This is a genomic window from Pseudomonas sp. SWI44 (genome assembly GCF_002947915.1).
Taxonomy (GTDB): Bacteria; Pseudomonadota; Gammaproteobacteria; order Pseudomonadales; family Pseudomonadaceae; genus Aquipseudomonas; species Aquipseudomonas taiwanensis.
This window is the reverse complement of the sequence record NZ_CP026674.1, coordinates 841091-952596: the sequence shown is the minus strand read 5'-3', so window position 1 is coordinate 952596 and position 111506 is coordinate 841091. Positions and strand designations below refer to the sequence as shown.

Below are 111506 nucleotides of genomic sequence, written 5' to 3'. Positions count from 1 at the left end.
AGGGTAGGGGTGTTCATGAGCATCTCGTTGCGGGCAGAAATCAGTGGGCGTCAGTATCGGGAAGTCTTGAGAATGACACCAATGTATAGTTTTCAGCTTGTCCATCTAAAAAGCAGATTGATTCGATGAACCTCAAGCAGCTTGAGTACGCCCTGGCCGTCGCCGACACCGGCAGTTTCACCCGTGCCGCCGAGCGCTGCCACGTGGTGCAATCGGCGCTCAGTCATCAGGTTGCGCGCCTGGAGGCGCAGTTGGGCGTGAGCCTGTTCGAGCGCAGTTCGCGGCGGGTGCGCCTGACCCACGCAGGCGAAGCATTCGTTCTCAGTGCGCGTCCGGCCGTGCAAGCTGCCCGACGGATTGCCGATGACGTCGCGGCGGCCTGTGGCCAGGTGAGGGGGCGTCTGTCGATTGGCGAGATCAGTTCGCTCACGGCGTTGGACCTGGTTGATCTGCTGGCGGTGTTCCACAGGCGCCATCCGGATGTGGACGTACGCTGGTTGACCGCCAAGAGCGAGCTGCTGGTGGCCGATGTGTGCGAGCGGCGCCTGGACGTTGGGTTCATCGGTCTGTGGCAGGGCGAGGAGCCGCAAGGGGTGCGCCACCGTCTGTTGGCACGGGAGGAGTTGGTGGCGTTGTTGCCACCCACGCACATCCTGGCTGGCCGTGGTCAACTGGCGCTGGCTGACCTGGCGAACGAGGTCTTGGTGGACTTCCCCGAAGGCACGGGGGCGCGGCGCCAGACCGACGAGGCGTTCCTGGCGGTGGGCGTGCAGCGGCGGGTGCAGTTCGAGATCGGCCATATTCGTCTGGTCGAGAAGTTCGTGCAGCGCGGTATGGCCGTGGGGCTGGTGCCGGAGCGACTGGCCGAAGGCATGCCGGGTGTGGCGGTGGCGCGCCTGGGAGATGCGCCGGTGCGTCATTTGTACGCGGTGTGGTCGCAGAGCCCGACGCCGGCGGCGCGGGCGTTTCTCGAAGTCATGGAGCAGCACCTGCTGGCGGATCGGGCCTGATCGCTGGCTAGCCAGCTCCCACGGTGGGGCTATCTGTAGGAGCCGGCTTGCCGGTGATAAAGCCCCAGCCGAATCTCAGGCCGCAAACCCACCATCTGCCGTCAGGCTGGCCCCGGTGATGTAGCCAGCCTCCGGTCCTGCCAGGTAGGCGACGAAGCTGGCGATTTCATCCGCCTGCCCGTAACGCCCGATGGCCATCAATGGAATGAGGCTTTCCGCAAACTCCCCGCTGGCCGGGTTCATGTCGGTGTCCACCGGGCCAGGTTGCACGTTGTTCACCGTGATGCCCCTTGGCCCCAGGTCGCGAGCCATGCCGCGGGTCAGGCCGACCAGGGCGGATTTGCTCATGGCATAGGGGGCACCACCGGCGAAGGGCATGCGTTCGGCGTTGGTACTGCCGATGGTGATGATCCGCCCACCTTCGCTCATGTAGCGTGCTGCCGCCTGGCTGGCGACGAACACGCTGCGCACGTTGACTGCCAGCATGCGGTCGAATTCGGCGAGGTCGAACTCGGTGATTGGCGCCACCGCCAGCACGCCGGCGTTATTGACCAGGATATCGAGGCGGCCGAGCTGTTTTACCGTGTCATCCACAGCCATTTGCACGGCGGCTGCATCGGCACTGTCGGCGCGCAGCGCCAGTGCCTGGCCGCCTTGCGCGTTGATTTCCCGGGCCAGCTCTTCGGCGGGGCCGGCGGAGCTGACATAGGTGAAGGCGACCTTGGCGCCCTCACGGGCCAGACGCCGCACGATCGCTGCGCCGATACCGCGCGAGCCGCCCTGGACCAGGGCGACCTTGCCTTCGAGTGTGAGTTGCTTGGACATAGTGATCTCCAGTGGAAAGCCAGGCCGTATGCCGTGGATGGACGCAGTATCAGTCGTCGATTAGGTGCTGATAAGATGGCAATCACTATCAGCTGAGTAAACTTTTGGTTGCCAATCATGGCCATGGAATCGTTCAGCGCCATCGAGTGTTTTATCCGTAGCGCCGAGGTGGGTAGCTTCGCCGAGGCGGCCCGCCGGTTGAGCCTCACGCCTGCCGCAGTGGGCAAGCATGTCGCCCAGTTGGAGGCGCGCCTGGGTGTGCGTCTGTTCCAGCGTAGTACGCGCAAGCTGACCCTGACCGAAGCCGGCCAGCGCTTTCTGGGCGAGGTCAGCGACAGTTTTCGCACCATCCAGCACGCCATAGCCAACCTGGCCAGTGCCGAGGGCCAGCCTGCCGGGCTGCTGAGGGTGAGCATCGGCACGGTGTTCGGGCGCTTGTACGTGGTGCCGCTGTTGGGCGAATTTCTGCGGCAATACCCAGCGATCACACCGGACTGGCATTTCGATAACCGTCAGGTCGACCTGATCGGCCAGGGTTTCGATGCGGCCATTGGTGGCGGCTTCGATCTGCCCCTGGGCGTGGTGGCGCGCAAGCTCACCCCGGCCCATCGGGTTCTGGTGGCGGCACCTGAGTACCTGCTGCGCCATGCGCCGATAGACGGTCCGCCGTCATTGCAGCGTCACGATGGCATTTTCATCCGTTCGCCGCAGACCGGTCGGGTGCGTTCCTGGCCGTTGACCAGCCGTTGGCAAGACCAGCAGCCGTTGCTGATGCGACAGGCCATGACCATGAGCGACTCAGATGCCGCTTGCGCCGTGGCGCAGCAGGGGCTGGGGGTTGCCCTGGTCAGCCTGCCGTTCGCCGTGCCCTACCTTGAGGCCGGAAGGCTGCAGCGGGTGCTGCCGGATTGGTACGTGGACGACGGGCACATCTGCCTGTACTACGCCGGGCACAAATTGCTGCCGGGCAAAACGCGGGCGTTCATCGATTTCGTGGCGCAGCAGTTCGCCGCGCAGGGGTTGGCGACGCGGTTCGATGCCTTGCAGGCGACGTGAAGGAATCGCTGCTTGCCGGCGGTAAAGTACTGTCAGTCGACCTCGACGATAAACAGCGCCTGGTTGCCCAGGATGATTTCATCCTCGACCCGCTTGCCAACCAGTTTCTGGCCCAAAGGCGACCGAGGGGTAATGACGGTTACCCGTTCATCCCCCTCGCCGATCTTCAGCCCGGCGGCTTCCGGCCCGAGGAACAGCACCCGACGTGCGCCATCTTCATCCTCCAGCGTCACCAGGTTGCTCACCTGTACCCCGCGCGACGGGTCGTAGTCGCGCAGCACCAACTGCTGGTAGGTCAGCAATGCCTGACGAATCTCGGCCGTGCGCCGGGCCTGGCCGGTGGCCAGGTACGAGGCCTCGAGGCCCAGGGTGTCGTACTTGTTCTCGGCGATATTCTCTTCAGCCGTGGCGGTTTCGTAGGCGCTTTGGGCAGCGCGACGCAACACGTCCATGTCGTGTTCCAGGGTGGCGACGATCTGGGCAAGGAGGGCGGCTTTGTTCATGGTCAGTAGCAGAACTCCAGGACATTGGCCTGGCTCTTGTCGGTTGGCGCGGTGCGGTTCTGTTGCAGCCAGAACTGGCACTTGGGGCTGTTGAGATTGCGTGGGTTGCCTTGGGCAGCTTCGGCGGCCTGTTGCATTTCCTGCTTTTGCAGGATGTCTTTGTAGCGTTCGAACATCTCGCTTTGCGCATCGGCTGGTTGCACAGGTGGTGCAGCGGGGTGCGCGTAGGTGGGGGCGACGGCCTGGGCCACCGGCTGCACCTGGTCGGGCCAATACTGCAAGGCCAGCCATAGGCTCAGGGCGATGGCCACGGCGCCCAGCCACAGGCCGAAAGCCACGCACAGGATCAGTTGCAGTGGCTTCAGGGTGATTTTCAGTTCACGGTGGCGGGGCATGGTGGCCTCCTGGCAAGGCGGGACGAGCGGGTATTGTCGCATGGCACCGAGGGTTTTTTCAGCGTCGGTGCTTTTGTCGGCGACAATTTATGCGCAGAATCCGCTGCTTTTCCGTACGACGAGGGTAGGGCACATGAAGGCCACCTGGGACATTTTCTGCACCGTCGTCGACAACTATGGCGACATCGGCGTGACCTGGCGCCTGGCCCGGCAACTGGTGGCCGAGCACGGCCTGGCGGTGCGCCTGTGGGTGGATGACCTGCAGGCCTTCGTGCGCCTGTGCCCTGGCGCCGACCCTGCGGCCGACCAGCAGTGGCAGCAAGGCGTCGACGTGCGCCGCTGGCCGACCGACTGGCAGCCAGTGAACGCCCCTGAGGTCGTGATCGGTGCCTTTGGCTGCCGCTTGCCGCCGGCCTACATCGACGGGTTGAAGCCCACTTCGACGTTGTGGCTGAACCTGGAATACCTCAGCGCCGAGGACTGGGTGGAAGGTTGCCATGGCTTGCCTTCGCCGCAGCCCAGCGGCCTGCGCACGGTGTTTTTCTTTCCCGGTTTCAGCGACAAGACCGGCGGCTTGCTGCGCGAAGCCTCCTTGCTTGTGCAACGAGAGGCCTTCGAGGCCAGCCCCGGGCTGCGCGAGGCGTTCCTTAACCGGCTGGGAGTGCACCCCCAGGCCGATGCCCGCTTGGTTTCGCTGTTCGCCTACGAGAACTCGCAGCTGAGTGGTTGGCTCGATGCCATGGCCGAGGCAGAGCGGCCCACCCACTTGCTGGTGCCGGAGGGGCGTATCCTGGGTGACCTGCAAGGTTGGCTGGGGGAGGCATCGTTGGCCCCGGGCGACCTGCGCCGCAAAGGCGCGTTGACAGTGCAGGTGCTGCCTTTCGTCAGCCAGGACGACTACGACCGCGTGCTCTGGTGCTGTGACTTCAATGCCGTGCGGGGCGAAGACTCCTTCGTCCGCGCCCAGTGGGCAGGGCGGCCGCTGCTGTGGCACATCTATGTGCAGGACGAGAACGCTCACTGGGAAAAACTTGAAGCGTTCTTGGCGATTTATCGACATGGGTTGTCGGAAGAAGCCGGTGAAGCACTGGTCGAGCTCTGGCGTGCCTGGAACATGCATCGCGACATGGGCGCCCCGTGGCGCGGGGTGCTGGCCCACTGGGACGAGCTGCAGGCGCATGCCCGCCATTGGTGCACCAAACAGGCCGCTCAGCCGGACCTTGCCATGACGCTGGTACAGTTTTACCGAAATTGGCTATGATACGCGGCCTCGATTTTTATAAATCCATCCAGATTCGGATACTTTGTAATGAAAACTGGTAAAGAACTGAAACCCGGTACCGTACTGCGGATCGACAACGACCCGTGGCTGGTACAGAAAGCCGAATTCACCAAGTCCGGTCGCAACAGCGCGATCATGAAGACCAAGCTGAAGAACCTGCTGACCGGCTACAAGACTGAAACCGTCTACTTCGCCGACGACAAGCTGGACGACGTGATCCTCGATCGCAAGGAAGTGACTCTGTCGTTCATCAGCGGTGACGCCTACACCTTCATGGACACCACCGACTACACCATGTACGAACTGAACGCCGAAGACATCGACGCCGTTCTGCCGTACATCGAAGAAGGCATGCAGGACATCTGCGCCCTGACCATGTACGAAGAGAAAGTGGTATCGGTTGAACTGCCGACCACCATCAGCCGTCAGGTCGTCTACACCGAGAACGCTGCCCGCGGCGACACCTCGGGCAAGGTCATGAAGCCTGCCAAGCTGGCCAACGGTACCGAAGTACAGGTTGCCGACTTCATCGAAATCGACGAGTGGATCGATATCGATACCCGCGACGGCAGCTTCAAGGGCCGTTCCAAGAAGTAAGACTTCTTGCGATACGCAGAAAACCCGGCCTTGGCCGGGTTTTTTTTGCTTGCGAGAATCTCGCCCGCTGGCGGATCTTCGCTTTTGCAGGGACCGCGCAAGCCTCTGTTGTGTCAGAGGCTGCGCGCATCCATCACACCGTCACATGCAGCCGCACATCCACGTTACCGCGAGTGGCGTTGGAATACGGGCAAACCTTGTGCGCCTTCTCGACCAAACCTTCGGCATCGGCCTGCGCCAGACCTGGCAGGTTGATGTGCAGGTCGATGTCCAGGCCAAAGCCACCTGGGATCTGGCCGATGCCCACGTTCGCGGTGATCGAGGCATCGGCTGGCAGGGCTTTCTTTTCCTGACCTGCGACGAATTTCAGGGCGCCGATGAAGCAGGCCGAATAACCGGCAGCGAACAGTTGCTCGGGGTTGGTGCCGTCACCGCCCGCGCCGCCCAGCTCCTTCGGGGTGCTCAGCTTGACTTCCAGCTTGCCGTCGCTGGAGCGGGATTTACCGTCGCGCCCGCCAGTGGAGGTGGCTTCGGCGATGTACAGCGGAGTGACCTTTTGCATGTTGAGCCTCGCTTGAGTGATGTGCGCCGGGGCGCTGAGTGGGTACGGGATTTAAATTAGCGCGCAATTAGTTAGTGCGCAAGATAAATCTTTGACCATTCATCCGAACGGCCACCTCAGAGCATAGTCCTCAGAGGTTCTTCTGCAGGTTGTCGCGTAGTTCCAGCAGTTCGGCTTGCAGCTGCTGCAAGCGTTCCAGGCTATGGCCGCTGGCCTTGAGGATGCACTGGGGCACGCTGCGCGCTTGCTGGTGGAGGGCACGGCCCTTGTCGGTCAGTTGCACCAGGACGACGCGTTCGTCTTCGCGACTGCGGGTGCGCTTGAGCAAACCTTCGCTTTCCAGGCGTTTGAGCAGGGGGGTAAGCGAGCCGGGGTCGGTGAGCAGGCGTTGGCTGATTTCGCCCACGGTCAGGCCGTCCTGCTCCCAGAGCACGAGCATGGCCAGGTACTGCGGGTAGGTCAGCCCCAACGCCTGCAGCAGCGGCTTGTAGACCTTGGTCATCAGCAACGAGGTGGAGTGCAGGGCGAAGCAGACCTGGTTATCCAACAGCAGCTCGTCACAGGGGGCTTTGGGGTCGGCGTTCATGCAGATCCTTGAAATTGATCAATGTGAAAATCTAGCACGCTGATGATTGGCGCGCTCATTACCAGCGCAATTCGCTTCGCAAGGCCAAGTCCCAAGGTGGAACCGGGCTGAAGCGGCTCTTGAGAAATTCGAGCAGTAAACGGCTGCGAGAGTTCGTTTCATGTTCAAGGCGCAGTGCGTAGATGCCGCTGGACTCAGGCTCGGGCAGGCCGCCTTCGCAGAACAGCGGTATCAGTTCACCGCGCAGCAGGTAGTCGCTGATCAGCCAGGTGGGCAGGTGCGCGACACCCAAGCCTGCCAGTGCGCCGAACAGCAGCGTTTCGGCGTTGTTGGCGGCCATGCGCATGCGCTGCGGGCGATACAGGCGGGTTTGTCCCGCGACCGTGAAGCGCCAGGCGAACGGCGGCGCGAGCCCGTCCCAGTCCAGGCCGTCGTGGTCAGGTAGCTCGCTGGGGCAAGCCGGTACGCCACGGTTGGCCAGGTAGGCGGGGCTGGCGCAGGCGATACGCACCATGTAGGCCAGCGGTGTGGCGACCAGTCGGGTGTCGGCCAGGGGACCGGCGCGCAGCACCAAATCCACCTCACCCAAGTGGCTGCCATGCAGGTCGACGAAACTGTCGATCAGGCGCAGTTGTACATCCAGCCCAGGGTAGGCCACCAGAAAATCGGCGATGGCCGGCGCCAGGTGGCGACGGCCGAATGCCGCCGGGGCGTCGATGCGAATCAAGCCTTCCGGGGCATTGCTCAACGACACTGCCTCGGCACGGGCCAGGCGCAGCTCTTCGATGATGCGCCGGGCGCGCTCGGCGAAGGCATTGCCAGCGGGGGTGGCACGCACGGCATGGGTGCTGCGCACGAACAGTCGGCTACCGACGGCCGCTTCCAGGTTGTCGATGCGCCGCGCCACCGCCGAGGGCGTCAGCGGGTGACGGCGGGCGGCGGCCGAGAAGCTGCTGGTTTCCAGCACATCGAGAAACAGGCTCAGTTGTTCGGTCAGGGTGTCGGGGCTCATGGCGACTCTGCTTTGCGAAACACGCATAGCCATTGTGCGTTGCTGTGCGTTTCCCCGCCAGCCCTGACTGGGTAGCATGCTTGAATTCCAACTACAGGCGGATGAGGCCCTGATGATCGAGTGGTTGATGTATGTCGCGCTGGGCGCAGCCCTGGGTACCCTGGGTGGGCTGTTCGGCATTGGTGGAGGGTTGATCGCGATCCCGGCGTTGGGTGTGTTGTTCGGCCTCGATCAGCAATTGGCGCAGGGCACCGCGCTGGTGATGGTGGTCCCTAACGTGTTGCTGGCGCTGTGGCGTTATCACCAGCGCAATCGCATCGAGCTGCGCCATGCACTGCCGCTGTCACTGTGCAGCCTGCTGTTCGCCTGGTTAGGGTCGATCTGGGCAGTGGGGATCGACGCGCAGTCGATGCGCCTGGGCTTCGTCGGCTTCCTGGTGGCCCTGGCCATCTGGAACGTGGCGCGGATGTTCCTCAAGGTGGCGCCACCCTCCGCCGAGCTGCGCTACCCCTGGCCGTGGCTGGGTGTGCTGGGCAGCTTCTCGGGCGCCATGGGGGGATTGTTCGGGGTAGGCGGGGCCGTGGTCGCAACGCCGATCCTCACCAGTGTGTTCGGTACCACCCAGGTGGTAGCCCAAGGGCTGTCCCTGGCCTTGGCGGCGCCAAGCACGGCGGTGACCTTGCTGACCTACGGTGTGCACCACAGCGTGAGCTGGAGCGTGGGCATACCACTGGCGGTGGGGGGCTTGCTCAGCATCAGTTGGGGTGTGCGGCTGGCCCATGCACTGCCCGAGAAAGTGCTACGGGCGTTGTTCTGCGTGTTTCTGGTGGTGTGCGCGGCGATGCTTGGGTTCGAGCTATAGCCGACAGTGGTGGCCCGCGGTCATTTGAACCCTTCCACGATGTAGTCGGCCATGCAGTCGGTAATCGGTGACTGGCTCTGCGAATTGCGCAGCAGCATCACATTGGCCAGCGGCAACTGCGGCAAACCGCTCTGTTCGCCAAGAATGCGCACATTACCGCCAATCAGGCTCTGCAGCTGCGCTGTCACCGCCAACCCAGCGGTGACGATGGCGAAGATCGCCGCCAGGCTGGGGCTTGTGTAGGCAATGCGGTAGTCGATGCCCTGGGCCTCCAGGGCATTGCAGGTCCAGGCGCGGCAGAAGCAATCGGTGTTGAACAACGCCAATGGCACGGGCCGCTGCTCGTGTGGGCAGAAGCCTTCGGCAGCGGCCCAGACCAGCCGCTCCTGGCGCAGCAGCTGGCCGACTTCGTTACCCGGCTCGCGGGTGACGATGGTCAGGTCCAAGTCCTGGCGCAGCATCAGTTGCTTGGACGAGTCGCAGTGCACTTCCACCTGCACCAGCGGGTAAGCCTGGGCGAAACTCGACAGGATCGTCGGCAGAAAACGCATCGCATAATCGTCCGGCGTGCCGATACGCACCACGCCGACCATGTGTGGCATGCGCAGGGTGTTGAACACCTCGCCGTGCAGCTTGAGGATGCGCCGGGCATAACCCAGCAACACTTGCCCTTCGGCGGTCAGGCGCACCTGGCGGCCGTCGCGCTCGAAAAGCTGGCGTTGGAGGATGTCTTCTTCCAGGCGCTTCATCTGCATGCTGACTGCCGACTGCGTGCGGTTGACCACCTCGCCGGCGCGGGTGAAGCCGCCTTGTTCGGCAATGGCGACGAAGGTGCGCAGCACATCGGCATCGAGACTCTGATAGTGGGACATTGCATCAATCTCCGAGATGCATGGCATCAGAAACATTCGTTGGATTGATCTTAAGCCTGGGATGAGACTGGAGCCATCAACACGGAGGGCCTCACGATGAAAGGTCATGTCAGCAGCATCGAGCACACCACCTTTTCCCTGAACCACCTGTGGCATGTGGCGATCGAGCGTTTGGCGCGCTGGCTGCAGTTGTATCGCCAGCGTCAGGAGTTGGCTCGCCTCAGTGACGCGACGTTGCAGGACTTGGGGTTGAGCCGGGCCGATATCCAGCAAGAGGCGGATCGGCATTTCTGGGACGATCCGCTGCGTAAATGAGGGTAAGAGCCTGTGCTGGCCGGAAACAAACGTAGGAGCGAGCCTTGCTCGCGATGCACCGCGCGGGCGGCGCTCGCTCTCACGAACGCCCCCGCTTTCAGCCAACCGCTCCCGCTCAGCGCCGCACTTGCTTGAGCGTCTCGGCGATCAGGAACGCCAGCTCCAGTGACTGGTCGGCATTCATGCGTGGGTCGCAATGGGTGTGATAGCGGTCTGAGAGCGCGTCTTCGGTGATCGGCCGGGCGCCGCCGATGCATTCGGTGACGTTCTGTCCGGTCATCTCGATATGAATCCCGCCCGCATGGCTGCCTTCGGCCTGGTGCACCTGGAAGAACTGTTTCACCTCGTCCAGGATCTGCGCAAAGTCACGGGTCTTGTAGCCGCTGCTGGCCTTGATGGTGTTGCCGTGCATCGGGTCGGAGCTCCACAGCACCTTGCGCCCCTCGCGCTCGACGGTGCGGATCAACCCCGGCAGGTGGTCACCCACCTTGCCGGCGCCCATGCGCACGATCAGGTTCAGCCGGCCCGGGTCGTTGTCCGGGTTGAGGATGTCGATCAGGCGGATCAGTTCTTCAGGGTTCATGCTCGGCCCGACCTTCACCCCGATCGGATTGTGCACGCCGCGCAGGAACTCGACATGGGCACCATCCAACTGGCGGGTACGGTCGCCGATCCACAGCATGTGCGCCGAACAATCGTAGTGGTCACCGGTCAGGCTGTCCTGACGCACGAAGGCCTCTTCGTAGTTGAGCAGCAGCGCTTCATGGGCGGTGAAGAAACTGGTTTCGCGCAGTTGTGGGGCGCTGTCCAGGCCGCAGGCGCGCATGAAGGCCAGGGTCTCGTCGATGCGGTTGGCCAACTGGTGGTACTTGTCGGCCAGCGCCGAGTTGGCGATGAAGTCCAGGTTCCACTTGTGCACCTGATGCAGGTCGGCGAAACCGCCCTGGGCGAAGGCGCGCAGCAGGTTGAGGGTGGCGGTGGCCTGGTGGTACGCCTGCAGCAGGCGCTCCGGGTCCGGCACGCGGCTTTTCTCGTCGAACCCGATGCCGTTGACGATGTCGCCGCGGTAGGCGGGCAGGGTGACGTTGCCGATGGTTTCATCGCCTGCGGAGCGAGGCTTGGCGAACTGCCCGGCCATGCGCCCGACCTTGACCACCGGGCAGCCGGCGGCGAAGGTCATGACAATGGCCATCTGTAGCAGCACCTTGAAGGTGTCGCGGATCTTCGCGGCCGAAAACTCGGCGAAGCTTTCGGCGCAGTCGCCACCTTGCAACAGGAAGGCCCGGCCTTCGGTGACCTCGGCGAACTGTCGACGCAGCTCGCGCGCTTCGCCTGCGAACACCAGCGGCGGGTAGCTGGCCAGGGTCTGCTCGACCTTCAGCAGGTGCGCGGCGTCGGGGTAGGTCGGTTGCTGCTGGATCGGCAGGGCACGCCAGCTGTCAGGGCTCCACGGTTGGTTCATCACAGGCTCGGTCTTGTCGGTTGTAGGCTGTTCGTCATGGTAACAGTTGGCGGTGCGCTTGTTGCGTTGCTGGTGTTGACGGACAATGCGCGTTTTTGTGTGGGCAGGTGGCAGTGATGGCGACGGAGCGGGAAGAGCGGCTACTGGCCCGGGTCGAAGATGCCTTTGGCGTGATCAGCGTGTACGAGGTGGACGACTACCGTTTTCTCGAGTTCGGCGATGCGATCGAGCAAAGCTGCGTGTTCACCGCCGACCCCAGCTGGCTGGAGTACGACTACACCCGTGCCATGCTGGTGGGGGCGCTGTGCCACGCACAGCCAGAGAGTGCGCTGTTCCTGGGGTTGGGGGCCGGTACCCTGACCCAGGCCTGCATGAAATTCCTGCCGCTGGAGGACATCGAAGCCATCGAACTGCGCCCGGATGTGCCGCGCCTGGCCATGGAGTACCTCGGTCTGGACGATGATCCGCGGCTTTACGTGCGTATCGGCGATGCCCTCGAGTTGCTGCCGAGCGCGGAAAAAGCCGACCTGATCTTCGTTGACCTGTACACCGATCACGGGCCGGGTGTCGGGCACCTGGCCTGGCGGTTCCTGGAAAACTGTCAGCAGCAACTCAACCCCGGCGGTTGGCTGGTGATCAACCAGTGGGCCAACGACGATGGCCGGCCGCTGGGTGCGGCGTTGCTGCGCGGGCTTTACCACCGGCATTACTGGGAGCTGCCGGTGAAGGAGGGCAATGTCATCCTGCTGGTGCCTGCGGACCTCGAGCAGACGTTGGACCTGGACGGGGTGCGGGCACGCGCCGAAGCGCTGGCGCCGCGCCTGGGGTATAGCCTGGAGAGCCTGATCCAGGAAATTCGGCCAGCGACCTGAAACCGTGTTGCGCTCTTCGCGGGTAAACCCGCTCCTACGGGGACTGCGCCGTGCTCCAGGGCAGTGGGCTCTTCGGAAGCGGGGCAGGAAGGGGGCTGCTGGAGAAAAACGTTTCAGCCGGTATCGATTGATGGCCTGATACTGGCTACCCAAACTGAAAAATTTCCTCACTGTCCCCTTCAATTCGGGTATAGTACGCGCCGGTCTTTTAGCGGACCTCAAAATCAGGTGGTGCAAATCCTCCGAGTCCAGCTTCGGCTGCGCGTCCGCTAGGCGGACCTTCCCACGTATTCATTTTCAATCGTTTTCGCAAATCCCCGCCGCCAAAGCTGCCTGGGTGACCGTTTGGTCTTTCAAGGCATGTGCAGCTTTGGAGCATGGGTCTTTGCGGATGCACCTAGAGGCAGACCCATGACCCAGGAAACCGGCGGATTCGCCGCTCTCGAACTCAATCCGAACATTGTTGCTGCCGTACTGGCTACCGGCTACGAAGAGCCGTCCGCCATTCAGCAACAGTCGATCCCGATCATCCTCGCCGGTCACGACATGATCGGCCAGGCGCAGACTGGCACCGGCAAGACCGCTGCCTTCGCCCTGCCGATCCTCAACAAGATCGACGTGAGCAAGCGCGAACCGCAAGCCCTGATCCTTGCGCCAACCCGTGAGTTGGCGCTGCAAGTAGCTACCGCATTCGAAACCTACGCCAAGCAGATGCCGGGCGTTAACGTCGTGGCCGTGTACGGTGGTGCCCCGATGGGCCCACAACTGCGTGCCATCCGTAACGGCGCGCAAATCGTCGTCGCTACCCCTGGCCGCCTGTGCGACCACCTGCGCCGCGACGAGAAAGTCCTGTCCACCGTTCAGTACCTGGTACTGGACGAAGCGGACGAGATGCTCAAGCTGGGCTTCATGGACGACCTCGAAGTGATCTTCGACGCCATCCCTGAATCGCGCCAGACCGTGCTGTTCTCCGCCACCCTGCCGTCTTCGATCCGCAGCATCGCCGAGCGCCACCTGCGCGAGCCGAAGCACGTCAAGATCCAGAGCAAGACCCAGACCGTCACCGCGATCGATCAGGCCCACCTGATGGTCCACGCCGACCAGAAGATCCCGGCTGTGCTGCGTCTGCTGGAAGTGGAAGAGTTCGATGCGCTGATCGCCTTCGTACGCACCAAGCAAGCCACCCTGGACCTGGCCTCCGCCCTGGAAGCCAAGGGCTACAAGGCTGCCGCGCTGAACGGCGACATCGCCCAGAACCAGCGTGAGCGCGTCATCGACTCGCTCAAGGATGGCCGTCTGGACATCGTCGTCGCCACCGACGTCGCGGCCCGTGGTCTGGATGTTCCGCGCATCACCCACGTATTCAACGTGGACATGCCGTACGACCCAGAGTCCTACGTTCACCGTATCGGTCGTACCGGCCGTGCTGGCCGCGATGGCCGTGCGCTGCTGCTGGTTACCCCGCGTGAGCGTCGCATGCTCCAGGTGATCGAACGTGTAACCGGTCAGAAAGTGGCCGAGGCCCGTCTGCCGAACGCGCAGGCCGTACTGGATGCCCGCATCAAGAAGCTGACTTCGAGCCTGGCGCCGCTGGTGGCCGAAGCGGAAGCCACCCATGGCGAACTGTTCGACCGTCTGACCGCCGACCTCGGCTGCAGCCCACGCGCACTGGCCTCGGCCCTGCTGCGCAAGGCCACCAATGGCCAGGCTCTGGATCTGGCGGCTGTCGAGCGTGAGCAGCCGCTGGTGCCAAGCTTCACCCCGCGTGAGCGCAGTGGTGAGCGTGGCGACCGTGGTGAGCGCAGTGAGCGTGGTGACCGCGAGCGTCGCGCGCCGATGCCGCTGGCTGAAGGTCGCGTTCGTTGCCGTACCGCGTTGGGTGCCCGTGACGGTATCGCCGCCAAGAACCTGCTGGGTGCGATCCTCAATGAGGGCGGCTTGGCTCGCGACGCCATCGGCCGTATCCAGGTTCGTGACAGCTTCAGCCTGATCGAACTGCCGGAAGACGGCCTGGAGCGTCTGTTGTCCAAGCTCAAGGACACCCGTGTGGCGGGCAAGCAGCTGAAGCTGCGCCGCTACCGCGAGGACTGATCCTGGCGCCATGAAAAAATCCCCGGCCTAGGTCGGGGATTTTTTTGCCTGCACGCTCAGCTTTACCGGCAGGCGGCGGCCTGCCGGCAAGAGGTCCCTTCAGTCGAATCGATAAATGTCCATCCCCAGGGCCCCCAAGGTGAACCCCTGGTGCACCACGGCAAACCGCTTTCCGGCCCCCAGGGCAAAGAACAGCGGCAGCAAATGCTCATCGCTGGGATGGTTGCGCACCGCAAACGGCGCCTGGTGCCGGTAATCCAGCAATGCAGCTTGGTCATCCTCGGCCAGGCGCGCCACCACCCAGTCCCTGAAGGCCAACGCCCAAGGCTCGATCACATCCGGCCCGGCGTGCCAGTCCAACTCGCCCAGGTTGTGGGTGATGCTGCCCGAACCGATCAACAACACACCTTCCTCTCGCAGCCCCGCCAACGCTTGGCCGACCTTGATCTGCAGCGCCGGGCCCATGTGGCTGGGCAGTGAAACCTGAATTACCGGAATGCCCGCATCCGGGTACATGAGCGACAGCGGTACCCAAGCACCATGGTCGAACGGTCGCTGCGGGTCCAGGCGGGCGGGCAGGCCGGCCTTGGTCAACCGTTCGCTGACCTGGCCGGCCAGGCCAGGTTCGCCCGGCGCCGGGTACTGCACCGCATACAACGCGGCGGGGAAGCCATGGAAGTCATGCCAGGTCCCTGGTTGCGCACTGCCGGTCACCCGCAGTTCGCGGCTTTCCCAGTGCGCCGACACCACCACGATCGCCTTTGGCCGTGGCAAGGCGTTGGCCAGACCAGCCAGGGCCGGACCGCTGGCGCCGGGTTGCAGGGCGAGCATGGGGGAGCCGTGGGAAATGAACAGGCTGGGCAGCATGGTGGTGTCCTGGCGGTTAAGATGCTGACATCTTCGATCAGATACAGATCGAATTCCAATATAAGATTTTAGCGTTATCTATCGAATAACCAGGAGGAAAGATGGACGCGGCGTTCTGGCATCGCAAGTGGGCCGACAACCAGATCGGTTTTCACCAGGCCCAGGTCAACCCCTATCTGCAGCGGTATTGGCCAGCGTTGGGGTTGGCACCCGGTAGTCGGGTATTGGTGCCGCTGTGTGGCAAGAGCCTGGACCTGGCGTGGCTGGCAGGGCAGGGGCACCGGGTGTTGGGGGTGGAGTTGTCGCGGCGGGCGGTGGAAGACTTCTTCCGCGAGCAGGGGTTGTCGGCCGAGGTATCGCAGCAGGGCGTATTCGAGCTCTGGCAGGCCGGCGCGGTGCAAGTGTTGTGCGGGGATGTCTTCGCCTTGCAGGCCGAGGATGTCGTCGACTGTGTCGGGCTCTACGACCGGGCCGCGCTGATTGCCTTGCCCCCTGAGATGCGGGAGCGGTACATGGCGATGCTGTCGAATATCCTGCCTTCTGGTGGTCGAGGGCTGCTGGTGACACTGGACTATGACCAGGCCAAGCTGGAGGGGCCGCCGTTTTCGGTGGGGGATGAAGAGGTGCGGCGCGGCTTTTGCGCTTGGAAGGTGGAGGCGTTGGAGGCCGTCGAGGTGATCGAGGAAAGTCCGAAGTTTCGCCAGGCTGGAATCGCGAGCTTGCTGGAGCGCGCCTATCGGCTAGGGTTTTGATCGATAGCGCGCAGGTCCCGGACGCTTTGCGGGTAAGCCCGTCCCCACAGGTGTTGGTGGGGAGAGGTAGGCGTAAAAAAAGGGCGACCTGAGTCGCCCTTTTCATACCTCGACCCATCAACCGCGGCGACGCAGCGCCTCGATGCGGTCTTCCAGTGGCGGGTGGCTCATCAGCAAGCCAGCGAGGCCATGCTTCAGGCCGCCGTTGATGCCGAAGGCACGCATGGTGTCAGGCATGTGCACCGGCAGGCCTTGCTCCACGCGCAGGCGCTGCAGGGCGCCGATCATGGCGTTGGTACCGGCCAGTTGTGCGCCAGCTTCGTCAGCGCGGTATTCGCGGCGACGCGAGAACCACATCACGATCATGCTGGCCAGAATGCCCAGCACCAGCTCGGCGACGATGGTGGCCACGTAATAGGCGATACCCTGGCCTTCCTCGTTCTTGAAGATGACCTTGTCGACGAAGTTGCCGATGATCCGGGCGAAGAACATCACGAAGGTGTTTACCACGCCTTGCACCAGCGCCAGGGTCACCATGTCGCCATTGGCCACGTGGCCGATTTCGTGGGCCAGCACGGCACGCACTTCATCGGGCGAGAAGCGCTCCAGCAGGCCTTGGGATACGGCGACCAGCGCGTCGTTGCGGTTCCAGCCGGTGGCGAAGGCGTTTGCCTCGTAAGCTGGGAAGATACCCACCTCGGGCATCTTGATGCCGGCCTCGCGGGACAGCTCCTCGACAGTCTGCAACAGCCACTGTTCGTGACGGGTGCGCGGCTGGGTGATGATCTGGGTGCCGGTGGTCATCTTCGCCATCCACTTGGAGATGAACAGCGAAACGAGCGAACCGGCGAAGCCGAACACGGCGCAGAAGACCAGCAGGCTGCTGAGGTTGAGGTCAACCCCATTGGCGGCCATGAACCCGTTGAAACCGAACAGGCTCAGGGTAATGCTTGCAACCAGCACCACCGCAAGGTTGGTGGCTACAAACAACAGAATGCGCATCATGGTTGTTACGTTCTCCTGACGGATGAGTTCGTTGCGTATGCGGGGTATATAAGGGGCCTGTCGCGCCGATTCAATCGGGCGACTATTTCAAACTGTGTACGGCGGAGTATGGCAGAGGATATCGCGGGGGCTGTGAGCTAGAGCGTTGCAGGATGTAAGAAACATGCTGAGAGGGCTGTCGGACGTTGTTTCATGGCCCTAAGCAAGCGTAGGAGCGAGCCTTGCTCGCGATGCGCCGCGCGGGCGGCGCTCGATCCACGCGCCGCCACGAACCCCAAGCCGACCCTACTGCGAATACCCCTTCAGGAAATTACCGATGCGGCCAATCGCCTGCTCCAGGTCATCCACACGTGGCAAGGTCACCACGCGGAAGTGGTCCGGCCACGGCCAGTTGAACGCGGTGCCCTGAACGATCAATAGCTTTTCCGACAGCAGCAGGTCGAGCACGAACTTCTCGTCGTTGTGGATTGGGCACACTTTCGGGTCGATCTTCGGGAACGCGTACAGCGCGCCCATGGGCTTGACGCAGCTCACGCCTGGGATGGCATTGAGCAACTCGTAGGTGCGGTTGCGCTGCTCCAGCAGGCGCCCTGGTGGCAGCACCAGGTCGTTGATGCTTTGGTAGCCGCCCAGGGCGGTCTGGATGGCATGCTGGGCGGGCACGTTGGCGCACAGGCGCATGTTGGCCAGCATGTCGATACCTTCGATGTAGCTCTGGGCATGCTGCTTGGGCCCGGAGATGATCAGCCAGCCGGAGCGGAAGCCAGCGACCCGGTACGATTTGGACAGGCCGTTGAAGGTCAGGCACAGCAAGTCCGGGGCCAGCGAGGCGGTGCTGATGTGCACGGCCTCGTCGTAGAGGATCTTGTCGTAGATTTCGTCCGAGAACACCACCAGGTTGTGCTGGCGCGCCAGTTCCAGCATGCCCAGCAGCAGTTCCTTGGAGTACACCGCGCCGGTCGGGTTGTTCGGGTTGATGATCACCAGGGCCTTGGTGTTCGGCGTGATCTTGGCCTTGATGTCTTCCAGGTCCGGGAACCAGTCGGCCTGCTCGTCGCACAGGTAGTGGACCGGTTTGCCGCCGGCCAGGCTGACCGCAGCGGTCCACAACGGGTAGTCGGGCGCTGGGATCAGCACTTCGTCGCCGTTGTTGAGCAGGGCCTGCATCGACATCACGATCAGCTCGGACACACCGTTGCCGAGGTAAATGTCCTCGATACCGACGCCTTCGATCTGCTTCTGCTGGCAGTACTGCATCACCGCCTTGCGCGCGCTGAACAGTCCCTTGGAGTCGCTGTAGCCCTGGGCGGTGGGCAGATTGCGGATCACATCCTGGAGGATTTCGTCCGGTGCCTCGAAGCCAAACGGCGCCGGGTTGCCGATGTTCAGCTTGAGGATGCGATGGCCTTCCTCTTCCAGGCGCTTGGCGTGCTTGAGCACTGGGCCGCGAATGTCGTAGCAGACATTGGCGAGCTTGTTCGATTTGCTGAACTGCATGATGTGATCCCGATTGAGAAGTCGCAGGCGCCGCCGTCGAAAGGTTTGAAAGGGCGGGGCGCGGGTGCCAGACTTGGAGCCTTGCACACGAAGCCGACTAATATACGTGCCACCCGCGCCCTGGAAAAGACGGCGCAGCGTGAAATTCAGCCTGCCGAGGTCACCTTATGCAAAAGATCGACAAAACCCTTGAAGAATGGCGTGCCATGCTCGACCCGGCCCAGTACCAGGTGTGCCGTCTCAAGGGCACTGAGCGGCCGTTCAGCGGCAAGTACAACAGCGAACGGCGCGACGGCATCTACCATTGCATCTGCTGCGACCTGCCATTGTTCGACGCACAGGCCAAGTTCGATTCCGGCTGTGGCTGGCCCAGCTTCTACCAGCCGATCGAAGACAGCGCGATGATCGAAATCCGCGACACCTCCCACGGCATGATTCGCACCGAGGTCACGTGCGCCCGCTGCGATGCCCACCTGGGCCATGTGTTCCCCGACGGCCCGCCACCGACCGGGCTGCGCTACTGTATCAATTCGGTGTGCCTGGACCTCAAGCCGCGTGACTGAACGGAGCTGAACATGGCTGGATCGATACTCGACATTCCCTGCGTGACCCTGGGCGGTGAGCACAAGGTGCTGGGCGACTTCGCCGGCAAGGCACTGCTGGTGGTCAACACCGCCAGCCAATGCGGCTTCACCCCGCAGTACAAGGGCCTGGAGCAGCTATGGCGGCAGTACCGTGATCGTGGGCTGGTGGTGCTGGGCTTCCCGTGCAACCAGTTCGGCCAGCAGGAACCGGGCGATTCGCGGGAAATCGCGCAGTTCTGCGAGCGCAATTTCGGCGTGAGCTTCCCACTGTTTCGCAAGATCGACGTCAACGGCCCTGGCGCCCACCCGCTGTTCGTCGAGCTCAAGCAGCGCGCCCCAGGCCTGCTGGGCACCCAGAAGATCAAGTGGAATTTCACCAAGTTCCTGTTCGACCCGGCCAGCGGCAAGGTCAAGCGCTACGGGCCAACCACCAAGCCCCAGGCCCTGGAGGCAGACATCGAGCGTTTGCTCAGCCGTTGACCGGTACCCAATGGTCGATCAGCGCCAACAGCTCCTCGCGGCGGAACGGCTTGGCCAGATAGTCGTTCATGCCCGCCGCGCGGCAGCGCTCGCGCTCCTCGGGCATGGCATTGGCAGTCAGCGCGACGATGGGCAGCTCAGGCCAGCGACCGCTCTGACGAATCCGCCGGCTGGCTTCGTAGCCGTCCATCACCGGCATGTTGCAGTCCATCAGCACCATGTCGAACTGATTTTCCTCGAGCATCTCCAGTGCCTCGGCGCCTTGGGTGGCGAGCTGCACCTGGCAACCGAGCTTGGCCAGCATGCCCTTGGCCACCAGTTGGTTCACCGGATTGTCCTCCACTAACAGAATGCGCGCGCGGCCTTCCTCAAGTGTGGCGCTGGGGTTGGCCAGTGGATGTTCGGGGGCCTGTCCTTGCAGGGTGCGGCGCAGCATCTGGTACAGCGGATTGCGCGCCAGCGGACGGGCCAGTTGATGTAACGGGGCGAGCAGGCTGGACTGTTCGCTGGGCAGGAAATTGCCATAGGCGGTCACCAGCAGAATCGGCGCCTTGAAGGCTGGGCGCAGGTCCTGCAGGTGGTCCAGGTCATCGGTGATCAGCACGTCGACGGCTTTCATCCGCACGTTGCTGGCATCGTCATGACGGCTGTAGTGCAGGCCCCAGGCGGGCAACAGGCTCTGCAGCAGTTCGCCCAGGCCGCTGCCGGCGCGGGTCAGGGCCACCACCTGGCCGTGCAGCGGCGCTGGCGCGATGGCTTCGGTGTGTGCGGCCAGTGGCAGGTCGGCGCTGAAGCGGCTGCCGAAGCCCGCCTCGGACTGGATGTGCAGGTGCCCTTGCATGGCTTTGCACAGGTTGCGGGTCAGCGCCAGGCCCAGGCCGGTGCCGCCGTACTGTCGGGTAATGCCGGCGCCTGCCTGGATGAAGGGCTGGAAGATGCGCGCCTGGGCTTCCTCGGGAATGCCGATGCCGGTGTCGTGCACTTCCAGGCGCACACCGCCGACGATGACGCTCAGGCGCACGTCGACGCGGCCGAAACGGGTGAACTTCAGCGCGTTGGACAACAGGTTACTGACAATCTGCCGCACGCGTGTCGGGTCGCCGAGTACCATGCTGGGGAAGTCGTTGGCGATCAGGCAGGTCAGTTCGACGCTTTGCGCGGCATTCTGCGACAGCAGGTTGGCGGTGTCCTCGATCATCGCGGCCATGTCGAACGGAATGCGCTCTAGCTCCAGCTGGCCGGCATCGAACTTGGACAGGTCGAGGATATCGTTGAGCAGCTCGACCAGTACCTTGCCCGAGTCGTGGGCGATCGACAGCTGCTGGCGCTGCTCGCCGGCCAGCGGGCTGTCCAGGGCCAGGGCGATCATGCCGAGCATGCCGTTGAGCGGGGTGCGGATCTCGTGGCTCATGTTGGCCAGGAAGGCGGCGCGGGCCTGGGCCATGTCCAGGGCACGCTGGCGGGCTTCTTCCAGTTCCTGGTTGAACTGGCTCAGGCGACTGTTGCTGGCCTTCAGCTCAGTGGTGCGCGACGAGACGATGTCTTCCAGTTCATTGAGGTACTGGGTGAGGCGGTTCTCGGCACTGCGCCGCTGCTGGATTTCGGTGGCCATGCTGACGAACTGCTGGTTGGCGACCTTCACCAATACGCCGATCTCGTCTTTTTCGTGACCGTGCGGGCAGTCCACCCGGGTTTGCCTGCGTTGGCCCGCGTCGTTGCTGAGCGCGCCGATGACGGTCACCAGGGGTTTGGTCAGCATGAAGTAGAACAGGGCCAGGAGGATGCCGGTAAGCACCAGGCTGCGGGCGAAACCGTTGACCAGGGTGACGCCGGCGCGGTCGAGGAAGCGGCTGCCGAAGGCGTAGGTGTCCACGTCCAGGTAGAGGGTGCCCAGGTACTCGTTGGGCATGTGGGTCAGGAACAGGCGGTCCTGGAACTGGCGCTGTTCGCCGAACAGGAAGTCACTCAGTGGCCGGTAGCGGTCCTCCAGGCGCGAGCGTTGCACGTCGGCCAGTACGGTGTCGTTGTTGTCGATCAGCCGCGCGCGGATGACGGCTGGCGATTGCAGCAGGCCACGGGTCAGCTCCAGGGCCAGTTCGGCGTCGATGTTGTAGGCGATGCGCGAGGCCGGGTTGTGGCTGATCTGTAGCAACGCCTGCACTTCGCGGTTGATGGACGCGTCTTCACTGGCATAATCAATGCCGATCTGGATGAGACTGAGCAATGTTCCCAGGATGAAGCCGACCAGGACTGTCAACCGGGCTTGCTTGTATGACAGGCGATTGGTGAACTTGATATCCATGGGTCCCGAGCCGGTTTCATGTCCCTTGCGCTGCGCAAGCATAGCCGATCAGCCCCGGCTGCTGGCGGGTCTGTCAAACATTCAAACTTGATTGTTGTTGGTTGTACCGGTGTCTTCGCGGGTAGACCCGCTTATACAGGCCGTAGCCACCTTTCAGGGGGCTGGATTGTTCGCGACAGGGCCGGTACCGCCGTAAAACTCATGTTGTCTTGCTAGGAGTCGTCATGGACGCCCGCTTGTATGCTTTCCTGGAACGCGCCGAATCGGTACTGGCGCGTCTTGAACCCCTGTTGCCAGCACCACGCCCGGACATCGACTGGCATACCACCCTGGCCGCCCGCTGGCAGCGCGACGGCCGCACCGGTTACCTGATGCCGCTGGAGGTCAGCCTCGACATCCGCCTGAGCGACCTGATCGGCGTCGACCAGCAGCGCGACCAGCTGGGCCGCAACACCCATCAGTTCATCAACGGTCTGCCGGCCAACCATGCCTTGCTGTGGGGCTCGCGCGGTACTGGCAAGTCGTCGCTGGTGCGTGCGCTGCTGGCCGAACATGCCGGTGCCGGTCTGCGCCTTATCGAAATCGAGCGCGATCACCTGGCCGACCTGCCGCGTGTGGTCGAACAACTGCAGACGCTGCCGCAGCGCTTCATCCTGTTCTGCGACGACCTGTCGTTCGAAGCTGGGGAGGGCGACTACCGGGTGCTCAAGAGCGTGCTCGACGGCTCGCTGGAGCAAGCCCCGGACAACGTGCTGCTGTACGCCACCTCGAACCGCCGCCACCTGGTCCCGGAAAAAGAGAGCGACAACGAAAACTGGAAGCGCGTCGATGGCGAGCTGCACCCCAGTGAAGCGGTGGAGGACAAGATCGCGTTGTCCGACCGTTTTGGCCTGTGGCTGTCGTTCTACCCCTTCACCCAGGACCACTTCCTCAATGTGGTGGAACATTGGATCGGCCAGTTGGCCGCCAAGGCCGGGTTGCGCTGGCAGCGTGACGAAGCCCTGGATATTCTCGCCGTGCGCTGGGCAACCGGGCGCGGCAACCGTAATGGCCGTTGTGCCTATCAGTTCGCCCGCTATTGGGTTGGGCTGCAATTGTTGGAGCAGAAATAAATGATCGACCTCAACGCCAGTGGCACTGGCCTCGATGGCTATGACCTGCTGGCTGCGCAAGTGCAGTCACTGTTCGCCGACGAGCGCGACTTCATCGCCAATGCCGCGCAGTTTTCCGCGTTTCTCTACCACCAGGTGGATGACCTGAACTGGGCGGGGTTCTACCTCAATCGCAACGAACAACTGGTGCTCGGCCCGTTCCAGGGTCAGGTGGCCTGCGTGCGCATCCCGTTCGACAAGGGCGTGTGCGGGGCGGCGGCGGCAACGCGTCAGACCCAGCGCGTGGAGGACGTGCACGCATTCCCAGGGCATATCGCCTGTGACAGTGCGTCGAACAGTGAGTTGGTGATTCCGCTGGTCAAGGAGGGCAGGCTGATTGGCGTGCTGGACCTGGACAGCCCGAAGCTTGCGCGTTTCAGTGAGGCGGATCAGGTGGGGCTGGAGCGTTTGGCAGCGATTTTTCTCGACTTGACCGACTGCTGAGACCGCAGCGTCGGGGTATTCACCAGAATGACTGAAGCTGGCGAGCTGCCTTTTCGCGCCCCAAGGCTGCCCACCAGCTTCCGCGCTCAGTCGTAGATGACGCGCTTCTTCCAGGTCTCTTCTTCATCGGTCTTGAGCCCTTGGGTCAGCGCGTTCTCGTCATTCTCGGCCGGCTCCATCTTGTCCAGCACCTGGGCATTGGCCCGCGCCAGCAGTTTTTCCAGATAAGTCAGCTGCTCTTCGTAGAGCTTCGGCTCAGGCTGCTTGCGCAGGTACTGCACGCCCCGTTCGAACGCCAGGCGTGCCTGGCCGGGTTGTTCCTGTTGCAGGGCCTGCTGGCCGAGGTTGTTGAAGAACTCGATATGCAGCAGCACCAGGATATGGCGGATTTCCTTTACCCAATACTTGCCCTCGTTGGTTTGCAGGACGTTTTCCTGGGTGGCGCGGACGATCTGGGTGTGCAGTGCCTCAAGCAGAAACCGCACGTCCTTGGCCTTGACCTCGGTCTGGATCGGGCTTGGCGGGTTGTTCACCGGAATCTGCTCGCCCTTGGCGACCAGGCCTTCGAGCTCGGCGATGCGCGCTTTCAGGTCGCCGTTGTGCTTGTCCAGTGCCAACTGGCGCTGGTTGAGGTTGAGCTCGAGCCGGGCGAGCATCAGCTTCAGCGCTGGCGTCATGAACTGGCCTGGGAAGGTTTCGGTGATTTCGCCACAGCGGCGTACACGGTCGGCCAGCTCGACCTTCAACCGGGCGCGTTCGAGCTTGCTGTTTTCGACCACGTTGTTGAGGTAGCCGATCACGATCAGCAACGCGATGCCCGCCACGATGAGCAGAGTGATCAGAAGTGGTGTCACCTTTAACGCCTCATCAAGAAGTTTTGCTTTATTGAGTGTAGTGAGTTCGCCGAGGGGCGAACAGCGCAGCCTGGCGGATGACTCTGTGTCGGCTCGGGCTGTGTTATCTAAAGCCTGATGGCACTTTGCTTGGGCTGCGTCAGAAAATCAACGTCAATCCTCGGACGCCCCTTGCCGTGGCCTGCCCGAAGGGTGGAAGTCATTGATTTAAATAAATTTCTACAAAGGGGTTGACGACCTGCCAAGGCATCCATAGAATGCGCGCCACTTGCAGCGTAAAGCACACAGCGAAACGCAGCAGGGAGTGAAAGCAGCATGTGAATGCTTGCAGCGTGTCCCCTTCGTCTAGTGGCCTAGGACACCGCCCTTTCACGGCGGTAACAGGGGTTCGAGTCCCCTAGGGGACGCCAATGCGGGAATAGCTCAGTTGGTAGAGCACGACCTTGCCAAGGTCGGGGTCGCGAGTTCGAGTCTCGTTTCCCGCTCCAGTTTCTCCGGCAACGCCTTGTGGCGCGGCAGGAAAAGAAAATCCAGGCTGAATCGTGAGGTTCATGTGCTGGTGCACTGAAAAGTGTTGTGTCCCCTTCGTCTAGTGGCCTAGGACACCGCCCTTTCACGGCGGTAACAGGGGTTCGAGTCCCCTAGGGGACGCCAAATGCGGGAATAGCTCAGTTGGTAGAGCACGACCTTGCCAAGGTCGGGGTCGCGAGTTCGAGTCTCGTTTCCCGCTCCAGTTTAGATACTGTGGCGTCTATGCGGTGCAGTGGTGGTGAAGGTCGTAAAGGCGCTTCACGCCGATTGGCGGTAAAGTTTCACAATGCGGGAATAGCTCAGTTGGTAGAGCACGACCTTGCCAAGGTCGGGGTCGCGAGTTCGAGTCTCGTTTCCCGCTCCAAATACAGGTATGCAAGGCTGAATCCAACCTTGCAAACCTTCAAAAAAGACGCTTAGGCGTCTTTTTTCGTTTCTGACCATTTATTCTTATCGTGACAAAGGCCGCAGGGTATTCGCCCTGTGGCCTTTTTTTGCGTGTTATTTGTAGCTTACGGTAAAGGTCAAGCCTCCTTCGGCCAAGCCTGGCGTTACCACCGGTGCGCTCTGGTAATAGCGTGCCTGAAAGTCCAGCTGGGTGATGCCAATACTGACTGGCTTGACCAGCTCGTCGGATTGCAGTGGCATGGGCGTTCCATCGCTGCGCAGTAGTTGAATTTCAACCCCGGCGGCATCGGAAGCGGCACCCAGGCTGAAGCGCCCCTCGGCCGGAACGGTCGGTACCGAGCCGTTGGCGCCATCCAGTTCGATGTACACATTCGCGGCCGCTGGATTGGGGGCGCTGGCGTCTTCGCAATCACTGAGCGTGATATGGAACGGGACGGACGCGGTCGTGGTACCTACCCCTGTGAAGTCAGCAAGGGTGTGATCACCCAGTTTCACGGGGTCGGCGCTTACGGCATTGGATTTCAGGGAGCACTGTGCCTGGTTCACCGTCGCGCTCAAGCGGTATTCCATGACCTTGCCCAGATTATGCAAGAATCCATGAAACATCTCGCCGTTGACACGTTGGGGGCCGGGTGCAATTGGCCCGGTCTTGATGAACCAGGCATTGCCGCGCATGACCGACACCAGTACGTTGAAGGGCTGGTCTCGCAGGGTCCCCGAGTAGGGGATAACCGCAGAGGTGCCAGGATCAGGGATAAAGGAGTTGTTGGCTGCGCCGTCAAAAGGTGAACCAAGCTCCATGTACACGCCGATGCCGGGAATGTTGGTTTCCATGACATGCCCATTGATGTCCTTGCCACCCAGCGGGGGCAGGGTGCCCGTGAAGATTGGCGCGGTGTTGGGCAGCCTTGCCTGGGGCGGGCTGGCGGAGTCCCAAAGGCACGAGGCCCTCGCGCCTTCGTTGTTGCTTCTGGTAAGCGAGCTGGTACCGATCACGGTACCGATTGCGGCATCGCGGGGTACCCAGAATGTCCCCATGTCACGCTCGAAGGTCATGTAGTTGCTGGCTGTCTGGAACGAACAGCTGGCGTAAGCGTTGCCAGAGAACAGGCCTAGGGTCAGGCAGCAGGCGGTCAGCCGCAAGCTGCGGTCGATGTTGAAGGTCAATGCGGTCATCAAAGCATTTCCTGGGTATTGTCGCCGGGCAGAAGAGGCTGGCCGCTGGCCACGGGCCGTGCGCAGCGCAGGGTTTGCAGGCGGTAGCCACCTTCTTGTGCAAGTGCCTGCGGGTCTATGTTGAGTGTGCAGTCCGTATCGCTGGCCTCGCCCCACATCACGCCTATCGCCTGCGGGCCTGTGGTGCGGGTGGACACTAGTGCTTGGCCGGCCTGCCCGACCACGCCCAAGCTCTGGCCATCGGCATCGAGCACCTGGGCGCCAAATGGCACGGGTTGCCCATTGGCTTGCAGCAGGGTCAGCACCAGGCGGGCCACATGCTCGGCCTCGTAGCTGGCCTTGACCACGGCGCCGCGGCGCGGAACCACTTGCTGGCTGGCATTGGCAATCACCACTTCCGGCGAAAGGTCGTCGGTTTGCAGCACCAATGCATTGAGCCGATAGGGGCGCAGGTACGGCACTAGCGCGTAGCCATGGGAATTGGTGCTCGCCGAGGGTGTATTCTGCACGCCGACACCTGGCACGTCGGGCACATGCACCAGGGCCATGGTTTCTCCCAAGTGGCTGCCAAATGCCACGCCGTCTCCATGCAGCATGACGGCACCGCTGGCGTTCACCGACATGCTGCGGTAATCGTTGCCTTCGTTGTAGCCCATGCCGACACTGGCCTGGCTGCCCTGATAGTTGATGGACAGCCCGCCACTACTGCGACCTTGACTGTCGTTGGTCAGCGAGGTGCTGTAGGTCAGCTGGTTGTCCAGCAAGCCGCCGCTCAGGCTGGCGCGTTCGCTGGCGCGGCCATTGTCGTTGCGCAGGTCGAAGCTGGCCTGTTGCTGCCGGCCGAAGTCTAGCGGCACGCTCAAGCTCAAGCCGAACAGGCGGCTATCGTCGTTTTTCGAGTCCAGCGCCTGGGAGGCAAACAGGTTGATCGCGACCTTGCCCACGCGGGTGGTGTATTGCAGTTGGTACTGGCGGCGCTGGAGGCTGGTTTGCCAGTAGGTGTCCTGGGAAAAGGTCAGGTTTAGCGCGCTGCGTTCGCTCACGCGCTGGTACACCGATGCTTCCAGGCGGCTGCGGCGGTTGCCCAGGTAGCGGCTGGCATTGCTGCGTTGCTGCACGGCTTCGTCGAAGTCGCGGTAGCCCTGGGTCGAGTAGCGATAACCGGCAAAGCGCAGGTTGGTGCGGGTTTGGAAGCTTTTGCCATAGCGCAAGGCAAAACTGTGGCCCTGGGTCTCACCCAGGGTGTTGCCCAGGTCGCTGGAGGAACGGGTGACATCGAACGATAGCGCGCCCAGATGGCCGACGTCGCGGGCCATGCCCAGCACACTGGCGTTGTAGTACTCACTGGAAAGCAGGCCGCCGTAGAGGGTGGTATCCCAGGCCCCGCCACGGGCCAGGGTGGCTTGCCAGAACAGTGGGTCGTCAAGCTGCTCGGCGCCGTCGTAACGGCCCACGGTCGCGCTGTAGCGCCATACGCCTTCGCGCAGCAGGCTGCCCATGCTCGAATAGGGTTGGGTAAAGCGACGCACCTGGCCGTCAGCCTCGGTGATCACCACTTCCAGCTCGCCGTGGCCGGAGCCCACGCTGAGGTCATCGATGGCATAGGGCCCGGGGGCCACGTAGCTGGAGTAGATGGGGTAGCCGTTGTGCAGGATCTCGACCTTGGCGCGGCTCTGGGCCACCCCGCGGATCACCGGGGCGTAATGCTGCATCGCGTCGGGCAGCATGCCGATGTCCGAGGCCACCTGTGCGCCGGTAAAGCGTACGCTGCGGAACATGTCGCTGTTGGTGAAGGTTTCACCCAGGGTGAAGTTGGCCTGTAGGCCTGGCAGGTCGCGCTGTGCGTAGGTGTCGCTGCGGGTCCAGCGGCGCGCCCCGTTGGCCTCCTCGCGCAGCGCCTGCTTGCTGCGTAGCCGCCAGGCACCCAGGTTGAGGCCGCTGTTGAGGTACAGGTCCTGGCTGCTGCGGTTGCCGCCGCCGTGTTGGCTGCTGTGCTGGGCCGAGGCCTGGTAGCTGATGAAGGCGGCGTTGATGCCGTCGCTCCATCTGGCCTCGGGGACGCTGCCTGAACGGTCCTGGCGCAGGGCGATTTGCGGGATCGACAGGGACAAGTGCAACTGCGCAGGGTCGAACATGACGCTGGCGTGCGGCACCAGTTGCATCAGGTTCACGCAGCTGTCGTCGTCTGGCAGTGGCGTTTCCAGGGCCTGTTCGCGCAGGTCGAGGGTGCGTAAAACCTCGGCCGTCAGGCAGGGCTGCAGCCCTTTACCATTTCGGGCCTCGAAGAAGTTGATGTCTTGCTCGGGCTGAGGGCTGAGGTTGAGCGAGACCCGCACCCGGTAGCGTCCTGGCGGCAGGTGTGCCTGCGCGGCCAGGTTTTGCAGCGCCAGGGCACCGGCCTCGGAAGACTGGCCGGGGGGCTGGCGCATGAAACCGGGTAGGAAGGCAATGCCGGCTTGGTCTGCCAAGGCGGCGGGGGCGAGGGCCAACGCCAGGCAGCCGCCGAGCAGGGGCGGCAGCGGGGCGAAGCGCGGGCGCAACGGCAATAGCCTGCGCCATTCGAGCTGGAGCATGAGCGTGTCCTGGGCGGCGCCTACGGACGATGCTCAGGTGGGCTCGTGGTGGGCGCCTGAAGCTGGAAATGAGGGGTGAAGGCAGGTGGTGCTGCCGGGTCACGGTTTTCAGGCGGGGACAGGGTAGGTGGGAGGGGGAGGTTTGAAATGTAGGAAAAGCCAGTAGCTGGAAGGGGATGATTCGACGAAGTAAGTGTTGGGAGGCCTTCGGGATCTTGCCCGCCACCTTTCGGCAGCGGGCTTCGAGATTGACTGGCGGCGCGCGTCGTCCATGCAGGCGCCGTGGGGTTGTGCAGGGTCGGTGTGGTCACCAGTACCCGGGCAGCGTTGGCGGGGCCACCCGTGACGAGTCTATCCTGCCGCCCCTAAGACTACTGGGTTTAAATACCCCGCCTTTGTATTTGCCAACAATGAAAACTCCCCATTGGTTGCCATTCGGCGCCGCCGGTGCACCGTTTTGCATTGGTAGTGCCATACCTCCGTTTTGTGGAGCGGCTACGGAGCGGGTCGCTTGTGCAGACCCGGTAGCATTGCTGCTTGCGGCAGGGGCAGGCGTAGATGCCGAGCTTGGTCCCGGAGCTGACGAAGGGCGTTCGGTCAATGACCGTAAACTCGCGCGAGGTCGCTGAATAATACCTCTTGATGATCTACTCGAGTAGGAAATGTGAGTTGTATAATTGTTCGTAATGTTCTGAACTATTGTCTTCCCACCTGCATTCGCCGTCATTACAGGCGCCGCCGCCTGCGTTGAATTCGCCCCCGAGTTGAATGCCCTCAACGCCCCTCTCGTCGCCGCAGCCCCATACCCTGACGCGAACATACCGATGACGGAAAACACGATCGCAAAGTTCTGCAGCAGGCTCGACACTTCCGGGTTGCTGTAAGTCATCGCCGTCGCCACCCCTTGCATGACCAAGGCGATGCCGTTGGCTGCCACACCGATCACGCCGACGACATAACTGGTGGTCACGCCGATGATGGCCGGTGCCGTCCATGGCATTGCTATCGCCGATGCCACGAAAATGGCGGCGGCGGCAGCCACGCCAATCCAGGCATACCAAGGCACCTTGGGCTTTTCCTCTTCGATGCGTTCCAGTGGTGCCTCGCGGCCGCGGGTTACGGGCACGTTGCGGTGGCCGCTCGGGTCTTGCCAGTAAACGGGGTTGCCCAGGGCGTAGACGTACGGGTTGATGCCGGCCTCTTCGGGCGGCAGCGAATCAGGGCTGTGGAAGCGCATCAAGACCGGGTTGTAGGCCCGGTAGCCGCTGCCCAGCAGATACCAGCCAAAAGCACGCTCGCGCGCCTCGCCGTTGAAGGCCAGCAGGCTGCGCATTTGCTTTTCAGTATCCTCAGGCAGTTGCTCACCATAGGGGGCATAGTGGGCATGGCGCGTGCCGTCTGCATCGTGCTCGGTGTTCACGCTGCCTGCATGGTCGGTCAGCAGCAATATGGCGCTGCCTGCTTGCTGCTGGCCCTGGGCTTGGCCGCCGGCATACAAGTACTCTGTGAGCAGGCCGTCTTCCAGAATGCTGTCCAGGGTATGCCCCTGATAGCGCCGCTGCGACTTGCGCTCATCGGTGCCCGAGTAAAGCAACTGATCATGCCCGTCGTAGCCGTACTGTGCCGCTACCTTGTTGTTGGCATCCTGCACCCGGTGCAGGCGACCGAGGCTGTCGTAGTACAGGGCATTGCCGCATTCATCATTGAGCATGTTGCCCAACTCATCGTATTGGAACGACTGTTCTGCCGGGCACCCTTCAGGAGGCAGGGTATGGGTGACCTTCTGTAACCGGAACCTGTCTTGAGATGAGTAGGTAAAGTTCGCGTCGTCCCGGTCTCCGTTGTTGAACGTTGTGCGGCAACGCTCGATGTTGTCTACCGCGTCGAACCTGAACAGTTGGGTTGTTATCTGCTGGCCGCCGGCGGTTTCGACGGGGCAATCGTACCTGATCAGGCGGCCGAGGTCGTCATACTCGAACATCTCCTCACGCAGCTTTTGCTCGCCTTGCCAAAGTGTTCGCGAATGCAGCATGTCGTTGTCCAGCCACACTTGCACCAACGTGCGCACGTGGGTGCCGGCGCTCAACGTGCGGCGGGTCTCCCTGCCCAGGGTGTCGTAGTGCAGGGTGCACAGGGTGACGGGCTGTTTTTTCAGGTCGGGGTTGGTCGTGTCGCGCGTCTCTGTGCTTTCCAGCAGCCCGGTGTCTTTGGAGTAGCTCAGCGTCGACTGGAGTTTGCCCTGTGTCACCGTTTTCAGCCGGCCCAACTCATCATAGGCGTAGTCACAGGCCTGGCCATCGCTGTGCTTGCGTCGCGTGGGCAGCCCTTGCCAGGAGTGCTGGTAAGTGGCGCTGTACGACGTGCCGTCAGTGTCGGTCAAGTGCTCTTCGCTAAGGTCGCCCTGGTCGTTGTATACATATCGGCGTTTACCCAACGCGTTGTTGGCATGGATAATTTCCGAGCTCTCACCGTCATAGTCGAAGTCTGCTGCCTGCTGGCCTTCTTGTGTCGCACGCCCGTGACCTTTTCGTACTTCCACTCGCTGGTGGTTGTCTTGTCGTTGATCGTCAGCGATTGTTGATCGAGTCGCCCATGCAGGAACGGCGTGTCCATTTTGTCCAGGTAGCGGCGATGCTTGCTGTTCAGTAGTTTGCGTTCTTTACCGAGGCCTTCGAATGTGTCTTCCTGTTCCAGTGACAGCCTTATGTACGGCTTGCCTACGTGCATGAGTTCATTCGCAACAATGAAGTGAAGGTGAATGACCATCGGTTCGACAACGACTTGTCAGGGTCACGGGCAGAACTGGGAATGGGCGTCGCCATCAATCTGAATGATCGCATGCAGCTGCATGCCGACTTCGACTACTCCAACGGGGAGAAGATCGAACAGCCGTGGGGGGCGAATGTAGGGCTCCATTACAGCTGGTAAGTATCAAGACGAAGGAAGGCCTGGGCCTTCCTTTTTTGTGGCTGGCAAAAAGAGGGTGGTGTAATGCGCATGATTCTAAAGCGGGCGCTGGGTTGGCTGAGCGCACTATGGCCTGGCTTTTTCCAGACCAAGTTGCTTGCCCCGCCAGACGCGCCAGATGCGTTGGAGGATATTCCTGACGGCGAGCCAAACCTGCTGCCGCTTTCAATCCTGGGTCAGCCCTTGAAGATTACAGTGCCCATGTGGCCGATCTCCAACCCGACACCGGCCACCCCGGAAATGCTTCGGCTGTACTGGAACGATGCGCTGGTTGATGAAAAGCGATGGGAGGCTCCGATTGCCGAAGCGGACCTGTTCGTTGAGGCCCCGGTTTCCGTACTGCAGCATGGCCGGGCAGAAGTATCGTACGAGGTGCAGGGTTTCAATAGTGTCATTACACCTTCCCAAGTGTTGATAGTGACGATAGACAAAGTGCCGCCAGTGCTCGGCAGTGCTGAGGGACTTCTGCTTTTCGATGAGGCGGTCCTGCGCGAAGGGTTAACGGCGCGCTATCTGGAGCAGCACGAGGATGTTGTACTTGCTGAGTTGCCCCCTTACGATGCGCCCGCTGTGGGTGATGTCATCACCTTGTATTGGGATGATCAGCCGTTCGCCAATGATCGGCTAAGTGAGCGCATTGTCACCAGGCAAGACCTTGACAAGACGATTTACCTGTCGATACCAGGGGATGATGTCAGGGCCCGCGGCGATGGGCAGCGCTATGTTCATTACCAGATTCGCGACCGTGCGGGTAACCTCAGTGTGCGCTCCAGGCCGGCAGTGCTGGAGGTGGATGCCACGCCCATTCCCAGAAGCCTGCCGTGGATCGAGGTACCCCAGGCCGTTGGTGCCGAGGGCGACCTTTCCATGAGGTTGGATGATTATGCCGACCCGTTGGTGGTCATCGTACCGGCAGATGCGGTGATCTATCCGGACGAGCGGATCACCGTGCAGTGGGGGGCGCCGGGTGACCATGGTTACTACACCTCGTCCGAGCCGCAACCGGGAACGAATGACCGGTTTTTGATTCCAGAGCCTAATGTATTGGCGTACAGCAAGCGCACGCTGGAAGTCAGATATGTGGTGAACGATGGAAAACAAGATTTCGCAAGTGTGCCATGCAGCCTGAAAGTGATCGAATTTGCTACGGGGGGATTGCCCAGAGTCGCGCTCGAAGGGGCCAATTCCAGCGGCTTCAGCCTCGGCTCAGCGCCACAGCAGGTGCCTGTCAGCCTGGGGACATGGAGGGGGATTGCCGTAGGGCAGCGGGTCAACATCACGGTGACCGGGGTGCTTCAGAGTGGGGCGGATGCGCGCCCCTACAATGTCCTGACCGCCCATGCAGTCACGCAGGCGCAAGTAAGGCAGGGCATTGGCGCGAACAAGGAAGTGACCCTGCCCAGGGCCTATCTTGAAACGCTGCGCAGAGGCGAGGCGTTCACCTTCCATGTCCAGGTCAGTTTTGACGGCGGTACCACATGGGTCGACTTCCCACTCTACAGCCCCAAGCTGATCCCTTGAGTGCATTCACAGGCGCCCCACTGGGCGCGACAATTCGGGCGTGAGGCCGCCGTAGTCATTGATGGTTGTGAACTGGACCTTCAGGCCGTCCTGCACGGTTGCAGCTTTGAGTGGGTAGGTTTGTCTGCCCATGGGGATAGCCATCTTCCTGGCATCGATTTTTTCGCTGCCCTTGGCGCTGTGCAAGGTGAGCTGGTTGAAGGTGAAGTAGTACGGAGATGGGTTGTCGACCACCAGGTGAGGCTTGCCGTCCAGCGTTTGCACCGACCAGGCCAGGCTTTGCAGGTAGTCTTGTGGACGGCCCTTGAGTTGGGTGGGGCGGTAGAAGACCTTGATGCGGGTCCGCAGGGCGATGGTCAGGCTATTGCTCGGCTTATCGTCTGCCTGCGGAATTTCCTGCAGATTGAAGTAGAACACCGACTCACGGTCGTTGGGCAGATCATTGGGCAGGCGGTTGAGCTGAACCGTCTGTTCGCCGGTCGGATCGATGCGGAACAGGGCAGGTGAAGCGATCAGGGGTACTGCGGTGGTGCTGTCGTCGGCCTCGGTATTGATCCAGGCCTGGGCCGCGTAAGGGCGTTGGCTGGGGTTGGCGACCACGATGCTGGTGCTTTGACGGTCGCTGGGCTGGATCACTCGGGTAGAGCTGATGGTCAGGGCAGCGTGGGCGCTGGCTTGGACGAGCAAGGCAAAGCAGGTGCCGATTGCCATGGCAAGCCTGGAGGCAAAGGAGTTGGGGCGGGGCATGGGCATGTCTCTCTGCTGCATTTCGCAGGGGACTCCAGGTGCATTCGCGGACGCGCCTGGAGTGCAACGGATTACTTGATGTCCACGAGGAAGGTGACTTCCGACGCCGCGTCGCCTTCAGTTACGGTAGCTGCGGTGGACTGATACATGGCGTAGAACAGCATGTCGGTGGGTTTTGCAACATCGAGTAGGTAGGCGACCGATTCCTTGTCCGGGGCCAGGTTGGTCAGGCTCTTGTCCTGAATGGCCAGTGCCAGCCCGCTGGTGCCGCCTGGGCGCAGTGCGTAGAGGTCGGTGCCTTCGGGGCCGTAGATCGCCGAGAAGGTGACATAGCCCTGTTCGCCAGCGGCGATGGTGCAAGTACCAGGGGTAAGGCGCAGGGCGAACGGAATAGGGCGTGTTTGCTTGCCGACCTTGTCGAAGAAACTTGGGTGATAGCTACCGATCACGACGCGAGGCAGACCACCGCCAGTGCCCGGTTCGACCACTTCGATAGGGCAGGTACCGCCTGGGGTGATGGTGCCGTGGAAGTTGATATTGCCAGTGTTTGCAAATGCTGCAGTGCTCGCCAGGCTCATGGCGAGAGCGATAAGGGTCCGTTTCATTGTTTATATCCTGGTGTTGGGAGGCGTTCGAACATGCATCTGAATGTTCGGTCGGCAGGATATTCAGGCGAGGCGGGCCGAGGCTGTAGGGCAATTCAACAATGGATGCAGGAGCGATGGACAAAAACCGGGACGGCGCAGCGAACCACGCCGGTCGGTCGACGTGGCTAGATGCACAGACTCAGTGTTGGAGGTTCCCGCCAGCTTGGCTCAGCAACTGCTTATGCTGGTTCCAGTCAAAGGCTTCGCCGTTCTGTTCAGCCTCGTAACGGCGTTCTTCCAGCTGTTGGTAAAGCTCCAGCTCTGGGTCAGGCATGAAGTGCAGGCAGTCGCCGCCGAAGAACCACAACAGGTCGCGCGGAACCAAGTGAGCAATTTGCGGGTAGCGCTGGATCACCTGGCAGATCAGGTCCTGGCCCAGGTACTGGCTTTGCAACGGGTCTGTCGGCAGCAGGGTCAGCAGTTCGTCGAAGCGTTCGAGGAACAGGCCGTGGCTTTCCTCCGGTACCTGCTCGGCCTCACCCAGTGCCACCAAGATGGTGCGCAGGTGATGCAGCAGTTGCAGGTGGTATTCCAGGTGGGGGTTGGCCATCGTGTGATCCTTGAGGGTAATTCAAACAAGGCAGAAGTATACGCCGGTTGTGGGTCTATTGTGGAACGTCCGCCGGACCAGCCGCCTGTCTGCCCATGATGTGTGCCGACCTATCATTTCTGCCAGGTGCGTGCCTGTCGCCGCTGATTTAGATTCAAGCCTGAGTCAACGATGCGGTCCTTCAACAGGTGATGGCCGGTGTCGAGGGCATACATTTTTCTGCGCGAGATCAGCACCATGGCAAACGACAACACCCTAAAGCAGAGCGGTTCTATCATCTTCTGGAATGGCAGCAACGATAGCGTTGGACTCAACTTGCCGGCAGAAGGAAGCGGCGAAAGCGTCAGCAAGACAATTGTCGCCAACCACAGCAAAATCGAGATGAGTGACATCCCTTCTGCCACGACCATCAAGTTGGTCTACAGACCAGCCCCAGACGACTGGACTGTCCTATCCTCCATTACACTGCGTACCACTCACAGACCCGCGTCGCTTAACCGTACCGAATACAGCTATCTCTTGAACACCTATGCCGTTGGCGATTTCATCAGTGAGGCGCTAGGTGTGGAGGTGATTGCAAAAAAGGCCGGACCTTCCCGTCAGGCTGATGTCCTGGCGGACCATCAAATCGATTGTTACGTCAGACTTTCCAGCTCGCCGCCCAGCGCCTGAACGGATCTCACCCCGGCATATGAGTATCGGTGATTGCAAGGTGCGGGGGCGTGCCGGGGAGGCACGCGGATGACGCTGCCTCTTGGCCAAGCGCCGCCCTGGCACCTGAATGGGGTTATCGCCTAGCGCACCTTACCCGCTTGCGGTAGCAACTGCCCCTTGTCGAAAGCGTCCACATCAATCACTGCGCGGCAGGCTTGCTCTGCTTCGCGCAGCCGTTGTGCCGAGCCGGGTTGAAGCACGCCGCATTCGACTGCCGCGTCGATCACCGATTGACCGAGCGCCGTTTGCACCTTGCCCTCCTTGATTGCCTGATGCAGCACCTTGCGCAATGGCCCTACTTCATCAAGTAGATCACAGGCCCGCTGCAGTGCTGCCACAGGGTCGTCTTTGGCGTGTGGTCGGAAGCAGCCGGCCAACAACGCTTCCAGCGCCGGGTCGCCTTTGCTGCGCCCGATCAGTGCCGCCACTTCGGCATCCAATTCATCGCTCGGCCCTGTATGACGGCGGCCGAACGGGAACACCAGCACGCGCAGCGCGCAGCCGACAAACCGGTTAGGGAAGTTGTCGAGCAACTGATCCAGGGCTTCCTCGGCCTGGCCCAGGCTTTCTTCCATGGCCCAGCGCAGCAAGGGCTGCATGTGTCCTGGCGAACCCAGGTCGTGGTAGCGCTTGAGTGCGGCGCTGGACAGATACAGGTAGCTCAGCACATCGCCCAGGCGTGCACTCAGGCGTTCGCGGCGCTTGAGCGCACCGCCAAGCAGCATCATCGACAGGTCCGCCAGTAGAGCAAAGGCGGCAGCCTGGCGATTGAGGGCGCGGAAGTAGCCCTGGCTCAACGTATCGCCCGGTACTTTCTCCAGGCGCCCTAGCCCCAGCCCGAATATCAGCGTACTGGCGGCGTTGCCGGCGGCGAACAGGATGTGTTTCATCATCAGGTCGTCGAATTCCTTCAGTGCCTGGTCACTGTCTTCCCGGCCGGCCAGGGCCATCTCCTTGAGCACGAACGGGTGGCAGCGAATGGCGCCCTGACCGAAGATCATCAGGTTGCGCGAAAGGATGTTGGCGCCTTCGACGGTGATGAAGATCGGCGCCCCTTGCCAGTTGCGGCCCAGGTAATTGTTCGGCCCCATGATGATGCCCTTGCCACCGTGCACGTCCATGGCGTGCTGGATGCATTCGCGGCCACGCTCGGTCAGGTGGTACTTGAGGATCGCCGACAGCACCGAGGGTTTTTCCCCCAGGTCCACGGCCTTTGCTGTCAGCAGTCGGGCACTGTCCATCAGCCAGGCGTTGCCGCCAATGCGCGCCAGCGACGCCTGAATGCCCTCGAAGGCTGCCAATGGCACGTTGAACTGTTCGCGAATGTTGGCGTACTGGCCGGTGACCAGGCTGGTGTACTTGGCCGCACCGGTGCCAACGGCCGGCAGCGAGATCGAGCGGCCCACCGACAGGCAGTTCATCAGCATCATCCAGCCCTTGCCGAGCATGGCCTGGCCGCCGATCAGGAAGTCCAGCGGTACGAACACATCCTTGCCGCTATTGGGGCCGTTCATGAAGGCAGCGCCCAGAGGCAGGTGGCGTCTGCCGATTTCGACCCCAGCGGTGTCGGTGGGGATCAGGGCCAGGCTGATGCCCAGTGCTGTCTCTTCACCCAATAGATGGTCCGGGTCATAGGCCTTGAATGCCAGCCCAAGCAACGTCGCGACGGGGCCGAGGGTGATGTAGCGCTTCTCCCAGTTCAGGCGCAGGCCGAGCACTTCTTCGCCGTTCCACTGGCCTTTGCAGATGATGCCGGTGTCGGGCATCGCGCCGGCATCGGAGCCGGCCAGCGGGCCGGTGAGGGCGAAGCATGGGATCTCATCGCCGCGCGCCAGGCGCGGCAGGTAGTGGTTGCGTTGTTCGTCGGTGCCGTAATGCAGCAGCAGTTCGGCGGGGCCCAGCGAGTTGGGCACCATCACCGTCGAGGCCAGGTCGCCGCTGCGGGTGGCGAGCTTCATGGCTACCTGCGAGTGGGCGTAGGCCGAGAAGCCTTTGCCGCCGTATTCCTTGGGGATGATCAGGGCGAAGAAGCCCTGTTCCTTGATGTACTGCCAGGCTTGGGGCGGCAGGTCCATGTCCTGACCGATCTGCCAGTCGCTGACCATGGCGCAAAGCGTTTCGGTAGGGCCATCGATGAATGCCTGTTCTTCTTCGGTCAACCTGGGCGCTGGGTAGGCAAGCAGGGTGCCCCAGTCGGGGCGGCCGCTGAACAGTTCGCCGTCCCACCAGACGGTGCCGGCTTCGATGGCTTCGCGTTCGGTCTGCGACATCGGCGGCAGGGTCCGTTTGAACCATTTGAACACCGGGCCGGTGAATACCTTGCGCCGCCATTCCGGCAGTGCAACCAGGGCAGTCTTCAGGGCCAGCACGATCCACAGTAGCGCCAGCAGCCAGCCAGGTGCGCTGCTGAAAATGCTCATCAGCAGCACATAGGCCGCCATGGTGCCGAGAATCTGCAAGGGCGCCAAGCGCCGATGCGTGAGGTACGCTGCGCCGATCACCAGCACCACCAACCACAACAGCAACATAATCGGTCCTCCTTGGAACCAGGGGCTTGAGCCGTCCCAGATAGCTTAGACGCATCGCTGTGAACGACAGGTTCACAACAGTGACAGGGTGTGGCGGTGGGAGTTTCAGTTGTTTGTTTGCCTGTGCCGGCTCTTTCGCGGGTAAACCCGCTCCTAGAGGAATATCGATGGCCTGAAGGTTGGGGCGATCCTGTAGGAGCGGGTTTACCCGCAAAAGGGCCGGTACAGGCGGCGAAGGTCTGGAGTAGACTGTGCCCCTCCCGCATTCATAAGGACGTTGCCATGCTGAAGATCTGGGGCCGCAAGAATTCGAGCAATGTGCGCAAGGCGCTGTGGATCGCCCATGAGCTGGGCCTTGATTTCGAGTCCATCGATGCCGGCGGTGCCTTCGGCGTGGTCAACGAGCCGCACTACCGGGCTCGCAACCCCAATGGCCTGGTGCCCCTGCTCGAAGACGGCGACCTGACCCTGTGGGAATCCAACGCCATCGTCCGCTACCTGTGCGCAGAATACGGTGCAGAGCAGGGCTGGTACCTGGACGACCCGCGCCAGCGCGCCCTGGCGGACAAATGGATGGACTGGACCACCTCATCCTTCGCCGGCCCGTTCCGCCCATTGTTCTGGGGCCTGCTTCGCACCCCCGAAGACCAGCGCGACTGGGTGGCGATCAATGCGGCGCTCAAGCAATGTGCCGAACTGCTGTCGATCGCCGACCAGACCCTGGCCCACCAGCCATACCTGTCCGGTGACCAGATCGGCATGGGCGACATCCCACTGGGTTGCTTCATCTATGCCTGGTTCGAAATGCCTATCGAGCGCCCGGAAATGCGCCATCTGGAGGCTTGGTACGCGCGCCTGAAACAGCGGCCCGCCTACCAGGCAGCGGTGATGACTGCGCTGACTTGATGCCGCTTCGATAGTCACTATCAATAGACATGACTGTACTTGTGCGGCCAGGCCTTGCACCATGGCCGCACTCACTGCGCCAGTGACCTGCCCTGGCGTGTCCTGACCTTTTCACTCGGTACGTGACCCGCTATGAGTTCCGCCCTGTCCATCCGACAGCTGACCAAGACCTACGGCAACGGCTTCCAGGCCCTCAAGGGCATCGACCTTGACGTCGCCGAAGGTGACTTCTTCGCCTTGCTTGGCCCCAACGGTGCTGGCAAGTCCACCACCATCGGCATCCTCTCGACCCTGGTCAACAAGACCAGCGGCACGGTGAGCGTGTTCGGCCATGACCTGGACCGCGAGCCAGCGGCACTCAAGCGCTGCCTGGGCGTGGTCCCCCAGGAATTTAACTTCAACCAGTTCGAAAAGACCTTCGACATTGTCGTGACCCAGGCCGGTTACTACGGCATCCCGCCCAAGGTGGCCAAGGAGCGCGCCGAAAAGTACCTGACCCAACTGGGGTTGTGGGACAAGCGTGACGTGCAGTCGCGTTCGCTGTCCGGCGGCATGAAGCGCCGTCTGATGATCGCCCGCGCGTTGATCCATGAGCCGCGTCTGCTGATTCTCGACGAGCCGACCGCAGGTGTGGACATTGAGCTGCGCCGCTCGATGTGGAGCTTCCTCACCGAGCTCAACCAGAAGGGCATCACCATCATCCTGACCACTCACTACCTCGAAGAAGCCGAGCAGCTGTGCCGCAACATCGGCATCATCGACCACGGCACCATCGTCGAGAACACCAGCATGCGCCAGCTACTGGGCAAGCTGCACGTCGAGACCTTCGTGCTGGACCTCAAGCAAGACCTGGCCAGCGCACCGACATTGCAAGGATACCCCTGCCGCTTGCTGACCCCGCACACCCTGGAGGTGCAGGTGGACAAGGATATTGGCATCACCGCGCTGTTCGGCCAGCTGGCGCTGCAGAACATCGAGGTGCAGAGCCTGCGCAACAAGACCAACCGACTCGAGGAGCTGTTCGTGTCCCTGGTGGAAAAGAACCTGTCGAAGGTGGCCGTATGAGTGTGGAACTGCGCACCAACTGGGTCGCCCTGAACACCATCGTCTACCGCGAAGTACGGCGCTTCCTGCGCATCTGGCCGCAGACCCTGCTGCCGCCTGCGATCACCATGGTCCTGTACTTCGTCATCTTCGGTAACCTGATCGGCCGGCAGATCGGCGACATGGGCGGGTTCACCTACATGGAGTACATCGTCCCGGGCCTGATCATGATGTCGGTGATCACCAACTCCTACGGCAACGTGGTGTCGAGCTTCTTCGGCAGCAAGTTCCAGCGTTCCATCGAAGAGCTGATGGTGTCGCCGGTTTCGCCGCACACCATTCTGGTCGGCTACGTGCTGGGTGGCGTGCTGCGGGGCCTGGCAGTGGGTGTGATCGTGACCATCCTGTCGTTGTTCTTCACCCATTTGCAGGTCCATCACTTGGGGGTGACGGTGGTGGTGGTGGTGCTGACCGCGACCATCTTCTCGCTGCTGGGCTTCGTCAATGCGGTGTTTGCGCGCAACTTCGACGATATCTCGATCATCCCGACCTTCGTGCTGACGCCGCTGACCTACCTGGGTGGGGTGTTCTACTCCATCAACCTGCTGCCGCCGTTCTGGCAGACCGTGTCGCTGGCCAACCCGGTGCTGCACATGGTCAACTCGTTCCGCTACGGCATCCTAGGGGTGTCGGACATCAGCATTGGCACGGCGATCACCTTCATGCTGGTCGCCACCGCAGTGCTCTACGTGGTGTGCGTTCGCCTGCTGGTCAGCGGCCGCGGCATGCGCGCCTGAGGCCTTGCACCGGCATTGGCGGCGGCGCCACTGCCGGCCCACCCACCAGCGCCAGTAGGCCATGGTGGTGAAGTAGGCAAGGATGCCGAGGACGATTCCGCATACCACCGAACCCAGCAGGAAGGGCTGCCAGAGGGTCGACAGCTGGTCGGTGATCCATTCGAAGGTCAGGTCGTCGGGCAGCGTGCGTGCCGGTGTCTGCAGCAACCAGGCACCGGTCATGTAGGTGACGAAGAACACCGGCGGCATGGTCAGCGGGTTGGTCAGCCACACCAGGCTGACCGCGATGGGCAGGTTGCCGCGCACCGGAATGGCCAGGCTGGCTGCCAGCAGCATTTGCATGGGAATGGGAATGAGCGCCGCGAACAGGCCAACCCCCATGGCCCGCGCCACCGAGTGGCGGTTCAGGTGCCAGAGGTTCGGGTCATGCAGCAGCTTGCCGAAAAAGCGTAAGGACTTGTGTTCCCGAATGCTGGTCGGGTCCGGCATGTAGCGTTTGAAAAGTCGGCGCGGCATGTAGGCTCCCGGGGCGTTGATGAAGGCAGTATGCCCTGATTCCATCTCAGCCTCGTTCAGAGTTTGTGACAATTGTTGAGCAAGCTCAGGCGCCAATTCGTCTATGCCTCAGAAGGTATTTTCGCTTCTGGAGCTCTATCTCATGCGCAAAGGGATGCTTGCGCTCGCCATTGGGCTGTTGTGCCTGGGGTTTCTGCCGGCCTTGCCGTCGGTCGGCTGGCTTTTGCTGCTTCTGTGCTGTGGCTTGGGCTGCCTGTGTGTTCGGTGGTGGTCGGTCGCCTGTTTTCTGCTGGGCGTGTGCTGGGCCTGCTGGTCGGCCCAGCAGGCCCTGGATGATCGGTTGGCGCCGCAGCTCGATGGCCGTACGTTATGGCTGGAGGGCAGGGTGGTCGGGTTGCCGACTCGCACCGCGCAAGGCGTGCGTTTTGAGTTGTCGCAGCCACTCTCGCGCCGAGCCGAGTTACCGACCCGTCTGCAACTGAGCTGGTTCGACGGTCCGCCGCTGCGCGCGGGCGAACACTGGCGTCTGGCCGTCACCTTGCAGCGCCCGACAGGCTTGCTCAACCCCCATGGTCCGGACCGCGAGGCAAGCCTGTTGGCCCGACGGATCGGCGCAACCGGCACGGTCAAGGCCGGCGAGAAGCTGTCGTCCGTAGCGGGCAGTTGGCGCGACCAACTGCGTCAGCGGCTGCTCGCGGTCCAGGCACAGGGCCGTGAAGCCGCGCTGGTTGCCTTGGTGTTGGGCGATGGAGCGGCATTGGCCCGGGACGATTGGCAAACCCTGCAGGCCACGGGCACGGTGCACTTGCTGGTCATCTCCGGGCAACACATCGGTCTGGTGGCCGGCCTGCTGTACGGGTTGGTCGCCGGGCTGGCGCGCTGGGGGCTCTGGCCTCATCGCCAGCCTTGGCTGCCGTGGGCCTGTGGCCTGGCCATGGCGGCGGCGCTGGGGTATGGCGGGCTGGCGGGGTGGGGCGTGCCGGTGCAGCGAGCCTGCTTGATGTTGGCCGTGGTACTGGCCTGGCGCCTGCGCTTCCGCCACATCGGTTCCGGGATACCCTTGCTGTTGGCGCTCATCGCGGTGCTGTTGTTCGAGCCATTGGCTGCGTTGTTGCCCGGGTTCTGGTTGTCTTTCGCCGCGGTGGCCGTACTCATTTACTGCTTCAGCGCACGTCTGGGTGGCTGGCGACCCTGGCAAGCCTGGACCCGTGCGCAGTGGGTAATCGCCATTGGCCTGCTGCCAGTGTTGCTCGCCACAGGGCTGCCGGTCAGCCTGAGTGCGCCCCTGGCCAACCTCTTTGCAGTGCCCTTGATCAGCCTGACGGTGTTGCCGCTGGCGTTGCTCGGCACGCTGCTGCTGCCATTGGGCAGTGTGGGCGAGGGCTTGCTGTGGCTGGCGGGTGGCTTGTTGGAGCTGCTCTTCTGGCTTTTGGGCAAGGTGGCGGGTTGGCGTTCTGCCTGGATGCCCGCTGCATTGCCCCTGTGGGCATGGCTGTTGGTGGCGGGCGGGGCACTGCTGGTGTTGTTGCCCAGAGGCGTGCCACTGCGTGGCTTGGGTGGGGTGATGCTGCTGGCCTTGTGGGTACCGCCAGAGCAGGTGTCGCAGGGGCAGGTGGAGGTCTGGCAATTGGATGTCGGCCAAGGGTTGGCGGTACTGCTGCGAACCCGAACCCACAGCCTTCTGTACGATGCAGGGCCAGCACGCGGTGACAGTGACCTGGGTGAATGGGTGGTGCTGCCGACCCTGCGCAAGCTGGGGGTGAGCCGCCTGGACATGATGCTGATCAGCCATGCCCATGCCGACCACGCCGGTGGCGCGCAGGCTGTGGCGCGCGGGTTGCCCATCGGGCGCCTGCTGGCGGGAGAGGCACAGGCGCTGTCTGGAGCGCAGCCCTGCGTCAGCGATGAGCGCTGGGAATGGGATGGCGTGCGCTTTTCGCTGTGGCGATGGCCCGAGGCGCAAGGCAGCAATGACCGCTCTTGCGTGCTACTGGTCGAGGCGCAAGGCGAGCGGCTGCTTTTGGCGGGTGACATGGAGGCGGGTGCCGAGCGTGCCTGGCTGGCCGCCAGCGAGCAGCCCGACATCGACTGGTTGCAATCGCCCCATCACGGTAGCCGCACGTCGTCCACCGAGGCTTTCATCAAGGCCACCAAGCCGCGTGGCGTGTTGATTTCGCGAGGGCGCAACAATGGGTTTGGCCATCCGCACCCGCAGGTGATCGAACGCTACCGGCGCCATGGCGTGGTGATTCATGATACGGCGGTGGAGGGGGCATTGCGCTTGCGCCTGGGGCATCGCGGTGGGGTAGAGGGCCTGCGTGCGCAGCGGCGTTTCTGGCGTGCGGCAGCCCCCTCGCCATCCAGCCAGGTACCGCGCTGATGCCTGTGGGAGCCGGCTTCGCGGCGATAGGGCCAGTGCCGTCGGCACAATTCCCTGACCTCCGGCAGATGAGCCCCCTCCGGTCCTATGGTAGAGTGGCGGCCTTTTTCCGAAGGGGCGTTTACTGTGTGGGAATTGGTCAAGTCCGGCGGTTGGATGATGCTGCCGATCATTCTGAGCTCCATCGCCGCCATGGCTATCGTCGTCGAGCGCCTGTGGACCCTGCGCGCCAGCCGTGTCACTCCGCCGCACCTGTTGGGCCAGGTGTGGATCTGGATCAAGGACAAACAGCTTACCAGTGACAAGCTCAAGGCCTTGCGCGCCGACTCGCCGCTGGGTGAAATCCTCGCCGCAGGCCTGGCCAACTCCCGCCATGGCCGCGAAATCATGAAAGAGTGCATCGAGGAAGCCGCCTCGCGCGTCATCCACGAACTGGAGCGCTACATCAGCACCTTGGGCACCATCGCCGCCATGGCTCCGCTGCTCGGCCTGCTGGGCACCGTGTTGGGCATGATCGACATCTTCAGTGCCTTCATGGGCTCGCAGATGACCGCCAATGCTGCCGTGTTGGCCGGGGGGATCTCCAAGGCCCTGGTCACCACCGCTGCGGGCCTGATGGTCGGTATTCCGGCAGTGTTCTTCCATCGCTTCCTGCTGCGCCGCATCGATGAGCTGGTGGTCGGCATGGAGCAGGAAGCGATCAAGCTGGTGGAAGTGATCCAGGGCGACCGCGAAGTGGAAGTGGCTGGAGGCAAGGCGTGAAGTTCCGGCGCAATCGCCAGCGGGAGAACGTCGACATCAACCTCGCGTCGCTGATCGACGTGGTGTTCGTGCTGCTGCTGTTCTTCGTCGTCACCACCACCTTCACCCGCGAAACCCAGTTGCGGGTCGAACTGCCCGAGGCCGCCAGTGCAGAGCAGCCACCAGCCGACCAGGACAAACTGGTGGAAATCACCATCAGTGCCGATGGCGTGTACTCGGTGAACAACCACCTGCTGCCCAAGAGCGACCTGGCCACCCTGACCGAGGCCATCGAGCGCGAATCCGGTGGTGACACTACGTTGCCACTGGCCATTAGCGCCGATGGCAAAACCCCGCACCAGGCCGTGGTCACTGCGATGGATGCTGCCGGTAAGCTCGGTTTCAGCCACCTGCGCATGACCACTGTCGAGGCTGCCCAGGGGACGCCTTGATGGCCTTCGCCGACCGTCTGCTCGCGGCCTGGTATGCCGGGCACCCGGCCCTGGCCCTGCTGCGCCCGCTCGAAGCCTTGTACCGGCGTGTGGTGGTGGGCAAGCGCGCGCGATTTCTCAGCGGCGAAAGCCCCAGCTACCGTGCGCCGGTGCCGGTCATCGTGGTGGGCAACATCACCGTCGGCGGTACCGGTAAGACACCGATGATTCTGTGGTTGATCGACCACTGCCGCCAGCGCGGGCTCAAGGTCGGCGTGGTCAGCCGTGGCTATGGCGCCAAGCCGCCGCAGTTGCCGTGGCGCGTCAGCGCCGAGCACAGTGCCGAACAGGCCGGCGACGAGCCGTTGCTGATCGTCCAGCGCACAGGCGTGCCGTTGATGATCGACCCAGACCGCTCCCGCGCCGTGCAGGCGCTGCTGGCCAGCGAACCACTGGACCTGATCCTGTGCGACGACGGCATGCAGCACTACCGCCTTGCCCGCGACCTGGAACTGGTGCTGATCGACGCCGCCCGTGGCCTGGGCAATGGCCGCTGCTTGCCGGCTGGGCCCTTGCGCGAGCCAGCCGAGCGCCTGCAGGCGGCCGATGCGGTGCTGCTCAACGGCGCCAGCGCTGACCGCGAGGGTGGTTTCGCCTTCAGCCTGCAGCCCTCTGCGCTGGTCAACCTGCGCAGTGGCGAGCGTCGTGCGCTGGACCATTTCCCTGCCGGCCAGGCACTGCACGCCGTGGCGGGCATCGGCAACCCCCAACGTTTCTTCAACACCCTCCTAGGGCTAAACTGGCAGCCGGTGCCGCATCCTTTCGCTGACCACGCGCAGTTCAGCGCTGAAAGCCTGGCCTTCAGCCCGCCGTTGCCGCTGGTCATGACCGAGAAAGATGCGGTCAAATGCCGGGCCTTCGCAGCGGATGACTGGTGGTACCTCACCGTCGAGGCGCAGCCCTCGCCAGCGTTCGTCGGCTGGTTCGACGGCCAGCTGCAGCGCTTGCTGCCCCAGCCCTGAGCCCTTATTCAACACACGGCCACCTGGCCTCAAGGACGCTTTCCATGGACACCAAACTGCTCGACATCCTGGCCTGCCCGATCACCAAGGGCCCGCTCAAGCTCAGCGCCGACAAGACCGAGCTGATCAGCAAGGGTGCAGGCCTTGCCTACCCGATCCGCGATGGCATCCCGGTTATGCTGGAGAGCGAGGCTCGCACCCTGACCGACGACGAGCGTCTGGACAAATGAACCTGAACTTCACCGTGGTCATTCCGGCCCGCCTGCGCTCCACGCGCCTTCCGGGCAAACCGCTGTTGCCGATCGCCGGCAAGCCGATGATCCAGCACGTCTGGGAACAGGCCCGCAAGAGCGGTGCCAACCGCGTGGTGATCGCCACCGACGACAGCAGTATCGTCGAAGCCTGCCAGGCATTCGGCGCCGAAGTGCTGATGACCCGTGCCGACCACGAGTCCGGCACCGACCGTCTGGCCGAAGTGGCGGCCCACCTGGGACTGCCTGCCGATGCCATCGTGGTCAACGTGCAAGGCGACGAGCCGCTGATTCCCCCGGTGATCATCGACCAGGTGGCGGCTAACCTGGCGGCCCACCCGGAAGCGGGCATTGCCACCCTGGCAGAGCCGATCCACGAGCCGCAGGCGGTGTTCAATCCCAACGCGGTCAAGGTGGTCAGCGACAAGAACGGGCTGGCCCTCACGTTCAGCCGCGCGCCACTGCCGTGGGCTCGCGATGCTTTCGCCAAGGACCGCGATCGACTGCCCGAGAGCGTGCCTTACCGCCGCCATATTGGCATGTATGCCTACCGCGTGGGCTTCCTCCAGGACTTCGTCAGCTGGGGCCCATGCTGGCTCGAGCAGACCGAGGCACTGGAACAGCTGCGCGCCCTGTGGCATGGCGTGCGTATTCACGTCGAAGATGCGATCGAAGCGCCAGCGGTGGGTGTGGATACCCCTGAAGACCTGGAGCGCGTCCGGCGCTTGCTGGAGGCCTGATGCGCGTTCTGTTCGTCTGCCTGGGCAACATCTGCCGTTCGCCGACCGCCGAAGGGGTGCTACGCCATCAACTGCGGGCCGCTGGCCTGGCCGACCAGGTGCACGTGGCCTCGGCCGGCACGGCTGAATGGCATGTGGGCAAAGCCCCTGACAGCCGCACCAGCAAGGCGGCGCTGGCGCGTGGCTACGACCTGTCGCGGCAACGTGCGCAGCAGGTGAAGGCGGCGCATTTCGCCGAGTACGACCTGATTCTGGCCATGGATGAAAGCAACCTCAGCCACCTGCGCGCCCTACGTCCGCATACGGCAAAAGGCGAGCTGGACCTGTTCCTGCGCCGCTACGGTGCTGAGCTCGACGAAGTGCCAGACCCTTACTACGGTGGGGCAGAAGGTTTCGAGCGCGTGCTGGACCTGATCGAAGCGGCATGCCGCGAGCTGGTCGTGGAAATCAAGGGGCGGTTATGACGGCGCATTGGCAGGAGCAGGTATCGCTCAAGGCCTACAACACCTTCGGCATCGACGTGAAGGCACGATATTTTGTCCAGGCCCACAGCGATGCCGAAGTGCGCGCGGCGTTGGCCGAGGCGCAGCAGTGTAACGTGCCGGTGTTCGTTCTGGGGGGAGGCAGTAACCTGCTGCTGACCCGCGACATCGACGCACTGGTGCTGCACATGGCCAGTCGCGGCCAGCGGGTGTTGCTGGACGATGGCAGTCGCGTGGTGGTCGAGGCCGAGGCCGGTGAGCCCTGGCATCCTTTCGTGCAATCGACGTTGGCGAAGGGTTTCAGTGGTCTTGAGAACTTGAGCTTGATCCCCGGCACCGTTGGCGCGGCGCCAATGCAGAACGTGGGTGCCTATGGCGTCGAGATCAAGGACGTGTTCGCTGGGTTGACCGCGCTCGACCGGGAAACCGGCGAGGTGCGGGATTTTGCCCTGGAAGAATGCGCGTTCGGCTACCGTGACAGCGTATTCAAGCGCAACCCAGGCCGCTGGCTGATCTTGCGCGTGCGCTTTGCCCTGAGCCGAGCCTTGCAGGCGCATCTGGATTACGGCCCGGTGCGCCAGCGTCTGGCGGAGCAAGGCATCGAACAGCCGACTGCGCAAGCGATAAGCGACGCGATCTGCAGCATTCGTCGCGAGAAATTGCCTGATCCGGCCGAGCTTGGCAATGCCGGGAGCTTCTTCAAGAACCCGGTGGTACCCGCAGCGGTGGCTGAGCGAATTCGTGCACAGCATCCAGGCGTGGTGGCGTATGCCCAGGCCGATGGCCAGGTCAAGCTGGCGGCGGGTTGGTTGATCGAACAGGCGGGCTGGAAGGGCTACCGTGATGGGGATGCCGGCGTGCATCGGTTGCAGGCGCTGGTGCTGGTCAATCATGGCCAGGCAAGTGGGGCGCAGTTGCATGATCTGGCGCGACGGATTCAAGCGGATATTTACGAACGGTTTGGGGTTGAGTTGGAGATGGAGCCCAACCTCTACTGAGGGCTGGGGTTGCCTTGCGCTTGTCTTAGGTTTAGAGGTGGTGGGTAAATCGAGCGCCGCCCGCGCGGCGCATCGCGAGCAAGGCTCGCTCCTACGCTTGTTTACGGCCAAACATGTCTGTGACAGGCGCACGTGACCGCTTTCTTGCGTCGTGTGACAGAGCGCTCGCGCGCAAATCCCGCAGGACTCATTGGCCCGAAACAAGCGTAGGAGCGAGCCTTGCTCGCGATGCGCCGCGCGGGCGGCGCTCGATCTCAAAGCCGCTGAAAAACCTCCGACAAGCGCATCCATCCTCAAACCAAAACGCTCCCCAAGAAAAAAGCCCCGCCCAGTTTGCACTGGCGGGGCTTTTTCACTCAGGCGATGGCATCAACCGTGGTGTGGCTTCTGCTCGTCAGCGGTTTCCAGCGCTGGCTCTCCAGCCGACGCAGCCGCTTCTTGCGCAGCCTTGGCCGCTGCTTCGGCTTCGAGGCGGCGGCGGCGCACTTCACGTGGGTCGTTCGGTGCACGGCCGTTTGGCAGCATCACGGTAGCAGGTGCTTCAGCCGCTGCTGGCTCGGAAACCACAGGGGCGGGCTCGGCCGCTACTTCGGGCTGGGCTTCGACCGCCGGGGCCACGACCACGGGCTCGGCAACCGGGGCCGCTTCAACGACCACAGGTGCCTGCTCGACTTCGACGGCAGGTGCTTCAACGGCGGCTACTTCCGCCGGCGCTTCGACAACCACCGCAGAGGCTTCTTCTACCGCAGGTTGTGGCGCGACTTCCACTGCCGGCTCGACACTGGCTTCAACCGGAGCGACCGGCTCGCTGACTGGCTGTTCGACCGCAGGGGCAATCGCCACTTCTTCAGCCTGTTCAGCCTTGACGCTTGCTTCAACCTGCTCGGCAGCCTGAGGCGCTTCGACGGTTTCAGTGCTGGCGACTTCAGCGGTGGCACGCTCTGCCTGCTGATTGGCTTCGGCCTCGGCGGTGGCGCTGATGTTGCTGGTGGCGACCGCGGCGGTGACGGCCAGGCCGGCTGCCAGTTCGGCACCCAGCTCGGTGGCCTGGTGCTGTTGTGGCTGCTCTTCGCTGCCTTCTTCCTCGCTGCCTTCGATCAGCTCGCCGTTGGCATTGCGCTGGCGCTCACGGCGGTTGCTGCGACGACGCTGACCGCGCGAACGGCGGCGTGGGCGCTCGCCATCGGCACCTTCCAGCTCGTCCTGCAGTTGCTCTTCGTTCGGCAGTTGCTCTTCGGCCTGCTCCGCAGCCTGTTCGCTAGCGCGAGGCTGGCGCTCCTCACGCGGTGGGCGCGGCGCACGCTCCTCACGGGGGGCGCGTTCTTCGCGTGGAGCGCGTTCTTCACGCGGAGCCCGCTCTTCGCGTGGTGCTCGTTCTTCACGCGGAGCGCGCTCTTCACGTGGCGCGCGTTCCTCACGCGGTGCACGTTCTTCGCGAGGCGCACGCTCTTCACGCGGTGCGCGTTCTTCTCGGGGCTGACGTTCTTCACGCGCGGTCGGTGCGGCGTCCAGCGGTTCGCGCAGTTCGCGTACCCGCTCTTCACGGTTGGCACGGCGATCTTCGCGGGGTTGGCGTGGTTGACGCTCCTCGCGTGGGGCGCGCTCTTCGCGGGCGACACGCTCCTCGCGCGGTGCACGTTCCTCACGCGGCTGGCGCTCTTCGCGGGGGGCGCGCTCGGCACGCTCTTCACGCGGCTTGCGTTCGTCGTCGCGACGGCCGTTTCGGTTGCGGCTCTGCTGGCGACCGTTACGACGCTCTTCGTTGCGTTGAGGGCGTTCGGTAGCGGGCTTCTCGGCGGCGGCCGCTGGCGCTGCGGCAGGCTCTTCCTTGCCGGCGAACAGGCTGACCAGCGACTTCACCAGGCCTTTGAACAGGCTTGGTTCTGGTGCGCTCGGGGCCGGGGCCGGGGCGGGTGTTGCGGCAGGCTGTTCTTCAGCGCTCGGGACCGGTGCGTTGGCGCGGGCCGGGGCGGTCTTGACAGCGGCTTCCTGACGAACCAGGGTGCGGGTGGCGGTCGGCTGCGGCGCTTCTTCGGTCTCGGCGGCGGCGATTTCGTAGCTGGACTGGTTGTTCAGCACGTCCGGGTTGTCGTCGCGCAGGCGCTGGACTTCGAAGTGCGGTGTCTCCAGGTGATCGTTCGGCAGGATGATGATGCGCGCACGGGTACGCAGTTCGATCTTGGTGATCGAGTTGCGTTTCTCGTTGAGCAGGAAGGCCGCGACTGGGATCGGCACTTGGGCGCGAACCTCGGCGGTGCGGTCTTTCAGCGCTTCTTCTTCGATCAGGCGCAGAATCGCCAGCGACAGCGACTCGACGTCACGGATGATGCCGGTGCCGGAGCAGCGTGGGCAGACGATACCGCTGCTTTCGCCCAGCGACGGACGCAGGCGCTGACGGGACATTTCCAGCAGGCCGAAACGCGAAATGCGGCCAACCTGGACACGGGCGCGGTCGGCTTCGAGGCATTCGCGCACGCGTTCTTCGACGGCACGCTGGTTCTTGGCCGGGGTCATGTCGATGAAGTCGATGACGATCAGGCCGCCGATGTCGCGCAGGCGCAGTTGGCGGGCGATTTCCTCGGCCGCTTCCAGGTTGGTCTGCAGGGCGGTTTCCTCGATGTCGCTACCTTTAGTGGCGCGCGCCGAGTTGATGTCGATGGACACCAGGGCTTCGGTCGGGTCGATCACGATCGAGCCGCCGGACGGCAGGTCGACGACGCGCTGGAAGGCGGTCTCGATCTGGCTTTCGATCTGGAAACGGTTGAACAGCGGCACGCTGTCTTCGTACAGCTTGACCTTGCTGGCGTACTGCGGCATGACCTGGCGAATGAAGGTCAGGGCTTCTTCCTGGGCGTCGATGCTGTCGATCAGCACTTCGCCGATGTCCTGGCGCAGGTAGTCGCGGATGGCGCGGATGATGACATTGCTTTCCTGGTAGATCAGGAAAGGCGCGGCGCGATCCTGGGACGCTTCCTTGATGGCGGTCCACAGCTGCAGCAGGTAGTCGAGGTCCCACTGCATTTCTTCGCTGCTGCGGCCCAGGCCGGCGGTGCGCACGATCAGGCCCATGTCGCCGGGAACGGTGAGGCCGTTCAGGGCTTCGCGCAGCTCGTTGCGCTCTTCGCCTTCGATGCGGCGGGAGATGCCACCGGCGCGCGGGTTGTTGGGCATCAATACCAGGTAGCGACCAGCCAGGCTGATGAAGGTGGTCAGGGCGGCGCCTTTGTTGCCGCGCTCTTCCTTCTCGACCTGGACGATGACCTCCTGGCCTTCGCTGAGGACTTCCTTGATGTTGACGCGGCCTTCAGGGGCTTTCTTGAAGTATTCGCGGGAGATTTCTTTCAGCGGCAGGAAGCCGTGACGTTCGGAGCCGAAGTCGACGAAGGCGGCTTCGAGGCTAGGTTCGATCCGGGTGATCTTGCCTTTGTAGATGTTGGCCTTTTTCTGCTCGCGGGCCCCGGACTCGATGTCCAGGTCGTAGAGACGTTGGCCGTCCACCAGGGCTACACGCAACTCTTCGGGTTGAGTCGCGTTAATCAGCATTCTTTTCATGTTGTACCGTCGGTTTCCGGGCTGCCGGAAACGGCGTTCGGCACACACGACTTCTCATGGTCGGTGCCAAGGTGCGCAAAGGGTGGTAAGGCCACCCCCGTGTCTGGCGACGTTCGGCACCAGCCGGTTGCCCAGCCTGCCGTTGTCGCGACGACGCGTCCTGTTTGCTGCGGTGTCATGAAGCCTGTGGTATCCGAATCAACCAAGCAGGCCTCGTGCACTCAGTCAGGAGGAGGAATCAACCGTCAGCCGTGGACGCCCGGAGGCATCTGTTCAGGACCTTATCCGCTCGCCGGCCATTCAGTGGGCCGGTGGCCGGACGCGGTGCTACACGGTCCGAGGGCTGTGCATCTCCACCCTGCACGTATCCCTGATAATTCGGGTGCTGCCGCGCGCTGAATCCGCAACGGGTTGCATTTTTCGCCAGCGCATGTTCTGGGCTGGCGCCATTCATGTCCGAGGCAGGTATTTCCGAAGCATTCGCCAAACGTTGCGTGGAAGCGACGGGCGGGCAGAGGTGCAGCGAAAAGAATCGGGTAAGCAGGTGAAACACCGCACTTGTCGTTTTTTTTCGGTCTTCTCTACACAGCGCTGGTGGCGATTCCAGGCAATTCGGTAAACTGGCGAAAACCCCGTCGGACGGCCTCGCGTCCTCGAGAATTGCGTTGGTCAGGGCCGGCGAAGAGCCTGGTGCCGCTGGCCTGCCGCTTTTGGCGGCGTTCGCGACTATAGCAGTAATGATTAAGTGCTTCAATTCCATAAAAAATTGTTATGATCCCGCCATGACGACCAATACCCCTCCGACTTCCGGCGTTCAGCTGATCGAAGTCGCGCCGGAACTTGCCGGCCAACGCATCGACAATTTTCTCATTACGGCCCTCAAGGGCGTGCCCAAGACACTTGTGTACCGCATCCTGCGCAAGGGTGAGGTGCGGGTGAACAAGGGGCGGGTCAAGCCTGAATACAAGATTCAGGCCGGCGACATCGTCCGTGTACCGCCTGTCCGGCTGCCTGAGCGCGACGAGCCAGCGCCGGTCGCCCAGGGCTTGTTGCAGCGGTTGGAGGCGGCCATCGTCTACGAAGACAAGGCGCTGATCGTGATGAACAAGCCGGCTGGCATCGCCGTGCATGGCGGTAGCGGCCTGAGCTTTGGTGTGATCGAAGCGCTGCGTCAATTGCGTCCGGAAGCCAAGGAGCTGGAGTTGGTGCACCGCCTGGACCGCGACACCTCTGGCCTGCTGATGATTGCCAAGAAGCGCAGCATGTTGCGCCACCTGCATGCCGCGTTGCGCGGTGATGGCGTCGACAAGCGCTACATGGCGCTGGTGCGCGGACATTGGCCGACGTCCAAGAAGCAGGTGAGTGCGCCCTTGCAGAAGAGCAACCTGCGCTCCGGTGAGCGTATGGTCGAGGTGGATGAAGAGGGCAAGGAGGCGTTGACGCTGTTCCGCGTCCTGCGCCGTTTCGGTGAGTTCGCGACCATCGTCGAGGCGCGTCCGATCACCGGTCGTACCCATCAGATACGCGTGCACACCTTGCATGCCGGTCACATGATTGCCGGCGACAGCAAGTATGGTGACGAAGATTTCTCCCGCGAGATCCGCGAGCTGGGTGGCAAGCGCCTGTTCCTGCATGCCTATGCCCTGACCGTGCCGCTGCCGGATGGTGGTGAGCTCAAGCTCGAAGCGCCCGTGGATGAAATGTGGGCCAAGACCATTGAACGCTTGAGTGCGAGCTGATCCATGCGAAGCCGTTACGAGCTGTTGATCTTCGACTGGGACGGCACTCTGGCCGATTCCATTGGTCGCATCGTTCATGCCATGAACGTCGCTGCCGAGCGCGCTGGCGAGTTGCCAAGTGATGATGAGGCGGTGAAAGGGATCATCGGCCTGGCGCTAGATGAGGCCATTGCCACGCTGTATCCGCATCTCGATGCTGTGCAGGTTGAACGTTTCCGTCAGCGCTATGCCGATATTTACGTGGCTCTGGATCAACAGCCTTCGCCGTTGTTCGACGGCGTGGTGGAGTCGCTGGAAGCGTTTCGTGCCGAGGGCTACCGCTTGGCGGTGGCCACTGGCAAGGCCCGTCGAGGCCTGGATCGGGTGCTCAAGGCCAATGGCTGGGAGCACTTTTTCGATATTACGCGTGCGGCGGATGAGTCGCGCGGCAAGCCGCACCCGCTGATGCTCGAGCAGATTCTCGGCCACTGCCGGGTCGATGCCGGGCGTGCGTTGATGGTGGGGGATTCGGCATTCGACCTGCAAATGGCCAGCAATGCCGGCATGCACTCGGTTGCAGTGGGTTATGGCGCCATGTCGCTGCACGCGTTGGCCGAATTTGGCCCGCAAGTGTGCATCGATCATTTTTCTCAGTTGCGCGACTGGCTGTCCGGTTCCGCGCACGTTCAATTCCAAGGTAGGTGAGCATGGCTGACGAATGGAAGGCGCCCGAGCCCGAAGGTGACGGCGAAGAGCGCAAGAGCTGGAAGTTGCTGGAGAAGACTCTGCTGGCGGGTGTTCAGGAGCAGCGCCGCGCGCGCCGCTGGGGGATTTTCTTCAAGCTGCTGACCTTTCTCTACCTGTTCGGCATCTTGTTCCTGTTCATGCCGATGATGGATGTGGACAAGGCGGCTTCGCGCAGTGCCAGTCACACCGCGCTGGTCGAGGTGCGTGGGGTGATTGCCGACCAGGAAGCAGCCAGCGCCGACAATATCGTCAAGGGGCTGCGCGAGGCGTTCAGGGATGCCAAGACCAAGGCCGTGGTGATGCGCATCAACAGCCCGGGGGGCAGTCCGGTTCAGGCGGGTTACGTGTATGACGAGATCCGGCGTCTGCGGGCCGAATACCCGGCTATCAAGCTCTATGCGGTGATCAGCGATCTGGGGGCTTCCGGTGCCTACTACATTGCCAGCGCCGCTGACGAAATCTATGCCGACAAGGCTAGCTTGGTGGGTTCTATCGGGGTTACCGCGGCGGGTTATGGCTTCGTTGGCTCGATGGAGAAGCTCGGTGTCGAGCGTCGCACCTATACGGCAGGCGAGCACAAGGCCTTCCTTGATCCGTTCTCGCCTGAGAAGCCTGAGGAGAGGGCGTTCTGGCAGGGTGTGCTGAACACCACGCATCAGCAGTTCATCGCCATGGTCAAGCAGGGGCGGGGCGATCGTTTGAAGGACAAGGAGCATCCGGAGCTGTTCAGTGGCCTGATCTGGTCCGGTGAGCAGGCCAAGGCGCTGGGGTTGGTGGATGGCCTGGGCAGTGCCAGCTATGTGGCGCGTGAGGTCGTTGGCGAGAAAACACTGGTGGACTTCACTGTGGAAGAGTCGCCGTTCGATCGGTTCTCCAAGCGCATTGGTGCCAGTGTGGCGGAGCACCTGGCGATGTGGATGGGGTTCCAGGGGGTTCAGTTGCGTTGAGTGATCGTCGCGCGCGCTGAGGTGGGTGTGAGATCGAGCGCCGCCCGCGCGGCGCATCGCGAGCAAGGCTCGCTCCTACGTTTGTTTCGGGCCAGTAACCCCAGCAATAGGCGCGCGCGACCGCCTTGTTTGTACGGCTCAATATCGCGCCCAGCACCAAAGCGGTCGCGCGCAGATCCCACAGGCATAATTGGCCCGAAACAGACGTAGGAGCGAGCCTTGCTCGCGATGCGCCGCGCGGGCGGCGCTCGATCTCACTCGCGCCGAAGCCCCCAGGCCGTACTAGGGCACTGCCACCCCCTCAACCTTCAACATATCCACCAGCCGAATCAACGGCAGCCCGATTAGGCTGGTCGCATCGCACCCATGGGTGCTTTTGAACAAACTCACGCCCAACCCTTCTGCCTTGAAGCTGCCCGCGCAATCGAGTGGTCGTTCCGCTTCCACGTAACGCTCCACGCGCGCTCGATCCAGCTCTCGCATCGTCACCGTGAACGGCACGCAATCGACCTGGCATTGCCCTGTGGCGCTGTTCAGTAGCGCCAGGCCGGTCAGGAAGGTCACTTGCTGTCCGCTGGCCTCCAGCAGTTGCTCGCAGGCCCGTTCGAACGTATGGGGCTTGCCGAGGATCTGTTCGCCGAGCACCGCTACCTGGTCGGAGCCGATAATCAGGTGGTCCGGGTAGCTGACCGCCAGTGCTTGCGCCTTCTGTCTGGCAAGACGTCGAACCAGCTCCGTAGCCGGCTCGTCATCAAGCCTGCGCTCGTCTACGTCGGGGCTTGCCCAGATAAAGGGCAGGCGCAGGCGCTCAAGCAGTTCGCGCCGATAGGGAGAGCTGGAAGCCAGTAACAAGGGAAGCATGATAGACTCCTGATCGTTTGAACCGAATTCTAACATGTGAGATGCCGCCGAATTTCCTTTGACAGGGGCGGGGGGCATCCCTAGAATGCTGCGCCTATGTTGAATGACCCGATTCCACCTCACGTTGACCCGCGCAAATTAGCCGATCGTGGCGTAACCATTAATGGTTCGCTGCTACTCGCTGATTTGGAAAGACTCTGCGACCCGCTTTCCGACGATGTCGGTACGGTGCAGGCGAAGTTCGATTTTGAACGAGATGAACAGCACGTGGTGGTTATCCACAGCGAGCTGGATGTCGAAGTCAAAATGGTTTGCCAGCGTTGTCTTGAGCTGGTCACCCTGCCGATTCACAGCGAATGTACATACGCTGTGGTGAAGGAGGGTGCGAATACCCAGTCGTTGCCGAAAGGCTATGACGTGCTGGAACTGGGCGAAGATCCTTTGGATCTGCAGGCATTGATCGAGGAAGAGCTTCTGCTCGCCTTGCCAATCGTGCCTGCTCATCATCCGGAAGAATGCCAGCAGCCGGCGGGCGCAGACGAGCCCGAATCGAGCAAGGACGAGGTATCGCGGTCCAACCCGTTCAGTGTTTTGGCGCAGTTAAAGCGTGACCCAAACGTTTAGGAGTTAATCAATTATGGCTGTTCAGCAGAACAAAAAATCCCGCTCTGCCCGTGACATGCGCCGTTCCCACGACGCCCTGTCGGAAAACGCGCTGTCGGTAGAGAAAACCACCGGTGAAGTACACCTGCGTCACCACGTGTCGCCAGAAGGCGTATACCGTGGTCGCAAAGTGATCGACAAGGGCGCTGACGAGTAATCCTTGTCCGCTCAGATCATCGCGATCGACGCAATGGGCGGGGACTTCGGTCCCCGCAGCATTGTCCAGGCAAGCATTGCCTGCCTTTCGGCTACTCCCTCGCTACACCTGACCCTCGTCGGTCAACCCTCCCTCCTCGAAGAGCTTGTCAGCGGCCTACCGGCTGCGGATCGCGCGCGCCTGCAGATTGTTGCGGCCAGTGAGGTGGTCGGCATGGACGAGCGGCCCTCCCAGGCGTTGAGGGGCAAGCCGGATTCGTCGATGCGCATTGCCCTTGAACTGGTGCGTGATGGCAAGGCCCAGGCCTGCGTGAGCGCTGGCAACACCGGGGCGTTGATGGCGCTGTCGCGCTTCGTGCTCAAGACCTTGCCCGGCATCGATCGGCCGGCCATGGTGGCGGCGATCCCTACCCAGACGGGCTACTGCCAGTTGCTCGACCTGGGCGCCAATGTCGACTGCAGCGCCGAAAACCTCTACCAGTTCGCCGTGATGGGTTCGGTGGCCGCACAGGCGTTGGGTATTCATCGCCCGCGCGTGGCGCTGTTGAATATCGGCACCGAGGACATCAAGGGCAACCAGCAGGTCAAGCTGGCGGCCACCTTGCTGCAGAATGCCCGGGGCCTCAACTACGTCGGTTTCGTCGAAGGTGACGGCCTGTACCGCGGCGAAGCGGATGTGGTGGTGTGCGACGGTTTCGTCGGCAATATCCTGCTCAAGTCCAGTGAGGGCCTGGCGACCATGATCGGTGCGCGCATCGAGAAGCTGTTCAAGGGTGGTGTGCTATCGCGTGCCGCCGGTGCCTTGGCCATGCCTTTGCTCAAGCGTCTGCAGGACGACCTTGCGCCTGCACGGCACAATGGTGCCAGCTTCCTGGGGTTGCAGGGTATCGTCATCAAGAGCCATGGCTCGGCGGGCGTGCAGGGTTTCCAGAGTGCGATCCAGCGAGCGTTGATCGAGATTCAGGAGAACCTGCCGCAGCGCCTGCATGGTCGGCTTGAAGACCTGTTGCCTTAGTTTGCCGGCATCGGCCGCTTCGCAGGCAAGCCGGCTTCTGCATGGCGCGCACGCTTGCGGTGTGCGCCTTCCTGTTGGTGATGAGGTCGCGGCTGACACGACAAAGGCCTTAGGCATATCGCCGATGAAGTGCTTAAATGTGACCGCTTGGTCTGCGTCTTCATCCAAGCTTTCAGATTCCGCGTCCGGCCCAAGGCCCGACGCACCCTATCCGACGACAAGATCATAAGGGCTTGTTCAATGTCTGCATCCCTCGCATTCGTCTTTCCCGGTCAAGGTTCCCAGTCGCTGGGCATGCTTGCCGAGCTCGGCGCCGAGAAGCCGGTGATCATCGAGACCTTCAAAGAGGCCTCTGACGCTCTGGGTTACGACCTGTGGAAACTGGTCCAGGAAGGCCCGGAAGAACAACTCAACCAAACCGACAAAACCCAGCCGGCCATCCTTACCGCCTCCATCGCGTTGTGGCGCCTGTGGCTGGAAGAGGGCGGCGCGCAGCCAGCCTTCGTTTCTGGCCATAGCCTGGGTGAGTACAGCGCGCTGGTCGCCGCTGGCAGTCTGTCGCTGAAGGACGCCGTTCGCCTGGTCGAACGGCGCGGTCAGCTGATGCAAGAGGCCGTGCCTGCTGGTCACGGCGCCATGGCAGCGATCCTTGGCCTGGATGACGCCGTGGTCGTGGAAATTTGTGCAGAAGCGGCTGAAGACGAAGTGGTCAGTGCGGTCAACTTCAACTCGCCGGGCCAGGTGGTCATCGCCGGTAACAAGGCTGCGGTCGACCGTGCCATCGAGCTGTGCAAGGCCAAGGGTGCCAAGCGCGCCCTGCCGCTGGCGGTCAGCGTGCCGTCGCACTGCGCCCTGATGAAGCCTGCCGCCGAGCGTTTCGCCGAATCGGTCAACGCCATCGAATGGAAGGCCCCGCAGATTCCGGTCGTGCAGAACGTCACCGCCGCTATCGCCGCCGACCTCGATACACTCAAGCAGGACCTGCTGGCGCAGTTGTACCAGCCGGTACGCTGGGTCGAGTGCGTGCAGACCCTGGCGGCCAATGGCGCCGTCAACCTGGTCGAATGCGGCCCTGGCAAGGTTCTGGCAGGCCTGAACAAGCGTTGCGCGGATGGCGTGACCACTTACAACCTCAATACCCCTGATGCCGTCGCTGCCACCCGTGCGGCGCTGGCCTGATTTGGAGAAGCTTGCATGAGCCTGCAAGGTAAAGTTGCACTGGTCACCGGCGCCAGCCGTGGTATCGGCCAGGCCATCGCCCTCGAGCTGGGCCGCCAGGGCGCGACCGTGATCGGTACCGCCACTTCGGCTTCCGGCGCCGAGCGCATCGCTGCCACCCTGAAAGAGCACGGTATTGCCGGTACCGGCATGGAACTGAACGTCACCAGCGCCGAATCCGTCGACGCCGTGCTGTCCGCCATTGCCGAGCAGTTCGGCGCTCCGGCTATCTTGGTCAACAACGCTGGCATCACCCGCGACAACCTCATGCTGCGCATGAAGGACGACGAGTGGTTCGACGTCATCGACACCAACCTGAACAGCCTCTACCGTCTGTCCAAGGGCGTGCTGCGCGGCATGACCAAGGCGCGTTGGGGTCGTATCATCAGCATCGGCTCGGTGGTCGGTGCCATGGGTAACGCAGGTCAGGCCAACTATGCCGCCGCCAAGGCCGGTCTGGAAGGCTTCAGCCGCGCCCTGGCCCGCGAAGTCGGCTCGCGTGGCATCACCGTCAACTCGGTGACCCCAGGCTTCATCGACACTGACATGACCCGTGAACTGCCAGAAGCGCAGCGCGAGGCTCTGCAGAAGGAAATTCCGCTGGGCCGCCTGGGCCAGGCCGAGGAAATCGCCAAGGTGGTTTCCTTCCTGGCATCCGACGGCGCAGCCTATGTCACCGGCGCTACTGTGCCGGTGAACGGCGGGATGTACATGTAAACTGCAACTCAATGTGACGGATTGCTTAAAAAAAGAGTCATACTCCGAGCCTAAAATCCGTTATAAAGCTGCAACCAGATTCCAGGCAGAGGCTTGGTCGAGTCATACGAAGGTGTGTTCCGCTTGAAAAGCGAACGTCTTTCTATAAACTTGGACACCGGCCAGCTGCCTGACATATGTCCATTAGGAGTGAAAACTAGGTATGAGCACCATCGAAGAACGCGTCAAGAAAATCGTCGCCGAGCAACTGGGCGTCAAGGAAGAAGAAGTGACTGCTGAGAAGTCCTTCGTCGATGACCTGGGTGCCGATTCGCTTGACACCGTTGAGCTGGTGATGGCTCTGGAAGAGGAATTCGAGACCGAAATCCCTGACGAAGAAGCCGAGAAGATCACTACCGTTCAAGCTGCTATCGACTACGTCAAAAACCACCAGGCTTAAGACGTTTTAGTCGACGCTTCTTGTCGGGAAAAACCGCACTGCCTTTGCCGGCGTGCGGTTTTTTCTTTGCGAGGCGCCTGCGTCGCGCAACGAGCATCGAGAGCTTGTTGCCATTTCATTCCGTTGCCTTGAATGCAATGGCAAGAAACTCTGTTATTAGAAAAGGAGAGTACTGTGTCGCGTAGACGCGTCGTGGTCACCGGTATGGGTATGCTGTCGCCACTGGGTACCGATGTACCGAGCACCTGGCAGGGCATTCTGGCTGGCCGCAGTGGCATCGGTCCGATCGAACACACGGACCTGTCTGCCTACTCCACCCGTTTTGGCGGCTCGGTGAAGGGCTTCGAGGTCGAGCAATACCTGTCGGCCAAAGAGGCTCGCAAACTTGACCTGTTCATCCAGTACGGCCTGGCGGCCGGCTTCCAGGCAGTGCGTAACGCCGGTCTGGAAGTGACCGATGCCAACCGTGAACGCATTGGCGTGGCCATGGGCTCGGGGATCGGCGGTCTGACCAACATCGAGGACACTAGCCGCACCCTGCACGAGCAGGGGCCGCGCCGTATTTCGCCGTTCTTCGTGCCGGGTTCGATCATCAACATGATCTCGGGTTTCCTGTCGATCCACCTGGGTCTGCAGGGGCCGAACTACGCCATTGCCACCGCGTGTACCACGGGTACCCATTGCATCGGCATGGCTGCGCGCAACATCGCCTACGGCGAAGCCGACGTGATGATTGCCGGCGGCGCCGAAATGGCCGCTTGCGGCCTGGGCATGGGCGGCTTCGGCGCCTCCCGCGCGCTGTCTACGCGCAATGACGAGCCGACCCGCGCCAGCCGTCCCTGGGACAAAGGCCGTGATGGCTTCGTGCTGTCCGATGGTGCCGGTGCCCTGGTACTCGAAGAGCTGGAACACGCCAAGGCCCGTGGCGCCACCATCTATGCCGAGCTGGTTGGTTTCGGCATGAGCGGCGACGCGTACCACATGACCTCGCCGCCCGACTCCGGTGAAGGCGCTGCCCGCTGCATGGCCAATGCCCTGCGCGATGCCGGTATCCAGCCTGAGGAAGTGAGCTACATCAACGCCCACGGTACGTCTACCCCCGCCGGTGATGTCGCCGAAGTGGCCGCGATCAAGCGCGTGTTCGGCGAACATGCCTACAAGCTGGCCGTGAGCTCCACCAAGTCGATGACCGGTCACCTGCTGGGTGCCGCCGGTGCGGTGGAGGCGATTTTCAGCGTCCTGGCCATCAACAGCCAGATGGCGCCGCCTACCATCAACCTGGACGAGCCGGATGAAGGCTGCGACCTCGACTTCGTGCCCCACGAAGCACGTAGCATGAATATCGACGTTGTACTGTCCAACTCCTTCGGCTTTGGCGGCACCAACGGTTCGCTGGTGTTCCGCCGGTTCGCCGGTTGATGCACAGCTGGATCGACGGCCAGCCTGCGACTGCGGTCAATCTGCAGAATCGCGGCCTGGCCTACGGCGATGGCCTGTTCGAGACCCTCGCCGTGCGCAGTGGGCGGCCCAGCTTGCTGGAGGGCCACTTCGCCCGCCTGGCGCTGGGTTGCCAGCGTCTGGGCATCGACGCCGACCTGGCCCTGGTCCGCGATGAAGTCCTGCGTTATGCCAGTCAGCTCGGCGACGGTGTCGCCAAGCTGATCCTCACCCGAGGCGATAGTCAGCGCGGCTACGCTCCGGCTCCCGGCGCTGCCCCCCGGCGCATCCTGCAAGCCAGCCCGCTGCCCAGCTATCCTGAGCAGCATGCCGAACTTGGCGTGCGCTTGTTCGAGTGTCAGACCCGCCTCGGGGAACAACCGCTGCTGGCCGGCCTCAAACACCTCAACCGCCTGGAGCAGGTGCTGGCCCGCGCCGAATGGCAGGACAGCGAACATGCCGAAGGCCTGATGCGAGATGGGCAGGGCAGGGTGATCGAAGGGGTCTACAGCAACCTGTTCATGGTGCGTGACGGCGTGTTGCTCACCGCCGATCTGTGTCGTTGCGGCGTGGCTGGCGTGATGCGTGGGGCCTTGCTCGAACAGGCACAGGCGCTGGCAATCCCGGTGCAGGTCCGTGACCTGGCCTTCGGCGAGCTGCAGCAGGCGGACGAGGTGTTTGTCTGCAACAGCGTCTATGGCATCTGGCCGGTGCGGGCATTGGCTGCGCTGAACTGGTCGCCGGGGCCGCTCACTCGTAAACTGCAGGCCGTTGCCCGTACGTTACTGGAAACCTGAATTCGTGAGACGCAAATTCCTGCTGCTGCTGGAAATGGGGTTGATCCTGGCTGGCCTGGCATTCGGCTGGTCGGCCTGGAAAGTCAACTCGGTGCTGGAGCAGCCTCTGCAAGTGGCCCAAGAGCGCTTGCTCGATGTGCCCAATGGCACCACCCCGAACCGCATGTTCTACCGCATGCAGAACGAGGGGCTGCTCGACGATGCCCTGTGGTTGCGCCTGTATTGGCGCTTCAACATGGCTGGCACCCCTTTGCACACCGGCGAATATCGCCTGACCCCCGGCATGACCGTGGGTGAATTGTTCGGCGCCTGGCGCCGCGCTGACGTGGTGCAGTACAACCTGACCCTGGTGGAAGGCTGGACCTTCCGGCAGGTGCGTTCGGCCGTGGCCAAGCACGAGAAGATCAAGCACACCCTGGACGGACTTTCGGATTCGGAAGTAATGGACAGGCTCGGCCATACCGGCGTATTCCCCGAGGGGCGCTTCTTCCCTGACACCTATCGCTTCGTACGCGGCATGACCGATGTCGAGCTGTTGCAGCAGGCGTACATGCGTCTGGAAGAAGTGCTCGCCAAGGAGTGGGCCGAGCGCACGACCGACTTGCCCTACCGTGACCCTTACCAGGCGCTGATCATGGCCTCGCTGGTGGAAAAGGAAACCGGCATTCCTCAGGAGCGTGGCCAGATCGCGGGTGTGTTCGTGCGCCGCTTGCGCCTGGGCATGATGCTGCAGACCGACCCCACGGTGATCTACGGCATGGGCGAGCGTTACAACGGCAAGATCACCCGTGCCGACCTGCGCGAGCCGACCCCTTACAATACCTACACCATGACCGGCCTGCCGCCGACGCCGATCGCCATGGTCGGACGCGAAGCGATCCATGCCGCGCTCAACCCGTCCGATGGTTCCAGCCTGTACTTCGTCGCCCGCGGCGACGGCAGCCACGTGTTTTCCGATGATCTGGACGACCACAATTCGGCCGTGCGAGAGTTCCAGCTCAAGCGCCGCGCCGATTACCGCTCCAGCCCGGCACCGCAAGGCCAGCCTGGCGCCAGCGAGACGACGCTGGCACCGGATGCGCAGTCCGAACCCGAACCAGGCGAGTCGCAAGAGCAGGCGCCATCTTCTGAAAGCGAAGCGGCGCCGGCCAATGAGCCAACGCCCGACGAACAACACTAAGGACTGCCTGTGAGCGGCTTGTTTATTACCCTTGAAGGCCCCGAAGGCGCGGGCAAGAGCACCAATCGCGACTACCTGGCGGCGCGTCTGCGTGAGCAGGGGCTGGATGTGGTGCTGACCCGTGAGCCCGGTGGTACACCGTTGGCCGAGCGAGTGCGTGAGTTGCTGCTGGCGCCCAGCGATGAAGTGATGGCCGCCGACACCGAGCTGCTGCTGGTGTTCGCTGCGCGTGCCCAGCACTTGGCCGAAGTGATTCGACCTGCGCTGGCCCGGGGTGCGGTGGTCCTGTGCGACCGTTTCACCGATGCCACCTACGCCTATCAGGGGGGGGGGCGTGGCTTGTCCGTCGAGCGTATCGCCCAACTGGAACAGTTCGTCCAGGGCGACCTGCGCCCGGACCTGACCCTGGTCTTCGATCTGCCGGTCGAAGTCGGGTTGGCCAGAGCTGCCGCAAGGGGCCGTCTGGATCGCTTCGAACAGGAGGGCCAGGCCTTCTTCGAAGCTGTTCGCCAAGCCTACCTGCAGCGTGCCCAGCGGGCGCCGCAACGCTATACCTTGCTTGATGCCGCACAACCGCTGGACGCGGTACAGCGCGCCATCGATGGGTTGCTGCCAGGCATCCTGGAGCGCTGCCGTGGCTGAGGCCTACCCCTGGCAGCAGGCAATCTGGCAACAGCTGGCAGGCCGTAGCCAGCACGCCCACGCTTACCTGCTGCACGGGCCGCAAGGCATCGGCAAGCGAGCCCTGGCCGAGCGTCTGATGGCTCGCCTGCTGTGCCAGCACCCTCAAGGGCTGGATGCCTGCGGTCAGTGCAAGTCCTGCTTGTTGCTCAAGGCCGGCAGCCACCCAGACAATTTCGTGCTGGAGCCGGAAGAGGCCGACAAGCCCATCAAGATCGACCAGGTGCGCGAACTCGTCACCTTCGTCGTGCAGACCGCGCAACTGGGCGGGCGCAAGGTGGTGCTGATCGAGCCGGTGGAGGCGATGAACGTCAATGCTTCCAACGCCTTGCTCAAAAGCCTTGAAGAGCCTTCCGGCGACACGGTGCTGCTGCTGGTCAGCCATCAGCCCAGCCGCTTGCTACCGACCATCAAGAGCCGTTGTCAGCAGGTCGCCTGCCCGCAACCGAGCTTCGCCCAGAGCCAGGCCTGGCTGGCCACGGCACTGGCTGAGAGTGACGAGGCGGAGCGTGACGAGCTGTTGACCCTTGCCGCTGGTTCGCCGTTGCTGGCGGTCAGCCTGCAGGCCCAGGGGGTGCGCGAACAGCGCGCGCTGGTAACCGATGGCGTCAAGAAGTTACTCAAGCAACAGCTGTCACCGAGCCAGTTGGCCGAGGCCTGGAACAGTGTGCCGCTGCTGCTGCTGTTCGACTGGTTCTGCGATTGGTCGCATCTGATCCTGCGCTACCAGTTGACCCAGGACGAAGAGGGTTTAGGCTTGGCCGATATGCGTAAGGTGGTGCAGTATCTGGCCCAGAAGAGCCGGCAGGCCAAGGTCCTCGAAGTTCAGGCGTGGATTCTCGAGCAGCGTCAGAAGGTGCTGGGCAAGGCCAACCTCAACCGCGCCCTGTTGCTGGAAGCGTTGCTGGCCCATTGGCAGCAACTGCCGGTTTCCCGCTGACTTTCAATCGTTCTTCCATGTGTGCCTACTTCCCATGCTTGTAGATTCCCATTGCCACCTCGACCGTCTTGACCTGAGCGCCCATCAGGGCTCCCTCGATGCCGCCCTGCAGGCGGCCCGCGAACGTGGGGTCGGGCATTTTCTGTGCATTGGTGTCAGTGCCGAGAACGCCGGGGCGGTCAAGGCCTTGAGCGAGCAGTATGCCGATGTCGATTGTTCGGTGGGCGTGCACCCGCTGGACCTGGCGCCGGACGAAACCCCAGCGCTTGAGTGGTTGCTGCGCGAACTGGCCCACCCCCATGTGGTGGCCATTGGCGAGACGGGGCTGGATTATCACTACGAGCCGGAAGCTGCGCAGTTGCAGCAGGCCTCGTTCCGTCTGCACCTGGAGGCCTCGCGTCAGACCGGCAAACCGGTGATCGTGCACACCCGCGCAGCGCGGGCCGATACCTTGGCGTTGCTGCGCGAGGCAAACCTACCGCAGGCCGGTGTGCTGCACTGCTTCACCGAGGACTGGGACATGGCCAAGGCGGCGCTGGATCTGGGCTATTACATCTCCCTGTCTGGGATCGTCACGTTCCGCAATGCCGACGCCCTGCGCGAAGTGGCCCGGCAGGTGCCGGTCGACCGCTTGCTGGTGGAGACCGACTCGCCGTACCTTGCGCCCATTCCGCACCGGGGCAAACCCAACCTGCCGCAATACGTGCGAGAAGTTGCTGAGTACGTGGCATCGCTGCGCGGGGTCAGCTTCGACCAGTTGGCCGAGCAGACCACCGCCAACTTCAAGCGCTTGTTCCCCTTGGCTCGCGTAGCCTGAGCGCGCAAGACCGGTTGGTCGCTGAGGCCGAGGTCGGCGCACGGGCAAAAAAAACCCGGGTTCTGGGGGGGGAATCCGGGTTAAGACCATTAGGAGTAAAACAAAGGTACGCGGTCCCTGAGCACCTTTATCGGCGCGCCACTTGGGGGGGATGCGCCGCGCCAACACTTCAAGTATTGGTCAGGTTTGGCGCAGTGCCAGTGTCTGTTGGTCGTTTTTTAAACAGATTTGGAATACGCCGGGGATCCATTCCTTCCTCAACGCATGGCCAGTCGCCGTACTTGTTGGATAGTCTCGTCGATAAGGCGCTCATCGGTGTAGAAATGGGGTGAAAAACGCACTCCGCCACCGCGCAGGGCACAGATCGTCCTTTCGGCACTCAGCGCCTGATACAGCTCGGTACTGGGGCGTCCCTTGAGGCTGATGGTGACGATGCCGGCCCGTCTCTGCGAGGCCGCAGGCGTATGCAGGCAGACGCCGGGTATGGCGGCGAGGCCCTGGTACAACTGATCGACCCGTTGCCCGAGCAGTCGCGCTACTTTTTCCATTCCCACGTCTTCCAATAGCGAAAGGCTTGCCTCCAGCGCGCAAGCACCCAGCATGTTGGGGCTGCCGCATTCGAAGCGGCGGGCGCTGCGGGCCGGTTGCCACTGGCGGCGCTCGAAGTCGCCCAGGTGTTCCAGCATGTGCCATCCGTAGGCATTGAGGCGCAGCTGCGGGCGCAAGGCGGCGCGGCAGTAGAACACGCCAAGCCCTTCGGGGCCGAGCATCCACTTGTGGCCGTCGGCCATGGCGAAATCGCACTGGTACGCCTGCACGTCGAAGGGCAAGGCGCCGATCTGTTGGATGGCATCGATGCAGAACAGCACCTGGCGCGCCTGGCAGCCTTCGCCAAGGCGCTCGAGGTCCAGGCGCAGGCCGCTGCCGAACTGCACGGCGCTTATCGCCAGCAAACGCGTATGGCGGCCACAAGCATTGAGCAGTGCCGCTTCGGGGTCGGCGCCTGCAAGGCTTACCTGAACCACTTCGACCCCTTGATCGGCCAAGGCTTCCCACACCACGCGATTGGAGGGAAATTCCTCGTCGCTGATCACCACCTGGTCGCCGGGTTGCCAGTCGAGGCCGAAAGCAACCAGCGAGAGCGCTTCCGACGTGTTCTTCACCAAGGCAATGTCGCCTCGGGAGGGCGCGTTGAGCAGGCGGGCCAGGCGTTCGCGCAGGCGCCGCTCGGTGGCGAGCCAGGCCGGATAGTCGCTGGCGCCCTGCGCAACGTTCTCCTGGGCGAAGCGAGCTACGGCGTGGCTGGCGCGTCTTGGCCAGGGGGCGACCGCGGCATGGTTCAGGTAGCGCAAGCCCGGGGACTGGTCGAACTCATCATGAAACATAGACATGGTTGGAAGATCCGTGCAATTTGCCGCCAGTTAGGCATAATAAACCGCTTCGATTGTCATCCAGTCCTTCCTATGCAGAAAGAACCTCGTAAGGTCCGTGAGTTTCGCCGTCGCGAACAGGAAATCCTCGACACGGCGCTCAAGCTGTTTCTCGAACAAGGTGAAGACAGCGTCACCGTCGAGATGATCGCCGACGCCGTGGGCATCGGCAAAGGCACGATCTACAAGCACTTCAAATCCAAGGCGGAGATCTACCTGCGCCTTATGCTCGATTACGAGCGCGATTTGAACGGGTTGTTGCATTCGGCCGATGTGGACCGTGACAAGGAAGCACTGTCACGGGCCTACTTCGAATTCCGTATGCGTGACCCGCAGCGCTACCGGTTGTTCGACCGCCTGGAAGAAAAGGTGGTCAAGGGTAACCAGGTGCCGGAAATGGTCGAGCAGCTGCACAGCATTCGTGCCTCCAACTTCGACCGCCTGACCCAGCTGATCAAGGGCCGTATCAGCGAAGGCAAGCTCGAAGACGTGCCGCCCTATTTCCATTACTGTGCAGCCTGGGCGCTGGTGCATGGCGCCGTGGCCCTGTATCACTCGCCGTTCTGGAGCAATGTCCTGGAAGATCAGGAAGGCTTCTTCCAGTTCCTGATGGATATAGGCGTGCGCATGGGCAACAAGCGCAAGCGCGACCCGGAAACCGCGAACTGAAGCCTTCCGTCCATAGGTCCAGCGCCAGATCGTGATATTGGCGTTGTCCCGGTGAGGCGGGGTAACCGCGAAGGAGCGCGCAGCGGCTCCGTTCAATTGTGCCCGGCATGGAACAAGGGGCTTGCAAAAACCTGATTTATGAGTCAGGTTTTGCCAGCCCCGATTCATCCATGCCGGAGTTTTTCATGATCGTCGATCGTCAAGGCAGGCGTTTTCGTAACCTGCGTGTCAGCCTCACGGCTGCCTGCAACTACGCCTGCACGTATTGCGTACCGGACGGCAAGCGTCTGGTCGCGGCACAGGACGAACTGTCGGCAGAGGCACTGGCGCGGGGTGTGGCCTACTTGGTCGAGGCCGCAGGTATCGAGCGTCTACGCATAACGGGCGGTGAGCCACTGATCAGTCCTCGCCTGGACGCATTCCTGGCGGCGGTCGCCCGGCTCGGTCTGGAAGACATCACGCTGACCACGAATGGTCAGTTGCTCTCGCGCAAGTTGCCACAGTTGCAGGCAGCTGGCGTTCGCCGCCTTAACGTATCCCTCGATACTCTCGATCCACAGGCGTTCCGGCGCATTGCCCGCGGCGGCGACTTGGCGACCGTGTTGGCTGGCATGGAGCAGGCCAGTGCGATGGGCATGCAGATCAAGGTCAACATGGTGCCGATGCGCGGGCAGAACCTGGACCAAGTCCTGCCGCTGCTTGACTATTGCCTGGCGCGAGGCTTCGAATTGCGCTTCATCGAATTGATGCGCATGGGCCATCTGGCCCGAGACCCCAATGCTTTCCTGCAGCATTTCGTCGGCCTGGAGCAGTTACTCGACCTGATCGGTCGCGAGCACGCCCACCACCCGGTCGATGCGCCAACGGATGCCACCGCGCTGCGCTACCAGATCCCGGGTAAAGGTGTTTTTGGTGTGATCGCCAACGAAAGCGTGCCGTTCTGTCGGAGTTGTTCGCGGCTGCGCCTGTCATCCACCGGTTGGCTGCACGGTTGCCTATCTTCCAGCAACCGTCACTTTATCGGCGACTTGCTGGAACAGCCCCGTCACCAAGCGCTGCCTGCCCTGCAACGGTTGCTGGTCAAGGCCCTGGCCGATAAGCAGGCACTGGCTTTTTCCGGGGGCGTGACAGTGATGAAGGTGATTGGCGGCTGACTCTGGCGCAAAAGCTGCATCCGCTGGCTATTCGCCGGTTTTTCGTCGCCGGCCATTGGAGGAAAGATGCGTAGCCTGGTCTTGCTGCTGGCGCTGATGGCGCTGGGCGGCTGCATGAATGTCAGCGATATGGGCGAGGGCGTCCGTTACCACATGAGCGATGCCGGGTTGTTGGACCACAGTGACACGCGCCGCTCGCTGTCGATACGGCTGCAACCCGATTCGTTCATCTTCATCGGTCAGGGGGCATTCATGCCACCCGGCAAGGGGCCATTGCCGCGGCAGAACGTGGTGGCCGAACAGGCGTTCAAGAGTTTCGTCGAATACTTCCCACTGGTACGCCGTGCCCAGGGGCCGCTGGGCCTGGAAGAAGCGATCGCGCAGGCGCGCTCGGTGGGCGCCGACTATGTGCTGTATACCCGCTTCGCCCGTACCGACGATCGTATCGGCAATGGCGACGAGTGGTACGACGAGCAAGCCGTCGACCGTCTGGGGTGGGACACTGGCGTCGTGCAGATGATGCTCATCGAAACCAACAGCCGGTATTTGATCGATACCGTGCGCATCAAGAGCCGTGGCGGTTTGTTGACGTTCCACGACAACACCCCGGAGGATTTGCTAGCTGCGCCAATGCGCGAGTACGCTCGTAGCCTTCTGGGTATGAGCGAGTGAGGGCAGGGTGATGACGGATTCCGGCAAGGCCAACGATCTTCTGGCGCAGATTCCCAAGCACAAGGGATTGCCGCCCGTGCATCTGTGGAACCCGGATTTCTGTGGCGATATCGACATGCGCATTGCCCGTGACGGTACTTGGTACTACTTGGGTACGCCCATCGGGCGCAAGCCAATGGTGCGGCTGTTCTCCACCATCATGCGTCGCGACGGCGATGACTACTTCCTGGTAACGCCGGTGGAAAAGGTCGGCATTCGCGTCGACGATGCGCCATTCGTCGCCGTGGCGCTGGACGTGGAAGGTTCGGGTGAGCAGCAGGTGCTGCGCTTTACCAGTAATGTCGATGACCTGGCTGAAGCTGGCCCGGAGCATCCCCTGCGGGTCGAGATAGACCCGGTTACGCAAGAGCCTGCCCCGTACGTGCTGATGCGCAGCAACCTCGAGGCGCTGATTCACCGCAATGTGTTTTATCAGTTGGTGGATCTGGCGGTGCCACGTGTCATCGACGGCGAAGAGTGGCTTGGGGTCTGGAGTCGCGGCGAGTTCTATCCCATCGGGCTCAATGGCTGACGTTTCCTGGGGCTCATCGGCGACAAGCCGGCTCTCGCAGGAGGCGGTCTAGGCCGCGACTGATCGGCCTCCTGGTTTTCCTCTGAATTGGCCGTTTGCCGCGTGCACGCCTGGGCCTAACCTGCTGGCAAATACCCATCAGGAGACGCCCATGAAACCCGCTCATCTTTCAATTGCCTTGTTCATCGCCGCGGGCCTGCTCGCCGGCCAAACGTCCGCGTGGGCGCATGGCGAAGCCGTCGACCAGGTCAAGGTGCTGCAGGAAAAACGGCCCTCCAATGCTCCCGGCAAGAAAGCCGTCATGCTCACCGTCAGCTACGCGCCTGGGCAGGCGTCGCCCGCACATCAGCATCCGGGCGCGGTGATGGCTTATGTACTGGAAGGGGCGGTGGTCTCGAAGCTCAACGATGAGCCGGAGAAAACCTACAAGGCTGGCGAGTACTGGTACGAGGCTCCAGGCACCGTGCACAGCGTGTCGCGCAATGCCAGCAGCGGTCAAGCGGCCAAGTTGCTGGTGTGGAGCCTGGTGGACGAGGGCAAGCCCGTGACCGAACCAGTGGGCAAGTAACGAGCGCAGAAACGAAAAAGCCTCCAGTGCTTGCGCAACTGGAGGCTTTCTCAGTGTTTGGCTCCGCGACCTGGACTCGAACCAGGGACCCAATGATTAACAGTCATTTGCTCTACCGACTGAGCTATCGCGGAATCTGCGGGTATGATACCGGCTACCAAGGGGAAGTCAAGCTACCCCTTGGTAAATCAAGCAGTTACAGCACTTCCACGATGGCCTTTGTAACCACGTGAATGTTGCTTTGGTTCAGCGCGGCGACGGCGATACGGCCGGTGTCCAACGCATAGATGCCGAACTCTTCCTTCAGGCGCTTGACCTGGTCGACGGTCAGGCCCGAGTACGAGAACATGCCCGCCTGGCGGCCCACGAAGCTGAAGTCACGCTTGGCGCCGTATTGGGCCAGCAGCTCGACCATTTGCTTGCGCATGCCATGGATGCGCTCGCGCATCTCGGCCAGCTCGTCTTCCCACATCTGACGCAGCTCGGCGCTGTTGAGCACGGTGGCGACGATGGTGGCGCCGTGGGTCGGCGGGTTGGAGTAGGTGGTGCGGATCACGCGTTTGACCTGGGACAGCACGCGGGTGCTCTCGTCCTTGGAGCCGGTGACGATCGACAGCGCGCCGACACGCTCGCCGTAGAGCGAGAACGACTTGGAGAACGAGCTGGAGACGAAGAACTCAAGGCCCGACTCGGCGAACAGGCGCACGGCGAAGGCGTCTTCGGCGATGCCGGCACCAAAGCCCTGGTAGGCCATGTCGAGGAACGGTACATGGCCCTTGGCCTTGACCACGTCCAGGACGTTTTTCCAGTCTTCGAGTTTCAGGTCGACGCCCGTCGGGTTGTGGCAGCAGGCGTGCAGGACAACGATCGAGCCCGATGGCAGGTTTTTCAGGTCCTCGAGCATGCCGGCGCGGTTGACGTCGTTGCTCGGGGCATCGTAATAGCGGTAGTTCTGTACCGGGAAACCTGCGCTTTCGAACAGGGCGCGGTGGTTTTCCCAGCTTGGGTCGCTGATGGCGACGACGGCGTCAGGCGACAGGCGCTTGAGGAAGTCGGCGCCAATCTTCAGAGCGCCGGTACCGCCAACGGCCTGCACGGTGACCACGCGACCGGCGGCCAGCAGTGGCGATTCGGCGCCGAAGATGAGCTTTTGCACGGCCTGGTCGTAAGTCGCGATGCCGTCGATCGGCAGGTAGCCGCGGGAGGCGTGCTGGGCGGCACGCTGGGTCTCGGCTTCGATCACAGCGCGCAGCAGCGGGATGCGGCCTTCCTCATTGCAGTAAACGCCTACGCCCAGATTGACCTTGTCGGTACGTGGGTCGGCGTTGAATGCTTCGTTGAGGCCCAGAATAGGGTCGCGGGGTGCCAGCTCGACAGCGGAAAACAGGCTCATTGTTACCTTGGCTCTGAATGGAGTGTGATAGGGCGTACACGCTCCAGCCGAATGCACTGAAGCGGTGCACAAACGGGGAGTCAGTATAGTGATACCCGCCGGTCACTGCGACAGTCTGGCACAGCTTTTCAGGCGATTTGGGCAATTATTTTTCGACCATTGGTCGAAATGCCCGGTCCACATTATGGGTTGCCCACTCCAGGGTCGCGAAACCGACGCCACGCGGCCACATTTGGGTATAGACTACTGGCTAAATTTACAGTTGCTGCGTTGCGCGAGGCCTATCATGTCCGAGTTCCAGCTCGTTACCCGTTTTCAGCCGGCCGGCGACCAGCCCGAGGCCATTCGTCAGATGGTCGAGGGCATCGAGGCCGGGCTATCGCACCAGACGCTGCTTGGGGTGACCGGTTCGGGCAAGACCTTCAGTATCGCCAACGTCATCCAGCAGGTGCAGCGCCCGACGCTGGTGCTGGCGCCGAACAAAACCCTGGCTGCGCAGTTGTACGGAGAGTTCAAGGCGTTCTTCCCGAACAATGCGGTGGAGTATTTCGTTTCCTACTACGACTACTACCAGCCGGAGGCCTATGTACCGTCGTCGGACACCTTCATCGAGAAGGATGCCTCGATCAACGACCATATCGAGCAGATGCGCCTGTCGGCGACCAAGGCGCTGTTGGAGCGGCGCGATGCGATCATCGTGACCACCGTCTCGTGCATCTACGGTCTGGGCAGCCCCGAGACTTACCTGAAAATGGTCCTTCACGTGGACCGTGGCGACAAGCTCGACCAGCGTGCACTGCTGCGGCGTCTTGCCGACCTGCAATACACCCGCAATGAAATGGATTTCGCCCGTGCCACGTTCCGGGTGCGTGGGGATGTGATCGACATCTTCCCGGCCGAATCGGACCTGGAAGCCATCCGTATCGAGCTGTTCGATGACGAGGTGGAGAACATCGCCGCCTTTGACCCGTTGACTGGCGAAGTCTTCCGTAAGTTGCCGCGTTTTACCTTCTACCCCAAGAGCCACTACGTCACCCCGCGTGAAACCCTGTTGGACGCGGTGGAGGGCATCAAGGAGGAGCTAAAGGACCGGCTTGAGTACCTGCAGAAGGCCAACAAGCTGGTGGAGGCACAGCGTCTCGAGCAGCGCACCCGCTTCGACTTGGAGATGATTCTCGAACTTGGCTACTGCAATGGCATCGAGAACTACTCGCGTTATCTCTCCGGCCGTCCGGCCGGCGCGCCGCCACCCACGCTTTACGACTACCTGCCGCCAGATTCCTTGCTGGTGATCGACGAGTCCCATGTCAGCGTGCCGCAGGTGGGCGCCATGTACAAAGGTGACCGCTCCCGTAAGGAAACCCTGGTCGAATACGGTTTCCGTCTGCCCTCGGCGCTGGACAACCGGCCGATGCGGTTCGACGAGTGGGAGGCGGTGAGTCCGCAGACCATTTTCGTTTCGGCCACGCCCGGCCCTTATGAAGCCGAGCATGCTGGGCGTGTGGTCGAGCAGGTGGTACGGCCGACTGGTCTGGTCGACCCGCAGGTGGAGGTACGTCCGGCGCTTACTCAGGTTGACGACTTGCTGTCGGAGATCCGCAAGCGCGTGGACGTTGGCGAGCGGGTGTTGGCGACTACCTTGACCAAGCGTATGGCTGAAGACCTGACCGATTACCTGGCGGACCATGATGTGCGGGTGCGTTACCTGCACTCGGACATCGACACCGTCGAGCGGGTGGAGATCATTCGTGACTTGCGTCTGGGAACGTTCGACGTGCTGGTGGGCATCAACCTGCTGCGTGAGGGGTTGGATATGCCGGAGGTATCGTTGGTGGCGATTCTCGATGCTGACAAGGAGGGATTCCTGCGTTCCGAGCGTTCATTGATTCAGACCATCGGGCGTGCGGCTCGCAACCTCAATGGCCGGGCGATTCTGTATGCCGATCAGGTGACGGGGTCGATGCAGCGTGCCATCGACGAGACTGAGCGGCGTCGGGAGAAGCAGATAGCCTTCAACCAGGCGCATGGGATCGTGCCCAAGGGGGTGGTCAAAGACATCACCGATATTATGGAAGGCGCTACGGTGCCGGGTGCGCGTAGCAAGAAGCGCAAGGGGATGGCCAAGGCGGCGGAGGAGAGTGCTCGGTACGAGGCGGAATTGCGGACGCCGGCGGAGATCACCAAACGCATCAAGCAGTTGGAAGAGAAGATGATGCAGTTTGCGAGGGATCTGGAGTTTGAGGCTGCCGCGCAGTTGAGGGATGAAATTACTCAGCTTCGTGAGCGTTTGATAGCCAGCTGATAAGCCCAGTCCCGCAAGTCAGCGTTGTTTTTGCTCTGCTTTTGCTCTGCTTTTGCTCTGCTTTTGCTTCTAGTGCGCGGCAGTTCAGGCGCTGCCAATTGCGACGTCAGTAGGCCGAGCGTAGGTTTTGCGGAGGGAGGTGACGGGCATGGATGCCCGTCAAGCGCTGCGGCCCAGGAGGGGCCGTTCAGCGCGGTCCACCCGGGAGCAAGACCGGAGCGAGGGGACCCCGAAGCGAAGCGTAGGGGCCGGATGATAGGAGCCAGCGGTTTTTGCCTACTTTTGCCCAAGAGCAAAAGTAGGTCGCCGTAAAGGCGAAAAGGTGAATGAGCGCCTCCATGGCGAATGGATATTCACGCTATCTGAATGCCGCCCTTAAATCTGTGCTTTGAAGTTTGAGGTTTTGGTTTCTGGATGCGTGAGCATATCCATTTGCCAAGGTGACGCTCAATCACCTTTCCGCTCTTACAGCGGGTCACTTTTTGGCAGACGCCCCAAAAAGTAACCAAAAAAGTCTGGCTCCTATCATCCGGCCCCTGCGCTGCGCTCCGGGGTTCCCTCGCTCCGGGCTTGCTCCGGGAGGACCGCGCTGAACGGCCCCTCCTGGGCCGCAGCGCTTGACGGGCATCCATGCCCGTCACCTCCCTGCGCAAGCCCTGCGCTCGGCCTCCTGAAGTCGCATGAGGTGGCGCCTGAACTACCGCGCGCTAGAAGCAAGAGCAAAGCGAAGCAAAAGAAAGTCCGCCTCGAATTTATAGTTTTAATGTTGAATGTGCGGCTGGTTTAGCTGTTGTTGTTCGGATTTGGTATTTCATGCTCCGCTTTTGCTTTTAATGCGCGATATCCCAGACGCTGCAAATTGCGACGTCAGTAGGCCGAGCGTAGGGCTTGCGGAGGGAGGTGACGGGCATGGATGCCCGTCAAGCGCTGCGGCCCAGGATGGGCCGTTCAGCGCGGTCCTCCCGGGAGCAAGCCCGTAGCGAGGGAACCCCGAAGCGCAGCGTAGGGGCCGGATGATAGGAACCAGCGGTTTTTGCCTACTTTTGCCCAAGAGCAAAAGTAGGTCGCCGTAAAGGCGAAAAGGTGAATGAGCGCCTCCATGGCGAATGGATATTCACGCGATTTGAATGCCAGCGCCAAGTATTCGCTTTGAAGTTTGAAGTTTGAGGTTTTGGTATTTAGATTTATGAGCATATCCATTTGCCAAGGCGACGCTCAATCACCTTTCCGCTCTTACAGCGGGTCACTTTTTGGCAGACGCCCCAAAAAGTAACCAAAAAAGTCTGGCTCCTATCATCCGGCCCCTACGCTGCGCTCCGGGGTTCCCTCACTCCGGCCTTGCTCCGGGAGGACCGCGCTGAACGACCCCTCCTGGGCCGCAGCGCTTGACGGGCATCCATGCCCGTCACCTCCCTGCGCAAGGCCTGCGTTCGGCCTCCTGACGTCGCGATTCGTGGTGTCTGGACTATCGCGCACTAGGGGCAAGAGCAAAAGCAAAAGCAAAAAAGGGTTTGCGGCACTTGAATTTGTGAAAACCAATCTTAGTGCGCCTCACCTGCCTTCAACCCCGCCGGCAACTTCTTAGTCAACAATACCGCCACCATGCTCACCGCCAACCCAATCCCGACAAAATGAAACGCATCGTTATAAGCCATGATCAACGCCTGCTGATGGGTAATCTCACTTAACTTGCCAAGCGCAGCGCTATCGCTCCCCAGCCTCTCGGCCAAAAGCGAAAGACGCTCCGCCACCTGCGGGTTGCTCGGCACCAGCGCCTCACGCAGATAATCGAAATACACCTTGCTCCGCGCATCCAGCAAGGTCGCCAGCAAGGCGATACCAATCGCCCCCCCAAGGTTACGCAGAATATTGAACAGGCTCGAAGCCGACCCCGCATCCTGCGGTAGGATGTAAGCCGTCGCGATCAGCGAAATGGTGACCATGATCATCGGCTGTCCAAGCGCCCGAATAACCTGGATCTGATTGAACTGCGGCCCGGCAAAATCCGGATTGAGCACCCCAGAACCAAAGCTGGCGATGCCGAACAGACAGAACCCCAAGGCACACAGTACTTTGGGCGAAACCACCTTCATCAATTGCGGCACCAACGGAATCAGAAACAACTGCGGAATACCCATCCACATGATCACCTCGCCGATCTGCAAGGCGTTGTAGCCCTGGATCTGCGCCAGGTACAGCGGCAACAGATAGATCGAACCATACAGCCCAACCCCCATCCCCAGACTGGCAATGCTCGACAAGCCAAAATTGCGATTACCCAGAATTCGCAGGTTGATAAGCGGGTGGGGCTTGGAGAACTGCAAGATCACGAATGCGATCAGGCTGATCAAGGCAGTGGTGCCCAGTCCGACGATCAGGCTCGACTCCAGCCAGTCCTTGCGGTGGCCTTCCTCCAGGAATACCTGCAGGCAGCCCAGGCCCAGCCCCAAGGTGACGATACCGGCATAGTCGGTGCTTTTGAGCAGCTCCCAGTGCGCCTCCTTCTTCTCCAGGCCATACAGCAAGCCGGCAATCATCAACAGGCCCGGCGGAATGTTGATGTAGAAGATGTATTCCCAGCCCCAGTTTTCCGTCAGCCAGCCGCCCAAGGTGGGGCCGATGGACGGGGCGAAGGTGGCGGTCATGGCGAACATCGCCATGCCCTTGGCACGGTGGTGTTCAGGCAGCTTGATCAGCGTCAGGGTGAAGGCCAGGGGAATCAACGCCCCCCCGGTGAACCCCTGCAATGCGCGAAACACGATCATGCTCTCCAGGTTCCAGGCCATCGAGCAGAGCAGCGACGACAACAGGAACCCCGTCGATACCCAGACCGCCAGGCGTCGTGCTGAGAGCAACTGCACCAACCAGGCCGTGAGCGGAATCATGATGATCTCGGCCACGAGGTAGGAGGTGGAAATCCATGAACCTTCTTCCAGCGTCGCCGACAGCGCGCCTTGGATATCCTTGAGCGAGGAGTTGGTGATCTGGATATCCAGCACCGCCATGAACGCGCCTAGCATTACGCTCATCACGGCAATCCAGTCGCGTCGGGTCGGCTCCGCCGTCGGTCTCAGCAGCGTGTCACCGGCCATCGCGGGAGCCATGCTCGGGGCGAAGGTCCACGGTTGCCGTCACCGACATACCGGGGCGAATGCGGCCGTGAAGCGGATTGTCGGGGGCAAAGGTCAGCTTCACCGGAATACGCTGCACCACCTTGGTGAAGTTGCCGGTGGCATTGTCCGGCGGCAACAGGCTGAACTGCGCGCCAGAGGCCGCGAACAGGCTATTGACCCGACCCTCGATCGGGGTGTCCGGGTAACTGTCGAACAGCAACTCCACACGTTGGCCCGGCTGCATGCGGCCAATCTGGGTTTCCTTGAAGTTGGCCTGTACCCAGATATCTTCGTCCGGCACGATGGACAGCAGGTAAGCACCCGCTTGCACTACTTGGCCGTTGCGCGCATTGCGCTGACCGATGGTGCCGCTGATCGGCGCGCGGATCTCACAGCGGGTCAGGTTGAGTTCAGCCTGTGCCAGTTCGGCACGGGCGTTGGCGATCTGTGCATCGAGACGCTTGAGCTCAGCGGTCAAGGCGTTTACCTGCTGGCGCTGGCTTTGCAGGTCGGCACGGGCCTTGTCGACTTGAGAACTGGCCACGTGCTTTTCCGCCGACAGCGTCGTGACGCGCTCCTCGGAGACGAACCCAGGTTTGCGCAGCGCCTCGGCGCGGTTCAAGTCCAGGCGCGAACGGTCGAGGGTAGCCTGGTTCGCGGCAACCTGTGCCTGGCCGGCCGCAATCAGGCTGGCTTGCTGGGTCAGGCGACTTTCCGCCTGCGCGCGCTCGGCCTCGCGCGTGGCCAGGGCCGCGTGAGCACGCTCCACGGCCAGCTGGAAGTCGGCGGCCTCCAGGCGTACCAGCAGTTCTCCTTGGCTCACGTGCTGGTTGTCCGCAACCCGCACGTCGTCGATGCGTGCGCCCAACTGGCTGGAGATACGGGTGATCTCGCCTTGAACATAGGCATTGTCGGTACTTTCGAAGAAGCGACCCTTGAAGTACCAGTGAGCCAGGAAGGCGAGGGCGATGAGCGCGACAAGGGTGAGAAAGACCAGCAGGCGGCGTTTGAGTTGGGCGGGCATGAGCACTATCGTTCCAGAAATGTAAACAAATTTAACAGCGACAAACGGCGCAATCACAAGTGACGATCGCGCCATAGCTGGAGCCGAGTGCCCGCTCCCTGCTAACATCCCGCCTTTGTTTCATCTTTCGTTCGAGACTCTCCATGACCACCGTTCGCACGCGTATCGCGCCATCGCCCACTGGCGACCCCCATGTCGGCACCGCCTACATCGCCCTGTTCAACTACTGCTTCGCCAAGCAGCACGGCGGTGAGTTCATCCTGCGTATCGAAGACACCGACCAACTGCGCTCTACCCGCGAGTCGGAGCAGCAGATCTTCGACGCCTTGCGCTGGCTCGGCATCGAATGGAACGAAGGTCCGGACGTGGGGGGGCCACACGGCCCATACCGGCAGAGCGAGCGGGGCGATATCTACGCCAAGTACGCCAAGCAGCTGGTCGACGCTGGCCACGCCTTCTACTGCTTCTGCACTGCCGAAGAGCTCGAGCAGATGCGTGCCGAGCAGATGGCCCGCGGCGAGACCCCGCGCTACGACGGCCGTGCTCTGAAGATGAGCGCCGAGGAAGTCCAGCGCCGCCTGGCGGCGGGCGAGCCGCATGTTATCCGTATGAAGGTGCCGAGCGAAGGCATCTGCGTGGTTCCGGACATGCTGCGTGGCGACGTCGAGATTCCATGGGACCGCATGGACATGCAGGTGCTGATGAAGAACGACGGCCTGCCGACCTACTTCCTGGCCAACGTGGTCGATGACCACCTGATGGGCATCACCCACGTGCTGCGTGGCGAGGAGTGGCTGCCTTCTGCGCCGAAGCTGATCAAGCTTTACGAGTATTTCGGTTGGGAACAGCCCAAGCTGTGCTACATGCCGCTGCTGCGCAACCCCGACAAGAGCAAGCTGTCCAAGCGCAAGAACCCAACCTCGGTGACGTTCTACGAGCGCATGGGCTTCTTGCCTGAAGCGATGCTCAATTACCTGGGGCGCATGGGCTGGTCGATGCCGGACGAGCGTGAGAAGTTCTCGCTGGCCGAGATGGTCGAGCATTTCGACTTGTCGCGTATCTCGCTGGGTGGCCCGATCTTCGACATCGAGAAGCTGTCCTGGCTCAACGGCCAGTGGCTGCGTGAGCTGCCGGTGGAAGAGTTTGCCGCTCGTGTGCAGAAATGGGCATTCAACAGCGACTACATGATGAAGATCGCCCCGCACGTACAAGGCCGGGTTGAAACCTTCAGCCAGATCGCGCCGCTGGGTGGCTTCTTCTTCGAAGGCGCGCTCAAACTCGATGCCAAGCTGTTCGAAAGCAAAAAGCTGTCCACCGACCAGGTTCGCCAGGTGATGCAATTGATCCTGTGGAAGCTCGAAAGCCTGCGTCAGTGGGAAAAAGACCGCATCACTGCCTGCATCCAGGCCGTGGTCGAGGCGCTGGAGCTCAAGTTGCGTGATGCCATGCCACTGATGTTCGCCGCCATCACCGGTCAGGCCAGTTCGGTATCGGTGCTCGACGCCATGGAAATCCTCGGTCCAGACCTGACCCGCTATCGCCTGCGCCAAGCGCTCGACCTGCTGGGCGGGGTGTCGAAGAAAGAAAACAAAGAGTGGGAAAAGTTGCTGGCCAACATCGCCTGACCCTGATCGACAGCTGCAGCGCACGCTGTGGGAGCGGCCTTGTGCCGCGAACGGGCCGCCCTGCGGTCCCAGGGTTTTAGTTGCAACGCAAAATCGCAGGGGTCGCACGCGGCCCTTTCGCGACATAAAGCCCCCCACAGCCTGCCGCGGAAGAGGTGAGGCAACCCGTAGCACTGGGGCAGGGCGGTAAGTGATTGTTATCTCGAAAAAAACTTTTGAATTTTTTCAAAAATTTGTTTGACAGCTCTGCAATCCGATCTTAATATGCGCCCCGTCCACAGCGATGAACTAAAACGAAGCGCCAGGCACCCAGCCGGTGATTCAGTTCAGCGCGACATTGTGGGGCTATAGCTCAGCTGGGAGAGCGCCTGCATGGCATGCAGGAGGTCAGCGGTTCGATCCCGCTTAGCTCCACCAAATTCCGCTTAACGGTGAATGCCGATAAGCAAGACCGGGTCCAGCAACCGGGTCTTGAAGGTAAGAAGGTTCGTCCCCTTCGTCTAGTGGCCTAGGACACCGCCCTTTCACGGCGGTAACAGGGGTTCGAGTCCCCTAGGGGACGCCAGTTTCACACAAGCGATGTTTCAGGATGTCGCTGGGCCGAGAGGCTAGAAATCCGGGGCTATAGCTCAGCTGGGAGAGCGCCTGCATGGCATGCAGGAGGTCAGCGGTTCGATCCCGCTTAGCTCCACCAATTTGCCGCGGTTCGTGAAAACGGATCGGCACGAAGGTTACGTCCCCTTCGTCTAGTGGCCTAGGACACCGCCCTTTCACGGCGGTAACAGGGGTTCGAGTCCCCTAGGGGACGCCACTTTTTCCCGCGTTTTGCGGGGCTTAAAGAGGCTCATTCTTAATGTTGGATGAGCCTTTTGTTTTCGGGGCTATAGCTCAGCTGGGAGAGCGCCTGCATGGCATGCAGGAGGTCAGCGGTTCGATCCCGCTTAGCTCCACCAATTCTGCCAGGGTTCGCTAAAGCGAATCTTCGCGAAGGTTACGTCCCCTTCGTCTAGTGGCCTAGGACACCGCCCTTTCACGGCGGTAACAGGGGTTCGAGTCCCCTAGGGGACGCCATTTTTACCCGCGTTTTGCGGGACTTCAAAGGCTCATTCGATTATTGAATGGGCCTTTTGTTTTTTCTCCCCTCCGCCAATGTGCTCGCCCCGTGCCGGGAGTCGTGTTTTTTTCGCTTGCCAAAAAATATTATGAGCATAATATGATGCCTATCATATTCGAGGTGCCCATGAGCGATAAAAAGAGCAAGACCCGCGAACGTATCCTGGAAGCCGCCCGCACGGCGTTGATCCAGCATGGGCCGGCCGAGCCCAGTGTCAGCCAGGTAATGGGTGCTGCCGGGCTGACGGTGGGGGGCTTCTATGCCCACTTCGACAGCAAGGACGAGCTCATGCTGGAGGCGTTCCGCCAGTTGTTGAACGAGCGTCGCGCGCTGCTCGCCCAGGTCGATCCGAGCCTGGATGGAGCGGGGCGGCGGGCGCTTGCGGCGGCGTTCTACCTGTCGCGCAAGCACCGCGACGCCGAAGTTCAGGCATGCCCGTTGCCCAACTCGCTGGGGGAGATGCAACGGCTGCCCGAGGCCTTTCGCGACGTGTTGGCCGAGCACATCGAGTTGATGACCGCGCAAATGGTCGACAGCCCCGAAGACATCGACAAGGCCCTGGCCGACCTTGCCTTGATGGTGGGCGGCCTGGCCCTGGCTCGGGCATTGGGCACCGATGCGCTATCCGACCGCATCCTGCGCGCCGCCAAGTCGGCGGTGATCTGAACCCCCTACACCTGGAGCAAGGCGATGACTACCCTGAGCTGGATTCGTGGCGTCAATGGCACCCTGGGTCATCTGGCCCCCGAACACATCGCCGGCAAGATGCGCCGCGCCTTCATGACCCCGCGCAACCTGCCGCCCAAACCGTGGGAGTTGCCCTTGCTGGCCAAGGCCGAGCGCATCACCCTGCGTTTCGGTTTGTCGGCGTTGCGCTGGGGCAAGGGGCCGACCGTGTTGCTGATGCACGGTTGGGAGGGGCGGCCGACCCAGTTTGCCGCACTCATCGAAACCTTGGTGCAGGCCGGGCATACCGTGGTATCGCTGGAAGGGCCGGCTCATGGGCGTTCGCCCGGCCAGCAGGCCCATGTGGTGTTGTTCGCGCGCGCATTGCTTGAAGCCGCTGCCGAACTGCCCCCTTTGCGCGCGGTGATCGGCCATTCCATGGGCGGAGCCAGTGTGCTGCTGGCATTGCAGATGGGGTTGCGGGCCGAGGCGGCGGTCAGCATCGCCGCACCTGCGCAGTTGCTGGGTGTGTTGCGTGGCTTCGCCCGGCGTCTTGGCCTGCCGGCACGGGCCAGGGCCGCTTTCATTCGCCAAGTCGAGCGGGATGTGGGGATGCAGATTGCCCGCTTGGACGTCAGCGCCTACCAGCTGGAACTGCCAGGGTTGGTGGTGCACGCCGCCGATGATGCGCTGGTGTCCGCCGATGAGGCGCAGATCATTCACAAAGCCTGGTTCGACAGCCGCCTGATGCTGCTAGAGGAAGGAGGGCACCAGCGGGTGCTGGCCGATCCGCGGCTGAGTGAAGCAGTGCTCGAATTGCTGGCCGGCGCCGGCACTCCCGCGCGGCAAAGCGCCTGAGCTTCCGTTACACTGCCCGCTCATCGACCGGCCCTGCTGTCGGGGCCGGCTTGCCGGCGATATGGCCGGTACAGGCAACCCATTCTTTATCAAGGAAAAGGGCATGAGCTGGGACCTGGCAACACCATTCATCATCGACCTGCGCGTCGGCACCGAGGACATCGACGGTCTCGGCCATGCCAATAACGCGGTTTACGTCACCTGGCTGGAGCGCTGCGCCTGGCGCCACTCCCAGCGCCTGGGGTTGGATTTGGCCGAATACCGGCGTCTTGACCGGGCCATGGCGGTCGTTCGGCATGAAATCGACTACCTCGCTGCCGCCTATGAAGACGATGAGCTGCAACTGGCGACCTGGATCATCGACTGGGATCAACGTCTGCGCATGACCCGTCGCTTTCAGCTCAAGCGCCCGCGGGATGGCGTCACCCTGCTCCGCGCCCAGACCACCTTCGCCTGCATCGAGCTGTCCAGCGGCAAGCCCAAGCGCATGCCGGCGGAGTTTCTCGACGGCTACGGCCCGGCGCTGATCGGTGCCTGACCCGGCGGCGTTTTTTGCTAGACTGCGGCCTTTTCCCGCCGAGACCCAGAAATGCAAATTGCCCTGGCCCCCATGGAGGGGCTGGTCGACAACATCCTGCGCGACGTCCTGACCCGAGTGGGCGGCATCGATTGGTGCGTCACCGAGTTCATTCGCGTCTGCGACCGCTTGTTGCCGGCCTCGTCCTTCGACAAGCTGGCCCCGGAGCTGCGCAGCGGCGCTCGCACCGCGGCCGGGGTGCCGATGCGTGTGCAATTGCTGGGGTCCGACCCGGTATGCCTGGCCGAAAACGCTGCGCTGGCCTGCCAGTTGGGGGCGCCAGTGATCGACCTGAACTTCGGTTGCCCGGCCAAGACGGTCAACAAGTCGCGGGGCGGTGCCGTGCTGCTCAAGGAGCCGGAACTGCTCCATGCCATCGTCCGTGAGGTAAGGCGCGCGGTGCCTGCGCACATTCCGGTAACCTCCAAGATGCGTCTGGGTTTCGATAGCCCTGATGGCGCGCTGGAGTGTGCCACGGCCTTGGCCGAAGGTGGTTCGGCGCATCTGGTGGTCCATGCCCGAACCAAGGTCGAGGGCTACAAGCCGCCGGCCCATTGGGAATGGGTGGCCAGGGTGCAGGATGTGGTCGAGGTGCCGGTGTTCGCCAATGGCGAGATCTGGACCGTGGACGATTGGCGACGATGCCGCGAGGTCAGCGGCGCCGAAGACATCATGCTGGGTCGTGGCCTGGTCTCGCGTCCGGACCTGGCGTTGCAGATCGCCGCAGCGCGCGATGGCCGCGAGCTCCAGCCGATGTCCTGGGAGGCGCTGTTGCCGTTGCTGCGCGAATTCTGGCGTCAAGCCCAGGCCAAGTTGTCGCCGCGCTACGCGCCGGGGCGCATGAAGCAATGGTTGGCGATGCTGACCCGTAGTTACCCGGAGGCGGTGGTGTTGTTCGCCGAGTTGCGGCGCGAGGATGATTGCCAGCGGATCAGCCGGTTGCTCGGGGTCGAGGTGCCCGCGTTCGAGGAATGCGTGGCTTGATGCGTCCCTGTCGCCGGCTTGCCGGCGATACTGTTTTCAGCCCCCCTAAAATTTTTTTTGCCTACCCCTTGAAAGCCTTTTCCCCGGACATATTTCTTGAGTACGCGATGCCGAAGTCGGGTCGCGCAATGACTTACTTGCTGAAATCTCAGGAGTTTATGACCATGACTAGCGCTTTCTCTCTTGCACCACTGTTCCGCCATTCCGTTGGTTTCGACCGTTTCAACGACCTGTTCGAATCTGCGGCGCGTAACGAGGCGGGTAGCAGCTACCCTCCCTACAACGTAGAAAAACATGGCGATGACCACTATCGTATCGTGGTTGCAGCGGCCGGTTTCCAGGAGCAGGACCTCGACCTGCAAGTCGAAAAAGGCGTCCTGACCGTCACCGGTGGCAAACGCGAAAACACCGCAGCGGAAGTGACCTACTTGCACCAGGGCATTGCCCAGCGCGCCTTCAAGCTGTCGTTCCGCCTGGCTGACCATATCGAAGTCAAGTCCGCGGGTCTGGCCAACGGCCTGCTCAGCATCGACCTGTTGCGCATCGTGCCGGAAGAAGCCAAGGCCAAGCGCATTCCGATCAATGGCGACACGCCAGCGCTGAACTGAGTGCTGCATACACTCAAGAAAGGGCACCCGTAGCGGTGCCCTTTTTTTGTCTCAGTAATTGGCAGGCGCCTCGAGCAGCAGCTGACGAAACTCAGGCAAGGGCAGCGGCCGGCTGTGCAGGTAGCCTTGATACAGGTGGCACCCTAGCAATTCGAGAAACTCCAGTTGCTCGGTCAGTTCCACGCCTTCGGCGATTACCGCCAGGTCGAGGCTGCGGGCCATGGCCACGATCGCGCGGACGATTTCGGCATCGTTGGGGTCGTCCGGCGCATCGCGCACGAAGGTCTGGTCGATCTTCAGTGCATCCACCGGCAGGCGCTTGAGGTAGGTCAGCGACGAATAGCCCGTTCCGAAATCATCCATGGCAAAGCTCACGCCATAACGCTTCAGCTCGCGCATCTTGCTGATGGTATCTTCAAGGTTTTGGATGACGATGCCTTCGGTGATCTCCAGCTTGAGCATATGTCGCGGCAGGCGGTAATCGTCCAGGCTGCGTAGCACGCGTTCGACGAAGTCGTTCTGGCGAAACTGCCGGGGGCTGATGTTCACGCAGAGGCTGAAGTCGTCGGGGTCGACCAGGCCATCTTCGAGCATGCGTGCACAGGCATCGCAGGCTTCGTCGAGAATCCAGCTGCCAACTTCAAGAATCAGGCCGCTTTCTTCAAGCACCTGGATAAATTGCGTTGGTGCCTGCTGGCCCAGTTGCGGGTGGTGCCAGCGCAGAAGCACCTCGGCCCCGACGATCCGGTTGTCGCGGGCATCGACCTGGGGTTGGAAGTGCAGGGCGAGTTCGCCACGCGCCAGGGCCAGGCGCAGGTCGTTTTCCATCCGCAACCGCTCGCTGGCGGCTTTCTGCATGGTTGTGTGGAACAGCTGCGTCGTGTTGCGCCCGGAGTCCTTGGCGCGGTACAGGGCAATGTCGGCGCGCTTGAGCAGGTCGGCTGGGGTCGCGCCATGGTCGGGAATCAGCGCTACGCCAATGCTCGGCGTGACCTGCAGCCGTTGGCCGTCCAGCGACATGGGCTCGGCCAGCAGCTCGCGCAGGGTGTCGGCCAATTCACGGACCTTGTGCTCGACCACCTCACGGCTGCCCTCCAGTCCGCTGAGCAGCACCACGAACTCATCGCCTCCCAGGCGCGCCACGGTGTCTTCCAGGCGCACGCTGGCCTCCAGGCGCGCCGTGATGATCTTCAGCACGGTGTCGCCCACCGGGTGGCCGAGGGAGTCATTGATGTGCTTGAAGTGGTCCAGGTCCAGGAACAGCAGTGCCCCGCGCAGGTTGTGGCGCTTGAGCAGGGCGATCTGCTGACTCAGACGGTCCATCAGCAGGGCGCGGTTGGGCAGGTTGGTCAACGGGTCGTGGTAAGCCAGGTGCCGAATCTGCGCCTGGGCATTCTTCAACTGGCTCACGTCGCGCGCGGTCAGCAGCAGGCATTCGACTTCGTTCAGGCTGATCGGCTCGACCGACACTTCCACCGTCAGGATATCACCGCGTTTGTTGCGCCCAAGCATCTCCCGGTGGTGGACCCGGCCACGCTCGCGGAGTTCGCCGAGCAAGGCGCTGCGCTGCTTGTCGTCGGCCCAGATCCCCAGTTCGTGAACGCTGCGGCCAATCACTTCGGCGGCGCTGTAGCCGGTCAATCGGCAGAAGCCGTCGTTCACCTCCAGGTAACGACCGCTATGGCGTTCGGTGATGGTGATGGCATCCGGGCTGGAGTGGAACGCCTTGGCGAACTTCTCTTCACTGGACTTGAGCGCGGCCTCGGCCCGTTGCTGCTGGGTGATGTCGCGCAGCGTCGTGACGCTGCAGGGCTGCCCATCGACGGTGATCAGGCAACTGGAAATCACGCATGTCAGCGCTGAGCCGTTACGGTGGTTGACCACCACGGCCACATTGTTCAGCGCCCGTTCACGGATGACCCTTTCGATGCGCTGGGCGCGCTCGGAGGTCTCGGCCCACAGGCCGATCTGCTCGGCCGTGCGGCCGATCACCTGGTCGGCGTCCCAGCCAAAGGTCTGGGAAAAGGCCCGGTTGACCTCGATGAACTGGCCGGTGTCCTGGCGGGTGACGCAGATCGGGTCCGGGCTTACCTGGAACAGGCTGGCGAATTTTTCTTCCGAAGCGCTCAGGCGCTGTTCGCGTTCGACCTGGTCGGTGATGTCCAACAAGGTACCGGCCATGCGAAACGGGTTGCCCTGTTCGTCGCGATACAGCCGGGCGCGGCTCTCGATGTAGCGTGAGGCGCCGTTTTCCAGCTGTACCCGATAGGTGATCTGGTAGTTGCCCGCCGGACCTTCGCGCAGACTGCGGTAAGCCTGGCGCATGCTGTTGCGTTCCTGCTCCGGTACGCCTTCGAAGAAGGAGTCGAACGATTCGTGGAAGGGGACAGGGTCCAGGCCGTGTAATTGCGCGGCGCGGGCCGAGCCGTAGAGCATGCCGCTGGGAATGTGCCAGTCCCAGGTGCCCAGTTGAGCCGAGTCCAGGGCCAGGTCAAGGCGCTCCTGGCTGTCCTTGAGGGCCTGCTCGGCACGTTTGCGTTCAGTGGTGTCGACGAAGGTGCTGATCAGGTAGGTGACGCCTTCCAGCTCGATGCCCTGGGTGCACAGGATGCCGTCGTGGATCTTGCCGCTGCTGGCGCGAAACTGCACTTCCAAGGTCAACGGGCCGCCATTGGCACGGGTGGCCTCCAGTACCTGGTGGCGTTGCTCTGGGTTTACCCAAAGGCCCAGCTCGAAACTGGTCTTGCCGATCACCTGGCTACCGGGCCAGCCGAACATGTCTTCGAAGTGCTGGTTGACCTCGAAGATCATGCCGTCATGGCGTCGGGTCAGCAAAATCGCGTTGGGGCTGAGGTGGAACAGGGTGGCAAAGCGCTTTTCCGAGTTGATCAGCGCTGTTTCACGGTCGCGCTGGCGCGTGATCTCGCGGATCACCCCGATCATCTGCGGGCGGCCATGGCGGTCGCGGGTCAGGCTGCCATTGATTTCCAGCCAGTGCAGGCTGCCGTCTGGCCAGCGGATGCGGTGGCGCATGGCCTGCTCCACCGGCTCGCCGTTGACCACCGCCTGGAAGGCCTGGCGGGTGCGGGCGCGATCCTCTTCTGGCAGTAGGTCGAGGTAGTCGATGTCGATGGGCAGCGGGCGTTGTGGGTCGAAACCGAACAGCGCCTGGGTTCCGCGCGACCAGCTGACCCTGCCGCTTTCGATATCCCACAGCCAGGCCCCCAGGTGGGCGCCGTTGAGCGCGGCAAGCAGTTGCGGAGCATTTTGCCAGGCCTGTTCCGACTCCTGAGGGTCGGCCGCCGAAATGCGCGGCAGGCGCGGAAAGCGGTTTGCTGATTTGGGCATCGGTACCAGACCTTTGGCGTGTGACGCGTCCTTGAAGTTGGAAGTGCCGGGCTGACGACCGGTCAGGCGGACCCTGCGTGGCTGTCGAGAAGAGCCATGAAGGCCCTGGCCGCGTTCGATAGCGTTCGCTCCGTGTGCAAAATGTAGCCTAGCTGGCGCGACAGCTGTATGCCGGGCAAGGCGATGGGTGCGACCTGTTCATCCAGCATAGTACGGGGCAGCACGCTCCACGCCAGACCAATCGAAACCATCATCTTGATGGTCTCCAGGTAGTTGGTGCTCATGGCGATGTTCGGGGTCAGGCCCTGGCTTTCGAACAGCCGCTGGACGATGTGGTGGGTGAAGGTGTTGCCGCCGGGGAAAACCGCCGGGTGGCGGGCGACGTCGGCCAGGCTGACCGCCGTGTCGCGGGCCAGGGGATGCTCCGGCGCCGCCACGAAGTCCAGGGCATCGTCCCAGACCGGTACCGCCTTGATCAGGTGATGCGGCTCGGGTGCCAGGGTGATCACGGCAATCTCGGCGCGCCCATGGAGGATTTCATCGTAGGCCGCTTCCGAATCCAGAAACTGAATATCCAACGCCACCGCCGGGTACTGGCGGGTAAACACCCGTAAAAGCGGAGGCAGACGATGCAGGCCTATGTGGTGACTGGTGGCAAGGGTCAGGCGACCGCTCACCTCGCCGGTCAAATTGGTCAGCGCACGTCGGGTATCATCCAGTACGTTGAGGATCTGGTAGGCGCGTGGCAGCAGGGCCCGCCCGGCCTCGGTCAGGGTCACTTCTCGGCCCAGGCGGTCGAACAGGCGCACGTCCAGTTGCTGCTCGAGTCCGGCGATGCGTTTGCTGACGGCCGGTTGGGTCAGGTGCAGGCGTTCGCCAGCCCCCGAAAAGCTGCCGGTCTCGGCGATGGCGATGAAAGCGCTGAGGTTGGCCAGGTCCATTCGAATTCCTGATGGTTATGCGAAGCATGAAAATTATGAATTTGAGTTATTCAATCTATCGCCATAGCATCGTCCGTACAAGCCAAGGGGTCTTTGGCATAGAAAGACGCTGATGAGGAACAGTCTGATGGCTGGCAAAACGCTCTACGACAAACTCTGGGAAGCCCATGAGGTCAAGCGCCGTGATGACGGCTCGTCCTTGATCTACATCGACCGCCACATCATTCACGAAGTGACTTCGCCCCAGGCCTTCGAAGGCCTGCGCCTGGCGAACCGCAAGCCGTGGCGGATCGACGCCAACATCGCCACGCCGGACCACAACGTGCCGACCACGCCAGAGCGCAAGGGCGGCATCGAGGCCATCGTCGACCAGGTTTCGCGCCTTCAGGTGCAGACCCTCGACGAGAACTGTGACGAATACGGCATCGTGGAATTCAAGATGAACGACGAGCGCCAAGGCATCGTCCATGTCATCAGCCCAGAGCAGGGCGCTACCTTGCCAGGCATGACCGTGGTCTGCGGCGACTCGCACACCTCGACCCACGGCGCGTTCGGCGCCCTGGCCCATGGCATCGGTACTTCCGAGGTCGAGCACGTGCTCGCCACCCAGTGCCTGGTCGCCAAGAAGATGAAGAACATGCTGGTGCGCGTCGAGGGCCAATTGCCCGCCGGTGTCACCGCCAAGGACATCGTGCTCGCGGTCATCGGCAAGATCGGCACCGCTGGCGGTAACGGCCATGCCATGGAGTTCGCTGGTAGCGCCATCCGCGACCTGTCCATGGAAGGCCGCATGACCATCTGCAACATGTCCATCGAAGCCGGTGCCCGTGTCGGTCTGGTGGCGGTCGACGAGACGACGGTCGCCTATGTCGAAGGCCGTCCGTACGCGCCCAAGGGCGAGCAATGGAAGCAGGCCGTCCAGGCCTGGAAAGGCCTGGTGTCGGATGCCGATGCCGTGTTCGATACCGTGGTCGAGCTCGACGCCACCCAGATCAAGCCGCAAGTCAGCTGGGGCACTTCGCCCGAGATGGTGCTTGCTGTTGACCAGCGCGTGCCTGATCCGGCCGCAGAGCCGGACCTGATCAAGCGTGGTTCCATCGAGCGTGCCCTCAAGTACATGGGCCTTGCCGCCAACCAGGCGATCACCGACATCAAGTTGGACCGCGTATTCATCGGCTCCTGCACCAACTCGCGCATCGAAGATCTGCGCGCCGCCGCCGAAATCGCCAAGGGGCGCAAGGTCGCTGCCAACGTCAAGCAGGCGCTGGTCGTACCGGGCTCTGGCCTGGTCAAGGCCCAGGCCGAGCGTGAGGGTCTGGACAAGATTTTCATCGAAGCTGGCTTCGAATGGCGTGAGCCTGGTTGCTCGATGTGCCTGGCGATGAACCCGGACCGCCTGGAAAGCGGCGAGCACTGCGCGTCCACGTCCAACCGCAACTTCGAAGGGCGCCAGGGTGCCGGTGGTCGCACCCACCTGGTAAGCCCGGCCATGGCTGCCGCCGCGGCGGTCACCGGCCACTTCATCGATGTCCGCGAGTTGATCCAAGGGAGCGCAGCATGAAAGCCTTTACCCAGCACACCGGTCTTGTTGCGCCGTTGGATCGCGCCAACGTCGACACCGACCAGATCATCCCTAAGCAGTTCCTGAAGTCGATCAAGCGTACCGGCTTTGGCCCTAACCTGTTCGACGAGTGGCGCTACTTGGATGTAGGGCAGCCTTATCAGGACAACAGCAAACGTCCGCTGAACGAAGAGTTCGTGCTCAACCATGCCCGTTACCAGGGCGCCAGCGTCTTGCTGGCGCGCGAGAACTTCGGTTGCGGTTCGAGCCGCGAGCATGCCCCTTGGGCACTCGATGAGTACGGCTTCCGCAGCATCATCGCGCCGAGCTTCGCTGACATCTTCTTCAACAACAGCTTCAAGAATGGCCTGTTGCCGATCATCCTCAGCGACGAAGAAGTCGACGAACTGTTCAAGCAGGTCGAGGCCCACCCAGGCTATCAGTTGACCATCGACTTGCAGGCCCAGGCCGTTACCCGCCCGGATGGCAAGGTGCTGCACTTCGAGATCGATGCGTTCCGCAAGCACTGCCTGCTCAACGGCTTGGACGATATCGGCCTGACCCTGCAGGACAGCGATGCGATCAAGGCCTTCGAGAGCAAGCATCGTGCACAACAGCCCTGGTTGTTCCGTGATGCCTGAAGTTTGCAGGTGACCGTGCCGGCCCTTTCGCGGAGACACCCCGCGAAGAGGTCGGGACAGGCAATAAAAGACCAAAAGGATTGAGACATGACCCGCACCCAGCATACCGATGTGGTCCAACGCCAGTTCGGCGAACAGGCCAGTGCCTACCTCAGCAGCGCCGTGCACGCGCAGGGCAGCGAATTCGCCCTGCTGCAGGCGGAGCTGGCGGGGCGGGACGCTGCCCGAGTGCTGGACCTGGGTTGCGGTGCCGGCCATGTCAGTTTCCAGGTCGCCCCGCAGGTAGCCGAGGTAGTCGCCTACGACCTGTCGCAGTCGATGCTTGATGTTGTGGCCAGTGCCGCCGCCGAGCGCGGCCTGGGCAATATCACCACCGAGCGCGGCGCCGCCGAACACTTGCCGTTCGCCGATGCATCGTTCGACTTCGTCTTCAGCCGGTACTCGGCGCACCACTGGAGCGACCTGGGGCTGGCCTTGCGCGAAGTGCGCCGGGTGCTCAAGCCAGGCGGCGTGGCGGCCTTCATCGATGTCATGTCGCCGGGCAGTCCATTGCTCGACACCTACCTGCAAAGCGTCGAGGTGCTGCGTGATACCAGTCATGTGCGAGACTATTCGGCCGCCGAATGGCAGCAGCAGGTCAGCGAGGCTGGCCTGCACGTGCGCAGCCACACCCGCCAGCGCCTGCGCCTTGAGTTCGGCTCGTGGGTCGAGCGCATGCGCACCCCTGAGCCGCTGCGTGTGGCCATCCGCCAATTGCAGCAGGCCATGGGCGAGGAAGTACGGCAGTATTACCAGATCGAAGCAGACGGCTCGTTCAGCACCGATGTCCTGGTGATGTGGGCCGAGCGCTGAGTTTTTTACGGCGAGGCTGATCGGGCCGCGCCGCTTGAATGGATAGAGGAAAGCATGAGCAAGCAGATTCTGATTCTCCCAGGTGATGGTATCGGCCCGGAAATCATGGCCGAAGCGGTCAAGGTGCTGGAGCTGGCCAACGACAAGTTCCAGCTGGGCATGAGCCTGCAACACGATGTGATCGGTGGCGCGGCCATCGACAAGCACGGCGTGCCGCTGGCCGACGAGACCCTGGAGCGTGCGCGCAGTGCCGATGCCGTGCTGCTGGGTGCCGTTGGTGGCCCGAAATGGGACAAGATCGAGCGTGACATCCGCCCTGAGCGCGGTCTGCTGAAGATCCGTTCGCAACTGGGCCTGTTCGCCAACCTGCGTCCGGCCATCCTCTATCCGCAACTGGCCGATGCCTCTTCGCTCAAGCCCGAAATCGTCGCCGGCCTGGATATCCTCATCGTGCGTGAGTTGACCGGCGGTATCTACTTCGGTGCCCCGCGCGGTCAGCGCGAGCTGGAAGGTGGTGAGCGCCAGGCCTACGACACCCTGCCGTACAGCGAAAGCGAAGTGCGCCGCATCGCCCGTGTCGGCTTCGACATGGCCCGCGTGCGCGGCAAGAAGCTGTGCTCGGTGGACAAGGCCAACGTGCTGGCGTCCAGCCAGCTGTGGCGGGAAGTGGTCGAGGACGTGGCCAAGGACTACCCGGACGTCGAACTGAGCCACATGTACGTCGACAACGCCGCCATGCAACTGGTGCGTGCGCCCAAGCAGTTCGACGTGATGGTCACCGACAACATGTTCGGCGACATCCTGTCGGATGAAGCTTCCATGCTGACCGGTTCCATCGGCATGCTGCCTTCGGCGTCGCTGGATGCCAACAACAAAGGCATGTACGAGCCGTGCCACGGTTCGGCTCCGGACATCGCTGGGCAGGGTATCGCCAACCCACTGGCGACCATCCTGTCGGTGTCGATGATGCTGCGTTACAGCTTCAACGAGCAGGCAGCCGCCGACGCGATCGAGAAGGCGGTGAGCCTGGTGCTGGACCAGGGGCTGCGTACTGGCGACATCTGGTCGGCCGGTTGCAGCAAAGTCGGTACGCAGGAAATGGGCGACGCAGTAGTCGCAGCGCTGCGGAATCTGTAATCTCTCTGGCCCGCCACCGTTTTTGGTCGGTGGCGGCCCACTTTTAGCAAAGGTGTAGTTGCGATGAAACGTGTAGGTCTGATCGGTTGGCGCGGTATGGTCGGTTCCGTGCTCATGCAGCGGATGCTGGAGGAGCAGGATTTCGACCTGATTGAGCCGGTGTTCTTCACCACCTCCAATGTCGGTGGCCAAGGTCCGAACGTGGGCAAGGAAACTGCTCCGCTCAAGGACGCTTATTCGATTGAAGAACTCAAGACCCTCGACGTCATCCTGACCTGCCAGGGCGGCGACTACACCAATGAGGTCTTCCCCAAGCTGCGTGAGGCCGGCTGGCAGGGCTACTGGATCGACGCCGCTTCGTCCCTGCGTATGCAGGATGACGCGGTGATCATCCTCGACCCGGTCAACCGCAAGGTCATCGACCAGCAGCTCGATGCCGGTACCAAGAACTACATCGGTGGCAACTGCACCGTCAGCCTGATGCTGATGGGCCTGGGTGGCCTGTTCGAAGCCGGTCTGGTCGAGTGGATGAGTGCCATGACCTATCAGGCGGCCTCGGGTGCCGGTGCGCAGAACATGCGCGAGCTGATCAAGCAGATGGGCGGTATTCACGCAGCCGTTGCCGATGACCTGGCCAATCCGGCCAGCGCCATTCTCGACATCGACCGCAAGGTTGCCGAAACCATGCGTGGCGAAGCTTTCCCGACCGAGAACTTCGGCGTGCCGCTGGCTGGCAGCCTGATCCCGTGGATCGACAAGGAACTGCCGAACGGACAGAGCCGTGAAGAATGGAAGGCCCAGGCCGAGACCAACAAGATCCTCGGTCGCTTCAAGAGCCCGATCCCGGTCGATGGCATCTGCGTGCGCATCGGAGCCATGCGCTGCCACAGCCAGGCGCTGACCATCAAGCTGAACAAGGACGTGCCGCTGGCCGACATCGAAGGCCTGATCAGCCAGCACAACCCTTGGGTGAAACTGGTGCCCAACCAGCGTGAAATCAGCATGCAGGAGCTGAGCCCGACCAAGGTGACCGGCACCCTGAACATTCCTGTAGGCCGTCTGCGCAAGCTGAACATGGGCTCGCAGTACCTGGGCGCGTTCACCGTGGGCGACCAATTGCTGTGGGGCGCCGCCGAGCCGCTGCGTCGCATGCTGCGGATCCTGCTGGAACGTTGATCGCGCTGGCTCGACCGAAAAACCCGTACTGGAGCCAGTGCGGGTTTTTTTATGGGCGGGCAGGCAGCTTCGTGGCACGGGCCCCACGCAAAGGCCAGCACAGACAAACGCCTGCAATCCAAGTAAAGTGCCGCCCCCGCCGTTTCAGCAAAAGGATTCTCTTCATGACCCACCCCTTGGATATCGCCGTGGTCGGCGCCACCGGTAGCGTCGGTGAAACCCTCGTACAGATCCTCGAAGAGCTGAGTTTTCCGGTAGCGACCCTGCATCTGCTGGCCAGCATGGAATCGGCGGGCAGTAGCGTCATGTTCGCCGGCAAGAAAATCAAAGTCCGTGAAGTCGACAGTTTCGATTTTGCCCAGGTCAAGCTGGCCTTCTTCGCTGCCAGCCCCGCCGTTAGCCGCAGTTTCGCCGACAAGGCGCAGCACGCGGGCTGTACTGTCATCGACCTGTCCGGTGGGCTGGATGATGCGCTGGCGCTGGTGCCCGAAGCCAATGCCGAGCAAATCGCCAAACTGAAGCTGCCGGCTCGCATTTGCAGCCCCAGCACATCGGCTGTCGCGCTGGCGGTGGCATTGGCGCCCCTGAAGGGCTTGGTGGATATCGAGCGGGTGCAGGTCATGGCGTCGTTGGCGGTGTCTGCCCAGGGGCGTGAGGCGGTCAACGAGCTGGCCCGGCAAACCGCCGAGCTGCTCAATGCCCGGCCATTGGAGCCGCACTTCTTCGACCGTCAGGTAGCCTTCAACCTGCTGGCGCAGGTCGGCGCGGCCGATGAGCAGGGTCACACGGCCTTGGAGCGTCGCCTGGTCAGCGAGTTGCGGGTGCTGCTGGGGCAGCCCCAGCTGAAGATTTCCGTTAGCTGTGTTCAAGTCCCGGTATTTTTTGGCGATAGCTTCAGTGTGGCCGTGCAGAGCCGTCGTCCGGTCGATCTGGAGGCAGTCAAGCAGGCGCTCGAGGCCGCTGGCAGTATCGAACTGGTCGAGGATGACGATTATCCCACCCCGGTGGGTGACGCAGTGGGTCAAGACGTGGTCTATGTTGGTCGTGTACGCCATGGTATTGACGAGCCAGAGCAGCTCAACCTGTGGCTGACCACCGACAACCTGCGCAAGGGCGCTGCACTCAACGCCGTGCAGGTGGCGCAATTGTTGATAAAACACATGGCGTAAAAGATACTGGCGAGCACTTTTGTCCTAAACCTGCGCAGGTTTTGGGACGATTCATACAAGGGAAGAGGTCATGCTTCGAATTCGCAAACTGGTTCTGGCCATGGCGGCAGCGTCGGCGCTGTCGTCTGGCATGGCGAACGCGTTGGGTTTGGGAGAGCTGACCCTCAAGTCGGCCCAGAACCAGCCGTTGGACGCCGAGATCGAGCTGCTCGATGTGCGCGACCTCACCGCTGCCGAAGTGGCGCCGAGCCTGGCGCCGCCAGAAGAGTTCAGCAAGGCCGGGGTCGAATACCCAGGCTACCTGGAGGACCTGACTTTCACCCCGGTGATCAACCCCAATGGCAAGAGTGTGCTGCGGGTAACCTCCAGCCAACCGTTGCCAGGCTCGGTGGTGAAGTTCCTGGTGCAGGTGATGTGGCCGCAAGGCCGTCTGCTGCGCGATTACAGCGTTCTGCTCGACCAGGCCAAGGCCCAGGGCGAACAACCGGCAGCGGCCAATGTCGCTCCGGCGGTCAGCAGCGCCAGCCGCTATACCACCAAGCGTCGTGACACCTTGTGGCAAATCGCCGCGCGGCACACCCAGGGCGGTTCGGTGCAGCAAACCATGCTGGCGATCCAGGCGCTGAACCCGGACGCGTTCATTGGCAACAACATCAACCAGTTGAAGGTCGGCCAGGTCCTGCGCCTGCCCGACCAGCAGCAGATCCAAAGCATTCCCCAGGGAGAGGCAATTCGCGATGTGGCCGAGCAGTATGCGGCCTGGCGTGAGGGCCGGCGCCTGGGGCCACGTGCCCGGCAGTTGGATGCCACGCGGCGCGGTGCTGCCGAAGCCACTCCGGCGCGTATCGCCCAGGGTGACAACCTGCGTCTGGTCAGCCCGGGTAGCCAGGCCGGTGCTGGCAGTGCCAAGGCCATCAGCGACAAGTTGGCCGTGGCCCAGGAGAGCCTGGACACCAGCCGTCGGGACAACGAAGAGCTCAAGAGCCGCATGGCTGACCTGCAGAGTCAGTTGGGCAAGCTTGAGCGACTGATTCAGCTGAAAAATGACCAGTTGGCCCGCCTCGAAGCGCAGAATGCCGCCGATGCTGCGGCCCCTGCTGCGTCTCTGCCGGGCGAGCCTGCGCCGGCACAGCCTGCGGCAACGCCGCAAGCGACTCCGGGCCAGCCCGTGGTGGCGCCAGCGCCTGCGGCGGTCGGCACCGCGCCTGAGCCAGCGCCTGAAGTGGCGCTCACGCAGGGGGCTCAGCGGGGCGTGCTGGATGATGTGATGGGTAACCCACTGCTGCTGGGGTTGATCGCAGGCTCGGCATTCCTGGTAGTGCTCCTGCTCCTGCTGCTTCTGGCGCGCAAGCGCAAGGCGCAGCAGGAAGCTGAGAAACACCTGCGCATGGCGCGTGCGCTAGCCGAAGAGGGCGAGCGCGGCAAGGACTTCGACCTGCCTTCGAGTAGTTTCGATGAGCTGGAAGTCTCGGCGCCCAGCGTGACGCTGGCGCCTGCCGTGGTGGCCGCATCCGCCGCTGCCGCCGCCGCTGCGGAAAAACCAGCCGCTGCCGTCGTAGTCGAGGCCCAGCAGAACCCGCATGCCAGCCTGCTGGCAGAAGTCGAGCAGTGCATTGGCCTGGGGCGCTTGAACCGCGCCGCCGACCTGCTGGAAGCCGCGATCGCTGCCGAGCCTGCACACGACGATCTGCGTCTGAAGCTGATGGAAGTGTACGCACGTCAGGGCGACCACAGCGCATTCGTCGAGCAGGAGCACAAGCTGCAGGCTAACGAGGCCAACACCGCTCAGGTCGGTGCTCTCAAGGAGCGCTACCCGGCGATGCTGGGCATGGCTGCCGGGCTGGGGGCCGCCGCCCTGGCCGCCGAACTTGACGAGCAGTATGTGCAGGACCTGCTGCAAGACTCGCCAGAGACCTCCAGCGTCGTCGAAGAAGCGTCGCAGCCTGTTGCCGATGCCGAAGCGTCTCCAGTCGAGCCTGAACCTGAGCCTCAAGCGCAGGTAGAGCCTGAAGTCGAAGCCGTCGCGCAAGAGCCGGCCCAGGCTATCCCGGATCCGGACGGTGACTTCGATTTGAGTCTGAGCGATGACCTGCCGCTGGAGGATCCGCTCGAGCCACCCATGCTCGACGAAGCCTCCTTGCTCGATCCGGTGGTCGAAGCTGAGCCTGAGATCACTGCCGACGTTGTCCAGGAAGTGGCTTCGCAGCCTGCCGAGACCGATGCCGATGATGATTTCGAAGCGCTGCTGGCCCAGGCCCAGGCATCGGCCGAGCCGCAAAGTGTCGACGATCTGGCCGACTTCGACCTGGATGTCGGCGAGCCGGCTGTCCCGGCTGCCGAGGAAACGCCCGTGGATGTCGCGGCAGAACTCGCCGCGTTCGACGCCATGCCGGAGTTCGACCCGATCTCCGAGCTGGAGCTGCCTGAAGACTTCGACCTGTCGCTGTCGCTGAACGACGACTCGCCGGCGGCAAAGCGTTTTGCCTCGGAGCTCGATGACGTCAACGCAGAGTTGGACAAGTTGTCGCAGAACCTGGAGTCGCCCTCGCTCGAGCCTCACTTCACGGCCGAAGATGCAGCGGCGGAGCCTGCGCCACTGGATGACCTGGACTTCGATTTCTTCTCAGGCGCCGATGAGGTGGCCACCAAGCTCGACCTGGCGCGCGCTTACATCGACATGGGTGATCACCAGGGAGCCCGCGACATCCTCGACGAAGTGGTCAAGGATGGCGACGATACCCAGCGTCAGGAAGCCGAGGAAATGCTGTCCCGGCTGGTGTGACTCCGCATGCGCAGGCCCCTTCAGGCCCCGGCTCGCAGGCGATAGGGACGGTCCAGGCAACAACTTCCTGTGAACCCACAACGGCAGCCCAACACGGCTGCCGTTGTCGTTATAATCCCCGCCAATCGTACTACCCACAGGTTTCAGGTTCTTGGACATCATCGATACCGCCGCCTCCGAATCGGCCGCCGAAGGCTTCACCCGCATTGCCCTGGGGGTGGAATACAAGGGCTCGCGTTACCGTGGCTGGCAGCGTCAGGCCAGCGGCGTGCCCAGTGTTCAGCAGGCGCTGGAACAGGCACTGTCGAAGGTCGCCGACGAGCCGATCACAGTGGTCTGCGCCGGGCGTACCGACGCCGGTGTTCATGGTTGCGGCCAGGTCGTTCACTTCGACACCCGCGCCGTGCGCGATGAGCGGGCCTGGACCTTGGGCACCAACTTCAACCTGCCCCATGACATCAGCGTGGTCTGGGCACGGCCAATGCCGGCGGACTTCCATGCCCGTTTCAAGGCCACTGCCCGGCGTTATCGCTACGTCATCTACAACGACCCGATTCGCCCCGCGCACCTGGCGGAGGAAGTGACCTGGAACCACCGCCCGCTGGATGTGCAGCGCATGGCCGAGGCCGCCCAGTGCCTGCTGGGCACCCACGACTTCAGCGCCTTCCGTGCCAGCCAGTGCCAGGCCAAGTCGCCCATCAAGCACATCCATCACCTGCGGGTGACCCGCCATGGGCAGATGATCGTGCTGGATGTGCGCGCCACGGCATTCCTGCATCACATGGTGCGTAACATCGCTGGCGTGCTGATGACCATCGGCGCTGGCGAGCGGCCAGTGAGCTGGGCGCGGGAGGTGCTGGAGGGGCGCAATCGACGCGAAGGTGGTGTCACGGCGCACCCTTATGGGCTGTATCTGGTACAGGTCGAGTACCCGGAGGCGTTCCCGTTGCCGCAACGTTACATCGGTCCACACTTTTTGACCGGCTACGAGGCCTTGGCAGACTGACGGGTGAAAAGTCATTTGCTACCATCTGGCCTTTAACCGATCACTCAGGGTTCGCAGTCCATGAGCAACGTTCGCAGCAAGATATGCGGCATTACCCGCATTGAAGACGCACTCGCGGCCGCCGAGGCTGGCGCCGATGCCATTGGCTTCGTCTTCTATGCCAAGAGCCCGCGTGCCGTGGATGTGCGCCAGGCGCGCGCCATCATTGCCGAACTGCCACCCTTCGTGACCACGGTCGGGTTGTTCGTCAATGCTTCGCGCTGCGAGCTGAACGAGATTCTCGAGGTGGTGCCGCTGGACCTGCTACAGTTCCACGGCGATGAAACACCTGCCGACTGCGAGGGTTACCATCGCCCCTGGATCAAGGCCCTGCGCGTGCGCCCGGGGGATGATCTCGAGGCGGCCTGCCAGCTTTACGCAGGGGCGCGCGGCATCTTGCTGGACACCTACGTGGCCGGCGTCCCTGGTGGTACCGGCGAGGCCTTCGACTGGTCGCTGGTGCCGGCCCGGCTCAGCAAACCGATCATCCTGGCAGGCGGTCTGTCGGCGGAAAACGTCGGCCAGGCCATCGCCCAGGTACGGCCTTATGGGGTGGATGTCAGCGGTGGGGTAGAGCAGGCCAAAGGCATCAAGGATGCCGCGAAAATCGAAGCCTTCATGCGCGCGGTCAAGCAGGCATGAAGGTGGATGTGACGGCAGGCCGAGCGCCATCGTCCATAGCTATCGCAGCCCTGCGGGGCGACCGCCGGAACATCCGCGGTCGAATGACAAATTGAAGGTGGAGCGGTGCGCAGCCAGGCCTGCGACCGGTCCGTCATCGTTTCGTAGAAGAATGTGAGCTCAAGGGCAAGGCAAGGCCGGCTTGGCCGGTCATTGCCCGCCGATACTGGAGAAAGAAAGCATGAGCAACTGGTTAGTCGACAAACTGATCCCTTCGATCATGCGTTCCGAGGTGAAGAAGAGCTCGGTGCCTGAAGGCCTGTGGCACAAGTGCCCGGCTTGCGAGGCCGTGCTGTATCGTCCGGAGCTGGAAAAGACCTTGGATGTCTGCCCCAAGTGCAACCACCACATGCGCATCGGCGCTCGCGCCCGCATCGACATCTTCCTCGATCCGGAAGGTCGCGCAGAACTGGGTGCCGAGCTGGAGCCGGTCGACCGCCTGAAGTTCCGTGATGGCAAGAAGTACAAGGACCGCCTGGCGGGCGCGCAGAAGCAGACTGGCGAGAAGGATGCGCTGATTTCCATGAGCGGCACCCTGATGGGCATGCCGATCGTGGTCAGCGCCTTCGAATTCTCCTTCATGGGTGGCTCGATGGGCGCCATCGTCGGCGAGCGTTTCGTCCGTGCGGCCAACTACGCCCTGGAAAACCGTTGCCCGATGGTCTGCTTCTCGGCCTCCGGCGGTGCACGCATGCAAGAAGCACTGATCTCGCTGATGCAGATGGCCAAGACCTCGGCTGTGCTGGCGCGCTTGCGTGAAGAAGGCATTCCGTTCATTTCCGTGTTGACCGACCCGGTCTACGGGGGTGTTTCCGCCAGCCTGGCAATGCTCGGCGATGTCATCGTTGGTGAGCCGAAGGCACTGATCGGCTTCGCCGGTCCGCGCGTCATCGAGCAGACCGTGCGCGAAAAACTGCCGGAAGGCTTCCAGCGCAGCGAGTTCCTCCTGGAGCACGGCGCTATCGACCTGATCATCCCTCGTGGCGAGCTGCGTCCGCGCCTGGCTCGTCTGCTGGCGCAGATGACCGGCCAGGAAACGCCAGCACAGGCGCGTGAGGCGGCTGCGGTCGCGTGATGACAGAGCGCAACCTGGGCGAGTGGCTCGCCTACCTCGAACAGTTGCACCCTACGGCCATCGACATGGGGCTGGAGCGTTCGCAGAAGGTGCTTGCCCGGCTGGCGCTGGGCAAGCTGGCGCCACGCGTGGTGACCGTGACTGGCACCAATGGCAAGGGCTCGACCTGCGCCTTCGTGGCGTCGATGCTGCGTGCCCAGGGGCTGAAGGTGGGCGTGTACAGTTCGCCACACCTACTGCGCTACAACGAACGGGTGCTGATCGACGGCCATGAGGCCAGCGATGAGCAGCTGTGCGACGCCTTCGCCGCTGTCGAGGCGGCGCGGGGCGAGATTTCCCTGACCTATTTCGAGATGGGTACCCTGGCCGCGTTCTGGTTGTTCCAGCGCTCGGCACTGGATGCCGTCGTGCTTGAAGTGGGGCTCGGTGGCCGTCTGGACACCGTGAACGTAGTCGATGCCGATCTGGCGTTGGTGACCAGCATCGGCGTGGATCATGTCGACTACCTGGGCGATACCCGCGAAAAGGTGGCGTTCGAGAAGGCCGGTATCTTCCGCGCTGGCAAACCGGCGCTGTGTGGTGATCTGGACCCGCCGCAACCGCTGTTGGACAAGGCCGTCGAGCTGGCGGCGCCGATGTTCCTGCGTGGCCGCGACTTCGACCTGGCCAGCGCCGATGACGCCTGGCATTGGCGGGGTACCGCCGCCGATGGGGTGCAGGTTGAGCTGCGCAATCTGCCATTGCTCGATTTGCCGATGGAAAACGCCGCCTTGGCCTTGCAGGCTTACCTGCTGATGGGGTTGCCATGGGATGCCGGGCAGCTTCGCCAGGCGTTGCTCGACACCCGCATCACCGGGCGTCTCGATCGTCGTTCGCTGATCTGGAAGGGTAAGCGCGTCGAGTTGCTGCTGGACGTCGGGCACAACCCTCACGCTGCCGAGTACCTGGCGCAACGTCTGGCGGCTCGCCCGCCGCAAGGACGTCGTCTGGCGGTGTTCGGCCTGCTTGCCGACAAGGACCTGCCGGGTGTTGTCGCGCCGTTGCAGGGCTTGGTCGATGACTGGGCGGTGACGCCGCTGGCGACCCCGCGCAGTCGTCCGGCCGCCGAGTTGCTCGCAGCCTTGACGAACCTCGGCGCGACGGTGAAGTCTTACGCCAGTGTTGCCGATGCCCTGGAAGGGCAGTGCGCGCACGTGACGTCGAATGACCAGATTCTGCTGTTCGGTTCGTTTTTCTGTGTCGCCGAGGCCCTGGAATGGCTGGAGCGGCAGGCCCCGGAGGCTTGATTAGATGGCTGTGCTGGATAAAGGGATGAAACAGCGTATGGTCGGTGCGCTGGTGTTGGTGGCATTGGCAGTGATCTTCCTGCCGATGCTGTTCACCCGCGAGGATGAAATGCGCCAGGTCCAGGTTGAGGCTCCGCAGGCGCCGGCCATGCCGACCTTGCCGCAAGTGCAGGTCGAGCCGGTTGCCGTGCCGGAGCCGCAACCTGTGCCGGAAGAGCCTCAGCCAGCGCCGGTGGTGGTCAATGAGTCCACTGCGCCGGTCACCACCCCAAGCCAGCCGATCACGCCTTCGCCGCAGACCCAGGCCCAGACCAAGGCACAGACGCCAGTGCCGGCGCCTGCGGCTGCACCGGTTGCCAAGGCTGAAACCCGACCGGCGGCTTCTCCCGCCCCGGCACCAGCCGCTTCGGCACCCTCGAAGATCGACGTTAATGGCCTGCCGGTGAGCTGGTCGATCCAATTGGCCAGCCTGTCCAACCGCGCCGGTGCCGAGAGTTTGCAGAAAACCCTGCGCAGTCAGGGCTACAACGCCTACATTCGTTCGGCCGGTGGCATGAACCGGGTGTATGTCGGGCCAATGATCGAGCGTGCGGAGGCCGAGCGCCTGCGTGACACGATCAATCGGCAGCAGAACCTCAAAGGCTTTGTGGTGCGCTTCCAGCCGGAGCGCAGCTGATTTTGCCGGGGCTGCCTTGCAGCCCATCGCCGGCAATGAGTGCATCGCGAATCACCCTGACATTCCGCTTACCCCAAGCCCGCCGCTCTGGTAAAATGCGCCGCCTCAAACGTCTGCAGGCAGCACCGTGGCATTTACCTGGGTTGATTGGGCGATCATTGCGATCATCGCCATTTCCTCACTGATCAGTCTCAAGCGCGGCTTCGTCAAGGAAGCCCTGTCCCTGCTCATCTGGATCATTGCCGGGGCGGTCGCCTGGATGTTCGGTGGGTCGCTCTCGGTGTATCTTGAGAGTTATATCCAGACCCCCTCGATGCGCACGATTGCAGGCTGCGCCATTCTGTTCGTCGCCACCTTGCTGGTGGGGGCCATGATCAACTTCCTCATTGGCGAGCTGATCCGCGTGACCGGGTTGTCCGGCACCGATCGTTTCCTCGGCATGGCGTTCGGCGCCGCGCGCGGGGCCTTGCTGGTGGTGGTGGCCATCGGGCTGCTCAGCCTGGGGCCGGTTCAACAAGATAGCTGGTGGCAGGAATCACGCCTGATACCACAGTTTCTATTGGTCGCTGACTGGTCGAAAAACCTGATCATGGGTTTCACCGGTCAGTGGATGTCCAGTGGTGTGATCAGCGCACCGGCTGATCTTCCGTTCAAGGAACAGTTGCTCGGGCCCACCAAGCCCTGAGTGCTATTCACTCAAGTTTCATCAAAGTAGGGGTTGCGTCGCATGTGTGGCATCGTCGGTATCGTCGGTAAGTCGAACGTCAATCAGGCGCTGTATGACGCGCTAACGGTCCTCCAGCACCGCGGCCAGGACGCTGCCGGTATCGTGACCAGCCATGACGGCCGGTTGTTCCTGCGCAAGGATAATGGCCTGGTGCGCGATGTCTTCCAGCAGCGCCACATGCAGCGCCTGATCGGCCACATGGGTATCGGTCACGTGCGCTACCCGACCGCGGGCAGCTCGACCTCGGCTGAGGCCCAGCCGTTCTACGTCAACTCGCCGTACGGCATCACCCTGGCACACAACGGCAACCTGACCAACGTCGAGCAGCTGGCCAAGGAGATCTACGAGTCCGACCTGCGTCACGTCAACACCAACTCCGACTCGGAAGTGCTGCTGAACGTCTTCGCCCATGAGCTGGCGGTGCGCGGCAAGCTGCAGCCGACCGAAGAGGACGTGTTCGCTGCGGTTTCCCACGTGCACAGCCGTTGCGTGGGTGGCTATGCGGTGGTGGCGATGATCACCGGTTACGGTATCGTCGGCTTCCGTGACCCGAACGGTATTCGCCCGGTGGTCTTTGGCCAGCGTCATACCGACGAGGGCGTGGAATACATGATCGCTTCGGAAAGCGTTGCCCTCGACGTGCTCGGTTTCACCCTGATCCGCGACCTGGCGCCGGGTGAGGCGGTGTACATCACCGAGGAAGGCCAGCTGTACACCAAGCAGTGCGCCACCAATCCGCAACTCAAGCCGTGCATCTTCGAGCACGTTTACCTGGCCCGCCCCGACTCGATCATGGACGGTGTCTCGGTGTACAAGGCGCGCCTGCGCATGGGCGAGAGACTTGCCGAGAAGATCCAGCGCGAGCGCCCGGATCATGACATCGACGTGGTCATCCCGATTCCGGACACCAGCCGCACCGCGGCGTTGGAGCTGGCCAACCACCTGGGCGTCAAGTTCCGCGAAGGTTTCGTCAAGAACCGTTACATTGGCCGTACCTTCATCATGCCTGGCCAGGCTGCGCGCAAGAAATCGGTCCGTCAGAAGCTCAATGCCATCGAGCTGGAGTTCCGTGGCAAGAACGTCATGCTGGTCGACGATTCGATCGTGCGTGGCACCACCTGCAAACAGATCATCCAGATGGCGCGCGAAGCTGGCGCCAAGAACGTCTACTTCTGCTCCGCAGCCCCTGCGGTGCGTTACCCCAACGTCTACGGCATCGACATGCCGAGCGCTCACGAGCTGATCGCCCACAACCGTACCACCGAGCAGGTGGCCGAGTTGATCGGCGCCGACTGGCTGGTCTACCAGGACCTGCCAGACCTGATCGAATCGGTCGGTGGCGGCAAGATCAAGATCGAGCACTTCGATTGCGCGGTGTTCGACGGTGAATACGTCACCGGCGACATCGACGAAGCCTATCTGGACCGTATCGAACAGGCCCGCAACGATGCGGCCAAGGTCAAGAATCAGGCAGTCAGCGCGATCATCGACCTCTACAACAATTGATTTGGGAGCGACGGCATGACGGATCAATGGGATGCCGGACGACTGGACAGTGACCTCGAGGGTGTCGGTTTCGACACCCTGGCGGTGCGCGCCGGTCAGAGTCGTACACCGGAGGCCGAGCACAGCGAAGCGCTGTTCCTGACCTCCAGCTATGTCTTCCGCACGGCTGCCGATGCAGCCGCGCGCTTTGCCGGTGAAACCCCGGGCAACGTCTATTCCCGCTATACCAACCCCACGGTGCGGGCGTTCGAAGAGCGCCTGGCGGCCATGGAAGGCGCTGAGCAGGCCGTGGCGACTTCAACGGGCATGTCGGCGCTGCTGGCGGTGGTCATGTCGCTGTGCAGTGCAGGCGACCACGTGCTGGTCTCGCAGAGCGTATTCGGCTCGACCATCAGCCTGTTCGAAAAGTACTTCAAGCGATTTGGCGTACAGGTGGACTACGTGCCGCTGGCGGACCTAGGCGGTTGGGAGAAGGCCCTCAAGGCCAACACCAAGCTGCTGGTCGTCGAGTCGCCGTCCAACCCTCTCGCCGAGTTGGTGGACATCAGCGCCCTGGCCGAAATTGCCCATGCCCACGGTGCCTTGCTGGTGGTGGACAACTGCTTCAGTACGCCGGCGTTGCAGCAGCCACTGAAACTGGGTGCCGACATCGTCTTCCACTCCGCCACCAAGTTCATCGACGGCCAGGGCCGTTGCATGGGCGGCGTGGTTGCTGGCCGTGCCGAGCAGATGAAGGAGGTGGTGGGCTTCCTGCGCACCGCCGGGCCGACGCTCAGCCCGTTCAACGCCTGGATATTCACCAAAGGCCTGGAAACGCTCAAGTTGCGCATGCGCGCCCACTGCGAGAGTGCCCAGAAGCTGGCCGAATGGCTGGAGCAACAGGATGGCGTGGAAAAGGTGCATTACGCCGGGCTGCCGAGCCACCCGCAGCACGCGCTGGCCAAGCGCCAGATGAGTGGCTTCGGTGCAGTGGTCAGTTTCGAGGTCAAGGGCGGCAAAGAGGGCGCTTGGCGCGTCATCGACGCTACCCGGATGATTTCGATCACCACCAACCTGGGCGACAGCAAAACCACCATCGCCCACCCAGCCACCACCTCCCACGGTCGTCTGACGCCGCAGGAGCGTGAAGCGGCGGGCATCCGCGACAGCCTGATCCGGGTTGCCGTTGGCCTTGAAGACGTGGCTGATCTGCAAGCCGATCTGGCGCGTGGTCTGGCGGCGCTGTGATCGACTGGAAAGGCGGTGGGCCGGGCCATAACGGCCGGGTAGCCCTGGTGACCGGGGCCGCTCGCGGTATCGGCCTGGGCATTGCCGCCTGGTTGATTTGCGAAGGTTGGCAGGTTGTGCTGACCGACCTTGACCGCAAGCGAGGGGCCAAGGTGGCCAAGGCACTTGGGGAAAACGCCTGGTTCATCACCATGGATGTCGCCGACGAGGCCCAGGTGAGTGCCGGGGTGTCCGAAGTGCTGGGTCAGTTTGGCCGCTTGGACGCCCTGGTGTGCAATGCGGCGATTGCCAATCCGCACAATCAGACGCTGGAAAGCCTGAGCCTGGCCCAGTGGAACCGGGTACTGGCGGTCAACCTCAATGGCCCGATGCTGCTGGCCAAGCACTGCGCACCCTATTTGCGTGCGCACGCAGGGGCCATCGTCAACCTGACCTCGACCCGTGCGCGGCAATCGGAGCCAGACACCGAAGCCTATGCCGCCAGTAAAGGCGGTTTGCTGGCCTTGACCCATGCTTTGGCCATGAGCCTGGGACCGGAGATTCGTGTCAACGCGGTAAGCCCTGGCTGGATCGATGCGCGAGACCCTTCGCAGCGCCGTGCCGAGCCGTTGACCGAGGCTGACCATGCCCAGCATCCGGCGGGCAGGGTAGGGACCGTGGAAGATGTCGCGGCGATGGTGGCCTGGCTGCTGTCGCGCCAGGCGGGTTTCGTCACCGGCCAGGAGTTCGTGGTCGATGGTGGCATGACGCGCAAGATGATCTACACCTGAACCGCACTGCGACAGGGAAGGGGACCGAAAGGTCCCCTTTTTTGTTTCTCTAGCGGATCACTGCAGGAGCCGGCTTGCCGAAGATGGGCTCGCAACAGGCAGGCAAAACCCCAGGGACCGGCAAACTGTTTTTTGCCCTTTTTGAAAAAAAATTCAATGGGGGTATTGACTTAGCTTCGGCACCTGCGTAAATTTCGCGGCCTCAGCGAAGCAAACGCAACAAGCAACATCGCGGGGGTGATTAGCTCAGCCGGGAGAGCATCTGCCTTACAAGCAGAGGGTCGGCGGTTCGATCCCGTCATCACCCACCACTTCCTGAGATCGTTCCTGGTGCAGGCCGCTTTGAAAGAAGCGAAACGCCAGAGAGGAACAGGACGCAAGTCCACTATGCGCAGCGGTAGTTCAGTCGGTTAGAATACCGGCCTGTCACGCCGGGGGTCGCGGGTTCGAGTCCCGTCCGCTGCGCCACTTTTTCAACAGATGGGTGCCTTGCACCGGTCTGAAGCCAAAAGGCGAAAATGCCTGAGGCTGATCCCAGTTTCAATCAGGCGAAAGCCTGAACGATACGCAGCGGTAGTTCAGTCGGTTAGAATACCGGCCTGTCACGCCGGGGGTCGCGGGTTCGAGTCCCGTCCGCTGCGCCATCTTCGTTTCGAGGTCCTTGAACGCCTCGAAGCAACAAGGGAAGCGATCATCGTGTCGCTTTTTTTGTGTCTACCGCTGGGTGCCAAGCACCAAGCAGAGTAGATCAGGTTTTACCGGGCGCAAGCCCAAGCGATACGCAGCGGTAGTTCAGTCGGTTAGAATACCGGCCTGTCACGCCGGGGGTCGCGGGTTCGAGTCCCGTCCGCTGCGCCATCTTCGCCTCGAGGTCCTTGAACGCCTCGAAGCAACAAGAAAAGCGACCTCAGGGTCGCTTTTTTTGTTTTTGGCTTTGGCAGTGCTCCGTTGCACCTGCGGCCGAATTTACAAGAAGCTGACACACTCTTCACCGATGAACGGTTTCAGTCACTGCCCAGTGTGTTGCACAATAGACACCTTCTCGACTTACCCGGAATTCGCAATGACCAGATCATCCGTCTTTGGTGCGCTCGGGCTGGCCCTAGTGCTGGCGGGCGTGTCCGGTTGCTCTTCGAAAAAAGCTGCTATCTACGAACACGAGAACTTCGACGACTCGGGAACCTTCTCGCGCAGTTTCCCGGTGAGCGATGCCGGCTCCTGCGAGGCTGCACGGCGTGCCTTGCTCAGCCAGGGCTACATTATCACCAGCAGTGGCGCCAATCAGGTCACGGGCAACAAGAGTTTTCAGCAGAACAGCGAAAACCACCTGCAGATCAGCTTCAACATCACCTGTGCGCCCGATGTGAGTGACGATCAGCGTTCGACCATGTTCGCCAACGCCCTGCAGGACCGCTACAGCCTGAAGAAGTCCAATACCTCCGCCAGCTTGGGTGTCGGTGTGCTGGGCTCGGTTTCCATGCCGATCGGTTCGAGCGACGACTCGATGGTCAAGGTCGCCAGTGAGACGGTGACTGCAGCGCAGTTCTATGATCGCTACTTCGCCTTGGTCGAGAGCTACCTGCCAAAGCCGAAGAAGGTCCAAAAAGCCCAGAAGGCGAAGGTCGAGGCGCCCAAGGAAGAAAAGCCCGCAGCTGACCTTGGCTTGCCGGAGCAGGCATCCGCCGCCCCAGTGGTTGCCCCGCCGCCCGCCGCCGCCCTTCAGGCTCCCGCTGCGGCGCCGTTGGCTGCACAGGCGCCAGCCTCTGCCAACGTTGCACCTGCCAGTGAAGTCCAGGCGACCCCGGTAGTCGATGACAGTCAGGGCTCGCAGCCGGTCGCGCCGCCCGCGGAACCTGCGCCGATCCAGGCGCAGACTCAGGACGCTGCCAGCGCCACCGAAACAGCCACGTCTGCGGCCACACCCACTGTTACAGAAGAGCAGCGCTAACTTCCTGAACACCTGCTACGTTTACCCTTCATGGGAGTTGTCATCATTCCTTCACCTTTCCTGCTTAGGTTGAAGGCATGACCAACGAAAATGAAAGCATGAAGAGGACGCAGGGCAATGGATGATTATCAGGAAGAGCTACTCGAGTACCAGGCTTACGAACTGGACACCCCAGAGCCGGCGGACGACGCCACCGAGCTTTAACCCGCGTGACGTTGGCTACGCCGGAACGCTCCCGGCGTTATGCCGGTCCATCGCTTGAACGCGCGTTGGAAGGCTTCGGCTGACGCAAATCCCAACAAATAGGCAATCTCGCCGAAGGCCAGTTCCGTGTCGCGGATATAGGTCTCGGCCAGGTCGCGCCTCGTATCGTTGAGCAAGCTGCGAAACCCTGTGCCTTCCTCCGCCAGCTTGCGGCGCAAGGTCCAGCAGGGCAGTTGTAGGTGCAGTGCTACTTCTTCCAGGTCGGGTTCACGGCCACCGTTGAGCAAGGGCCCCAGCAAGTGAGTGATGCGTTCGCCCAGGCTGCGCACTCGCGTGCGCTGCTGCATCTGCGCTTCGCACAGTTGCAGCAGGTGGTGCCAGGTGCTCGGGCAATGGTGCGGGTTGACAAGGTCCAGCGTGGCCTTGTTCAGGCGCAGTTGATTGCTGCTGGCGCCAAACTGCACGGCAGTGCTGCACAGTGGCTGGTAATGGTCTGCGTAGTCAGGCGCCTCGAACTCGATCTCCAGGCGTTCGGCCTGCAGCGGGACGCAAGCCAGCCCCGCAAGTTGAGCCAGCCAGCCGGCCAGCAGCGAATCGACCACGAAACGGTTGTAACCGTTGTAAGGGCTGATG

Annotated in this window: 100 protein-coding genes, 16 tRNA genes and 3 pseudogenes (2 of these 119 running past the window's edge); 86 read left to right on the top strand and 33 right to left on the bottom strand. The window is 62.4% G+C overall.

Going from position 1 to position 111506, the window contains the following annotated elements; all coding sequences use genetic code 11:
• Positions 1-17 carry the 5' end (the start) of an MFS transporter gene (locus C4Q26_RS04715; protein WP_023379349.1) on the bottom strand. It extends 1171 nt beyond the left edge of the window, so the window shows 17 of its 1188 coding nt (coding positions 1-17); the start codon lies at positions 15-17; its stop codon lies off the left edge, out of view.
• Between the two features lie 108 nt (positions 18-125).
• On the opposite strand from C4Q26_RS04715, the gene C4Q26_RS04710 reads away from it, so the two are divergent.
• Complete coding sequence (locus C4Q26_RS04710) at positions 126-1010, top strand: LysR family transcriptional regulator (protein WP_023379350.1); 885 nt, start codon at positions 126-128, stop codon at positions 1008-1010.
• Positions 1011-1085: 75 nt separating this feature from the next.
• Here the strand turns inward: C4Q26_RS04710 and C4Q26_RS04705 are convergent, their stop codons facing one another.
• Complete coding sequence (locus tag C4Q26_RS04705) at positions 1086-1835, bottom strand: 3-oxoacyl-ACP reductase family protein (protein WP_023379351.1); 750 nt, start codon at positions 1833-1835, stop codon at positions 1086-1088.
• A 117-nt stretch (positions 1836-1952) separates the two neighbouring features.
• Between C4Q26_RS04705 and C4Q26_RS04700 the strand changes: the two genes are divergently transcribed.
• Positions 1953-2891: a LysR family transcriptional regulator gene (locus C4Q26_RS04700; protein WP_104882828.1), complete on the top strand. Its 939-nt coding sequence runs from the start codon at positions 1953-1955 to the stop codon at positions 2889-2891.
• A 32-nt stretch (positions 2892-2923) separates the two neighbouring features.
• Here the strand turns inward: C4Q26_RS04700 and C4Q26_RS04695 are convergent, their stop codons facing one another.
• Complete coding sequence (locus C4Q26_RS04695; RefSeq protein ID WP_104882827.1) at positions 2924-3394, bottom strand: transcription elongation factor GreAB; 471 nt, start codon at positions 3392-3394, stop codon at positions 2924-2926.
• Positions 3395-3396: 2 nt separating this feature from the next.
• Positions 3397-3789, bottom strand: a complete 393-nt coding sequence (locus tag C4Q26_RS04690; protein WP_023379354.1) for a hypothetical protein — start codon at positions 3787-3789, stop codon at positions 3397-3399.
• 133 nt (positions 3790-3922) lie between these two features.
• Here C4Q26_RS04690 and earP point away from each other — a divergent pair, with 133 nt between their 5' ends.
• Entirely contained in the window at positions 3923-5050 is a 1128-nt protein-coding gene (earP, locus tag C4Q26_RS04685; protein WP_023379355.1) for an elongation factor P maturation arginine rhamnosyltransferase EarP, read from the top strand.
• A 48-nt stretch (positions 5051-5098) separates the two neighbouring features.
• A complete protein-coding gene (gene efp, locus C4Q26_RS04680; RefSeq protein ID WP_023379356.1) occupies positions 5099-5668 on the top strand; it encodes an elongation factor P in 570 nt (189 codons plus the stop codon).
• A 133-nt stretch (positions 5669-5801) separates the two neighbouring features.
• Here the strand turns inward: efp and C4Q26_RS04675 are convergent, their stop codons facing one another.
• The 3 genes from C4Q26_RS04675 to C4Q26_RS04665 all read right to left on the bottom strand — a co-directional run bounded on the left by C4Q26_RS04675 (position 5802) and on the right by C4Q26_RS04665 (position 7828).
• Positions 5802-6230, bottom strand: a complete 429-nt coding sequence (locus C4Q26_RS04675) for an organic hydroperoxide resistance protein (protein WP_023379357.1) — start codon at positions 6228-6230, stop codon at positions 5802-5804.
• Between the two features lie 130 nt (positions 6231-6360).
• Entirely contained in the window at positions 6361-6816 is a 456-nt protein-coding gene (locus C4Q26_RS04670) for a MarR family winged helix-turn-helix transcriptional regulator (RefSeq protein WP_023379358.1), read from the bottom strand.
• A 58-nt stretch (positions 6817-6874) separates the two neighbouring features.
• Positions 6875-7828 carry a LysR family transcriptional regulator gene (locus C4Q26_RS04665; protein ID WP_027907250.1) on the bottom strand — a complete coding sequence of 318 codons (954 nt, stop codon included), beginning with the start codon at positions 7826-7828 and terminating at the stop codon, positions 6875-6877.
• Between the two features lie 112 nt (positions 7829-7940).
• Between C4Q26_RS04665 and C4Q26_RS04660 the strand changes: the two genes are divergently transcribed.
• Complete coding sequence (locus C4Q26_RS04660) at positions 7941-8690, top strand: sulfite exporter TauE/SafE family protein (RefSeq protein WP_023379360.1); 750 nt, start codon at positions 7941-7943, stop codon at positions 8688-8690.
• 20 nt (positions 8691-8710) lie between these two features.
• On the opposite strand, the gene C4Q26_RS04655 is transcribed toward C4Q26_RS04660, so the two are convergent.
• Positions 8711-9562, bottom strand: a complete 852-nt coding sequence (locus C4Q26_RS04655) for a LysR substrate-binding domain-containing protein (RefSeq protein WP_023379361.1) — start codon at positions 9560-9562, stop codon at positions 8711-8713.
• 96 nt (positions 9563-9658) lie between these two features.
• Here C4Q26_RS04655 and C4Q26_RS04650 point away from each other — a divergent pair, with 96 nt between their 5' ends.
• The gene (locus C4Q26_RS04650) at positions 9659-9877 is read left to right on the top strand and encodes a DUF1127 domain-containing protein (RefSeq protein WP_023379362.1); all 219 of its coding nucleotides are present in this window, start codon (positions 9659-9661) and stop codon (positions 9875-9877) included.
• 115 nt (positions 9878-9992) lie between these two features.
• Here C4Q26_RS04650 and C4Q26_RS04645 read toward each other — a convergent pair whose 3' ends face one another.
• Entirely contained in the window at positions 9993-11339 is a 1347-nt protein-coding gene (locus C4Q26_RS04645; protein ID WP_023379363.1) for a class II 3-deoxy-7-phosphoheptulonate synthase, read from the bottom strand.
• 116 nt (positions 11340-11455) lie between these two features.
• On the opposite strand from C4Q26_RS04645, the gene C4Q26_RS04640 reads away from it, so the two are divergent.
• Both C4Q26_RS04640 and C4Q26_RS04635 read left to right on the top strand, forming a co-directional pair.
• Complete coding sequence (locus tag C4Q26_RS04640) at positions 11456-12211, top strand: spermidine synthase (protein ID WP_104882826.1); 756 nt, start codon at positions 11456-11458, stop codon at positions 12209-12211.
• 377 nt (positions 12212-12588) lie between these two features.
• A pseudogene (locus C4Q26_RS04635) lies at positions 12589-14302 on the top strand (DEAD/DEAH box helicase).
• 99 nt (positions 14303-14401) lie between these two features.
• Here C4Q26_RS04635 and C4Q26_RS04630 read toward each other — a convergent pair.
• Positions 14402-15169 carry a class III extradiol ring-cleavage dioxygenase gene (locus C4Q26_RS04630; protein WP_023379366.1) on the bottom strand — a complete coding sequence of 256 codons (768 nt, stop codon included), beginning with the start codon at positions 15167-15169 and terminating at the stop codon, positions 14402-14404.
• A 101-nt stretch (positions 15170-15270) separates the two neighbouring features.
• Here C4Q26_RS04630 and C4Q26_RS04625 point away from each other — a divergent pair, with 101 nt between their 5' ends.
• Positions 15271-15921: a thiopurine S-methyltransferase gene (locus C4Q26_RS04625; RefSeq protein ID WP_023379367.1), complete on the top strand. Its 651-nt coding sequence runs from the start codon at positions 15271-15273 to the stop codon at positions 15919-15921.
• Between the two features lie 117 nt (positions 15922-16038).
• Here C4Q26_RS04625 and htpX read toward each other — a convergent pair whose 3' ends face one another.
• Positions 16039-16926, bottom strand: coding sequence for a protease HtpX (htpX, locus tag C4Q26_RS04620; RefSeq protein ID WP_023379368.1), 888 nt, complete (start codon positions 16924-16926; stop codon positions 16039-16041).
• Between the two features lie 285 nt (positions 16927-17211).
• Positions 17212-18423, bottom strand: a complete 1212-nt coding sequence (locus tag C4Q26_RS04615) for a pyridoxal phosphate-dependent aminotransferase (protein WP_023379369.1) — start codon at positions 18421-18423, stop codon at positions 17212-17214.
• A 167-nt stretch (positions 18424-18590) separates the two neighbouring features.
• Here C4Q26_RS04615 and msrB point away from each other — a divergent pair, with 167 nt between their 5' ends.
• Both msrB and C4Q26_RS04605 read left to right on the top strand, forming a co-directional pair.
• Complete coding sequence (msrB, locus tag C4Q26_RS04610; RefSeq protein ID WP_023379370.1) at positions 18591-18986, top strand: peptide-methionine (R)-S-oxide reductase MsrB; 396 nt, start codon at positions 18591-18593, stop codon at positions 18984-18986.
• 12 nt (positions 18987-18998) lie between these two features.
• The gene (locus C4Q26_RS04605) at positions 18999-19487 is read left to right on the top strand and encodes a glutathione peroxidase (protein WP_104882825.1); all 489 of its coding nucleotides are present in this window, start codon (positions 18999-19001) and stop codon (positions 19485-19487) included.
• On the opposite strand, the gene C4Q26_RS04600 is transcribed toward C4Q26_RS04605, so the two are convergent.
• The gene (locus C4Q26_RS04600; RefSeq protein WP_023379372.1) at positions 19477-21831 is read right to left on the bottom strand and encodes a response regulator; all 2355 of its coding nucleotides are present in this window, start codon (positions 21829-21831) and stop codon (positions 19477-19479) included. The genes C4Q26_RS04605 and C4Q26_RS04600 overlap by 11 nt on opposite strands.
• Before the next feature lie 182 nt (positions 21832-22013).
• Between C4Q26_RS04600 and C4Q26_RS04595 the strand changes: the two genes are divergently transcribed.
• Together C4Q26_RS04595 and C4Q26_RS04590 are read left to right on the top strand one after the other, a co-directional pair.
• The gene (locus tag C4Q26_RS04595; protein WP_023379373.1) at positions 22014-22901 is read left to right on the top strand and encodes an ATP-binding protein; all 888 of its coding nucleotides are present in this window, start codon (positions 22014-22016) and stop codon (positions 22899-22901) included.
• On the top strand, positions 22902-23384 hold the full coding sequence (locus C4Q26_RS04590; protein ID WP_104882824.1) for a GAF domain-containing protein: 483 nt from the start codon (positions 22902-22904) through the stop codon (positions 23382-23384).
• An 86-nt stretch (positions 23385-23470) separates the two neighbouring features.
• On the opposite strand, the gene C4Q26_RS04585 is transcribed toward C4Q26_RS04590, so the two are convergent.
• Positions 23471-24238 (bottom strand): hypothetical protein, encoded by a 768-nt coding sequence (locus C4Q26_RS04585; RefSeq protein ID WP_023379375.1) that lies wholly within the window; start codon positions 24236-24238, stop codon positions 23471-23473.
• A gap of 334 nt (positions 24239-24572) precedes the next feature.
• On the opposite strand from C4Q26_RS04585, the gene C4Q26_RS04580 reads away from it, so the two are divergent.
• The 5 genes from C4Q26_RS04580 (at position 24573) to C4Q26_RS04560 (ending at position 25133) form a co-directional block, all read left to right on the top strand.
• Positions 24573-24648 (top strand) — tRNA-Glu (locus C4Q26_RS04580).
• 2 nt (positions 24649-24650) lie between these two features.
• Positions 24651-24726: transfer RNA gene (locus tag C4Q26_RS04575), tRNA-Gly, on the top strand.
• A gap of 90 nt (positions 24727-24816) precedes the next feature.
• Positions 24817-24892 (top strand) — tRNA-Glu (locus C4Q26_RS04570).
• Between the two features lie 3 nt (positions 24893-24895).
• Positions 24896-24971: transfer RNA gene (locus C4Q26_RS04565), tRNA-Gly, on the top strand.
• Between the two features lie 86 nt (positions 24972-25057).
• Positions 25058-25133, top strand: a tRNA-Gly gene (locus C4Q26_RS04560).
• A gap of 137 nt (positions 25134-25270) precedes the next feature.
• Here C4Q26_RS04560 and C4Q26_RS04555 read toward each other — a convergent pair.
• The 4 genes from C4Q26_RS04555 to C4Q26_RS04540 all read right to left on the bottom strand — a co-directional run bounded on the left by C4Q26_RS04555 (position 25271) and on the right by C4Q26_RS04540 (position 31653).
• Complete coding sequence (locus tag C4Q26_RS04555; protein ID WP_023379376.1) at positions 25271-26353, bottom strand: fimbrial protein; 1083 nt, start codon at positions 26351-26353, stop codon at positions 25271-25273.
• Entirely contained in the window at positions 26353-28926 is a 2574-nt protein-coding gene (locus C4Q26_RS04550) for a fimbria/pilus outer membrane usher protein (RefSeq protein ID WP_104882823.1), read from the bottom strand. The genes C4Q26_RS04555 and C4Q26_RS04550 overlap by 1 nt, the downstream gene beginning before the upstream one ends.
• A gap of 307 nt (positions 28927-29233) precedes the next feature.
• Entirely contained in the window at positions 29234-31306 is a 2073-nt protein-coding gene (locus C4Q26_RS04545; protein ID WP_104882822.1) for an RHS repeat-associated core domain-containing protein, read from the bottom strand.
• On the bottom strand, positions 31303-31653 hold the full coding sequence (locus C4Q26_RS04540; protein ID WP_104882821.1) for a hypothetical protein: 351 nt from the start codon (positions 31651-31653) through the stop codon (positions 31303-31305). The genes C4Q26_RS04545 and C4Q26_RS04540 overlap by 4 nt, the downstream gene beginning before the upstream one ends.
• Here C4Q26_RS04540 and C4Q26_RS04535 point away from each other — a divergent pair.
• Positions 31624-31854 (top strand): annotated as a pseudogene (locus tag C4Q26_RS04535) (autotransporter outer membrane beta-barrel domain-containing protein); the annotation flags it as partial. The gene C4Q26_RS04540 and the pseudogene C4Q26_RS04535 overlap by 30 nt on opposite strands.
• Before the next feature lie 63 nt (positions 31855-31917).
• Positions 31918-33414, top strand: a complete 1497-nt coding sequence (locus C4Q26_RS04530; RefSeq protein WP_104882820.1) for a hypothetical protein — start codon at positions 31918-31920, stop codon at positions 33412-33414.
• Between the two features lie 6 nt (positions 33415-33420).
• Here the strand turns inward: C4Q26_RS04530 and C4Q26_RS04525 are convergent, their stop codons facing one another.
• The 3 genes from C4Q26_RS04525 to C4Q26_RS04515 form a co-directional block, all read right to left on the bottom strand.
• Entirely contained in the window at positions 33421-34161 is a 741-nt protein-coding gene (locus tag C4Q26_RS04525; protein ID WP_084212800.1) for a molecular chaperone, read from the bottom strand.
• Between the two features lie 71 nt (positions 34162-34232).
• Positions 34233-34766 carry a fimbrial protein gene (locus tag C4Q26_RS04520; protein WP_023379384.1) on the bottom strand — a complete coding sequence of 178 codons (534 nt, stop codon included), beginning with the start codon at positions 34764-34766 and terminating at the stop codon, positions 34233-34235.
• Between the two features lie 181 nt (positions 34767-34947).
• A complete protein-coding gene (locus C4Q26_RS04515) occupies positions 34948-35358 on the bottom strand; it encodes a PA2817 family protein (RefSeq protein WP_027907738.1) in 411 nt (136 codons plus the stop codon).
• Between the two features lie 237 nt (positions 35359-35595).
• Between C4Q26_RS04515 and C4Q26_RS04510 the strand changes: the two genes are divergently transcribed.
• Positions 35596-36030, top strand: a complete 435-nt coding sequence (locus C4Q26_RS04510; RefSeq protein WP_104882381.1) for a hypothetical protein — start codon at positions 35596-35598, stop codon at positions 36028-36030.
• Positions 36031-36152: 122 nt separating this feature from the next.
• On the opposite strand, the gene C4Q26_RS04505 is transcribed toward C4Q26_RS04510, so the two are convergent.
• Complete coding sequence (locus C4Q26_RS04505) at positions 36153-38600, bottom strand: acyl-CoA dehydrogenase (RefSeq protein WP_104882819.1); 2448 nt, start codon at positions 38598-38600, stop codon at positions 36153-36155.
• Positions 38601-38882: 282 nt separating this feature from the next.
• Between C4Q26_RS04505 and C4Q26_RS04500 the strand changes: the two genes are divergently transcribed.
• The 3 genes from C4Q26_RS04500 (at position 38883) to C4Q26_RS04490 (ending at position 41347) form a co-directional block, all read left to right on the top strand.
• On the top strand, positions 38883-39506 hold the full coding sequence (locus tag C4Q26_RS04500; RefSeq protein ID WP_104882818.1) for a glutathione S-transferase: 624 nt from the start codon (positions 38883-38885) through the stop codon (positions 39504-39506).
• Positions 39507-39638: 132 nt separating this feature from the next.
• Positions 39639-40571 (top strand): ABC transporter ATP-binding protein, encoded by a 933-nt coding sequence (locus C4Q26_RS04495; RefSeq protein WP_023379389.1) that lies wholly within the window; start codon positions 39639-39641, stop codon positions 40569-40571.
• A complete protein-coding gene (locus C4Q26_RS04490) occupies positions 40568-41347 on the top strand; it encodes an ABC transporter permease (RefSeq protein ID WP_104882817.1) in 780 nt (259 codons plus the stop codon). The genes C4Q26_RS04495 and C4Q26_RS04490 overlap by 4 nt, the downstream gene beginning before the upstream one ends.
• A 9-nt stretch (positions 41348-41356) precedes the next feature.
• Here the strand turns inward: C4Q26_RS04490 and C4Q26_RS04485 are convergent.
• Positions 41357-41863, bottom strand: a pseudogene (locus C4Q26_RS04485) (DUF2062 domain-containing protein); the annotation flags it as partial.
• Positions 41864-42005: 142 nt separating this feature from the next.
• Between C4Q26_RS04485 and C4Q26_RS04480 the strand changes: the two are divergent.
• The 8 genes from C4Q26_RS04480 (at position 42006) to murB (ending at position 48908) form a co-directional block, all read left to right on the top strand.
• On the top strand, positions 42006-44243 hold the full coding sequence (locus C4Q26_RS04480) for a DNA internalization-related competence protein ComEC/Rec2 (protein WP_104882816.1): 2238 nt from the start codon (positions 42006-42008) through the stop codon (positions 44241-44243).
• Positions 44244-44369: 126 nt separating this feature from the next.
• Entirely contained in the window at positions 44370-45005 is a 636-nt protein-coding gene (locus C4Q26_RS04475) for a MotA/TolQ/ExbB proton channel family protein (RefSeq protein ID WP_023379394.1), read from the top strand.
• The gene (locus C4Q26_RS04470; protein ID WP_023379395.1) at positions 45002-45436 is read left to right on the top strand and encodes a biopolymer transporter ExbD; all 435 of its coding nucleotides are present in this window, start codon (positions 45002-45004) and stop codon (positions 45434-45436) included. Before C4Q26_RS04475 ends, C4Q26_RS04470 begins: the two co-directional genes overlap by 4 nt.
• A complete protein-coding gene (lpxK, locus tag C4Q26_RS04465; protein WP_023379396.1) occupies positions 45436-46437 on the top strand; it encodes a tetraacyldisaccharide 4'-kinase in 1002 nt (333 codons plus the stop codon). The genes C4Q26_RS04470 and lpxK overlap by 1 nt, the downstream gene beginning before the upstream one ends.
• A 44-nt stretch (positions 46438-46481) precedes the next feature.
• A complete protein-coding gene (locus tag C4Q26_RS04460; RefSeq protein WP_003247142.1) occupies positions 46482-46667 on the top strand; it encodes a Trm112 family protein in 186 nt (61 codons plus the stop codon).
• Entirely contained in the window at positions 46664-47428 is a 765-nt protein-coding gene (gene kdsB, locus C4Q26_RS04455) for a 3-deoxy-manno-octulosonate cytidylyltransferase (RefSeq protein ID WP_027907743.1), read from the top strand. Before C4Q26_RS04460 ends, kdsB begins: the two co-directional genes overlap by 4 nt.
• Positions 47428-47892 carry a low molecular weight protein-tyrosine-phosphatase gene (locus C4Q26_RS04450; protein WP_104882033.1) on the top strand — a complete coding sequence of 155 codons (465 nt, stop codon included), beginning with the start codon at positions 47428-47430 and terminating at the stop codon, positions 47890-47892. Before kdsB ends, C4Q26_RS04450 begins: the two co-directional genes overlap by 1 nt.
• Entirely contained in the window at positions 47889-48908 is a 1020-nt protein-coding gene (gene murB / locus C4Q26_RS04445; protein WP_104882815.1) for a UDP-N-acetylmuramate dehydrogenase, read from the top strand. Before C4Q26_RS04450 ends, murB begins: the two co-directional genes overlap by 4 nt.
• Positions 48909-49277: 369 nt before the next feature.
• Here murB and rne read toward each other — a convergent pair whose 3' ends face one another.
• Positions 49278-52460 carry a ribonuclease E gene (rne, locus tag C4Q26_RS04440; protein WP_104882814.1) on the bottom strand — a complete coding sequence of 1061 codons (3183 nt, stop codon included), beginning with the start codon at positions 52458-52460 and terminating at the stop codon, positions 49278-49280.
• Positions 52461-53242: 782 nt separating this feature from the next.
• Between rne and rluC the strand changes: the two genes are divergently transcribed.
• Genes rluC through C4Q26_RS04420 form a run of 3 tightly spaced genes read left to right on the top strand, consistent with a single transcriptional unit; the run spans position 53243 to position 55872 of the window.
• Positions 53243-54199 carry a 23S rRNA pseudouridine(955/2504/2580) synthase RluC gene (gene rluC, locus C4Q26_RS04430; RefSeq protein WP_023379401.1) on the top strand — a complete coding sequence of 319 codons (957 nt, stop codon included), beginning with the start codon at positions 53243-53245 and terminating at the stop codon, positions 54197-54199.
• 3 nt (positions 54200-54202) lie between these two features.
• A complete protein-coding gene (locus C4Q26_RS04425) occupies positions 54203-54883 on the top strand; it encodes an HAD family hydrolase (protein WP_104882813.1) in 681 nt (226 codons plus the stop codon).
• A 2-nt stretch (positions 54884-54885) separates the two neighbouring features.
• Positions 54886-55872, top strand: coding sequence for a S49 family peptidase (locus tag C4Q26_RS04420; RefSeq protein WP_023379403.1), 987 nt, complete (start codon positions 54886-54888; stop codon positions 55870-55872).
• A gap of 282 nt (positions 55873-56154) precedes the next feature.
• On the opposite strand, the gene C4Q26_RS04415 is transcribed toward C4Q26_RS04420, so the two are convergent.
• A complete protein-coding gene (locus C4Q26_RS04415) occupies positions 56155-56733 on the bottom strand; it encodes a nucleoside triphosphate pyrophosphatase (RefSeq protein WP_027907749.1) in 579 nt (192 codons plus the stop codon).
• A gap of 96 nt (positions 56734-56829) precedes the next feature.
• Here C4Q26_RS04415 and C4Q26_RS04410 point away from each other — a divergent pair, with 96 nt between their 5' ends.
• The 12 genes from C4Q26_RS04410 (at position 56830) to C4Q26_RS04355 (ending at position 66793) form a co-directional block, all read left to right on the top strand.
• Entirely contained in the window at positions 56830-57357 is a 528-nt protein-coding gene (locus tag C4Q26_RS04410) for a YceD family protein (protein ID WP_023379405.1), read from the top strand.
• A 13-nt stretch (positions 57358-57370) separates the two neighbouring features.
• Positions 57371-57553, top strand: coding sequence for a 50S ribosomal protein L32 (gene rpmF / locus C4Q26_RS04405; protein ID WP_010223221.1), 183 nt, complete (start codon positions 57371-57373; stop codon positions 57551-57553).
• A 3-nt stretch (positions 57554-57556) separates the two neighbouring features.
• On the top strand, positions 57557-58567 hold the full coding sequence (gene plsX / locus C4Q26_RS04400; protein WP_081669717.1) for a phosphate acyltransferase PlsX: 1011 nt from the start codon (positions 57557-57559) through the stop codon (positions 58565-58567).
• A 240-nt stretch (positions 58568-58807) separates the two neighbouring features.
• Positions 58808-59746, top strand: a complete 939-nt coding sequence (gene fabD / locus C4Q26_RS04395; RefSeq protein WP_023379407.1) for an ACP S-malonyltransferase — start codon at positions 58808-58810, stop codon at positions 59744-59746.
• A gap of 15 nt (positions 59747-59761) precedes the next feature.
• Positions 59762-60502 carry a 3-oxoacyl-ACP reductase FabG gene (fabG, locus tag C4Q26_RS04390; protein ID WP_023379408.1) on the top strand — a complete coding sequence of 247 codons (741 nt, stop codon included), beginning with the start codon at positions 59762-59764 and terminating at the stop codon, positions 60500-60502.
• Positions 60503-60704: 202 nt separating this feature from the next.
• Complete coding sequence (gene acpP / locus C4Q26_RS04385) at positions 60705-60941, top strand: acyl carrier protein (RefSeq protein ID WP_009685065.1); 237 nt, start codon at positions 60705-60707, stop codon at positions 60939-60941.
• Positions 60942-61115: 174 nt separating this feature from the next.
• Positions 61116-62360 (top strand): beta-ketoacyl-ACP synthase II, encoded by a 1245-nt coding sequence (gene fabF, locus C4Q26_RS04380; protein ID WP_023379409.1) that lies wholly within the window; start codon positions 61116-61118, stop codon positions 62358-62360.
• A complete protein-coding gene (gene pabC, locus C4Q26_RS04375) occupies positions 62360-63175 on the top strand; it encodes an aminodeoxychorismate lyase (RefSeq protein ID WP_104882812.1) in 816 nt (271 codons plus the stop codon). The genes fabF and pabC overlap by 1 nt, the downstream gene beginning before the upstream one ends.
• Before the next feature lie 4 nt (positions 63176-63179).
• On the top strand, positions 63180-64355 hold the full coding sequence (gene mltG / locus C4Q26_RS04370) for an endolytic transglycosylase MltG (RefSeq protein ID WP_104882811.1): 1176 nt from the start codon (positions 63180-63182) through the stop codon (positions 64353-64355).
• A 9-nt stretch (positions 64356-64364) separates the two neighbouring features.
• Positions 64365-64997, top strand: coding sequence for a dTMP kinase (tmk, locus tag C4Q26_RS04365; protein ID WP_027907750.1), 633 nt, complete (start codon positions 64365-64367; stop codon positions 64995-64997).
• On the top strand, positions 64990-65976 hold the full coding sequence (locus C4Q26_RS04360) for a DNA polymerase III subunit delta' (RefSeq protein ID WP_104882810.1): 987 nt from the start codon (positions 64990-64992) through the stop codon (positions 65974-65976). The genes tmk and C4Q26_RS04360 overlap by 8 nt, the downstream gene beginning before the upstream one ends.
• A 34-nt stretch (positions 65977-66010) precedes the next feature.
• Entirely contained in the window at positions 66011-66793 is a 783-nt protein-coding gene (locus C4Q26_RS04355) for a TatD family hydrolase (RefSeq protein ID WP_027907751.1), read from the top strand.
• 257 nt (positions 66794-67050) lie between these two features.
• On the opposite strand, the gene C4Q26_RS04350 is transcribed toward C4Q26_RS04355, so the two are convergent.
• Positions 67051-68184, bottom strand: coding sequence for an aminotransferase class V-fold PLP-dependent enzyme (locus C4Q26_RS04350; RefSeq protein WP_027907752.1), 1134 nt, complete (start codon positions 68182-68184; stop codon positions 67051-67053).
• Between the two features lie 72 nt (positions 68185-68256).
• Here C4Q26_RS04350 and C4Q26_RS04345 point away from each other — a divergent pair, with 72 nt between their 5' ends.
• From C4Q26_RS04345 to C4Q26_RS04325, 5 genes are all read left to right on the top strand, one after another.
• Positions 68257-68892, top strand: coding sequence for a TetR/AcrR family transcriptional regulator (locus C4Q26_RS04345; protein ID WP_023379417.1), 636 nt, complete (start codon positions 68257-68259; stop codon positions 68890-68892).
• A 185-nt stretch (positions 68893-69077) separates the two neighbouring features.
• A complete protein-coding gene (locus tag C4Q26_RS04340; protein WP_104884026.1) occupies positions 69078-70046 on the top strand; it encodes a GTP 3',8-cyclase MoaA in 969 nt (322 codons plus the stop codon).
• Positions 70047-70112: 66 nt separating this feature from the next.
• Positions 70113-70718 carry a DUF4823 domain-containing protein gene (locus tag C4Q26_RS04335; protein ID WP_023379421.1) on the top strand — a complete coding sequence of 202 codons (606 nt, stop codon included), beginning with the start codon at positions 70113-70115 and terminating at the stop codon, positions 70716-70718.
• Between the two features lie 10 nt (positions 70719-70728).
• On the top strand, positions 70729-71289 hold the full coding sequence (locus tag C4Q26_RS04330; protein WP_023379422.1) for a DUF1285 domain-containing protein: 561 nt from the start codon (positions 70729-70731) through the stop codon (positions 71287-71289).
• A 151-nt stretch (positions 71290-71440) separates the two neighbouring features.
• A complete protein-coding gene (locus C4Q26_RS04325) occupies positions 71441-71857 on the top strand; it encodes a cupin domain-containing protein (RefSeq protein WP_023379423.1) in 417 nt (138 codons plus the stop codon).
• 58 nt (positions 71858-71915) lie between these two features.
• On the opposite strand, the gene C4Q26_RS04320 is transcribed toward C4Q26_RS04325, so the two are convergent.
• Both C4Q26_RS04320 and C4Q26_RS04315 read right to left on the bottom strand, forming a co-directional pair.
• Positions 71916-71991 (bottom strand) — tRNA-Asn (locus C4Q26_RS04320).
• A gap of 62 nt (positions 71992-72053) precedes the next feature.
• Positions 72054-73250 carry an amino acid aminotransferase gene (locus C4Q26_RS04315; protein WP_023379424.1) on the bottom strand — a complete coding sequence of 399 codons (1197 nt, stop codon included), beginning with the start codon at positions 73248-73250 and terminating at the stop codon, positions 72054-72056.
• Positions 73251-73536: 286 nt separating this feature from the next.
• On the opposite strand from C4Q26_RS04315, the gene uvrB reads away from it, so the two are divergent.
• Positions 73537-75552 carry an excinuclease ABC subunit UvrB gene (gene uvrB, locus C4Q26_RS04310; RefSeq protein WP_023379425.1) on the top strand — a complete coding sequence of 672 codons (2016 nt, stop codon included), beginning with the start codon at positions 73537-73539 and terminating at the stop codon, positions 75550-75552.
• 1541 nt (positions 75553-77093) lie between these two features.
• Here the strand turns inward: uvrB and C4Q26_RS04300 are convergent.
• A complete protein-coding gene (locus tag C4Q26_RS04300) occupies positions 77094-78584 on the bottom strand; it encodes an MDR family MFS transporter (protein ID WP_177325260.1) in 1491 nt (496 codons plus the stop codon).
• 49 nt (positions 78585-78633) lie between these two features.
• Positions 78634-79689 carry an HlyD family secretion protein gene (locus C4Q26_RS04295; protein WP_023379428.1) on the bottom strand — a complete coding sequence of 352 codons (1056 nt, stop codon included), beginning with the start codon at positions 79687-79689 and terminating at the stop codon, positions 78634-78636.
• A gap of 143 nt (positions 79690-79832) precedes the next feature.
• Here C4Q26_RS04295 and gltX point away from each other — a divergent pair, with 143 nt between their 5' ends.
• From gltX to C4Q26_RS04235, 12 genes are all read left to right on the top strand, one after another.
• Complete coding sequence (gene gltX / locus C4Q26_RS04290; RefSeq protein ID WP_023379429.1) at positions 79833-81314, top strand: glutamate--tRNA ligase; 1482 nt, start codon at positions 79833-79835, stop codon at positions 81312-81314.
• Between the two features lie 341 nt (positions 81315-81655).
• Positions 81656-81731, top strand: a tRNA-Ala gene (locus C4Q26_RS04285).
• A gap of 72 nt (positions 81732-81803) precedes the next feature.
• Positions 81804-81879, top strand: a tRNA-Glu gene (locus C4Q26_RS04280).
• 53 nt (positions 81880-81932) lie between these two features.
• Positions 81933-82008 (top strand) — tRNA-Ala (locus C4Q26_RS04275).
• Positions 82009-82049: 41 nt separating this feature from the next.
• Positions 82050-82125 (top strand) — tRNA-Glu (locus C4Q26_RS04270).
• Positions 82126-82191: 66 nt separating this feature from the next.
• A tRNA-Ala gene (locus tag C4Q26_RS04265) sits at positions 82192-82267 on the top strand.
• 42 nt (positions 82268-82309) lie between these two features.
• Positions 82310-82385 (top strand) — tRNA-Glu (locus tag C4Q26_RS04260).
• 169 nt (positions 82386-82554) lie between these two features.
• A complete protein-coding gene (locus tag C4Q26_RS04255) occupies positions 82555-83094 on the top strand; it encodes a TetR/AcrR family transcriptional regulator (protein WP_023379430.1) in 540 nt (179 codons plus the stop codon).
• Between the two features lie 24 nt (positions 83095-83118).
• Positions 83119-83952 (top strand): alpha/beta hydrolase, encoded by an 834-nt coding sequence (locus C4Q26_RS04250; protein ID WP_023379431.1) that lies wholly within the window; start codon positions 83119-83121, stop codon positions 83950-83952.
• Positions 83953-84055: 103 nt separating this feature from the next.
• Complete coding sequence (locus tag C4Q26_RS04245) at positions 84056-84490, top strand: thioesterase family protein (protein ID WP_023379432.1); 435 nt, start codon at positions 84056-84058, stop codon at positions 84488-84490.
• Between the two features lie 51 nt (positions 84491-84541).
• Entirely contained in the window at positions 84542-85513 is a 972-nt protein-coding gene (locus C4Q26_RS04240; protein ID WP_023379433.1) for a tRNA-dihydrouridine synthase, read from the top strand.
• 164 nt (positions 85514-85677) lie between these two features.
• Positions 85678-86121 carry an Hsp20 family protein gene (locus C4Q26_RS04235; protein ID WP_023379434.1) on the top strand — a complete coding sequence of 148 codons (444 nt, stop codon included), beginning with the start codon at positions 85678-85680 and terminating at the stop codon, positions 86119-86121.
• Positions 86122-86172: 51 nt separating this feature from the next.
• On the opposite strand, the gene C4Q26_RS04230 is transcribed toward C4Q26_RS04235, so the two are convergent.
• Both C4Q26_RS04230 and C4Q26_RS04225 read right to left on the bottom strand, forming a co-directional pair.
• On the bottom strand, positions 86173-89469 hold the full coding sequence (locus C4Q26_RS04230) for a PAS domain S-box protein (protein ID WP_023379435.1): 3297 nt from the start codon (positions 89467-89469) through the stop codon (positions 86173-86175).
• 62 nt (positions 89470-89531) lie between these two features.
• Positions 89532-90410, bottom strand: coding sequence for a LysR family transcriptional regulator (locus C4Q26_RS04225; protein WP_023379436.1), 879 nt, complete (start codon positions 90408-90410; stop codon positions 89532-89534).
• Between the two features lie 127 nt (positions 90411-90537).
• Between C4Q26_RS04225 and leuC the strand changes: the two genes are divergently transcribed.
• The 21 genes from leuC to C4Q26_RS04120 all read left to right on the top strand — a co-directional run bounded on the left by leuC (position 90538) and on the right by C4Q26_RS04120 (position 110669).
• Positions 90538-91971: a 3-isopropylmalate dehydratase large subunit gene (leuC, locus tag C4Q26_RS04220; RefSeq protein WP_023379437.1), complete on the top strand. Its 1434-nt coding sequence runs from the start codon at positions 90538-90540 to the stop codon at positions 91969-91971.
• Complete coding sequence (gene leuD, locus C4Q26_RS04215) at positions 91968-92612, top strand: 3-isopropylmalate dehydratase small subunit (RefSeq protein WP_104882809.1); 645 nt, start codon at positions 91968-91970, stop codon at positions 92610-92612. Before leuC ends, leuD begins: the two co-directional genes overlap by 4 nt.
• A gap of 87 nt (positions 92613-92699) precedes the next feature.
• Positions 92700-93464 (top strand): class I SAM-dependent methyltransferase, encoded by a 765-nt coding sequence (locus tag C4Q26_RS04210; RefSeq protein ID WP_104882026.1) that lies wholly within the window; start codon positions 92700-92702, stop codon positions 93462-93464.
• A 54-nt stretch (positions 93465-93518) separates the two neighbouring features.
• Positions 93519-94601, top strand: a complete 1083-nt coding sequence (gene leuB / locus C4Q26_RS04205) for a 3-isopropylmalate dehydrogenase (RefSeq protein ID WP_023379440.1) — start codon at positions 93519-93521, stop codon at positions 94599-94601.
• A gap of 63 nt (positions 94602-94664) precedes the next feature.
• Entirely contained in the window at positions 94665-95777 is a 1113-nt protein-coding gene (gene asd, locus C4Q26_RS04200) for an aspartate-semialdehyde dehydrogenase (protein WP_023379441.1), read from the top strand.
• A 164-nt stretch (positions 95778-95941) separates the two neighbouring features.
• Positions 95942-96946: an aspartate-semialdehyde dehydrogenase gene (locus C4Q26_RS04195; RefSeq protein ID WP_104882025.1), complete on the top strand. Its 1005-nt coding sequence runs from the start codon at positions 95942-95944 to the stop codon at positions 96944-96946.
• A gap of 70 nt (positions 96947-97016) precedes the next feature.
• Positions 97017-99728 (top strand): FimV/HubP family polar landmark protein, encoded by a 2712-nt coding sequence (locus C4Q26_RS04190; RefSeq protein ID WP_104882808.1) that lies wholly within the window; start codon positions 97017-97019, stop codon positions 99726-99728.
• Between the two features lie 151 nt (positions 99729-99879).
• Positions 99880-100734, top strand: coding sequence for a tRNA pseudouridine(38-40) synthase TruA (truA, locus tag C4Q26_RS04185; protein WP_023379444.1), 855 nt, complete (start codon positions 99880-99882; stop codon positions 100732-100734).
• 60 nt (positions 100735-100794) lie between these two features.
• On the top strand, positions 100795-101415 hold the full coding sequence (locus tag C4Q26_RS04180; RefSeq protein WP_023379445.1) for a phosphoribosylanthranilate isomerase: 621 nt from the start codon (positions 100795-100797) through the stop codon (positions 101413-101415).
• A gap of 220 nt (positions 101416-101635) precedes the next feature.
• Positions 101636-102529, top strand: a complete 894-nt coding sequence (accD, locus tag C4Q26_RS04175; protein ID WP_023379447.1) for an acetyl-CoA carboxylase, carboxyltransferase subunit beta — start codon at positions 101636-101638, stop codon at positions 102527-102529.
• Complete coding sequence (gene folC, locus C4Q26_RS04170) at positions 102529-103815, top strand: bifunctional tetrahydrofolate synthase/dihydrofolate synthase (RefSeq protein WP_023379449.1); 1287 nt, start codon at positions 102529-102531, stop codon at positions 103813-103815. Before accD ends, folC begins: the two co-directional genes overlap by 1 nt.
• Positions 103816-103819: 4 nt before the next feature.
• Positions 103820-104491 carry an SPOR domain-containing protein gene (locus tag C4Q26_RS04165; protein ID WP_023379450.1) on the top strand — a complete coding sequence of 224 codons (672 nt, stop codon included), beginning with the start codon at positions 103820-103822 and terminating at the stop codon, positions 104489-104491.
• Between the two features lie 127 nt (positions 104492-104618).
• On the top strand, positions 104619-105176 hold the full coding sequence (locus tag C4Q26_RS04160; protein ID WP_023379452.1) for a CvpA family protein: 558 nt from the start codon (positions 104619-104621) through the stop codon (positions 105174-105176).
• Positions 105177-105218: 42 nt separating this feature from the next.
• The gene (gene purF / locus C4Q26_RS04155; protein ID WP_104882807.1) at positions 105219-106724 is read left to right on the top strand and encodes an amidophosphoribosyltransferase; all 1506 of its coding nucleotides are present in this window, start codon (positions 105219-105221) and stop codon (positions 106722-106724) included.
• A 15-nt stretch (positions 106725-106739) separates the two neighbouring features.
• Positions 106740-107951 carry an O-succinylhomoserine sulfhydrylase gene (locus tag C4Q26_RS04150; protein ID WP_023379456.1) on the top strand — a complete coding sequence of 404 codons (1212 nt, stop codon included), beginning with the start codon at positions 106740-106742 and terminating at the stop codon, positions 107949-107951.
• Positions 107948-108721, top strand: a complete 774-nt coding sequence (locus C4Q26_RS04145; RefSeq protein ID WP_023379457.1) for an SDR family oxidoreductase — start codon at positions 107948-107950, stop codon at positions 108719-108721. Before C4Q26_RS04150 ends, C4Q26_RS04145 begins: the two co-directional genes overlap by 4 nt.
• 235 nt (positions 108722-108956) lie before the next feature.
• Positions 108957-109032, top strand: a tRNA-Val gene (locus tag C4Q26_RS04140).
• 80 nt (positions 109033-109112) lie between these two features.
• A tRNA-Asp gene (locus C4Q26_RS04135) sits at positions 109113-109189 on the top strand.
• Positions 109190-109288: 99 nt separating this feature from the next.
• Positions 109289-109365 (top strand) — tRNA-Asp (locus tag C4Q26_RS04130).
• 137 nt (positions 109366-109502) lie between these two features.
• Positions 109503-109579 (top strand) — tRNA-Asp (locus tag C4Q26_RS04125).
• A gap of 205 nt (positions 109580-109784) precedes the next feature.
• Positions 109785-110669: a DUF2242 domain-containing protein gene (locus C4Q26_RS04120; protein ID WP_023379469.1), complete on the top strand. Its 885-nt coding sequence runs from the start codon at positions 109785-109787 to the stop codon at positions 110667-110669.
• Positions 110670-110869: 200 nt separating this feature from the next.
• Here the strand turns inward: C4Q26_RS04120 and C4Q26_RS04115 are convergent, their stop codons facing one another.
• On the bottom strand, positions 110870-111506 hold the 3' portion of the coding sequence (locus C4Q26_RS04115; protein ID WP_104882806.1) for an AraC family transcriptional regulator. The gene runs 404 nt beyond the window's last position; only the last 637 of its 1041 coding nucleotides appear in the window; the start codon falls outside the window, past its right edge; its stop codon occupies positions 110870-110872.

What these genes read in the sequence shown, in the direction of transcription:
- C4Q26_RS04710 (WP_023379350.1), top strand. Translation starts at nt 126, where the DNA reads ATGAACCTCAAGCAGCTTGAGTACGCCCTGGCCGTCGCCGACACCGGC.
- C4Q26_RS04705 (WP_023379351.1), bottom strand. Translation starts at nt 1,835, where the DNA reads ATGTCCAAGCAACTCACACTCGAAGGCAAGGTCGCCCTGGTCCAGGGC.
- C4Q26_RS04700 (WP_104882828.1), top strand. Translation starts at nt 1,953, where the DNA reads ATGGCCATGGAATCGTTCAGCGCCATCGAGTGTTTTATCCGTAGCGCC.
- C4Q26_RS04695 (WP_104882827.1), bottom strand. Translation starts at nt 3,394, where the DNA reads ATGAACAAAGCCGCCCTCCTTGCCCAGATCGTCGCCACCCTGGAACAC.
- C4Q26_RS04690 (WP_023379354.1), bottom strand. Translation starts at nt 3,789, where the DNA reads ATGCCCCGCCACCGTGAACTGAAAATCACCCTGAAGCCACTGCAACTG.
- earP (WP_023379355.1), top strand. Translation starts at nt 3,923, where the DNA reads ATGAAGGCCACCTGGGACATTTTCTGCACCGTCGTCGACAACTATGGC.
- efp (WP_023379356.1), top strand. Translation starts at nt 5,099, where the DNA reads ATGAAAACTGGTAAAGAACTGAAACCCGGTACCGTACTGCGGATCGAC.
- C4Q26_RS04675 (WP_023379357.1), bottom strand. Translation starts at nt 6,230, where the DNA reads ATGCAAAAGGTCACTCCGCTGTACATCGCCGAAGCCACCTCCACTGGC.
- C4Q26_RS04670 (WP_023379358.1), bottom strand. Translation starts at nt 6,816, where the DNA reads ATGAACGCCGACCCCAAAGCCCCCTGTGACGAGCTGCTGTTGGATAAC.
- C4Q26_RS04665 (WP_027907250.1), bottom strand. Translation starts at nt 7,828, where the DNA reads ATGAGCCCCGACACCCTGACCGAACAACTGAGCCTGTTTCTCGATGTG.
- C4Q26_RS04660 (WP_023379360.1), top strand. Translation starts at nt 7,941, where the DNA reads ATGATCGAGTGGTTGATGTATGTCGCGCTGGGCGCAGCCCTGGGTACC.
- C4Q26_RS04655 (WP_023379361.1), bottom strand. Translation starts at nt 9,562, where the DNA reads ATGTCCCACTATCAGAGTCTCGATGCCGATGTGCTGCGCACCTTCGTC.
- C4Q26_RS04650 (WP_023379362.1), top strand. Translation starts at nt 9,659, where the DNA reads ATGAAAGGTCATGTCAGCAGCATCGAGCACACCACCTTTTCCCTGAAC.
- C4Q26_RS04645 (WP_023379363.1), bottom strand. Translation starts at nt 11,339, where the DNA reads ATGAACCAACCGTGGAGCCCTGACAGCTGGCGTGCCCTGCCGATCCAG.
- C4Q26_RS04640 (WP_104882826.1), top strand. Translation starts at nt 11,456, where the DNA reads ATGGCGACGGAGCGGGAAGAGCGGCTACTGGCCCGGGTCGAAGATGCC.
- C4Q26_RS04630 (WP_023379366.1), bottom strand. Translation starts at nt 15,169, where the DNA reads ATGCTGCCCAGCCTGTTCATTTCCCACGGCTCCCCCATGCTCGCCCTG.
- C4Q26_RS04625 (WP_023379367.1), top strand. Translation starts at nt 15,271, where the DNA reads ATGGACGCGGCGTTCTGGCATCGCAAGTGGGCCGACAACCAGATCGGT.
- htpX (WP_023379368.1), bottom strand. Translation starts at nt 16,926, where the DNA reads ATGATGCGCATTCTGTTGTTTGTAGCCACCAACCTTGCGGTGGTGCTG.
- C4Q26_RS04615 (WP_023379369.1), bottom strand. Translation starts at nt 18,423, where the DNA reads ATGCAGTTCAGCAAATCGAACAAGCTCGCCAATGTCTGCTACGACATT.
- msrB (WP_023379370.1), top strand. Translation starts at nt 18,591, where the DNA reads ATGCAAAAGATCGACAAAACCCTTGAAGAATGGCGTGCCATGCTCGAC.
- C4Q26_RS04605 (WP_104882825.1), top strand. Translation starts at nt 18,999, where the DNA reads ATGGCTGGATCGATACTCGACATTCCCTGCGTGACCCTGGGCGGTGAG.
- C4Q26_RS04600 (WP_023379372.1), bottom strand. Translation starts at nt 21,831, where the DNA reads ATGCTTGCGCAGCGCAAGGGACATGAAACCGGCTCGGGACCCATGGAT.
- C4Q26_RS04595 (WP_023379373.1), top strand. Translation starts at nt 22,014, where the DNA reads ATGGACGCCCGCTTGTATGCTTTCCTGGAACGCGCCGAATCGGTACTG.
- C4Q26_RS04590 (WP_104882824.1), top strand. Translation starts at nt 22,902, where the DNA reads ATGATCGACCTCAACGCCAGTGGCACTGGCCTCGATGGCTATGACCTG.
- C4Q26_RS04555 (WP_023379376.1), bottom strand. Translation starts at nt 26,353, where the DNA reads ATGACCGCATTGACCTTCAACATCGACCGCAGCTTGCGGCTGACCGCC.
- C4Q26_RS04550 (WP_104882823.1), bottom strand. Translation starts at nt 28,926, where the DNA reads ATGCTCCAGCTCGAATGGCGCAGGCTATTGCCGTTGCGCCCGCGCTTC.
- C4Q26_RS04540 (WP_104882821.1), bottom strand. Translation starts at nt 31,653, where the DNA reads ATGCACGTAGGCAAGCCGTACATAAGGCTGTCACTGGAACAGGAAGAC.
- C4Q26_RS04530 (WP_104882820.1), top strand. Translation starts at nt 31,918, where the DNA reads ATGCGCATGATTCTAAAGCGGGCGCTGGGTTGGCTGAGCGCACTATGG.
- C4Q26_RS04525 (WP_084212800.1), bottom strand. Translation starts at nt 34,161, where the DNA reads ATGCCCCGCCCCAACTCCTTTGCCTCCAGGCTTGCCATGGCAATCGGC.
- C4Q26_RS04520 (WP_023379384.1), bottom strand. Translation starts at nt 34,766, where the DNA reads ATGAAACGGACCCTTATCGCTCTCGCCATGAGCCTGGCGAGCACTGCA.
- C4Q26_RS04515 (WP_027907738.1), bottom strand. Translation starts at nt 35,358, where the DNA reads ATGGCCAACCCCCACCTGGAATACCACCTGCAACTGCTGCATCACCTG.
- C4Q26_RS04510 (WP_104882381.1), top strand. Translation starts at nt 35,596, where the DNA reads ATGGCAAACGACAACACCCTAAAGCAGAGCGGTTCTATCATCTTCTGG.
- C4Q26_RS04505 (WP_104882819.1), bottom strand. Translation starts at nt 38,600, where the DNA reads ATGTTGCTGTTGTGGTTGGTGGTGCTGGTGATCGGCGCAGCGTACCTC.
- C4Q26_RS04500 (WP_104882818.1), top strand. Translation starts at nt 38,883, where the DNA reads ATGCTGAAGATCTGGGGCCGCAAGAATTCGAGCAATGTGCGCAAGGCG.
- C4Q26_RS04495 (WP_023379389.1), top strand. Translation starts at nt 39,639, where the DNA reads ATGAGTTCCGCCCTGTCCATCCGACAGCTGACCAAGACCTACGGCAAC.
- C4Q26_RS04490 (WP_104882817.1), top strand. Translation starts at nt 40,568, where the DNA reads ATGAGTGTGGAACTGCGCACCAACTGGGTCGCCCTGAACACCATCGTC.
- C4Q26_RS04480 (WP_104882816.1), top strand. Translation starts at nt 42,006, where the DNA reads ATGCGCAAAGGGATGCTTGCGCTCGCCATTGGGCTGTTGTGCCTGGGG.
- lpxK (WP_023379396.1), top strand. Translation starts at nt 45,436, where the DNA reads ATGGCCTTCGCCGACCGTCTGCTCGCGGCCTGGTATGCCGGGCACCCG.
- C4Q26_RS04460 (WP_003247142.1), top strand. Translation starts at nt 46,482, where the DNA reads ATGGACACCAAACTGCTCGACATCCTGGCCTGCCCGATCACCAAGGGC.
- kdsB (WP_027907743.1), top strand. Translation starts at nt 46,664, where the DNA reads ATGAACCTGAACTTCACCGTGGTCATTCCGGCCCGCCTGCGCTCCACG.
- C4Q26_RS04450 (WP_104882033.1), top strand. Translation starts at nt 47,428, where the DNA reads ATGCGCGTTCTGTTCGTCTGCCTGGGCAACATCTGCCGTTCGCCGACC.
- murB (WP_104882815.1), top strand. Translation starts at nt 47,889, where the DNA reads ATGACGGCGCATTGGCAGGAGCAGGTATCGCTCAAGGCCTACAACACC.
- rne (WP_104882814.1), bottom strand. Translation starts at nt 52,460, where the DNA reads ATGAAAAGAATGCTGATTAACGCGACTCAACCCGAAGAGTTGCGTGTA.
- rluC (WP_023379401.1), top strand. Translation starts at nt 53,243, where the DNA reads ATGACGACCAATACCCCTCCGACTTCCGGCGTTCAGCTGATCGAAGTC.
- C4Q26_RS04425 (WP_104882813.1), top strand. Translation starts at nt 54,203, where the DNA reads ATGCGAAGCCGTTACGAGCTGTTGATCTTCGACTGGGACGGCACTCTG.
- C4Q26_RS04420 (WP_023379403.1), top strand. Translation starts at nt 54,886, where the DNA reads ATGGCTGACGAATGGAAGGCGCCCGAGCCCGAAGGTGACGGCGAAGAG.
- C4Q26_RS04415 (WP_027907749.1), bottom strand. Translation starts at nt 56,733, where the DNA reads ATGCTTCCCTTGTTACTGGCTTCCAGCTCTCCCTATCGGCGCGAACTG.
- C4Q26_RS04410 (WP_023379405.1), top strand. Translation starts at nt 56,830, where the DNA reads ATGTTGAATGACCCGATTCCACCTCACGTTGACCCGCGCAAATTAGCC.
- rpmF (WP_010223221.1), top strand. Translation starts at nt 57,371, where the DNA reads ATGGCTGTTCAGCAGAACAAAAAATCCCGCTCTGCCCGTGACATGCGC.
- fabD (WP_023379407.1), top strand. Translation starts at nt 58,808, where the DNA reads ATGTCTGCATCCCTCGCATTCGTCTTTCCCGGTCAAGGTTCCCAGTCG.
- fabG (WP_023379408.1), top strand. Translation starts at nt 59,762, where the DNA reads ATGAGCCTGCAAGGTAAAGTTGCACTGGTCACCGGCGCCAGCCGTGGT.
- acpP (WP_009685065.1), top strand. Translation starts at nt 60,705, where the DNA reads ATGAGCACCATCGAAGAACGCGTCAAGAAAATCGTCGCCGAGCAACTG.
- pabC (WP_104882812.1), top strand. Translation starts at nt 62,360, where the DNA reads ATGCACAGCTGGATCGACGGCCAGCCTGCGACTGCGGTCAATCTGCAG.
- C4Q26_RS04355 (WP_027907751.1), top strand. Translation starts at nt 66,011, where the DNA reads ATGCTTGTAGATTCCCATTGCCACCTCGACCGTCTTGACCTGAGCGCC.
- C4Q26_RS04350 (WP_027907752.1), bottom strand. Translation starts at nt 68,184, where the DNA reads ATGTCTATGTTTCATGATGAGTTCGACCAGTCCCCGGGCTTGCGCTAC.
- C4Q26_RS04345 (WP_023379417.1), top strand. Translation starts at nt 68,257, where the DNA reads ATGCAGAAAGAACCTCGTAAGGTCCGTGAGTTTCGCCGTCGCGAACAG.
- C4Q26_RS04340 (WP_104884026.1), top strand. Translation starts at nt 69,078, where the DNA reads ATGATCGTCGATCGTCAAGGCAGGCGTTTTCGTAACCTGCGTGTCAGC.
- C4Q26_RS04335 (WP_023379421.1), top strand. Translation starts at nt 70,113, where the DNA reads ATGCGTAGCCTGGTCTTGCTGCTGGCGCTGATGGCGCTGGGCGGCTGC.
- C4Q26_RS04330 (WP_023379422.1), top strand. Translation starts at nt 70,729, where the DNA reads ATGACGGATTCCGGCAAGGCCAACGATCTTCTGGCGCAGATTCCCAAG.
- C4Q26_RS04325 (WP_023379423.1), top strand. Translation starts at nt 71,441, where the DNA reads ATGAAACCCGCTCATCTTTCAATTGCCTTGTTCATCGCCGCGGGCCTG.
- C4Q26_RS04315 (WP_023379424.1), bottom strand. Translation starts at nt 73,250, where the DNA reads ATGAGCCTGTTTTCCGCTGTCGAGCTGGCACCCCGCGACCCTATTCTG.
- uvrB (WP_023379425.1), top strand. Translation starts at nt 73,537, where the DNA reads ATGTCCGAGTTCCAGCTCGTTACCCGTTTTCAGCCGGCCGGCGACCAG.
- C4Q26_RS04295 (WP_023379428.1), bottom strand. Translation starts at nt 79,689, where the DNA reads ATGCCCGCCCAACTCAAACGCCGCCTGCTGGTCTTTCTCACCCTTGTC.
- gltX (WP_023379429.1), top strand. Translation starts at nt 79,833, where the DNA reads ATGACCACCGTTCGCACGCGTATCGCGCCATCGCCCACTGGCGACCCC.
- C4Q26_RS04255 (WP_023379430.1), top strand. Translation starts at nt 82,555, where the DNA reads ATGAGCGATAAAAAGAGCAAGACCCGCGAACGTATCCTGGAAGCCGCC.
- C4Q26_RS04250 (WP_023379431.1), top strand. Translation starts at nt 83,119, where the DNA reads ATGACTACCCTGAGCTGGATTCGTGGCGTCAATGGCACCCTGGGTCAT.
- C4Q26_RS04245 (WP_023379432.1), top strand. Translation starts at nt 84,056, where the DNA reads ATGAGCTGGGACCTGGCAACACCATTCATCATCGACCTGCGCGTCGGC.
- C4Q26_RS04240 (WP_023379433.1), top strand. Translation starts at nt 84,542, where the DNA reads ATGCAAATTGCCCTGGCCCCCATGGAGGGGCTGGTCGACAACATCCTG.
- C4Q26_RS04235 (WP_023379434.1), top strand. Translation starts at nt 85,678, where the DNA reads ATGACTAGCGCTTTCTCTCTTGCACCACTGTTCCGCCATTCCGTTGGT.
- C4Q26_RS04230 (WP_023379435.1), bottom strand. Translation starts at nt 89,469, where the DNA reads ATGCCCAAATCAGCAAACCGCTTTCCGCGCCTGCCGCGCATTTCGGCG.
- C4Q26_RS04225 (WP_023379436.1), bottom strand. Translation starts at nt 90,410, where the DNA reads ATGGACCTGGCCAACCTCAGCGCTTTCATCGCCATCGCCGAGACCGGC.
- leuC (WP_023379437.1), top strand. Translation starts at nt 90,538, where the DNA reads ATGGCTGGCAAAACGCTCTACGACAAACTCTGGGAAGCCCATGAGGTC.
- leuD (WP_104882809.1), top strand. Translation starts at nt 91,968, where the DNA reads ATGAAAGCCTTTACCCAGCACACCGGTCTTGTTGCGCCGTTGGATCGC.
- C4Q26_RS04210 (WP_104882026.1), top strand. Translation starts at nt 92,700, where the DNA reads ATGACCCGCACCCAGCATACCGATGTGGTCCAACGCCAGTTCGGCGAA.
- leuB (WP_023379440.1), top strand. Translation starts at nt 93,519, where the DNA reads ATGAGCAAGCAGATTCTGATTCTCCCAGGTGATGGTATCGGCCCGGAA.
- asd (WP_023379441.1), top strand. Translation starts at nt 94,665, where the DNA reads ATGAAACGTGTAGGTCTGATCGGTTGGCGCGGTATGGTCGGTTCCGTG.
- C4Q26_RS04195 (WP_104882025.1), top strand. Translation starts at nt 95,942, where the DNA reads ATGACCCACCCCTTGGATATCGCCGTGGTCGGCGCCACCGGTAGCGTC.
- C4Q26_RS04190 (WP_104882808.1), top strand. Translation starts at nt 97,017, where the DNA reads ATGCTTCGAATTCGCAAACTGGTTCTGGCCATGGCGGCAGCGTCGGCG.
- C4Q26_RS04180 (WP_023379445.1), top strand. Translation starts at nt 100,795, where the DNA reads ATGAGCAACGTTCGCAGCAAGATATGCGGCATTACCCGCATTGAAGAC.
- accD (WP_023379447.1), top strand. Translation starts at nt 101,636, where the DNA reads ATGAGCAACTGGTTAGTCGACAAACTGATCCCTTCGATCATGCGTTCC.
- folC (WP_023379449.1), top strand. Translation starts at nt 102,529, where the DNA reads ATGACAGAGCGCAACCTGGGCGAGTGGCTCGCCTACCTCGAACAGTTG.
- C4Q26_RS04165 (WP_023379450.1), top strand. Translation starts at nt 103,820, where the DNA reads ATGGCTGTGCTGGATAAAGGGATGAAACAGCGTATGGTCGGTGCGCTG.
- purF (WP_104882807.1), top strand. Translation starts at nt 105,219, where the DNA reads ATGTGTGGCATCGTCGGTATCGTCGGTAAGTCGAACGTCAATCAGGCG.
- C4Q26_RS04150 (WP_023379456.1), top strand. Translation starts at nt 106,740, where the DNA reads ATGACGGATCAATGGGATGCCGGACGACTGGACAGTGACCTCGAGGGT.
- C4Q26_RS04120 (WP_023379469.1), top strand. Translation starts at nt 109,785, where the DNA reads ATGACCAGATCATCCGTCTTTGGTGCGCTCGGGCTGGCCCTAGTGCTG.